Annotated in this window: 89 protein-coding genes and 3 pseudogenes (1 of these 92 running past the window's edge); 46 read left to right on the top strand and 46 right to left on the bottom strand. The window is 41.4% G+C overall.

Going from position 1 to position 115,343, the window contains the following annotated elements; genetic code table 11:
- Window positions 1–661, bottom strand: the 5' portion of a protein-coding gene (locus V7K76_RS08475) for a DUF1565 domain-containing protein (RefSeq protein ID WP_334775919.1). It extends 854 nt beyond the left edge of the window; only the first 661 of its 1,515 coding nucleotides appear in the window; the start codon lies at window positions 659–661; its stop codon lies off the left edge, out of view.
- A 391-nt stretch (window positions 662–1,052) separates the two neighbouring features.
- On the opposite strand from V7K76_RS08475, the gene V7K76_RS08470 reads away from it, so the two are divergent.
- Window positions 1,053–1,448: a hypothetical protein gene (locus V7K76_RS08470; protein WP_334775914.1), complete on the top strand. Its 396-nt coding sequence runs from the start codon at window positions 1,053–1,055 to the stop codon at window positions 1,446–1,448.
- Window positions 1,449–1,453: 5 nt separating this feature from the next.
- Here V7K76_RS08470 and V7K76_RS08465 read toward each other — a convergent pair whose 3' ends face one another.
- The 4 genes from V7K76_RS08465 to V7K76_RS08450 form a co-directional block, all read right to left on the bottom strand.
- Entirely contained in the window at window positions 1,454–1,984 is a 531-nt protein-coding gene (locus V7K76_RS08465; RefSeq protein WP_334775915.1) for a pentapeptide repeat-containing protein, read from the bottom strand.
- A 210-nt stretch (window positions 1,985–2,194) separates the two neighbouring features.
- Entirely contained in the window at window positions 2,195–3,436 is a 1,242-nt protein-coding gene (gene coaBC, locus V7K76_RS08460; RefSeq protein WP_334775920.1) for a bifunctional phosphopantothenoylcysteine decarboxylase/phosphopantothenate--cysteine ligase CoaBC, read from the bottom strand.
- Between the two features lie 100 nt (window positions 3,437–3,536).
- Window positions 3,537–3,749: a protein IsiD gene (isiD, locus tag V7K76_RS08455; protein ID WP_094351471.1), complete on the bottom strand. Its 213-nt coding sequence runs from the start codon at window positions 3,747–3,749 to the stop codon at window positions 3,537–3,539.
- 154 nt (window positions 3,750–3,903) lie between these two features.
- Window positions 3,904–4,509 (bottom strand): alpha/beta hydrolase, encoded by a 606-nt coding sequence (locus tag V7K76_RS08450; RefSeq protein WP_334775921.1) that lies wholly within the window; start codon window positions 4,507–4,509, stop codon window positions 3,904–3,906.
- Between the two features lie 877 nt (window positions 4,510–5,386).
- Here V7K76_RS08450 and V7K76_RS08445 point away from each other — a divergent pair.
- The 3 genes from V7K76_RS08445 to V7K76_RS08435 all read left to right on the top strand — a co-directional run bounded on the left by V7K76_RS08445 (window position 5,387) and on the right by V7K76_RS08435 (window position 14,360).
- Complete coding sequence (locus V7K76_RS08445) at window positions 5,387–6,067, top strand: methyltransferase (protein WP_334775916.1); 681 nt, start codon at window positions 5,387–5,389, stop codon at window positions 6,065–6,067.
- 1,158 nt (window positions 6,068–7,225) lie between these two features.
- Window positions 7,226–8,572 carry an aminotransferase class I/II-fold pyridoxal phosphate-dependent enzyme gene (locus tag V7K76_RS08440; RefSeq protein WP_334775917.1) on the top strand — a complete coding sequence of 449 codons (1,347 nt, stop codon included), beginning with the start codon at window positions 7,226–7,228 and terminating at the stop codon, window positions 8,570–8,572.
- Between the two features lie 343 nt (window positions 8,573–8,915).
- Window positions 8,916–14,360 (top strand): ATP-binding sensor histidine kinase, encoded by a 5,445-nt coding sequence (locus V7K76_RS08435; protein WP_334775918.1) that lies wholly within the window; start codon window positions 8,916–8,918, stop codon window positions 14,358–14,360.
- Window positions 14,361–14,822: 462 nt separating this feature from the next.
- On the opposite strand, the gene V7K76_RS08430 is transcribed toward V7K76_RS08435, so the two are convergent.
- Window positions 14,823–18,854, bottom strand: coding sequence for a two-partner secretion domain-containing protein (locus tag V7K76_RS08430; RefSeq protein WP_334953618.1), 4,032 nt, complete (start codon window positions 18,852–18,854; stop codon window positions 14,823–14,825).
- Between the two features lie 454 nt (window positions 18,855–19,308).
- Here V7K76_RS08430 and V7K76_RS08425 point away from each other — a divergent pair, with 454 nt between their 5' ends.
- On the top strand, window positions 19,309–19,734 hold the full coding sequence (locus tag V7K76_RS08425) for a hypothetical protein (protein ID WP_334776742.1): 426 nt from the start codon (window positions 19,309–19,311) through the stop codon (window positions 19,732–19,734).
- Here V7K76_RS08425 and V7K76_RS08420 read toward each other — a convergent pair.
- The 3 genes from V7K76_RS08420 to surE form a co-directional block, all read right to left on the bottom strand.
- A complete protein-coding gene (locus V7K76_RS08420; RefSeq protein ID WP_334776743.1) occupies window positions 19,722–20,390 on the bottom strand; it encodes a PAP/fibrillin family protein in 669 nt (222 codons plus the stop codon). The two genes, V7K76_RS08425 and V7K76_RS08420, sit on opposite strands and share 13 nt — an antisense overlap.
- 508 nt (window positions 20,391–20,898) lie before the next feature.
- Window positions 20,899–21,522 (bottom strand): hypothetical protein, encoded by a 624-nt coding sequence (locus V7K76_RS08415; RefSeq protein WP_334776745.1) that lies wholly within the window; start codon window positions 21,520–21,522, stop codon window positions 20,899–20,901.
- Window positions 21,523–21,656: 134 nt separating this feature from the next.
- Window positions 21,657–22,337 carry a 5'/3'-nucleotidase SurE gene (gene surE, locus V7K76_RS08410; RefSeq protein ID WP_334776746.1) on the bottom strand — a complete coding sequence of 227 codons (681 nt, stop codon included), beginning with the start codon at window positions 22,335–22,337 and terminating at the stop codon, window positions 21,657–21,659.
- 1,080 nt (window positions 22,338–23,417) lie between these two features.
- Between surE and psb32 the strand changes: the two genes are divergently transcribed.
- Window positions 23,418–24,158, top strand: coding sequence for a photosystem II repair protein Psb32 (gene psb32 / locus V7K76_RS08405; protein WP_334776747.1), 741 nt, complete (start codon window positions 23,418–23,420; stop codon window positions 24,156–24,158).
- A gap of 168 nt (window positions 24,159–24,326) precedes the next feature.
- Here the strand turns inward: psb32 and V7K76_RS08400 are convergent, their stop codons facing one another.
- The 3 genes from V7K76_RS08400 to V7K76_RS08390 form a co-directional block, all read right to left on the bottom strand.
- Entirely contained in the window at window positions 24,327–24,710 is a 384-nt protein-coding gene (locus tag V7K76_RS08400; protein WP_334776748.1) for a DUF4346 domain-containing protein, read from the bottom strand.
- A gap of 89 nt (window positions 24,711–24,799) precedes the next feature.
- Complete coding sequence (locus tag V7K76_RS08395) at window positions 24,800–25,978, bottom strand: GNAT family N-acetyltransferase (RefSeq protein ID WP_334776750.1); 1,179 nt, start codon at window positions 25,976–25,978, stop codon at window positions 24,800–24,802.
- A 160-nt stretch (window positions 25,979–26,138) separates the two neighbouring features.
- Window positions 26,139–26,879 (bottom strand): RibD family protein, encoded by a 741-nt coding sequence (locus V7K76_RS08390; RefSeq protein ID WP_334776751.1) that lies wholly within the window; start codon window positions 26,877–26,879, stop codon window positions 26,139–26,141.
- A 293-nt stretch (window positions 26,880–27,172) separates the two neighbouring features.
- On the opposite strand from V7K76_RS08390, the gene V7K76_RS08385 reads away from it, so the two are divergent.
- Window positions 27,173–29,299, top strand: a complete 2,127-nt coding sequence (locus V7K76_RS08385; RefSeq protein ID WP_334776752.1) for an ATP-binding protein — start codon at window positions 27,173–27,175, stop codon at window positions 29,297–29,299.
- A gap of 49 nt (window positions 29,300–29,348) precedes the next feature.
- Here the strand turns inward: V7K76_RS08385 and aroA are convergent, their stop codons facing one another.
- On the bottom strand, window positions 29,349–30,629 hold the full coding sequence (aroA, locus tag V7K76_RS08380; protein WP_334776753.1) for a 3-phosphoshikimate 1-carboxyvinyltransferase: 1,281 nt from the start codon (window positions 30,627–30,629) through the stop codon (window positions 29,349–29,351).
- A 643-nt stretch (window positions 30,630–31,272) separates the two neighbouring features.
- Between aroA and V7K76_RS08375 the strand changes: the two genes are divergently transcribed.
- Both V7K76_RS08375 and V7K76_RS08370 read left to right on the top strand, forming a co-directional pair.
- Entirely contained in the window at window positions 31,273–31,557 is a 285-nt protein-coding gene (locus V7K76_RS08375; protein ID WP_334776755.1) for a hypothetical protein, read from the top strand.
- Window positions 31,558–31,836: 279 nt separating this feature from the next.
- Window positions 31,837–32,142 (top strand): hypothetical protein, encoded by a 306-nt coding sequence (locus V7K76_RS08370; protein WP_334776756.1) that lies wholly within the window; start codon window positions 31,837–31,839, stop codon window positions 32,140–32,142.
- Between the two features lie 261 nt (window positions 32,143–32,403).
- On the opposite strand, the pseudogene V7K76_RS08365 reads toward V7K76_RS08370, so the two are convergent.
- Window positions 32,404–33,653 (bottom strand): annotated as a pseudogene (locus V7K76_RS08365) (IS4 family transposase).
- 85 nt (window positions 33,654–33,738) lie between these two features.
- On the opposite strand from V7K76_RS08365, the gene V7K76_RS08360 reads away from it, so the two are divergent.
- The 3 genes and pseudogenes from V7K76_RS08360 to dnaX all read left to right on the top strand — a co-directional run bounded on the left by V7K76_RS08360 (window position 33,739) and on the right by dnaX (window position 37,633).
- Entirely contained in the window at window positions 33,739–33,876 is a 138-nt protein-coding gene (locus V7K76_RS08360; protein ID WP_334776757.1) for a hypothetical protein, read from the top strand.
- A 24-nt stretch (window positions 33,877–33,900) separates the two neighbouring features.
- A pseudogene (locus tag V7K76_RS34570) lies at window positions 33,901–34,011 on the top strand (hypothetical protein); the annotation flags it as partial.
- Between the two features lie 205 nt (window positions 34,012–34,216).
- Window positions 34,217–37,633: a DNA polymerase III subunit gamma/tau gene (dnaX, locus tag V7K76_RS08355; protein WP_334776758.1), complete on the top strand. Its 3,417-nt coding sequence runs from the start codon at window positions 34,217–34,219 to the stop codon at window positions 37,631–37,633.
- 72 nt (window positions 37,634–37,705) lie between these two features.
- Here dnaX and V7K76_RS08350 read toward each other — a convergent pair whose 3' ends face one another.
- A complete protein-coding gene (locus V7K76_RS08350; RefSeq protein WP_334776759.1) occupies window positions 37,706–39,112 on the bottom strand; it encodes a glycosyltransferase in 1,407 nt (468 codons plus the stop codon).
- 646 nt (window positions 39,113–39,758) lie between these two features.
- Here V7K76_RS08350 and ebsA point away from each other — a divergent pair.
- Window positions 39,759–40,133 (top strand): type IV pilus biogenesis protein EbsA, encoded by a 375-nt coding sequence (gene ebsA / locus V7K76_RS08345; RefSeq protein ID WP_094347510.1) that lies wholly within the window; start codon window positions 39,759–39,761, stop codon window positions 40,131–40,133.
- A gap of 263 nt (window positions 40,134–40,396) precedes the next feature.
- Here ebsA and tnpA read toward each other — a convergent pair.
- Window positions 40,397–40,657, bottom strand: a pseudogene (tnpA, locus tag V7K76_RS08340) (IS200/IS605 family transposase); the annotation flags it as partial.
- Window positions 40,658–40,741: 84 nt separating this feature from the next.
- Between tnpA and V7K76_RS08335 the strand changes: the two are divergent.
- Window positions 40,742–42,031, top strand: a complete 1,290-nt coding sequence (locus V7K76_RS08335) for an RNA-guided endonuclease InsQ/TnpB family protein (protein WP_334953611.1) — start codon at window positions 40,742–40,744, stop codon at window positions 42,029–42,031.
- Between the two features lie 64 nt (window positions 42,032–42,095).
- Here the strand turns inward: V7K76_RS08335 and V7K76_RS08330 are convergent, their stop codons facing one another.
- Window positions 42,096–42,899 (bottom strand): PEP-CTERM sorting domain-containing protein, encoded by an 804-nt coding sequence (locus V7K76_RS08330; RefSeq protein ID WP_334776761.1) that lies wholly within the window; start codon window positions 42,897–42,899, stop codon window positions 42,096–42,098.
- A gap of 25 nt (window positions 42,900–42,924) precedes the next feature.
- On the opposite strand from V7K76_RS08330, the gene V7K76_RS08325 reads away from it, so the two are divergent.
- The 3 genes from V7K76_RS08325 (at window position 42,925) to menH (ending at window position 45,042) form a co-directional block, all read left to right on the top strand.
- On the top strand, window positions 42,925–43,080 hold the full coding sequence (locus tag V7K76_RS08325) for a hypothetical protein (protein ID WP_334776762.1): 156 nt from the start codon (window positions 42,925–42,927) through the stop codon (window positions 43,078–43,080).
- 335 nt (window positions 43,081–43,415) lie between these two features.
- Window positions 43,416–43,817: a metal-sensitive transcriptional regulator gene (locus V7K76_RS08320; RefSeq protein ID WP_334776763.1), complete on the top strand. Its 402-nt coding sequence runs from the start codon at window positions 43,416–43,418 to the stop codon at window positions 43,815–43,817.
- A 406-nt stretch (window positions 43,818–44,223) separates the two neighbouring features.
- The gene (gene menH, locus V7K76_RS08315; protein WP_334776765.1) at window positions 44,224–45,042 is read left to right on the top strand and encodes a 2-succinyl-6-hydroxy-2,4-cyclohexadiene-1-carboxylate synthase; all 819 of its coding nucleotides are present in this window, start codon (window positions 44,224–44,226) and stop codon (window positions 45,040–45,042) included.
- A gap of 401 nt (window positions 45,043–45,443) precedes the next feature.
- Here menH and V7K76_RS08310 read toward each other — a convergent pair whose 3' ends face one another.
- Entirely contained in the window at window positions 45,444–46,094 is a 651-nt protein-coding gene (locus V7K76_RS08310) for a glycoside hydrolase family 24 protein (protein WP_334776766.1), read from the bottom strand.
- Between the two features lie 342 nt (window positions 46,095–46,436).
- On the opposite strand from V7K76_RS08310, the gene V7K76_RS08305 reads away from it, so the two are divergent.
- Window positions 46,437–46,571: a hypothetical protein gene (locus tag V7K76_RS08305; RefSeq protein ID WP_335029743.1), complete on the top strand. Its 135-nt coding sequence runs from the start codon at window positions 46,437–46,439 to the stop codon at window positions 46,569–46,571.
- Between the two features lie 74 nt (window positions 46,572–46,645).
- Here V7K76_RS08305 and V7K76_RS08300 read toward each other — a convergent pair whose 3' ends face one another.
- Window positions 46,646–47,302, bottom strand: a complete 657-nt coding sequence (locus V7K76_RS08300; RefSeq protein ID WP_334776767.1) for an NAD(P)H-binding protein — start codon at window positions 47,300–47,302, stop codon at window positions 46,646–46,648.
- A 178-nt stretch (window positions 47,303–47,480) separates the two neighbouring features.
- On the opposite strand from V7K76_RS08300, the gene V7K76_RS08295 reads away from it, so the two are divergent.
- The 3 genes from V7K76_RS08295 to V7K76_RS08285 all read left to right on the top strand — a co-directional run bounded on the left by V7K76_RS08295 (window position 47,481) and on the right by V7K76_RS08285 (window position 52,438).
- Window positions 47,481–48,155 carry a DUF1997 domain-containing protein gene (locus tag V7K76_RS08295; RefSeq protein ID WP_334776768.1) on the top strand — a complete coding sequence of 225 codons (675 nt, stop codon included), beginning with the start codon at window positions 47,481–47,483 and terminating at the stop codon, window positions 48,153–48,155.
- A 275-nt stretch (window positions 48,156–48,430) separates the two neighbouring features.
- Complete coding sequence (locus V7K76_RS08290; protein WP_334776769.1) at window positions 48,431–51,781, top strand: efflux RND transporter permease subunit; 3,351 nt, start codon at window positions 48,431–48,433, stop codon at window positions 51,779–51,781.
- A gap of 219 nt (window positions 51,782–52,000) precedes the next feature.
- A complete protein-coding gene (locus V7K76_RS08285) occupies window positions 52,001–52,438 on the top strand; it encodes a DUF6918 family protein (protein ID WP_334776770.1) in 438 nt (145 codons plus the stop codon).
- A 386-nt stretch (window positions 52,439–52,824) separates the two neighbouring features.
- Here V7K76_RS08285 and V7K76_RS08280 read toward each other — a convergent pair whose 3' ends face one another.
- The 8 genes from V7K76_RS08280 to ssuD form a co-directional block, all read right to left on the bottom strand.
- Window positions 52,825–53,493: an HAD family hydrolase gene (locus V7K76_RS08280; RefSeq protein ID WP_334776772.1), complete on the bottom strand. Its 669-nt coding sequence runs from the start codon at window positions 53,491–53,493 to the stop codon at window positions 52,825–52,827.
- Window positions 53,494–53,874: 381 nt separating this feature from the next.
- Window positions 53,875–58,776: an nSTAND1 domain-containing NTPase gene (locus V7K76_RS08275; protein WP_334776773.1), complete on the bottom strand. Its 4,902-nt coding sequence runs from the start codon at window positions 58,774–58,776 to the stop codon at window positions 53,875–53,877.
- The gene (locus V7K76_RS08270) at window positions 58,773–60,068 is read right to left on the bottom strand and encodes a P-loop NTPase fold protein (protein ID WP_334776774.1); all 1,296 of its coding nucleotides are present in this window, start codon (window positions 60,066–60,068) and stop codon (window positions 58,773–58,775) included. The genes V7K76_RS08275 and V7K76_RS08270 overlap by 4 nt, the downstream gene beginning before the upstream one ends.
- A gap of 324 nt (window positions 60,069–60,392) precedes the next feature.
- Window positions 60,393–61,748 carry a (Fe-S)-binding protein gene (locus V7K76_RS08265; protein ID WP_334776775.1) on the bottom strand — a complete coding sequence of 452 codons (1,356 nt, stop codon included), beginning with the start codon at window positions 61,746–61,748 and terminating at the stop codon, window positions 60,393–60,395.
- Window positions 61,749–61,804: 56 nt separating this feature from the next.
- Window positions 61,805–63,118 (bottom strand): FAD-binding oxidoreductase, encoded by a 1,314-nt coding sequence (locus tag V7K76_RS08260; RefSeq protein ID WP_334776776.1) that lies wholly within the window; start codon window positions 63,116–63,118, stop codon window positions 61,805–61,807.
- Window positions 63,119–63,879: 761 nt separating this feature from the next.
- Window positions 63,880–64,446, bottom strand: a complete 567-nt coding sequence (ssuE, locus tag V7K76_RS08255; RefSeq protein ID WP_179066446.1) for an NADPH-dependent FMN reductase — start codon at window positions 64,444–64,446, stop codon at window positions 63,880–63,882.
- A complete protein-coding gene (locus V7K76_RS08250) occupies window positions 64,443–65,081 on the bottom strand; it encodes a beta-class carbonic anhydrase (protein ID WP_334776777.1) in 639 nt (212 codons plus the stop codon). The genes ssuE and V7K76_RS08250 overlap by 4 nt, the downstream gene beginning before the upstream one ends.
- A gap of 27 nt (window positions 65,082–65,108) precedes the next feature.
- Window positions 65,109–66,269 carry an FMNH2-dependent alkanesulfonate monooxygenase gene (gene ssuD / locus V7K76_RS08245; protein WP_334776779.1) on the bottom strand — a complete coding sequence of 387 codons (1,161 nt, stop codon included), beginning with the start codon at window positions 66,267–66,269 and terminating at the stop codon, window positions 65,109–65,111.
- Between the two features lie 659 nt (window positions 66,270–66,928).
- Between ssuD and msrB the strand changes: the two genes are divergently transcribed.
- Window positions 66,929–67,423 (top strand): peptide-methionine (R)-S-oxide reductase MsrB, encoded by a 495-nt coding sequence (msrB, locus tag V7K76_RS08240; protein WP_334776780.1) that lies wholly within the window; start codon window positions 66,929–66,931, stop codon window positions 67,421–67,423.
- A 373-nt stretch (window positions 67,424–67,796) separates the two neighbouring features.
- Here msrB and V7K76_RS08235 read toward each other — a convergent pair whose 3' ends face one another.
- Window positions 67,797–68,396, bottom strand: a complete 600-nt coding sequence (locus tag V7K76_RS08235) for an MBL fold metallo-hydrolase (RefSeq protein ID WP_334776781.1) — start codon at window positions 68,394–68,396, stop codon at window positions 67,797–67,799.
- Between the two features lie 530 nt (window positions 68,397–68,926).
- Between V7K76_RS08235 and V7K76_RS08230 the strand changes: the two genes are divergently transcribed.
- Together V7K76_RS08230 and V7K76_RS08225 are read left to right on the top strand one after the other, a co-directional pair.
- Window positions 68,927–70,117, top strand: coding sequence for a pyridoxal phosphate-dependent aminotransferase (locus tag V7K76_RS08230; RefSeq protein ID WP_334776782.1), 1,191 nt, complete (start codon window positions 68,927–68,929; stop codon window positions 70,115–70,117).
- Window positions 70,118–70,568: 451 nt separating this feature from the next.
- Entirely contained in the window at window positions 70,569–70,940 is a 372-nt protein-coding gene (locus tag V7K76_RS08225; RefSeq protein ID WP_094351003.1) for a four-helix bundle copper-binding protein, read from the top strand.
- A gap of 984 nt (window positions 70,941–71,924) precedes the next feature.
- Here V7K76_RS08225 and modB read toward each other — a convergent pair.
- Window positions 71,925–73,748 (bottom strand): molybdate ABC transporter permease subunit, encoded by a 1,824-nt coding sequence (modB, locus tag V7K76_RS08220; RefSeq protein ID WP_334776784.1) that lies wholly within the window; start codon window positions 73,746–73,748, stop codon window positions 71,925–71,927.
- A gap of 384 nt (window positions 73,749–74,132) precedes the next feature.
- Between modB and V7K76_RS08215 the strand changes: the two genes are divergently transcribed.
- The gene (locus V7K76_RS08215; protein WP_334776786.1) at window positions 74,133–76,178 is read left to right on the top strand and encodes a potassium channel family protein; all 2,046 of its coding nucleotides are present in this window, start codon (window positions 74,133–74,135) and stop codon (window positions 76,176–76,178) included.
- Between the two features lie 54 nt (window positions 76,179–76,232).
- A complete protein-coding gene (locus V7K76_RS08210) occupies window positions 76,233–76,394 on the top strand; it encodes a hypothetical protein (protein ID WP_334776787.1) in 162 nt (53 codons plus the stop codon).
- A 140-nt stretch (window positions 76,395–76,534) separates the two neighbouring features.
- Here the strand turns inward: V7K76_RS08210 and V7K76_RS08205 are convergent, their stop codons facing one another.
- Window positions 76,535–77,437, bottom strand: coding sequence for a class I SAM-dependent methyltransferase (locus V7K76_RS08205; protein ID WP_334776789.1), 903 nt, complete (start codon window positions 77,435–77,437; stop codon window positions 76,535–76,537).
- A gap of 254 nt (window positions 77,438–77,691) precedes the next feature.
- On the opposite strand from V7K76_RS08205, the gene V7K76_RS08200 reads away from it, so the two are divergent.
- Together V7K76_RS08200 and V7K76_RS08195 are read left to right on the top strand one after the other, a co-directional pair.
- Entirely contained in the window at window positions 77,692–79,200 is a 1,509-nt protein-coding gene (locus V7K76_RS08200) for a hydroxysqualene dehydroxylase (RefSeq protein ID WP_334776791.1), read from the top strand.
- A 127-nt stretch (window positions 79,201–79,327) separates the two neighbouring features.
- A complete protein-coding gene (locus V7K76_RS08195) occupies window positions 79,328–79,690 on the top strand; it encodes a DUF6464 family protein (RefSeq protein WP_179067068.1) in 363 nt (120 codons plus the stop codon).
- A gap of 173 nt (window positions 79,691–79,863) precedes the next feature.
- Here V7K76_RS08195 and fmt read toward each other — a convergent pair whose 3' ends face one another.
- Window positions 79,864–80,895: a methionyl-tRNA formyltransferase gene (fmt, locus tag V7K76_RS08190; protein WP_334776792.1), complete on the bottom strand. Its 1,032-nt coding sequence runs from the start codon at window positions 80,893–80,895 to the stop codon at window positions 79,864–79,866.
- Window positions 80,896–81,862: 967 nt separating this feature from the next.
- Between fmt and V7K76_RS08185 the strand changes: the two genes are divergently transcribed.
- The gene (locus tag V7K76_RS08185; RefSeq protein WP_334776793.1) at window positions 81,863–83,173 is read left to right on the top strand and encodes a hypothetical protein; all 1,311 of its coding nucleotides are present in this window, start codon (window positions 81,863–81,865) and stop codon (window positions 83,171–83,173) included.
- Between the two features lie 55 nt (window positions 83,174–83,228).
- Here V7K76_RS08185 and V7K76_RS08180 read toward each other — a convergent pair whose 3' ends face one another.
- A complete protein-coding gene (locus V7K76_RS08180; RefSeq protein ID WP_334776794.1) occupies window positions 83,229–83,786 on the bottom strand; it encodes an SRPBCC family protein in 558 nt (185 codons plus the stop codon).
- A gap of 422 nt (window positions 83,787–84,208) precedes the next feature.
- Here V7K76_RS08180 and V7K76_RS08175 point away from each other — a divergent pair, with 422 nt between their 5' ends.
- From V7K76_RS08175 to lpxD, 5 genes are all read left to right on the top strand, one after another.
- Window positions 84,209–84,403: a hypothetical protein gene (locus V7K76_RS08175; RefSeq protein WP_334711818.1), complete on the top strand. Its 195-nt coding sequence runs from the start codon at window positions 84,209–84,211 to the stop codon at window positions 84,401–84,403.
- Window positions 84,404–84,691: 288 nt separating this feature from the next.
- On the top strand, window positions 84,692–84,853 hold the full coding sequence (gene rd / locus V7K76_RS08170; protein ID WP_334776795.1) for a rubredoxin: 162 nt from the start codon (window positions 84,692–84,694) through the stop codon (window positions 84,851–84,853).
- 54 nt (window positions 84,854–84,907) lie between these two features.
- Entirely contained in the window at window positions 84,908–86,158 is a 1,251-nt protein-coding gene (locus V7K76_RS08165; RefSeq protein WP_334776828.1) for an NAD(P)/FAD-dependent oxidoreductase, read from the top strand.
- A 469-nt stretch (window positions 86,159–86,627) separates the two neighbouring features.
- On the top strand, window positions 86,628–87,719 hold the full coding sequence (locus V7K76_RS08160; RefSeq protein ID WP_334776796.1) for a hypothetical protein: 1,092 nt from the start codon (window positions 86,628–86,630) through the stop codon (window positions 87,717–87,719).
- A gap of 251 nt (window positions 87,720–87,970) precedes the next feature.
- Entirely contained in the window at window positions 87,971–89,023 is a 1,053-nt protein-coding gene (gene lpxD, locus V7K76_RS08155; RefSeq protein WP_334776797.1) for a UDP-3-O-(3-hydroxymyristoyl)glucosamine N-acyltransferase, read from the top strand.
- 258 nt (window positions 89,024–89,281) lie between these two features.
- Here lpxD and V7K76_RS08150 read toward each other — a convergent pair whose 3' ends face one another.
- A complete protein-coding gene (locus V7K76_RS08150) occupies window positions 89,282–90,187 on the bottom strand; it encodes a CoB--CoM heterodisulfide reductase iron-sulfur subunit B family protein (protein ID WP_334776798.1) in 906 nt (301 codons plus the stop codon).
- A 211-nt stretch (window positions 90,188–90,398) separates the two neighbouring features.
- A complete protein-coding gene (locus V7K76_RS08145) occupies window positions 90,399–90,557 on the bottom strand; it encodes a hypothetical protein (protein WP_334776800.1) in 159 nt (52 codons plus the stop codon).
- A gap of 49 nt (window positions 90,558–90,606) precedes the next feature.
- Here V7K76_RS08145 and acpP point away from each other — a divergent pair, with 49 nt between their 5' ends.
- The 6 genes from acpP (at window position 90,607) to V7K76_RS08115 (ending at window position 96,093) form a co-directional block, all read left to right on the top strand.
- Window positions 90,607–90,861: an acyl carrier protein gene (acpP, locus tag V7K76_RS08140; RefSeq protein ID WP_179065427.1), complete on the top strand. Its 255-nt coding sequence runs from the start codon at window positions 90,607–90,609 to the stop codon at window positions 90,859–90,861.
- Between the two features lie 223 nt (window positions 90,862–91,084).
- Window positions 91,085–92,335: a beta-ketoacyl-ACP synthase II gene (gene fabF, locus V7K76_RS08135; RefSeq protein ID WP_334776802.1), complete on the top strand. Its 1,251-nt coding sequence runs from the start codon at window positions 91,085–91,087 to the stop codon at window positions 92,333–92,335.
- 367 nt (window positions 92,336–92,702) lie between these two features.
- Window positions 92,703–94,730 (top strand): transketolase, encoded by a 2,028-nt coding sequence (gene tkt, locus V7K76_RS08130; protein ID WP_334776804.1) that lies wholly within the window; start codon window positions 92,703–92,705, stop codon window positions 94,728–94,730.
- A 225-nt stretch (window positions 94,731–94,955) separates the two neighbouring features.
- Window positions 94,956–95,138: a hypothetical protein gene (locus tag V7K76_RS08125; RefSeq protein ID WP_334776805.1), complete on the top strand. Its 183-nt coding sequence runs from the start codon at window positions 94,956–94,958 to the stop codon at window positions 95,136–95,138.
- 287 nt (window positions 95,139–95,425) lie between these two features.
- Window positions 95,426–95,728: a hypothetical protein gene (locus V7K76_RS08120; RefSeq protein ID WP_334776806.1), complete on the top strand. Its 303-nt coding sequence runs from the start codon at window positions 95,426–95,428 to the stop codon at window positions 95,726–95,728.
- Between the two features lie 5 nt (window positions 95,729–95,733).
- Entirely contained in the window at window positions 95,734–96,093 is a 360-nt protein-coding gene (locus V7K76_RS08115) for a PIN domain-containing protein (protein WP_334776807.1), read from the top strand.
- Window positions 96,094–96,290: 197 nt separating this feature from the next.
- On the opposite strand, the gene V7K76_RS08110 is transcribed toward V7K76_RS08115, so the two are convergent.
- The 5 genes from V7K76_RS08110 to V7K76_RS08090 form a co-directional block, all read right to left on the bottom strand.
- Complete coding sequence (locus V7K76_RS08110; RefSeq protein WP_334776808.1) at window positions 96,291–96,482, bottom strand: hypothetical protein; 192 nt, start codon at window positions 96,480–96,482, stop codon at window positions 96,291–96,293.
- Between the two features lie 335 nt (window positions 96,483–96,817).
- Window positions 96,818–97,258 carry a hypothetical protein gene (locus tag V7K76_RS08105; RefSeq protein ID WP_334776809.1) on the bottom strand — a complete coding sequence of 147 codons (441 nt, stop codon included), beginning with the start codon at window positions 97,256–97,258 and terminating at the stop codon, window positions 96,818–96,820.
- 102 nt (window positions 97,259–97,360) lie between these two features.
- Window positions 97,361–97,891, bottom strand: a complete 531-nt coding sequence (locus V7K76_RS08100; protein WP_334776810.1) for a hypothetical protein — start codon at window positions 97,889–97,891, stop codon at window positions 97,361–97,363.
- A complete protein-coding gene (locus V7K76_RS08095) occupies window positions 97,860–98,363 on the bottom strand; it encodes a hypothetical protein (protein WP_334953594.1) in 504 nt (167 codons plus the stop codon). The genes V7K76_RS08100 and V7K76_RS08095 overlap by 32 nt, the downstream gene beginning before the upstream one ends.
- Before the next feature lie 418 nt (window positions 98,364–98,781).
- The gene (locus tag V7K76_RS08090) at window positions 98,782–99,387 is read right to left on the bottom strand and encodes a DUF3318 domain-containing protein (protein ID WP_334694393.1); all 606 of its coding nucleotides are present in this window, start codon (window positions 99,385–99,387) and stop codon (window positions 98,782–98,784) included.
- A gap of 383 nt (window positions 99,388–99,770) precedes the next feature.
- Here V7K76_RS08090 and V7K76_RS08085 point away from each other — a divergent pair, with 383 nt between their 5' ends.
- Complete coding sequence (locus V7K76_RS08085) at window positions 99,771–100,031, top strand: hypothetical protein (protein WP_334706633.1); 261 nt, start codon at window positions 99,771–99,773, stop codon at window positions 100,029–100,031.
- Window positions 100,032–100,123: 92 nt separating this feature from the next.
- Here the strand turns inward: V7K76_RS08085 and V7K76_RS08080 are convergent, their stop codons facing one another.
- The 5 genes from V7K76_RS08080 to V7K76_RS08060 all read right to left on the bottom strand — a co-directional run bounded on the left by V7K76_RS08080 (window position 100,124) and on the right by V7K76_RS08060 (window position 105,742).
- Window positions 100,124–101,782, bottom strand: coding sequence for an iron uptake porin (locus V7K76_RS08080; protein ID WP_334953591.1), 1,659 nt, complete (start codon window positions 101,780–101,782; stop codon window positions 100,124–100,126).
- 127 nt (window positions 101,783–101,909) lie between these two features.
- Window positions 101,910–102,536 carry a Crp/Fnr family transcriptional regulator gene (locus tag V7K76_RS08075; protein WP_334953589.1) on the bottom strand — a complete coding sequence of 209 codons (627 nt, stop codon included), beginning with the start codon at window positions 102,534–102,536 and terminating at the stop codon, window positions 101,910–101,912.
- Window positions 102,537–102,913: 377 nt separating this feature from the next.
- Window positions 102,914–103,582: a phosphate signaling complex protein PhoU gene (gene phoU / locus V7K76_RS08070; RefSeq protein ID WP_334776815.1), complete on the bottom strand. Its 669-nt coding sequence runs from the start codon at window positions 103,580–103,582 to the stop codon at window positions 102,914–102,916.
- Between the two features lie 28 nt (window positions 103,583–103,610).
- Window positions 103,611–104,936 (bottom strand): sensor histidine kinase, encoded by a 1,326-nt coding sequence (locus tag V7K76_RS08065; RefSeq protein ID WP_334776816.1) that lies wholly within the window; start codon window positions 104,934–104,936, stop codon window positions 103,611–103,613.
- 53 nt (window positions 104,937–104,989) lie between these two features.
- Complete coding sequence (locus tag V7K76_RS08060; protein WP_179065367.1) at window positions 104,990–105,742, bottom strand: winged helix-turn-helix domain-containing protein; 753 nt, start codon at window positions 105,740–105,742, stop codon at window positions 104,990–104,992.
- A 446-nt stretch (window positions 105,743–106,188) separates the two neighbouring features.
- On the opposite strand from V7K76_RS08060, the gene V7K76_RS08055 reads away from it, so the two are divergent.
- Window positions 106,189–107,172 (top strand): hypothetical protein, encoded by a 984-nt coding sequence (locus V7K76_RS08055; protein WP_334776818.1) that lies wholly within the window; start codon window positions 106,189–106,191, stop codon window positions 107,170–107,172.
- A gap of 53 nt (window positions 107,173–107,225) precedes the next feature.
- Entirely contained in the window at window positions 107,226–108,305 is a 1,080-nt protein-coding gene (locus V7K76_RS08050; RefSeq protein WP_334953585.1) for a hypothetical protein, read from the top strand.
- A 113-nt stretch (window positions 108,306–108,418) separates the two neighbouring features.
- Here the strand turns inward: V7K76_RS08050 and V7K76_RS08045 are convergent, their stop codons facing one another.
- Entirely contained in the window at window positions 108,419–110,017 is a 1,599-nt protein-coding gene (locus V7K76_RS08045) for a peptide ligase PGM1-related protein (protein WP_334953583.1), read from the bottom strand.
- Between the two features lie 468 nt (window positions 110,018–110,485).
- Window positions 110,486–111,964, bottom strand: a complete 1,479-nt coding sequence (gene tnpC, locus V7K76_RS08040; RefSeq protein ID WP_335029742.1) for an IS66 family transposase — start codon at window positions 111,962–111,964, stop codon at window positions 110,486–110,488.
- 187 nt (window positions 111,965–112,151) lie between these two features.
- On the opposite strand from tnpC, the gene V7K76_RS08035 reads away from it, so the two are divergent.
- From V7K76_RS08035 to V7K76_RS08025, 3 genes are all read left to right on the top strand, one after another.
- Window positions 112,152–113,024: an SDR family oxidoreductase gene (locus V7K76_RS08035; RefSeq protein ID WP_334776823.1), complete on the top strand. Its 873-nt coding sequence runs from the start codon at window positions 112,152–112,154 to the stop codon at window positions 113,022–113,024.
- A 252-nt stretch (window positions 113,025–113,276) separates the two neighbouring features.
- Window positions 113,277–113,534: a hypothetical protein gene (locus V7K76_RS08030; RefSeq protein WP_334776824.1), complete on the top strand. Its 258-nt coding sequence runs from the start codon at window positions 113,277–113,279 to the stop codon at window positions 113,532–113,534.
- Window positions 113,535–114,962: 1,428 nt separating this feature from the next.
- A partial coding sequence (locus tag V7K76_RS08025) for a PA14 domain-containing protein (protein WP_334953152.1) occupies window positions 114,963–115,343 on the top strand: 381 nt, incomplete at its 3' end.

Below are 115,343 nucleotides of genomic sequence, written 5' to 3'. Positions count from 1 at the left end.
GTTGGGCATTGCGAGAAAGTGCGATCGCCGTGCGATTTCCTGATAATTTATTATTGGCGATCGTCGGAGCAGCAAAATCACTAATTGCTATGCCTAAAGGGTTTCTTTCAAATACATTCCGCAGTACTTCTCCCTGGCTATGACCTGCCATCACTAAACCGCTAGCAGTATTTTGCACAAATATATTATCTGAAATTGTAGGCTTGGCAGTACCAGTGATAAACACACCTTCTCGCCCACAGTCACTCAAAGTATTGTTAGCTAAAGTAGGTACAGCCGATTCAATCCAGATACCAGTACCCCTGACTGAAGGATTGGTAATAGTTACACCTAAAAGACAGGCATTATCTACTAAGAGCAGTGTAATATTTTGCATACCAAAGCTGAGACTTTGATACTCACCACTCCCGTAAATTAAAATCCCTGAACCTTTTTTTGCTTCATTACCCACCACTGTCGTCCCTCCAGGGATGACCAGTGGGAACACCTCACCACTAGCAGCGCTGTAATTTCCCGATTCCAGATGAATTATCGTCGGGATTTTGGTTAATTTTAAGGCACGGGTGAGGCTTTTAAACGGACTCAACCGTGAACCAGTATTGGTATCATTCCCTGTCAGAGGGTTGACATAGAGTGTGACAACGAGGGTAGAGTTCACCATTGATAGTTGAGAGTCAATTGTTTTAATTATGACAATCATAAGTAACACTACTTCTACCAAACTTTTTCAAAGTAGTATCTTTGCGTGTAGAAAATATATCCCAATACAGTTCAGAATGAGCAACAAAACACTTGTAGAGACGGCGATTTATCGCGTCTCGAAAACCCAAAATTGTTGCCAGTCGCCCTTAAGGGACTTCCAAATGAATCAATTCAAAATTCAAAATTCAAAATTCAAAATAAAAAAATACTCAACTACTTTTTGTGGGGTGGGCGACACGAGAGCCTAGTCCATAGGGCGGGCAAGATGCCCACCCCACAAGATTGGGTAATTTATATAATCATTGCTCATGTTAGCCTAGTGTCAATACAAGCGAATGTACTTGAGTTTTATGACCGTTGCTCAGTCAGCAAAACCCTCTAGCAGCAATAATATTACAGTGACATTAAAGCGGCTCGTTGCTCTTTTGGAAGAGGATGAGACAGATGAGTATGGAATTTTACAACCGAGCCAATCCGCCTTTAAATTAGCGATGCGATTGGTTGTAGATGCCTATGATACAATGGGCGATCGCTTCCCCAAAGCATCGGTTTCAACGGATGAACAAGGCGGCATTCGACTAACATGGAGCAAACAGCCACCTGAATGTGAAGTTAGATTGGTTTGCCCAGCCTCAGCTGAACAACAAGCTTATCTGTATCATGAATTGGGAGATAATTACGCCGTCGAACGGGATGTGACAGCATCGATATTGGTGCAGTGGTTGGAGTGGCTAAACCAAGCATGAGTGTGTCAAACATTCTCATCAAGGATTGTTCCTTCTATATTGGCTCCATCCAAATTTGCTCCGCTCAAATTAGTCTGGTTCAAATCTGCTTGAGTAAGATTTGCCTGAGATAAGTCAGCTACAGTTAAATCTGCACCACTTAAATCGGCTCCATCTAGATTCGCCGCTATCAAGCTTGCTTCGTGCAAATCCGCCTCACTCAAGTTAGTGTCAATCAGTTTCGCAACCGTCAAATCAGCATGATTCAAATTAGCCCCTTCCATTGCAGCTCCATCCAAGATAGCCCCATCCAAAATAGCTCCGCTTAAGTTGCTACCACTGAGATCAGCATTACTCAAATCTGCTCCATTTAAATCTGTCTCAATAAAACTGGCGTGGCTTAGATTAGCGTGACTCAGATTAGCTCCATCTAAAATTGCTTTATCTAAAATTACACCACTGAGATTGGCTTCCCTTAAGTTGGCTTCGCTCAAGTTAACACCAGTAAAATCTCTGACACCTGCGGCATAGTTTTTCAGAAGTTGATCTGCTTTCATATTTATCGCTATGCTAAAGAACATTTAATTGAGGCTATCCAGACAGGCAGTAAATCTCCAGCACGCGCCACTGAAGATTTGTGTGGTGAATCAAACCAGAGTGAATATTGAATCAACTCTATCTAGATTAGCCATCCTTAACTACTAGCGCCACTACCTAGAGTTGTGAGTTACTTTCACACTTAAGAGGGATGTTGAGAGATTTAAAATCTAAAATTCGGTAATGACAAAATCAAATAATTGATGGGCCATTTCTAATTTAGAACAAGGTGCAATTTCTAGCTGATTTCCTTGACTATCTAAAAATATCGCTTGATTATTATCGCTACCAAAACCACTATCAGGTTGATCGATGGGATTAGCAACGATCGCATCGAGTTTTTTATTTTGTAATTTTTCTAACGCAGGCTTGACAATATCCCCACTTTGTGCTGCAAAACCAATTAATATTTGATGCGGCTGTTTATGTTGTGCTAACTGGGCGACTATATCCGGTACTGGTTCCAAAGGTAAAGCTTGGGGGAGCGATCGCTTGGGCAATTTTTCTGTACTATAATCTCGTGGCTTCACGTCTGCCACCGCCGCCGACATGACAATGACATCAGCATTGGGTAAACATTCCACCATCACGTGCTGCATTTGCTCGGCACTAACAACGGGAATTGCTTGTACTCCCAATGGTACATCCCAATTAGCTGGGCCATGTACCAAGGTGACACTTGCCCCTCGATGATGTGCCGCTTGCGCTAAAGCTAATCCCATTTTACCTGTGGAAGGATTACCAATAAACCTCACTGGGTCAAGATACTCTCGCGTTCCCCCAGCGCTAATTAACACTCCTTTACCTGCTAAATCTCGTTTGCCTTGAGTGTGTAATAACGATTGGACGTGAGCAAAAATTTCTGGAGGTTCTGCTAATCTACCAGCACCGACGCGATCGCACGCTAATAACCCTGATGCTGTACCCATTCCATGATATCGCCTATCTATCAATAGCTGTTGCCAATTACGCTGCACCGATTGCTGTTCCCACATATCCGTATTCATTGCGGGTGCTAACAGCACGGGACAAGTAGAAGCCAGCACGGTATTTGTGAGTAAATTATCCGCCATCCCGAAGGCTAACTTTGCTAATGTATTAGCTGTTAAAGGGGCAATTACCATGACATCAGCCCATTCACCCAACTCAATATGTAGCGGACGAGAGTGAGTTGCTTGCCAAAAATTATCATCTGTGTAGGCGGGATGACGAGATAGGGTGGCTATTGTCAGAGGTGTGATAAATTTTTGTGCCGAACGGGTGAGGATGACTCGGACTTCTACCCCAGTTTTAAACAGTCTCGAAACCAGCTCACAAATTTTGTAGGCGGCGATACCGCCACCTACACCAATTAGAACCCTGTTCAATTTTGGATTTTGGATTGTCGATTTTGGATTAGGTGGTAAAGGCATTAGAAGTTTCGGAGCAATCAAGTAATACATTAACCCTGATCATCTCTGATTCTAGCCAGTTGACACAAATCTAAAATCTAAAATCTAAAATCCCAAATTGTTACGCTTCATCGTAGGGTTCCAAGTCTAAGAGGTAGATATAGGGTTCAACTAACTCTGGACGCTGAAATGCGATCGCTCGCAATAGATGCCAATCATTTAAACCCTCAAAAGCATTACTATAATTATCCAGTTCCAGACGTGTAGCTAGTTCTTCTACTTCTACTGCACTCATGGCAGCAATTTCTTTTTGGGAAATGCTTAGAGTTGTCATAATGCTTGCCCCTCCCTTATGCAGCACTCGCCTTCAGCCTGGGTTAAGTTGCGCCAAACGCAGCCACCCAATATATATTACTCATTAGAGGCCATTATTTACGTGAAAATTGTCAGAATTTGTACGAGAATTTATCAAAAATTCGTAATGCTGACTAGCCAATGGTATTGACAACGAAATTTCGTAGCACTTCTAACGTTGGTAAATGTATTTCATGCCCCATATCAAATTCGTGGTATTCTACCGCCACTCCTAGAGACTTGAGAGTTTCCTGTGCCTTCAAAGCAGCTTGCAGGGGAACAACTTCATCATATCTACCGTGAGTGATTAAAGTCGGCGGAATTTTACTTTTAGCTGCTGTTAGTGCATCAGGATGTAAATATCCGCTCATCACAACTAAACCTGCTAGGGGTAATTTTGAGCCGACATCCAAAGTCATTGCTCCGCCTTGAGAAAATCCACTTAAAATGGTGCGTGATAAAGGTATGCCAGTGGTACTTTCTAAAGATTCCAAGAAATCTATTAACAGTTGCCGACTTTCTGGCAACCCTTCATACATATTTTCCACCCGTAAGTCATACCATGCCCTCCCTATTGGGGAATAGGCATAAGGAAAAGGTGCATTGGGCAATACAAACTGGTAATCAGGTAAGTTGAGCGAGGGTAACAAAGATGCTACATCCTCAGCATTAGCACCCCAACCATGCAAAGTGACAATTAAGCCTGCGGGGGGTTGAGAAGTTGCTGTGGGAACGGTAATAGCTTGTAAAGACAGAGGTTTACTCCTAAATTCTACTTTTGTACATAGATCCTATCTCTTCAAACAGCTTAGTATTTAGCGGTATTTGCTGCTAGAGCAAAGAATGCGATGTCATCAAGGTAATTTAGGGGAAATTACTTACAAACTTTCTCTAGTTAAGAATTTCATGTGCGATCGCTATAATTGCATTGATCAATCGGATTGCGAGGTGTCTAAAATAGCAACTCGCAATCCGACCATTTCCTATTTTCTCTACTTAGAGTGATATAGCGCTAATCACGGTTAAACTACCACAAAATTATTTTTGGTTAGTGACGATATATACAGAAATCCTTATAGCGAACTCTCATTATTCGATTGTGTCCTTTTAAGCACATCAACCATATCAATTGCCCCCCAGAAGGGGATATTTTTATGGTGGTAGTGGCTCAAGCGAGGTAACAATCAAATGAGCGTGGCTCACTACCTACCATCTGAGGTAGTATTAGGCGTAAGGTGTAGACATCAATGAATCTAGAAGATAGAAGACTTTGAGGCATCGATTACACGTTATACTAAAAACGTGTAATATCCGTCAGCATCAATCAAAAATTAAGAAACGCTTGTGATCTCAAAACCGTAGATGGCTGACCACAAGCATTTTTGGTAGGTAATGCCGTGCAACACTTTTGCGCGATATTGGCTCGAAAATTTCCTTAACGTACAAAAAAACCTTTCTCTTTGTACGCCATCGTGTTGCACAGAGGGAAAGAAAGAGATGATTTAGCCCCAAAACTATTGAAAATTCGTTGATTAATTCAGTAGAAATACTATGATGTTTATATTTTTTGACTACGTATAATAGTGTCACTGATTTATAATTGTGAAAAAATAAAGTATGAATAAGTTAGAATTGGTAGCGATCGCGAAAGACTATATCAATAATAGTCCTTATGGGACTATGGATTTTTTGAACCAACCATTAATTGTATTACCGACAGTTTTTCCTCCAGATTTGAACACTCCTCTGCTGGCTGAAGTTGTAGAAACATTAGTCAATAAAGTTTTAGAAAAAAATGAGCAATGCCATGTTTTAGAAATGGGAACAGGTAGTGGCGCAGCAATATTAAAGGTTGCACAAATTTCAGGAGTAATAGCTACAGCATCAGATATTGCTCCAATGGCTGTTTTGAATGCCAAAGCTAATGCTTTGTGGTGGGGTGTAGAATGCGATATCTACCAAGGTAATTTATTTGAAAATGTACCACTCAAGAAATTTGATATTATTTTTTGGAATGTTCCTTTCTCATCTCACGATCCAGGTAATATTGAAGACGTAAAATTAAGAATTGCTTTTGACCCTGACTATGGATGTTTAAAGCAATTTTTAATTGACGTTAATAAAAGATTAGCCGAAGGGGGACAAATTTTATTAGCAGTAGATTACGATATGTGTGATTTTGATACTATCTGTAATTTAGTTGAGCAAGCTGGTTTCCATTCAAAAGTTTTTAAAGAATCTCAAATTATGTGGAATGGAATAGAATGGAATTTAGCGTTTTTATTGGTAAACCGCTAATCATAAAGTTTGCTAGGGTTCATCCCAGCTTTTATTTTGCCATGACAAAATGAAGAAGAATTCAGAAGTCAGAATTCAGGAGTCAGAATCAAGACGCTCGTTCGCGTAGCGTGTCGCAGACAAGACTCGCTAACGCTTCGCTATCAGTCGCGGGTCTGAATCCCCGACTGATTGAAGACCACTAAATTTTCAATAACTCAACAAAAATAATGTGATGTATTTTACATTAAAGCCAGTTAAAATTCAGTCCTCTTATAGAGGACTTAAGCTATGAGACACGGACTTTAAGTCCGTGGCTGGTGAATTTTCAATTTAGGGACTGACAAAAAAATAAACCAACCATTTAAAATAGCCAGAAAACTTACAAAATAAGCATTCTTTCTTTTTACTTTTGCCTTTTTACTTTTGCCTTCTTGTACTAGTGTTTGTATGTCTCCTAATATTATAGTCTGAAAGTCATTCATAGCAATACTTTCAGGCTATCTTGACCCTAGTGACAGCTTCGCTATATCTACGCCAACTCGCATCTACAACTACGTTTATGAGTACGAGTTGAAAGAGATTTTTTTAGATTACATAAAAAAACACTGGGAAATTTAAATAATAAAAAATGAATTTAGGTAATTACTGGTAGACTTAAACTCTCTTGAAAACAAGAAGATCGACATATTTTTGATAAAAAATCAACCAATTCATAAAAGCTTATTATATTCTTACTGAAAGCTTCGATGAATTCATCGAAGCTTATTACAATTGTTCATTAATTATACTATTTACATATCAACTCATTAATTGATTAGATAGATAGATAGATAGATATAGGAATCAATTTTTGAAATACACATAGACTAGGTATTGCCCTTGGGTTACATTATGGTTCGCATTTAAAACACGCGGACATAATTTGATTCATTTTGTCATGTTGAAGATTTGCTTAAAATCTTGAAATTACGTTAACTTCTGGTCACAGTATGGTTCACAATTTGCTCATGTAATGGGTAAAAGCACAATTTTTTAAAAAAATCAAATCGTACTCCTAATATTTGTCACTGGAACGATAACTTGGCAGAAAAGCACACTATCTACTTTCAACACTAGATTGAGAAACGCCATAACACACTATTCTTCAAGACATCATTGATAATGAATACTGAGATCATGAATACTGATATTTCGACACCTCTCATCACCTATCTGAAGCAATTAGAAACCCAAGGTATTACTGACATAGAAGTAATCTGTGATAAGTTATACGAGCAACTAAGGTGTCAAATTGAACTGGGCTTATATTCTAATGATAGATATATCCAATTTGGCAGTGATACTCAAGGGACTGTTGTTTCAGATTCTAGTAATTCCAAGGTTGAATGTATATTATGGTGTATCAACCACTATTTGGGATTAAATAGGAACCAAAATGTGATCAATAAAGTTTGTGAAGCAGTCAGAAAATTTGGTACTGGTAGTGGAACTTCTGCTGTTTCAGGTGGAATGTCAAGCCTGCACAAAGAAGTTGAGTTAAAAATCAAAAATTTAGTTGGCAAAGAAAGCGTCATACTTTTTCCAACAGGCTATACTGCTAATTTAGGTATCCTATCCACTTTACCTGGGAAAAATGATTTAATTCTGTTTGATAGAGAAAGCCATGCATCCCTGATAGATGGGATTAAATTATCAGGAAAAAAATGGATACCTTTTAAGCATAATAACGTAGAAGATTTAAGTTCAAAATTGGAAAAATATTCACCAAAATTTGAAAATATATTTGTTGTGGTTGAATCGGCATACTCCATGAGTGGGGATATCTCCCCTCTCAAAGAAATCATTGATTTAAAACAAAAATATAAGTTTTTGTTGTACGTTGATGAAGCACATACATTTGGTATCTATGGCAAGAATGGTGCTGGATATTGTAGTGAGCTAGGTATTGTTGAGCAAGTTGACTTTATAGTTGCAACCTTATCTAAAGCAACAGCTTCTATAGGTGGATTTCTCGCGACAAAATCAAAATATATGCCTCTACTAAAATGGCGTGCAAATTCATATGTGTTTCAGGCTTGTTTAACACCATCTGATGCAGCAGCTATTTTAGCTTCTTTAGAAGAAATAGAGAATAACCCACAAATCATTGAAGAATTGCATCGTAACAACCAATACATGAGGCAAAGATTAACTAGCATCGGCTTTAATTTAGGCACAAGCCAAAGCCCTATTATCCCTATATTTATGCCAGATGAAGCTAAATTAATGTCATTGAATAAAGAACTTTTCGCGCGTGGGATATTCTCAGTATCTCTTTTTTATCCCATAGTCAAACCAAAGGAAGGACGAATCAGATTTATTCTCAGTGCGTCGCATACAAAAGAACAAATAGATAAAACAGTGAATGCATTACAAGAACTTAGCATCAAGTACAATATTATACCTCCGTCTCCATTGGCAGAGTGGCAAGATGATGTATATTATTGGACACCGATTCCAGAAAGTAATTTAGTAGAGTCATAACAATTGATGATGAACTGTAAACTAGCCGTAGCGGTGTTTGCATTGCCGTTTGCAGTATATTAGACATCTCCGAAAATTAATTCTGCGTTACCCGAAATACTTGGTAAGGGCGAACAGATGTTCGCCCTTGCATGATTTGTGGAGATGTCTATTTTATACTTGCTAAATCTGCATTGGCGGCAGAGGTTGCTTAACAAACTGACGCGCACAGAGATGTTTTCGTGGCTCACCCGATTTCTTAACGTACAATTTTCCTAAAATGGCACGATGATCCCTCTTTTTACTATCTCCAGTGGGAATTATAAAAATTGAGTATGGCTGAGTACGACAAACGAGGGAAATTATGCCAGTAACTTTGACGATTCCAGATTATGACCTAACCGAAGTAATTTATGAAGGGCTTAATACAATTATTTACCGGGCTTGGTCGCAAAAACTACAGCAACCAGTTATCCTTAAAGTCTTAAAGGCAGAGTATCCCAGCTTGGAGCAGATGATCCGCCTCAAGCATGAGTACAGTATTACAGAAAATCTCAGATTGGAAGGTGTGGTCAAAGTCTATGGGTTAGAAACACATCAAAATCGCTTGATCTTAGTAACGGAAGATTTTGCCGCAGTATCCCTGCAACAATTTCTTGATTCTCAAAAATTATCGCTTGAAAATTTTCTTAACATAGCTGTACAACTAGCAAAATCTTTGGGTTCGTTGCACACTCATAAAATTATACATAAAGATATTAAACCCAGCAACATTATCATCAATCCGCAGACTGGGATTTGTAAACTAACTGACTTTAGCATTGCTTCTCGTCTTTCTCAAGAAACACCCTTACAGTGCAACCCCAATCAATTAGAAGGAACGTTGACATATATTTCCCCGGAACAAACCGGCAGAATGAATCGCTCCTTGGACTATCGCAGTGATTTTTATTCACTAGGTGTCAGTTTTTATCAAATGCTCACGGGTCAGTTACCTTTTATCACCAACGACCCGTTGGAATTAGTTTACTGTCATATTGCTAAACAAGCAATTCCCATTCAGGAATTAAACCCAGAAGTTTCTTATGCTGTTACCCAAATCGTCATGAAACTAATGGCGAAGAATGCTGAAGAACGCTATCAGAGTTCGGTGGGATTGTTAGCTGATTTAGAGACTTGTCTTCACCAATTTAAAAACACTGGTAAAATTACGAACTTTATACTAGGGCACTTTGATATCCTCAGTCAGTTGGTAATTCCCCAAAAGCTTTATGGTAGAGAAAAACAAGTCAATTTATTGCTAGAGATATTTGCTCGTGTAGCATATACACAGGAAAATTCTGGTTCTCCAGTCACTAACGAACTCATACTTGTTTCTGGTTATTCAGGCATTGGGAAATCGGCAATTGTCAATGAAGTAAATAAACCCATTACAAGCCTGCGGGGTTACTTTATATCTGGTAAATTTGAGCAATTCAAGCGAAATATTCCTTATGCTCCATTAACTCAGGCTTTTGGTTCTCTAATGGCGCAGCTATTAACTGAAAGTGCTGAAAAACTGGAAGTGTGGCAGAAAAAAATACTAACAGCTGTGGGGTTAAATGGACAAGTCATTATTGACGTGATTTCGGAAGTCGAATTAATTATCGGTAAACAGCCAAAAGTGCCAGATTTGGGACTTGTAGAATCCCAAAATCGGTTTAATCAAGTCTTCAAAGAATTTATTCGCGTCTTCACTCAAAAAGAGCATCCATTAGTCATATTTTTGGATGATTTGCAATGGGCAGATTCTGCGACATTGAAGTTAATGCAATTGCTAATGACTGATCCAGATACAAAATATCTGCTACTAATTGGTGCTTATCGAGATAATGAAGTTAGTCCAACACATCCCCTCACACAAACTATAGAGGACATTAGTAACGCAGAGACAGTAGTTAACAATATTGTAGTCGAAGCCTTAGAACTGACTCACGTTACCCAAATACTCTGTGATACTCTAAATGAAAGAACAAATAACCCCCAGATACAAGAACTAGCATCTCTATTGTTTAATAAAACAGTTGGCAATCCCTTTTTCCTCACGCAGATGTTGAAGGCTTTGTATCGAGAACAGCTACTAACATTTGACTTTGCCCTAAAAAGTTGGCATTGGAGTATAGAACAAATTCAGGCAATAGGGATTGCAGATTTAAGTGTTGTAGAACTTATAGCTAGTAATATTTGCCAGTTACCGCCAGCAACTCAAGAAGTTCTCAAGCTGGCTGCTTGTATTGGCTCTTACTTCAAGTTAGAAGTACTAGCCACTACTTGCAAAAAATCCTCCTCGCAGGTAGCTAGTGATTTATGGTCAGCCTTGCAGCAAGGACTGATTTTGCCTTGGGGTAATGATTATAAAATTCCTTTATTGTTTGGTACTGAGGAACTCAAAAGTTTCTACTTTGATGACTCTCGTCTAGAGTATCGCTTCTTACATGACCGCGTGCAACAAGCAGCATACTCTCTGATTCCCGAAAGCCAAAAGCAAGCAAAGCATTTAGAGATTGGCAGATTATTACTCCAAAATATATCAAAAGCAGAATTATTAGATAATATCTTTGACATTGTCAACCAACTTAATAAAAGTATTGATTTAATTCAGGAGCAGGACGAAAAGATTCATCTGGCTGATTTAAACTTAATTGCAGCCAACAGAGCCTTGCTAGCAGCTGCTTTTGAGCCTGCCTACAACTATTTCAGTCAAGGCATATCTTTACTACCTGTAGACTGTTGGCAGGAGCAATATAAATTAACTCTAGGGCTTTATACGGGCGCGGCCCAAGCAGCTTGCTTCTGTACCAAATTTGCACAGATGAAGACTTTAGCCGATGTTGCCTTGACTAAAATTGAAGATATCAGCGACAAAGTTAAGATATATGAATTGATGATTCTTTATCACCACACCCAATCTCAGTTCAAAGAAGCAGTCTCAGTAGCAGTGCAAACATTAGCACTACTAGGAGAGAAGTTTCCAGAGAATCCGGATACACAAAGCTTTATAGATGCCTTTACCCATACGCAACAACTGATTGCAGAAGTTGGCTTTGAGAATCTCGACAAGCTGCCATTGATACAGGATTCCAGCAAATTGGATGCTATGAGGATTTTGTATCGTGCTTTCAGTCCAGCTTTCTTCGCGGTGTCTGGTATGTTGGGATTGATAGTTTGTCGCTTGGTGGATCTGACTATTCAGTATGGCAAATCGCCTTTAACTTCCTATGCCTTTACAGTGTTCAGCATCGTCCTCAATAGTGGTGTTGGAGATATTGCCACAGGGTCGAAGTTTGGAGATTTAGCAATGTTTATCGACCAAAAGCAAAAAAGTTCTGAATATAAAAGCGCTGTTTATGCCCTATACTATGGTCTTTCCCGAAATTTCTACAAACCTGTCAAAACCTCTATTAAACCGCTGATTAATGGTTATCTCAGTTTTGCAGATACTGGTGATGCAGAATATAGCGCCTACTGTATTGTCAATGCTTATTTCTGTTCTATCCTAGCAGGTCAACCTTTAGAGAAAGTACAAACAAAGTTTGAGAAATTTAGCCAGCAGATTGTAGAGTTTAAGCAAGAGCAAGTAATTAACCAGCTGCACATCTGGACTCAAGTCATCCATAACTTGACGGGAAAATCTACTCACAAAGGCTTACTAAAAGGGGAGTCCTTTAATATTGAGGCGATGTTGCCACAGCTGATTGCTAGCAATAACTTTAATACTGTTAACTATGCTAACATTGCTCAGTCAATGCTCTTCTATCTTTTTGGTGAGTATGAACTGGCGCACATCCATGCTGCCCAAACCGAACCCTATCTTGGCGCTAGTGGTGGTAAGTTTCTCATTTTTGCTCATAATTTTTATTATTCTCTGAGTTTGACAGCGCTTTATGATTCTGTCTCTAAGTCAGAGCAAAGTCAGTTTCTGGAAAAACTAGTCTCTCTACAAGTACAGATGAAAAATTGGGCTGATCATTGCCCAGAAAACTTCCTCCATAAGTACCTGCTAGTGGAAGCTGAAATTGCCCGCATTACTGGTAATGATCTAGAGGCGATGGATTATTATGACCGCGCGATCGCTTCGGCCCAAGAAAATGGGTTTATCCAAAATCAAGCTTTGGGAAATGAATTAGCTGCCAAGTTCTGGTTAAGCAAGGGCAAAGAAGATTTTGCCAAAATATACATGACCAAAGCTTTCTATGGCTACATGCGGTGGGAAGCTATAGCAAAAGCACAAGACTTAGATGAACGTTATGCCAATTTAATCATTCAGAGTGAAGATGTTCAGATTCTCACAACAGATATCAGCATATCAAAAACAAGAACATTTAATCCAAAAACTATAATTGACAGCAATGGTCTTTTGGATTTGGCTACAATAATCAAAGCTTCACAAACAATCAGTAGCGAAATAGTTTTAGATCAGTTATTAAACAAACTTTTAAGTATAATTATTGAAAATGCTTCTGCTCAAAAAGCTTGTTTAATTTTACTTAAGAATGATGAATTATTTATAGAGGCAATTAGTTCTCAAGAAAATACTTCTGTTGTTCTACAATCAACCCCAGTCACAGCAAGCCGAGATATTCCTATCTCTTTAATTAATTACGTTGCTAGAACCCAAGAAACTTTGGTACTAGATGATGCTATTTCTGTGAGGATGTATCAATCAGATCCTTACATCCAGAGCCATCAAACCAAATCATTGCTGTGTACTCCTATTTTGCGCCAAGGCAAATTCATTGGTATCTTGTATTTAGAAAATAATCTTGCTAAAGGTACATTCACCAGCGATCGCGTAAAAATCTTAAACTTCATCATATCTCAAGCTGCAATTTCTCTAGAGAATTCTAGACTTTATCAGCAAGCACATGATTATGCCACACAATTAGAAAATTACTTAACAGACCTCCAGCAAGCACAACTACAACTAGTACAAAGCGAAAAAATGTCTGCTTTAGGTAATTTAGTTGCAGGTATCGCCCACGAAATTAATAATCCTATTGGTTTTATTTTAGGCAATCTACAACCTGCCGATGAACATGTGCATGATTTATTGTCACTAATTGATCTCTACCAACATTACTATTCCCAACCTGCTGAAGAAATTATTCGCAAAATAAATGCTATTGATTTAAAGTATGTGCGCGAAGATTTGCCAAAATTAATTAGTTCAATGCAAAAAGGTATAGATACAATCTATGACCTCAGTGTTAGTTTACGTTCGTTTTCTCGTTCAGATACAGAAAAACAAATTCCTTACGACATCCACGAAGGTTTAAATAGTACATTATTAATTCTTAAACACCGATTGAAAGCTTCAGCAACCCGCCCTGCAATTCAGGTAATTAATGATTATGGAAAACTACCCTTTGTATCTTGTTTCCCTGGACAACTTAATCAAGTATTTATGAATATACTTGCTAATGCCATTGACGCATTGGAAGAATCAAATACTGGTAAGATTTACGATACAATTGCGAAAAACCCGAACTGTATTACAGTAACTACTAAAATACAGGATAACCAAGAATTCGTAACCATTGCTATTAAGGATAATGGTTCGGGGATGACCGAAGCAGTTAAGCAAAAGATTTTCGACCATTTATTCACAACTAAACCTATAGGTAAAGGAACAGGCTTAGGATTAGCAATTGCTCGCCAAATTATCATCGAAAAACATCATGGTCAAATTGATGTCAATTCTATACTCGGAAAAGGAACCGAATTTATCATCTACTTACCCCTGTCCGGCGCGGCGACGGGGGTCTTCTAGACCTGCAAAAGCTTTGATAATTTCGATTTCAGACATGGTAATAGATGCTTGAAGTATTCATGTTAATCGGGAGCATCCCAAATGTGCAAAAACCTTGATAGCCCTCATCCCCTAACCCCTTCTCCCATCTTTGGGAGAAGGGGAACTAGAGTTAATGTCTCCCCTCTCCCATCTTTGGGAGAGGGGCTGGGGGTGAGGGAAAAGATTTAAGCAAAATTGGGATGCTCCCTCGCTAAAAACTGTTGATTTATAATGAGACTTTAGGGATTTAGTCCAGCTTGTTGAAAACTCATTCTCAGTAGAACTTCTTGTTTCATGGGGTGATGGCTTTTACCCCAAAAAACTTGTAGAGACGGCGATTTATCGCGTCTCGAAAACCCAAAATTTTTGCCAGTAGCCCTTAACCCAAGCATATTGGCTTTTACCCCTCATTCATTGCCAATAACATTTAAATCTATAAAATTAATTAGAACATTCTCGACTCAATAGCAACTGCCCATTATCAAGCCGATATAATCCTTGCGGTTCAATAATCGGATCGCCTTTCTTCCAAGGACGGGATGTAATTTCTACACCTCTTACCTCACCAGTTGTGTAATTAGAAACCAAAGCATTATCAGGCCGATTATTGGTTAAAGCACCGGAACCTGTAATGGTAAAAGAATTTTCTTGTCGCTTGCTAGCGCGGGAAATGCAGCTATTGGCAATGAGTGCATTGGTATCAATGACTGGAGGTAATTCGGTAAAGCTGTTTTGAATGGAACTGGTATCAGGTGCGTTAATGCTAATCACTCCTGAAACGCCTTGTTCTGAACTGGCGGTAATATCACTTTTTTCAGTTGGCTTTGTCCGCGATTCGATACCAAAGATACCTTGAGACTTGATTTCGACGTTCCCACCTGTTCCTGTGAAAGCGTTGGCTGTGATGTCGCTGTTTTCTTCGGGGATGGCGACGATAAATCTTGAATAGATATTGATATTACCACCATCGCCACCTGATTGGGCTGTACCTGCGGTAGTCGAAATTCCGCTACCGCGACGCAATATTAAGCGATCGCTAGCAGTTAAATTAATATTTCCACCATCACCAGAGTTGGTGGTTGCTGTAATAAATCCTTTGTTATCAAGTGTTGTGGAACCAGAATTAATATTAATATCTCCGGCTTTCCCTTGCCCCACACTGCTGGTACTTACTCGCCCAGCATTACTTAAATACAAAGAATCTGTTGTCAGGTAAATATTACCTCCATTGCCCACAGCTGTTGGACTGACTGTACTAAAAATACCGCTAGAAAAACCTGTGGTGCCAATACCATCGATTAGAATGCGATCGCGTGCATCAATGGTAATATCACCCCCATTACCTCTCGAAAAAGTACTAGCATTGACTATTCCACCATTGGTTAAAGACAAAGAACCTGCTGTCAGGTTAATATTGCCTCCCCTACCTTCAGCTTGACCTTCTAAGGTAGTAAAAACACCGCTTGAACTTCCATTACTACCGACACCATCAATGCCAATAGCATCGCCAGCATTAACTATAATGTCACCTGCATTACCTTTACCGAAACTGCTAGCAAAAAGTTGTCCGCCGTTGCTTAATGTTAAGGAATTGGTTGTAATTTGGATATCCCCACCTTTGCCAACTCCAGCGAACAAAGAACTAAAAACGCCAGTCGGTTTATTGCCAGTAGTACCATCGATAATTACAGCATCGCGGGTATCGATAAAGATATTACCACCATCACCTTGACCACTACTAAAAGCGGCAAGTTCACCACCATTTTTTATAAATAATTCTCTAGCGTTGATGCGAATATTCCCAGCATTACCTGTGCTACTGCTTACCGTAGGACTGCCTATGGAAGTAATTAAACTATTTTTCCCACCATCCAAAGTTACTGTATCACGGGCATTGATGGTGATATTGCCTCCATTTCCCTGTCCACCTGAGTTTCCAGCAATGGTTGCACCGTTGGTGACGGAAAGTGACCCTGTTGTAATTTCGATGTCACCTCCTTTACCTTCACCACTCGCCAATAAACTAAATAAACCACTCTTTGCATCAATAATTTTACCAGTACTCAAAGTTACACCCTTGACGACACCATCAAAAGTTACTGTATCACGAGCATTGATGGTGATATTTCCAGCATTACCTTTCCCTCCGTCATGTGAAGAGGATATCATACCGCCATTTGTGAAAAACAGCGATCCTGTTTCAATTTGAATATTTCCGGCGTTACCATTGTATGCTTCCATAGTGGCACGACTAGATAAACCATTACCGCCAATTCCATCAAAAGTAATAGTATTGCCAACATCAAGAAAGATATTACCTCCATTTCCTTGTCCGCCGTTGCTAGCATTTAGTTGACCGCCATCTTTCAGTAGTAAATTACTTGCAGTAATGCGAATATCACCAGCATTACCTATCGCGTTCTCAATGCCGAAACTTGATACTATACTGCCATCTTTTTTTCTGCCTCCAAAACCCGAAAATGTCACATTATCACGGGCATTAATAGTGATATTTCCTGCATTTCCGACTCCACCAGTAAAGCTAGATATTTCGGCACCATTAGTAACAGAAAGTGATCCTGTAGTAACTTGAATGTTTCCTGCTTTTCCGACACCTCCAATGTTTAAGTTGCCTTTCAAACCACTATACGAATCATAATCCTTATTATTAAGGTCAAACTTACCCGCGTCGATAAAAACACCATCTAGCTTGACATTATCAGAGGCTTCGACAGTAATATTTCCGGCATTACCTTGTCCTGATACATTTGTCGATACTTGACTGCCATTAGTTAACGAGAGTGAACCTGTTTTCAGGTAAATATTTCCTCCGTTACCTACCCCATCATTAAACACATAACTACTAACATTGCTCTTAGTATCGAAGGTTATATTATCAAGGGCATTAATGCTGATATTACCTGCATTTCCTTTGGCACTGGTACTGCTACTAATAAAGGCTCCATTGGTAGCTTTTAGCGTACCTGTTGTGATTTGAATATTACCTGCATTACCTTCAGCAGTGGGTTGCACATCATTAATAATCCGGCTAAAAACATTACCGTCATTACCATCTAATGAAATATTATTACGAGCATTAATGATGATATTACCAGAATTTCCTTTTCCTAAAGTGCTACCTTGAATTTCTGAACCATCGCTTATTTCCAAGGAACTGGTATTAATAGTAACGTTGCCACCATTACCTATTGCACCCTCAATTACCTTGGAAAAAATTCCGTTAGCTTCATTTGGTATTGAAGTCCGAAAACTGATATCACCTTGAGCATTGATATTGACATTTCCTGCCTTACCTTGTCCGTAGAGATCAGCATTGATTTGTCCAGTATTGCTTAACGTCAATGTCCCAGTCGCAATATTGATATCGCCAGCTTGACCAAATGCACTTTCTTGCACTACGTTAGCGATCGCACTTTCATCTATTAATGTTGTATCTCCTGTAGCATTAATAGTAATATCTCCACCCTTACTATTTGGAGTACCTAAGCCTGTATCTATTCCCGCTCTTAATATACTTCCGCCTGCCAAATTTACATTTCGAGCTTGAATGTTGATATTACCGCCACCCGCACCCCGAACATTAACTTCTGCACCATTAGTCAACGAAACATCGGCGCGTTCCACATTCTCAGGTAAAACTAAACCAAAATTATCACCCGCAATATTCAACCCCACCTTTCCCGGTGCAGCCAAACCTGCTAACTCAATATTTCCCCCATAAGCGCGAACACTCCCGCCATCTATATTGATATTTCCACCAACCAGCAGCAAACTTTTACCATCAGCAACTCGCAAACCTGTAACATCATCACCGATGGGATTAATACCTGCGGGTGCTTGGGATTGATTGATAATTCCCCCATAAGCTTGGATTTGATTAAACAGCAATACTGAAGGATTAATAGTCAACAATGGCACAGCTTGGGGATTTGTCGCACTAAAAACCCCTTGATTGCCAAACTGCACACCGTTCGCAGTCGTCCCCACAAAGGAACCCTGAATATTTAAACTGGCATTTTTCCCAAACACAATGCCATTGGGATTTATCAAAAATAAGTTGGCATTAGAACCGACTATACTACCGTTAATAATCTGGAAAGTACCCAGCTGACCCAAAATTTCTGAAGGATTACTACCTGTCACCCGTGCCAAAATATTCTGAATATCTGCGCTAGGACTGAAGAAATAAGCCCCACGTCCCTCGCTGATATTAAATTCTTGAAAGCTGTGAAAAAGATTGATTTGGCGAGTTGCACCACCTGTAATTACTTCTATGGGCTGTCCCTGAAAGTTGCCTATAACTTTAGATGACTCAGTGCCAAGTGTGTTATCAGGCACGATATTACTTTGCTGTGCCTGGGTTTTGCTAGTGAGGAGACTTACACTTAAGCAGCCCAGCAACCCTGCAAATCCAAACTGCAAACACTTGTGTAATCGGTATTTGATCGTCATTGGGTGCGCTTTTATATGGATTATTTGAGTATCTAATAAAACTGCACCCTTGGATAATCAATAAGCGAATATTCGTTAATTATGCAGTTTTCTGCAATCAGGCGATCGCATTTGTGCATTCTCCAGGTATGAAACTGCACGCAAACAAGCAGAAAAGGTGGATGCGTGGCATGAATATGTCGGATATTGTGAAATTCATCGGCAACAGTAAAACTACTGAATACTAATTAGTTCCATCACCAAGAAGTAGGTGGGTGAGAAAATTTATAACTATGTCATTGCGTTGGCGTAAGCCTTCCCGCAGGGTATGCAACGAAGTGGAGTGTACCCCTACGGGGATCTTGCTACGCGTAGCGTCTCTAAGAGTTGCAATCGCAAAGTTTTCACCGATTTAACTTTTAGTTACATAGGTAGGTTTATTAAATGGAGAACAACCCCAATTAGGAGAAAAATTATGTTCAAAAGAATGATTACATCCTTAGTAACATCCGTAGGTTTATTCAGCCTAAATGCTCACCCTGTATTAGCAGAAAGAGCCGTTGATTTTATCTACTCTAAAACCCTTTATCCATCAACTTGCAATATTGTTATTGCAGGTGAAACATATCGTTGTACTTCTACTGTAATGGGTGCTTTCGATAATGCTAGTGCCAATATTAAGTTATGCTCGTCACGCTATTGTTTAATCCTCATTCTGAGTTATCCCCAACTTGTTAATGCCTCTGATGGGGAAAATTTCTATGTTCGCCAATTGGCATGGCAAAAAGGTAGATATATTACTGATCAATGGGATGTATCTCTAACCTGTGGGCTACGTTCAGGAATGGGATGTATAGGAAAATCAGAAGATGGTAGTCCAATTGCTATCTACGTAGAGTAGGTTTTTGCTAAGGAGGTGAAGTCAGGGAAATCATTGCATTTACTCAGAATGAATAAACTTCCATCTCCTCCACGTCCAATTCTTAAGGTTTCATCTAAGTAAGTAATATCTAGTGTGGCAGTTCTATTATTAGGATTATTAGCAGGGACAACCTTAAAGGGGTTGAGTTGAGGGGTATTAATGCCGACAATCTTCTCAATCGATAGGTAGCGTTTGTCAAAATAAACGTTGATGCGTTTGTTCGATGGAGGCTCTAAGTCTTCTTTGGCTGGCTCAAAGCTAGCTGTCACTTTGACATATCCCGATACTAGCCCCAGAGGATGTTTAACCTTAGCTAGATTGAAAAACAATTTATTTGCAACATCAATCACTTGATAAACTTTACCCAGCTTTAATCCCAATGGGAGGGAAACTAAAGAACGGATTTCTCTTGCAGTGGAGTATTGGAGTTGCCAAGCTCCTTCGAGTAAAGAAGTAGCGTAGAGAAGAGGATTGAGATTGGGATTGACGCTCTCCAGTTCTGTCGTCAATTGTTCAATTTCTTCGGCTAAGGTTTTATCTATCTGCAAGTCGGTAATGGGAGAACCATTGCTCTTAGTTGGAATATTCTCAAGGCTGGCTTGTAATTTTTCCTTAATTAAAAGTTGATTGTTCAATGGTTGAATATTTTAATTTACGTATTTTATTACTTTACAGCTATTTTCAGGTAAATAGACCAAGCGGTAGGGGCACAGCAATACTCATTGGTGTCAACTGTTGTCAAAAATAGCTTAACTGTTGGCTTCGTCGCCCGCCAGGGAATAAATTCCCTGGCTAATAGTTTTAAGTCTACTGAAGTAGACTGGAGATTTTTGGCGATATTTAGTCATCTTCAGATGACTTTAGCTATGAGACGGGAATTTCAATTCCCGGCGGACAAGCGGTTTCATGTTAAGAGACTTGCAATTAAATAATGTACCGATATACCAATCAGGTTTTACCGTTATTATGATGGATTCAGAGTTTTCAATCGGTACTTTATTTTGGCGCGAGTCACTAAGAAGTTGACACCAATGAGCAATGCTGTGCCCTGACGACAGATGTGGTTCAAATACATGAAAACTGCTGTAATTCAATTCAACTTTTATGCAGTAAGTGCATAAAAGTTGAATTATTTAGATGAGATTAGTCAATGAGTTGTGGGGTAGGAATTTGCGTATCGATGTCTGCTTGGGAATAAGTGGGAAGTAACCAGGTACTCTCACCCGCCTTGAATACTTTGGCAGGTTCAACATTCAATTCAATGGCACCGGTGGCTGGATTAGTTCTAGCAAGAGATTGTGTGCCATCAACGAACTGGATGGCGATTGGTTCAGTGAGTTCTTGTGGTTGAGCGTTTGGGCCTAGAACCACTTGAGAACCTGCGGGTAAGTAAATGCCATCGCAATCCCAATCATCATCGGTGATTGTTCCTGCACCCAGAAAGTAGAGTTGGGTTGGAGATTTTTTTGGTTTGTTGGCATAGACAGCCAAAGTCTTTCCAGTTTCATTACGGCACTGCGCCCGCTTTCTAGCTGTTTCTATGATATTTTTCTGAGATTGCAATTGTGTCAATCGCTGCTGGAACTGCTCAGGTGTATAGCCAGCTTGCTCAGGTGTATCTTTTACAGTTAGAAGTTGATTGAGCGCCTGAGTTACCTCGGTATAGTCAGCCCCCTTAGTAAAATCCTTGCTTGCCCAAGAAGGTTGAGCAATTACCAGGTTCAGCATCAACACAAGAGCGACAAGAATTATTTTGAGAAACTGCATATTTTCTCCTTTTTTTAATTAGTCTTAAGTACCACTGAAACTTTACCAGATTTAAAAACCTGAAAAATTTTGACTGCATCAGTAATTTTGCTTGCGATCGCGATCGCACCAACCAATAGCCGTAAGATTAATTGTCAAACCCTTAACTGTGTCACCGCGATATTGCCAGAAAAACAAACATCGACATCGCTACCAGGAGTGCGATCGCGTTTGCCATATTCCCCTACATAATAAAAATTATCGCCTTCAATTCGATAGTTCACGGGCAAAGGTTTAGTACAGGGTTGGCAAAACACTACATTAGGATCGGGTTCTCCTGGTTGCAGATGCGGCAAGTTCACATTCCAAAAGCTTCCTGGTTCTAGGGGACGCTTGAGTAAGTCCGCTAAAACTTCAGCTGTCAATTTGGCGGCCAGATCCCAATCAAAACTCTGCTTGGCTTTACGATACTGGGAAATTGCAACTCCAGGAATACCGTGCATTGCCGCTTCCCGCACGGCGGCCACTGTACCAGAAATGTAGGCATCGACTCCCAAGTTACCCCCAGCGTTGATGCCTGAAAGTACAAATTTGACATTTGCGGTAATTTGTGTTATTGCAATTCTTACACAATCAGCAGGAGTACCAGCGATCGCATATTCAGTCTCAGAACGTCGCTGGAGGTTGATAGCACCAGTAGTAGTAACTTGATGTCCACAGCCAGACTGATGCTCGGCAGGAGCCGCGATAATAGTATTTATGCCGTTTACAGCTTTGAGTAAAGCTTGGATACCGGGGGCATCAATGCCGTCGTCGTTAGTTAGTATGATAGTCATGTATGGCAATCCGATAGCGAAGCGGTAGCGAGTCATCGAGCGTCTTTGATTTCTGAATCATTTGTAGAGAAAGGGAACAGGGAAGAATGGCACTAAGAAAAGCCCAAAAGCTTGTGTAGCCTCGTTCCCAGCCTCCAGGCTGGGAATGTATTCCGAGAGGCTCCGCCTCTGGTCAAGAAAGAGGAGGCGGAGCCTCCCAGAATGGGTTCCCAGCCTGGAGGCTGGGAACCAGTCAGGGCAAGGGCTGTATCTTAACTTAGTGCCATTCGGAACAGGGAATAGGGAATAGGGAATAGGGAATAGAGATGTAGGGAGTTTTATTCAAAAATCGAATAGGAGTCCTATTTATATTATTGATATGGATTTAGCTAAAATATCAGAAAAATGCAGATATATCCCTTCTTAGGTATACTAAAGACGGGTTACAGCTTTAGTTTTAAAATCGCCAAGAGTATTGATATACAAAGATTTTTGCCTGGGCAAAAGTCTAGCAATCATCCGTTTTTAGTATAAGCTCAGAAGACATCTCCAGAAATTAACTATGCGTTATCCAAAATCCTTGTAGAGACGTAGCACTGCTACGTCTCTACATTCATTTTCACCAGATGTCTAGAATATATTGCATAGAAACCAGCGATCGCTACATCACCCATCAAGGGGTAAAGCAGGAAAAGCTAGTTGCAGATATGAAAAAATATACTGGATTCTGCCAAAAATATTGATCATAAGATATGATTTCTAGATGGTTTGCAAATTCCGCCCTAAGCATTTGGGTTAACTCCCAAAATGGGCGGTATTTCTTGTCACTAGCAAGAGTGTTAGCCTCAAGTTAACGCTTGCAGCCGCCCCCTGAACAAGTTTGTGCAATCAAAAAATCCTGTGTAATATACAGCAGGGAACAGGGTTGAAAGTCTCTTGATATATGGCTTTGTGCTTAAAATTTGTACCTCACTTACCTGCAATCTGCTGTATATTTGCTAGAAGTAGTAGAAATTTCATACTGGAGAAAATCGGGAAAGAGGTGATTTTTGCAGTGGTTCTGTAGTATTTTTGGTGCAAGTCTGTCTTAGGAATCACACAATGAAACAGCTTTTCAAACAATTATTTAGCAGTCAAAAACACCTCGTTCAGCTAATTTTACCTTTGGTGACGGTTATTATTTTAGCAGCTTCACTGTTTGCTACACCTGCTTTAGCCACAGGTGTGTATCAAATACCCAGCCTGACAGCAGGGAATAACACCTGGGTTTTGGATCAAGGTGAAGTTATCAGCCGTCTGAATGAAGGTAAAATTAGCAGCGCTTTCGAGGATTTGGCAAAGCAAACAAATAAGGAAGTCAGAATTGTTACTGTTCGCCGCCTCGACTACGGTGAAACACCAGAAAGCTTTACTAAAGAACTGTTTGAAAAATGGTTTCCTACAAAAGAAGCCCAAGCTAATCAAACTTTATTGGTGATTGACACAGTTACCAATGGTACTGCCATTCTGACTGGGGATGAAGTTAAACCTTTACTCACTGACGCTATTGCCGAGAGTGTAGCCACTGAAACCGTAAGTGTGCCATTACGCAATGGTAATAAATACAACCAGGCGTTTCTCGATGCAAGCGATCGCCTTGTCGCCGTACTCTCCGGCAAAGCCGATCCAGGTCCACCTAAAATAACTGACAATGTACCTGTTGGAGGCACATTCAAGAAAGCAGAAGAAACCGATCAAGGTAATGCTACAGCTTGGGTAGTAGGATTGTTAATTGCCGCCACCGTTATCCCAATGGCGACTTACTATATCTATCAGATAAATCAGCCATCATCTGATGGGTAATGGCAGAGCTGTTCAATTTTAGATTTTTAATTTTGGATTTTGGTGAAGCAGCACGGTCTTGGGGGTTTCCCCCATGAGTGACTGCTGAACCCGTTCGCGCAGCGTCTCCCCTTGGGAGAAGGGATTGAAGAAAAATCTAAAATCTAAAATCTAAAATCTAAAATTAGCTTAATCTTGAACATACTCTTGCCTTGTAATTAAAGCAACCTCAGCCCGGATAAATTCTCGACCCAAATAAGCGGCATGATTTAATTGAGTTACCGGAGAGGGCTGAGTTTCTTCAAAAATTTTCACGCAAAGTTCTTTCGCCGTCCTCGCGTTAAAGACTGTGGTATGAGTTCGTTCTACCTTTTCTCGTGCGGGAATTACCTTTCCCGTTTCGGGATCGATAGCTAAACCGCGATCGTCAATTACATTTGTAAAATGCTTGGCATAAATTAACCCTGCATCTCGATCCAAGTAAATAATAAAATATCCACCAGGATCGAGGTCAATATGACGCTGGGAAAGTTTATCATCAATTGCGGCTAAATCTTCAACTATTAAATCCATAAGCATTATAAAAAGAAATTTTCTTTCTTCAAGGTTTTATACTCTATATCAAGTGTAATTCTTCGTTTACCCTCTGCCTTGGCAAACTTTTAAGAATCTCGGTTACTAAATGGCAACTCTGCATTAATTGCCTCAATCTGCTGCTGTTCGAGTTGATTCACTTCCTTAATATAGGGAAGTAAAATTTTTCCTAAACGATTATTGTAAAATCGGTGCAAACTGTGGTTGGGCATGGCGGGGAAACCACGGCGTTTTTTATGTCGTCCACCTGCGCCAGGGTCAAAAATTTGGATACCGTTAGCGATCGCCCACTCAATTGGCGCATAATAACAAACATCAAAATGTAAGCAATCTATTTCTTGAAAACTTCCCCAATAGCGTCCATAAAGTTTGTCATCTTTAAACAAACAAAAAGACATTCCTAAAGGATGAGAGTTATCTGCCTCGCTATATGCAGCAACAAACAAGACTCGATGGCGATAATCTGAGTGTAGCTGCTCAAAAAAGCGCTGTGTGAGATACTTACTACCCCACCAGCCAAATTTATCACAGGTGTCAGCATAGAAACGGTGCATCAAGGGAAACAAAGACTGAGGAATTTCATCACCAGTCAGTGGTTGTAATCGTAAACCTGCTTTTTCTACGGCTTTACGTTCCCGCTTGATATTGCGGCGCTGATTGGCGTTAAACACCTTTAAGTAGTCATCAAAAGTTTTAAAGCCAGAATTTTCCCAGATGTAGCTGTGATGTAGCCAAGTTGTAAAACCATGCCGTTCCAGGATAGGACGCCATTGGGGATCGACATAGAGAAAATGACACCCAGAAATTCCATTTTTAGAGCAAAAAGTGTCAATTTCATGCACCATTATCGCTGTGATTTCATCCTCATCTTCTCCTGGGGCAATTAAAAACCGATAGCCTTCAGCCGGAGTAAATGGTGTCATTCCCAGCAATTTTGGGTAATACTGGACTCCGATGCGATCGGCTAACTCTGCCCATTGGTGATCGAAAACAAACTCACCAGAACTATGTCCTTTGAGATAAAGTGGCGCAGCAGCAATCAGCGTTCGATCTCGCCACAATGTCAAGTGATTCGGCAACCAACCAGTTTTAGCCGTAGCACTCTGGGAGGTTTCGATATTGTTCAGCCACTCCCATTCTAAAAATGGCGTTTTGAGTGGCATTGCCAAAGCATTCCAGGCATTTTGGGGTACTTCAGCGATTTTGTTCGTCCAAACGACAGAATAGCGAGGCTTAGGTTGTTCCACTTTTTAGAAGAGTAGGGAGTAGGGAGTAGGGAGTAGGGGAATAAGAATTTTAGATTTTAGATTTTGGATTTTAGATTGAAGAAATTTAATCCAAAATTGTCAATCCAAAATCTAAAATTGAATTGCCCCATGCCCAATCAATAACTTAACTTAGCGTAATCTAATCTGCGGGTCGTTGCAGGCGATAGTGCAAAAACACTTCTTGCTCAACTGTATTAACTTCTAGAAGTTGCAACTTGGGAGCTAAATTGGGTAAAAATCCTTTCCCATCTACAGGTGTGGGTGCAGTATTACCACCTAAAATCAGTGGACAAACAGTCAACCATAATTCATCAATTAAGTCTAATTCCAGTAAGGAAGCGACTAATTTACCTCCACCTAAGACTACCAAGCGTGTTATATGTAGAGTGGCTAGATGCTTCAAAGCTGCGGACATATCAATTTCTCGCGTTGGTGTTTCAAAAACCAGAATTTGCTCAAATTCTGAAGGGTACTCCTCTACTCCGTTTCCCAGAGTTGAGGAAAGCGTCTGTAAACGTCCTTTCCATGAAACCGCTCCTGCTGTTGTGGTGAGTAGCCAACGTCTAACTGGTTGCTGAAAAAAGTGAATTTCCGGATTAAGGTTTGCAGAACGTGTAGTCACTATATGAACTGGCTGCGGAGGCTTCCCTGCTTGGTCCCGAAGTTGCACTAGAGTTGGATCTGATACTGTAAGTGTTGTTCCATAAGCGCCCAGAGTACCAGCACCGAATAGAACGGCATCAGAGGCAGCGATTTGTTTTTCTAAGTGTGCTTTATCAACCCTTGAGCCAAATCGAGCAGGCGATCGCTTAAAATCTGCTATCTTACCATCTACACTCATTGCTAAAACAACTGTAGTATGAGGACGAGGTTGCAACATTAACTTGATTTGATAGTTTTAATATTTTCTTTAGTCGTGTATAAATTCTCAAAAAAACCATGCCTGCAAGCTACTATTTTACAATTTCACCACTGTATTTATATGCAGCACAAATCACTTTTCCATCTAGCATATACAAGTTTTGGTATCTCACGTTTCTTTTTGGATTATAGCAATTTGTTATTTTTAAACATTGAAAATAAAATTCTGATAATTTAATAAAATGTCTCATCTAGCTGGTCTAATTACATATCTTTGCTGTTGTGGTTTGCAGATGCAAAGTGAGACACTCGATGACTAATTCCCGCCAATCTTCCTTTCGCCGAATTTTAGTAACGAGAATATTGCTGCTGTTCGTTCCAGTTTTACTTGTAGGCGAAATTGTTGCCTTAAATAAGGCACGTTCTAGCATATTGGGAACTGCGCGTCAAAATTTAACCGAAAGCGCCATCAGTAAAGGTGAGAGAATTGAAGATGCGATCGCAATCTTAAAAGCTAATTTACTGAGTGTAAGTAAAACGACAGTTATTCCGTCGGGTTCGCGGATACAAGAACAAGAAATTCTCACGCAGTTGAGGCAACAACTTCCAGCCAGTATTGAATGCATCCAATTGACGAATCTGTTAAACCAAAAAATAATTGCTAGTAGCTGTGCAGATCAAGCTATTGGAGAATTGATATTACCTTTGCCAAGTGACGGAATTGATGTCAAATCAATCTTGCCACCAAAGGCAGGAACGACTGGGAAAAGAAACACACAAAATCAACTGCAAGTAGTTTTATCTGCACCAGTTTCCGATAGCCCAAGAAATTTACTTTACAGCTTAAGTATTCAGTCTGCTTTGTACCAACAAACCATAAATCCACCTGGATCGCTCACAGGCGCTATGGTAGTGATTGCTGAAGATGGCACAATTTTGGCACACCCATTCGCAGACTGGGTGGGAACTAATATCAATCAGCACCCTTATGCTTCCCAACTCAAAAGCATAATTAAAAATGCGATCGCTGGGCGAAATGATTCAATAAATTTGTCTTTTACAGATGGCAAAGAATTAGTAGCTGGTTATACAGCTATTGCCAATCCACTTAGTCAACAGCAGCAGCAAAAATGGGTAGTCTTAGCTGTTACGAGTGTTGAAAATGCGCTTTTTGGTTTAGAAGAAATCAAATTAATTCTCATCGTTTTGACAGTTGGTTTGATTGGTGCAAGCTTGTTAGCATCCCTATATTTAGCTCCTTACTTGGCACGTCCTGTAGAAGAATTGCGAGATTACGCTCTCAATATTCACTCTCACCACGCTGCACAACCAGTGCCGCACAATTTTCAAATCCGGGAATTCAATCAACTAGCCCAAGCCTTAGACCAAATGGTAGAACGGCTCAAAGCTGGTTCAGAAGAACTAGAAATGGCTTGGAAAGAAGCAAAAACCGCTAACCAAATTAAAAGCCAGTTTTTGGCTACGACTTCTCATGAATTGAGAAACCCATTAAATATTATTATTAACTGTATTCGCTTGGTTGAAGATGGCTTATGTGATGACCGAGAAGAAGAAATGGAGTTTCTCAAACGTGCAGATGAAACAACGATTCATTTGCTAGGTATTATTAATGATTTACTCGACATTTCTAAAATCGAAGCAGGTAAGCTTTCAGTTGTCTCCACACCCCTTGACCTCCGACAAATATTGTTAGAGGTGATTAATTTACAATCAGTAAATGTTCAACAAAAAGGCTTGCAATTAAAATGTGAGTTAGATTCCCAAGTTATACCAATAAAAGCAGATGCGCCAAAACTAAAGCAAGTGCTGATTAATGTTATCGGTAATGCTACTAAGTTCACCGACACAGGAAGTATCACCATTACTACAGAAATTCAACATAGTAGTGGTCAATCTCAGGTGGTAGTCGCCGTCAAAGATACAGGTATAGGTATCGATCCAACTCAACAGCATAAACTATTTCGTCCCTTTGTGATGGTGAATGGCACAACCACGCGTCAGTTTGAAGGCACTGGACTGGGATTAGCAATTTCACGAAACTTAATTGAACTTATGGGAGGCAGCATTACTCTTGAAAGTGCAGGACTTCATCAAGGTACAACACTAAAAATTACCTTACCTTTGATTGATATCTCACTGTTAGCGGCTCTTAACAAAGAAGGAAATGTAGAGGATTTGGGATTCTCCTCTGGGAATGACGGGGGAAAAGCAAGCCGCTACCCTAGCCTAGAGGATGGGGAAAGTTCTTCTTTGGGGAGCAATAAGCCTGTGAAAATAGAGCTAGACAAAGAGATGTTACCAAAGTCCCTGGTACTAATTGGTAATGAGACTTGCGAGATTCGTCTTTCACCATTGCAAACTATCCTGGTAAGTCTCCCAAAAAGAGGAGTTTGTGCGAATGTGACTTCCGAAAGTTGACTACCCCTTCGGGGCGGGAGTAGGGAGTAGGGAGTAGGGGAAGAAATCGTTATTGTTCTAACATTTGAAAGAATCGGGTAAAATAATCTGGAAAAGTCTTTGCTGTACAACCAGGATCTTTAATTACAATCCCTGGAACCTTCAAACCAGTGACAGCAAAAGCCATCGCCATTCGATGATCGTGATAGGTTTCAATCGCGGCTGGGGTAATGGGGCTAGGCTCAATTCTCAGTTTATCGGCGAATTCTTCCACCTTAACCCCTAACCGACGTAATTCTGTGACAACAGCTTGAATCCGATCGGTTTCCTTATATCGAATATGTTCTACGTTCCGAATAGTAATCGGTGAACTGGCAAAGGGCGCGATCGCAGCTAATGTTTGCACCAAATCCGATATATCATTCATATCAATATCGATGCCTTGCAATTGCTTCGGCCCCGTCACTTCAGTGTAATCATCGGAATCCTTAATTTGGCAACCCATCTGCTCTAAAACATTCAGCCAGAGAATATCACCCTGACAGGATTGTTTGGTCAAATGTTTGACGCGCACTCGTCCACCCGTGACGGCGGCGGCGGCAAAAAAGTAAGAAGCATTTGACGCATCGGGTTCTATTGTGTAATGTCGAGCTTGGTAACGTTGACCTGCTTTAATCTGAAATTGATTCTCGCCAATTTGAATCACCTCTACGCCAAAATCGGCCATGAGGCTACAGGTCATTTTGATATAAGACTGAGAAACCAGTGTACCCTCAACCTCAAAAATCGTATCCTGTTGAGCGTAAGGTGCAATCATCAGCAACGCCGAAAGTTGCTGACTTGTTTGGTTAGCTTTCAAGCGAAAATTTCCGCCAGCGAATCCCTGGCTATAGAGGGTGTAGGGCATAAACCCAGAGTTTCCCTCAAAGTTAACAGTGGCTCCACCTGTTTGCAGCACCGTCAGCATGTCACCCATCGGTCGTTCTCGCATCCGAGGAACGCCATCTAGCCGATATTCGCCATTACCCAGTGCCACCAGCGCCGAAATAAACCGTGCTGTAGTACCTGATAAACCCACAAATAAATCTGCCTGTTTAGCTGGAATATCACCTCCCCTTCCGACAATCTGAATCTGAGCCAGATGAGGATTCAGAGTTATGGGAATACTCAATTGCTCTAAACATTTAGCAAAATACTCGCTGTCTTCACTAAATAAGGCATTTTCTAAAATGGAGTCACCTTGCGCCAAAGCAGCGACAAGCAACGCCCGATTGGTAAGACTTTTAGAACCAGGAATTTCTACCGTGGCATCCACTGGCCGATTTAGAGCAGGAATTGCAATGGTATCCACTTTAGACCTCTACGTAGGCGGTTAGCTACAACCTTATATATTCCCATATCTTGAACGAAAGGAGCAGGGGGAAATCAATTTAAAATGACCGAACAAGGCAAAAATGAAGAGTGCTGAGTTCCAAGTGCCTCGGTAAAGAGCGTGAAAGACCGCGCCACTTGCGGGCGGGGTATCAACCTTCTCTCTATAAGAAGATTCCGCTTGACTTCGGGCGGGGTATGAACCAAAAATTCTTTTAATCCAAAATCTAAAATCTAAAATCGCTAGTCAAATCAAGGTTTTGAAACCCAGGATCGGTAGCTTTTGTTTGTGTAGACGCGGTTTCTAACCGCCCGTTTCACCTTAATTTGACACCAATGAGTATTGCTGTGCCCTGGCGACAGATGTGGTTCAAATACATGAAAACTGCTGTAAGTGAAAAATCTGGCTCTGCTTTTGGGAATACTTTATTTATTCACCCGACTAATCTGGCACCCAGAAATTTTTAATATGAAATGGATTAAACCATATATATATTTTGTAACCTTTTCCTTGCCTTTGTCTTTGCTCTTCTCTCAGTGCCCTCTGCGTCTCCGTGGTTCGTTAAAAAATTCTCAATCAAGAAGTACCTGTAGAATACACAATTTTACAGGGAAAATATGCCGTGGGAACAGTATTTTTACGGAACTTGATTAGCCTTTCAGAAAAAGGGGCGCAGCTGCGATCGCCACATTATTTATATCTTTTGAGCAATCTCAAACTCAAGTTATTGATTGAAGCAGAAATGTCCATAGAAGAAGAATATATCTATGCCAAGGTGATCCAACAATCTAATATTGACGGGCATCTTTATCTGCTTCGGTTTACAGCTGTTCGGCCAAAAGCGATGTCTGACGACAAGCCGCTAGGCGTCTACGCAATTTTAAATACACTGCATCAGCTTGGGTGAGATGAGAGTATCAATCATATTCAAACGCTAACAAAGAGAGGTATATATAAATGGGGTAAACCGAAAAAATAGGTAGTTGAGATTTTTTAAAATAGTAACAAATGTTGCTGATAAAACCAGGCGATCGCGATAAGATTCTGAACTTAAGCCTGACCAAACTCCAATAACTCCTTAATAATTCGTAATTCTTAATTTATGGTATGAAGCAACTAAGTTGAGTTGTGGAGTTCAAAATATGATTTCTTCTAAAACTGAGATTCAATTACATCCCAAGGACAAATGACTAACGTAAACAAATTTCAAAGACTAGTAGAACTTGCAAACGATCATGGAATTATTTGCCAGCCAACACCTGAAGAATGTTTGATTGCATCCTTGCCTGGAGACGATGATTTTTTATTAGCTTTTACTTGGTCTGGTACAGTTGAGGGAGAGCCGCCAGAGCATGAATTAATTGCAATTAGTGTACAGGATATTGTTAAAGAAGTTACTGTTGCAGCTTGGCAGATTCCTATTTATTTATTCGGAAACGTTTTAAGACAAGCTCAGATGCTTGTCACTGCCCACAAAGATTTTGTTAGCTAGCACATAAGCCTAGAGCGTGTTTTCAAACTCGCTGTGTTCTAAAATAGGCGATCGTAGTCAGGGTGTGTTGAGGAAAGTCCCAATACTTCTCAGTTAAGAATTAAGCAGTATTGAGAATAAAAAAAGTGAGTGGTTAAAGTTTAGTACCCGCTCCTCTGTGGATTGGAATTCTCGCTGGAAACTTAGAACGAGGTTTTTTGACTACTCTGGGATTTGTTCTGCCCTGTCTTGGAGGGATTTTTTGCTCCAAAATTTCCAGGATTAGTTTGGAGAAAAAAAGGGTAGTTGCCCACTGTTGGCATCTTGGAAATCAGCAATAGCACAGGCGTTTAACTTTGAGAGTACCAGTGAAACCTAAGCGCAAAGGAGATATTTCAGCAGCAGTTGCGGCTTGAAACATTAAAGTACGAACTGCATAATGGCTTAAAAGCCAGCCGTAGATTTCTTGAACAACTTCGCGAGGTTTGAGAGAACGAATCGGAGTTTTACGCCCATTTAGATGAGTTTTTAACTCATCAATAGTGTTTTCAATTTCCCAACGCTGATGATATTCTGTGGCCAACAACAAAGCCGGAAATAGCGCAATATCCATCAAACTGGTAATTAAACGATAAGTTTGTTGTCCATTCTCTGAGTCGATAGTGTATTCTATAACCCGTACCTAAATCCTTGACCCACCTTTGTGCTTGGATTTGCGGTCTGGAGCAATCCAGGACAGATATGAGCCATCGTCTAAAACCTTGTCTACTGGAAATTTAACGTTCTTTGGCACTCGCCCTAAATAGTCACATCCTTGATTTAAGGTGGTATGAACCATGCGGTAAGAATGTAGCCCTCTATCCCACATCGGCAGCATCCCTTGACTACAAGCTCGTAGTAGTTTTAAAGCTCGGATTCTTTCGGACATCCGGTAAGGACACATCAAGGCATCAACAATTAGATGCGTTCCCGCCTCAATTAGCAATACTAAACGTAATGCAAGGAAATGCCGCTCTAGTTCCTTTTCTACTGCCTGGATATCCAAACACCCTGGCATTAGCCGCACTATCTGGGACATCCAACACCGTACCGTCTACTGCCATTACTCGTAGTCCTCCTAAAAATGCCCCTGGAGTCTGCGCTGTCGCTAATGGTCTGACTATCTTGTGAAACAGCCGACTCATTGCCCAACATCCCAACCTCTGTCTTGCTTCACTGATGGAAGAACTACTTGGTACTTTCCAATACTGCCCTAATCGCGTCCACTGTCTACTTAGTCCATTTACCAGATTTTTCAGTACATCCCCCATTGCATCTGATGACCATAGATTCATCGCTATGACTAGACACACTACCAACCCAGATGGCAATTTCCGCGTTAGCGAAGCTCGCCGCAGGCATCGCTCTTCACCACTGTCTGTCTCTGATAAAGTTTCTCTAATCACTGATGGCGAAATGACTGTTTCTATCGCTTTGAATATTAACTCTGCTTCTAAGGTTGGCGTTATCAACGAAAAATCTTTTAGCAGCACCAATTTTTCCCATCGCACTTCTTGGAGAACAATTATCACTTTACCTTGCTTTTGTTCTTAACCGAGAAGTATTGGGTTGGGTGGAGTGAAACGCAACCCAACATTATCACCAAATTTTATGTTGGGTTACGCTATCGCTGCACCCAACCTACAAAACTACGGTTCTCAAGGTAGACGAGGTTTAATAGCTAATTACAACCAAAGTGCGATCGCTTTTCTCTAAAATCCTGCGTGATAGACACCAGAAGTTAGAGGCGGTAAATCGCGAATTGCAGGCAATCGAATGACGGTTAGTCATATTGCCATACTGTTGCATCCAATTTACAATAGAACAAATGTACTAAATGATATGCTATAATTCCCATATTATTGATGTTGAAATCATAGTAGAGGATCAGCTCTAGTTTCTTGCTTTCCTGAGTGCCAAAATATACGGCATGAGTTGAGTGCAAGAGTTATGGCAACATCGATAAATAAAGCAGGTACGAGATTAAAATAATTGAATCCTAAACTCGACTCGGTGCTACTAATTAACGTTGAAAGGCATTGAAGTCTATATTTCTATGTCTTATGAACCCCTGCACCACAAATATCGCCCCAAAAGTTTTGCTGAACTGGTGGGACAAGAGGCGATCGCCACCACCCTCACGAACGCGATCGGCACATCCAAAATCGCCCCCGCCTACTTATTCACTGGGCCAAGAGGTACGGGGAAAACTTCTAGTGCCCGGATTCTGGCTAAATCCCTCAATTGTCTCAAAGGTGATAAGCCCACGGCTGAACCTTGTGGTGTGTGTGAAGTTTGTCAGGGGATCACCAAGGGGTACGCCTTAGATGTAATTGAAATCGATGCCGCTAGTAATACTGGTGTCGATAATATTCGCGAGTTGATTGAAAAAGCCCAGTTTGCTCCTGTGCAGTGTCGCTACAAGGTTTATGTAATCGACGAATGCCTAACTGGAGATTCTCTGATATTGACTGATAAAGGACTTAACAGAATCGATGATCCCAAAATCAAAGGGAAGAGGGTTCTGAGTTACAACGACTCATCAGGTAAATGGGAATTCAAGAAAGTTGTCAGGTGGTTAGATCAAGGAGAACGTCAAACCTTCGTTATCAAGACAACTAACCGAGAAATTAGATGTACGGGTAATCATTTAATTAGGACAAACCAGGGATGGCTACCAGCAAAGGACGTAAGAGAAGGAGTGAAGATACTATCGCCTGTGAATGTGGATGTGGCATCCTCATTTACAAATTTGGTATCGATGGACGCACCCGGAGATTTGTTGGCGGACACCAGTTTAAAGGCAATACATCTGGGCAAAAATTATACGACCTGGAATCTATCCTTAAAGAAGCCGAATTACTCCGACCTTTCTGTGCTTGCGGGTGTGGTGAAAAGCTTGATATCCCAACCTTTTTACAAAAAAAAGGCCGAGGAATCATTAGCATCCAGTCTCGCTGGGAAAAACATCCATATAAAAAAGGACACGGAATTTGGGAACTTAGAACAGAAAAGTTCCTTGCAGATGCGGCAGTTATCCAGCCAAATGCACTTGGACTTATCTACGGAACCTTACTTGGAGATTGCTCTATCAGTTATCCCAATAAATACAGTAGATTCCCCAGATTGTGTTGGACACACTCAGAAAAGCAGCAAGAATGGTTGGAATACAAAGCCTATCGCCTTCAAGAATTGCGTCCAAAACTGCGAATTACAGCTAACAAAGGATACGGAAACATCTCAGTTACCTGTAACACTGCTTGTCATCCCCAACTCAAAGATGTCTTTGAAATCGTTAAACCAAATAGGGATAAAAAACTCGTCTCTATGGACTGGCTTAATCGAATTACCCCAGAAGGACTTGCTTGGTGGTACATGGATGATGGCTCACTCAGTCTCAGTCCAGAAGGAAGTCCACGAATTCAACTGCATACAGAAGGATTCTCTGGCGCAGAAAATCAACTCATTGCCAGTTGGCTTACAGCAATGGGATATTCAGTTGCAACAAAGTTTTACACCAGGAGTAGTACAGGTAAGACATACTACTACATCCAGATGGGTGCAAGCACCAGTAGAAAATGGCTGGCAGACCTTAAACAATATTCCATCCCCTCGATGGATTACAAGTTTGGAGACTGTCGAATCTGTTCACCTCGCTGGGACTGAGCGAGTCTATGATATTGAAGTAGCAGATAATCATAACTTTGTAGCAAATGGGCTTTTGGTACACAATTGCCACATGCTCAGTACTCAGGCATTCAATGCGCTACTTAAGACACTAGAGGAGCCACCGAGACATGTGGTTTTTGTATTGGCGACAACAGACCCGCAACGGGTGTTACCAACGATTATTTCACGCTGTCAAAGGTTTGATTTTAGACGCATTCAGTTAGAGGCGATGGTGAAGCATTTAAGTGCGATCGCATCTTTTGAAAACATTCATATTTCACATGATGCTGTCACCTTGGTAGCCCAACTTGCTCAGGGAGGGTTACGGGATGCTGAAAGTCTACTTGACCAATTGGGTTTGTTAGCGGGTGAAGTGACACCAGAGCGAGTTTGGGATTTAGTTGGAACAGTGAGCGAACAAGACTTGCTGAGTCTTTTAAATGCGATCGCTCAAGATAAACCGGAAGCTGTTCTAGACTGTACTCACTACATCCTAGATCGTGGTCGAGAACCCCTAACTATTTTGCAAAATCTCGCCGCCTTCTATCGCGATTTACTCATAGCTAAAACAGCACCCAACCGCCACGATTTGGTTGCTTGTACTCAGCAAACCTGGACAGCGCTGGTTGAGTTTGCTCAATACTTCGATATGAGCGGGATTTTGGCGGGACAGAAACACTTGCGAGAAGCTGAAGTGCAAATTAAAAATACCACCCAGCCGCGTTTGTGGTTAGAGGTAACATTATTAGGATTGTTACCCAGTGCGACGAATATTCAGCCACAAGCCCCAAGTGTCGCGCCACGAGTTAATATACCTGCTGTATCTCCAAATTATCTTCCAGCAGTTGCCCAAAATCAGCCTGTCTCTTCTGTACCTCTAACTGAACCGCAAACAAATCATAATTCTGCAAACCATCATCAAGCGGCTGCCCAAAATCAGCCCGTCACTTCATCTCATCCTATTGAACAGCAAACAAATCACAATTCTGCTGCTAACTCAGTTTCACCACCAACCCCAGAACCTATATCTGTTCCTGTATCACCTGCAAACGTTGAACCAGTAACTTCAGAAGTTGTTGGGGAAGAAGAAGTTGTTGGAGAAGCACAATATGACTTAACTCAGGTTTGGCAACAGGTGCGTGCTAATTTTCCCATGCCTTCTAGGCAAGCTTTACTAGGGCAAATGTGCCAGCTAATAGAGTTTAACGGCACTGTAGCGCGTATTGCTGTTAAAGGGTCTAAATGGTATGAAACACTTAAATCTGATCTCCCGATGATGAAAACAGCTTTCCAGCAGACTTTTCAACGTGAAGTTCAGGTAAATCTGGAACAAGTCAGTTCTACAACTCCTATCTCAGCCAAAAAAAATCCTCCGCCAAAAGACTCTACTCGCCCTCAGCAACCACCCACACCCAGTTATAACCAGCAAGTTCCGTCTCCAGCGCCAGTACCACAGCCAACCACTCCACCACCAGCACCGACAGCACCAAAAAATGGAAATAGCATAAATGGAAATGGGGCAAATGGAAATGGGGCAAATGGAAACGGCGTAAACGGAAACGGCGTAAACGGAAATAGCATAAATAGAAATGGGGTAAATGGAAATGGGGCGCAAACTTTGCCTCCACCCCCAAAACAAACGCCCGCACCTGATTGGGAAGTTGATGAAGTAGCGATCGCAGCTCAACGTGTAGCAGAATTTTTCAATGGACAAATTATCCGTTTTGCAGATGATTTCCCAGAATTCTCCGATTCCATAACTACACCAGAATGGGTAGAAGAAGCAGACGTGGATGATGAATAAAAAATGCAAAATTATTTTTGGTAATTTTGCATTTTGAATTTTGAATTTTGAATTTTGAATTCCCCAAAGGGGCTATTCACCATGCCCAGTATGCAAGGTTTTCACCCATTTCAGCCGCTTTGGTCTTACCGACATCCGGGCAGTAGTACTGCTCATGACGACTAACCAGTGCAACATATATAAACTGCCACGCAGGGTTTGCACAAGCATTATAAAATATGTAGAAAGTGGGAATTTTTGATCTTGACGTATTCGTTTCAGACCTGTAAACATCCCTACCATCGACATAGTAACGGATAAGCCTGTGATCGGACTTAACATTGGTGGACGATGACGAGCGATCGCCATCAATAAATCTGGTATTGCTGCTGTCGGCAAGATATACATAATCAGCATAAAAATCAGCAAATCCCAGCTTTTGCGTGTTCCCATGCGGTTTTTGAGAATTAAATCCCAATAATCCAGATAGCGCTGATAACCGCCTTCTGCCCAACGGTTGCGCTGATGCCAGAGTGAAACTGCACTTGTCACACCTTCTTCTTGCACTGCTGGATGGAAAACACACTCAATATCCCATTTATCCAAATGTAAGCGGATTGTCAAATCCAAATCATCGGTAATGGTTTCCTCATTCCAGCCACCGCAGCTTTCTAAGGCGGAACGGCGGACAAATTGACCATTACCCCGCAGTTCGCCAATGCCACCAAGGGCAGCCCGTTGTTGCTGAAACCAGGTATCAAGGGCCATTTCTGCCATTTGACCCTTAGTCCAAAAGTTGTCTTTAGCGTTGGCGATCGCTTTTCGCACCTGCACCGCCCCCACATTTTCTCTTTGAAATAAAGGTACTACCTGTTGCAGCAAATCTGGTGTCACTTGAGCATCAGCATCAAATACTGCTATAATGTCGCCCTTTGTCAGGGGCAATACCTGATTCAAAGCCCCCGATTTGCCACCAGTAGCTTCTACTGAACGCCTTAGTACTTTCAGCTGGTTGTGTTTCTGTTCGAGTTCTGCTAGTAAATGCGGTGTGCTATCACTGCTGTGATCGTCAATTATCCATACTTCGTATTGCCCACCTGGATATTCCAGATTACAAAGATTTTTGACTAATTTAGCAATTACCGCTTCCTCATTTTTTGCAGCCACCAGCACAGATACAGAAGGCAAATCTCCCTGTATTTCTTTTGGGTTACGGCGGGATTTAGTAAACACTACCACCAAAGCATGAAATCCTAGAATGGTGGTCAGCCCTAGAATAAAAATAGAAGCCCAAGAAACTAAATGTAGAGCGATCGTGCCACTCCAGACGATAGTCAAGACTAGAGCCGCTTTGCCTCTACGACCTTGAAACCGGGATGGTAGAGACACTGGATCTGTCTCTAACACCGACTCCTCATCTACTGATAGGTCAGATAACAAGGAGTTGAGCGGATCAAGCTCTTGATAAGAATCTTCTTCGGGCCAGGAATTCGCTGGCATAGGTTAGGTTGCTTGATTCAAAAACCACTATTTGTCTACAGTTAGTAATTTTACGGACAAATATCCCTAAGCTACTTTTCCCGATCTTAATCGGAATGGGCAAACTGCAATACCCGCTATCCCTAAGCCAAAAGCCACTGGGACTACCTTTGTTGTCACCGCCACTCTGCGTAATTACTTGACATTAACCACGTTTGCTACTCTTAGACAGAGGCTTGATTCCTTTGATAGCCACTTGGGCAGGAAGCTTGTAGAGTCGGATTTTCTCCAAAGAGAACTCCGGTTTAGGCAAAGTAATAGCAAGGTAGCAGCAGCTTTTTGTTGGGAGAAACTGCAATAACGTTATCCACCACTTTACAGTCGGGATTTTTAGTGTTACCGTTCCCAGCTTCGATAACAGTTAATGCAGCATCATTGTAACCGAAATTTTAATATTTCTTATCAGGAACTTCATTTATTGGGCATTGAAAAGAGGCAGAGGGGCGGGGTGCGGGGGGCGGAGGGGAAAACTCTTCTCCCTTACTCCCTGCTCTCTGCCCCCTTGCTTCTTCCCGGCTCTCTCATGTGCTTTAGATACATCTTTTGGGAATACTACTAACAGCCACTAATACCCCCAGTTGCAAACTAACTTGAGGAATATTTAATCATGTCTATTGAGCAACTTCAGCCTGCCACTCAACAACAAGCCAGTGTTTACTTACCTTACGTTCAGGGCGCTAGGCGCAATTTCTTACCCTATGCCATCAGTCTTTATCAAAAAGGGGTCTTAGAGGGACATCGGAAGATAGAAGCCAGTGAACATGTCCCCTTTGTCGCCTCCTGGAATGTTGCCACCCTACCCTCAGACTTAACTCGTTGCCGAATTCAGTTTGATGGCAACGCTGACCTAAGTTATGAACTGATGATGGCTAGTTTCGAGTTTATTAATTTTTTAATTGAACTTATGGACAATTATAAACGTTATCGCATAACCGATTTTTCACAACAGTTTTACCGCAAACTATTGCGTATAGATGATTGATTAAACTCAGCCGGACTTTTACCATACTCAGTGCTGAGTGCTGTTAGCGCTGAGTGCTGAGGTTTGAATTGAGTACTCAGTACTATGCTAAAAGCCCCGCCCCTCTGGTGCGTCCGCTGCGTGAACGTGGGCGGTTTTTTAACTCGCTTGCCGAGGCACGGGCTAAACCTTAGCTATCCGCTAACGGAACTCAGCACTCTTCATAGAAATATGCGGGATGCGGGAAACGAGCGCGTCTGTTAGGGTCGAGGTGTGCATTACCTCCGTCCTTTAAAAGCCTTAATTACTAAATGTGGTGTATCTGTAGGCTTGACGCTAACAAATAAGTGGATGTGGTCAGGTGCTACTTCTAAGGCTAGAATATCCCAATTTTTCTCTATAGCTAATTCAGCAAATATCTGCCTAGTTCTAGTTGCTATCTCTCCTGTTAAAACTTTCTTGCGGCGCTTAGGTATAAAAACAAAATGATAGTTAATTAAGTATTTAACATGGTTATGCGTATTGTAATCTTCTTGAGTTAGCATCCTAGATTAGTAGATATGTATTGAATTATCTACTATAGTCAATTACTATATACAAATCAACTAATATGCATTTGGTGTTGTAGGGTGGCAAAACCCAATAAAAGTATGGGTGTGCAACAAATTTTGTTGTCCCCAAGTAATGAGACAAAAGCACTACTAGAATATCTCTGTGAGCAATCAGGCAAACTTTACAATAGCGGAGTTTACTTTGCGCGTCAAATTTTCTTCAAAACAAATAAGCTATTAATCGGTAAATTTGACTTAGCTTTTGAACCATCAATTAGTAAATCAGCACTTGCTCAATCCCTGCCTTCTACGCCAATGCAGCAAACTCTAATGTCAGTTACTGAGGCGTTTAAATCTTTTAAACAATTAAGAGATTTGTATCTAAAAGGTGAATTACATTTCAGACCTAAAGCACCGGGATATCTTAAGGGTTCCAAGCTGTTCAAAGTTGCGTATCCTAATTCAGGAGGACAAAAACCAACATTAATTAATGGACAACTTAGGTTTTCTCTGGGGTTGACAGTTAGAAGGTGGTTTGGGGTATCTGAGTTTTTTCTACCAATGCCATCAAACATTGATTATTCTAAGGTCAAAGAGTTTACGATTCTACCCAAGAATGGTGCTTTTTACCTTGAGATGTCTTACGAGGTAGCGCATCATAAACATGATTTAGACATAAATCAAGCATTGTCTATTGACCTTGGAACTGCTGATAATTTAGCCGCTTGTGTTGATACATTAGGTAATTCTTTGTTGATTGACGCTCGTGCGATGAAGGCGATGAATCAACTCTGGAACAAAAAAGTATCGACACGAAAAGAAGGCAAGCCAGAAGCCTATTGGGACAACTGGTTAGACCGTGTAACCCGCAAGCGTAATCACCAAATGCGCGACGGGATTAACAAAGCAGCAAAATTAATTATTGACCGCTGCCTTAGATATGGTATTGGCACTCTAGTGATTGGGTGGAACGAAGGCTTTAAACACTCTGCCAACATGGGTAGAGTTAATAATCAAAAATTTGTTCAAATGCCTTTAGGCAAGTTGAAAGACAGATTAAAACAACTGTGTGATTTGCACAGCATTAGATTTATTGAAACCGAGGAAGCCTACACGAGTAAGTCGAGCTTTTTAGATGGAGACTCCCTACCCAAATATGGTGAAAAGCTAGTTGGTTGGAAAGCATCTGGAAAGCGGATCAAGAGAGGGCTGTATCAGTCAGCGAATGGTTCAATTGTGAACGCGGATTTGAACGGCAGTGCGAATATTTTACGAAAAGTAGCCAGCAATCTAAGCATTGACTTAGGCTTACTGGGTAGACGGTGTTTGACGACCGTAACGAGAGTTAGACTTTGGACACATATCTAAGTGTACTCTATCTGTAGAATCTCAGCGGCTTCAGCCCTGAGAGTGTCAAAACAGCCTCCGAGTTTCAAAACATCTTCTTAGGTTCGATGTCTTTTCTTCTTTTCAAAAGAATACCAAAACCAGCTACCATCAAGGTTCCAAGAAGGCTAGCGGGTTCTGGAATAGAAGTTTCATCTATAGGTACTTTAATTCTCAAATTTGCCAAGGTAGCGTTAGTTATGGTCAAGGATGTTATAGTTGGCAAACCTGGAATATCGGACTGGAAGTCAAAGACTGTGGGAGTTAAAATACCATTGGGATTACTATATCGCTCCCCATATCCACTCACTTCAAAAGTGCCTTGGTACTGCTTTCCGGTGTCTGGGTCGGTGACAGTGCCAGTGTAGAAAGCCTTTGTGAGATTAAATTCATCCTGAACTACTCCTTGAAATGTAGTTCCTGTCAATTGTCCCTGATATTTATAGGGTGTCAACTGACCACCAGAGAGAACTGGCGATGTGAGAACACCATCAAAGGAGACAATTGGAATACCTTTAAAATCAACAAAGTAATGCAGACTTCCATCAGAGCGTGTTTGTACCTTTAAATAGTCTGACTGGTATACAGGAACATAATTAGGATTATTATTAGTACCTAAGTTCCGGTAATAAGTTCCAGTGTCATCCGTATCAATACGAGTAACACTGTTATTGAAATTGGGATTATTTCTGGGAAGTTCGATTGTTCCTGATAAACTCCCGATACTTTCAATTGTGATGAATTGAGCAGCAATTGCACTTGCGCTACTGAAAGCGATCGCTACTGTTGCGAAACAACTGCTGCTAACAACTGCAAAACCTAGCTTAATCCCTGATGAACTCACTTTCATTAATAAATTGTTCCTTTAATTGCCGATGGTAAACACACCTAATCTGCTGAGATTCATTGCAAATGTTTCTCTAGCACGATTTATTATTCCCAAGCTGATGATGGAAGTTTCATCGGCAAAAAATCTGGTGAAAATTAAATATGCATTACCTGAAACCCTTTGTAGGGAAAATTCATTTTGAATTTTGTTAGCGCAGCGTAAAGCCTTCTCTACGAGACGCTACGCGAACGGCATGGCTTCGCTTAGAGCAAGTCCGCGTACTCTTACAGAGAAGCAAGCTACGCGCAGCGTCTCGTAGAGAGCGTCATTTTGAATTTTGAATTGATTCATTTATGGGGTTTCCCTTCAGCATAGCTGCCTTCTCACTCAATACAAAGCCTCAAACGCATCCTACCCAAGCCACAGATAGCAGAGATGAACAAAATTCCAACTCCTCCTCATCTCTCCACTCCCCATTCAAAAATTTTGGTCGAGTACTAGGCTAGGATTTTAGTATTACAAGTCCTTTGATAACCCATGAATGGATCAAACCGATTAGGTAAGGAATCCTTGCCAACATCCCAGCAAGTAGAACATTCCCACCATCACGATACAGACGAAGAGCATACAGATCATACTCATGGAACTGGAGAGTCGGCTCATCCTCACATCCATAGCGAAGAGTCTTTACGGCGAATTGTCAATCGATTATCGCGCATAGAAGGACATGTTCGTGGTATTAAAGCAATGGTGCAGCAAAGTACCCCCTGTCCTGATGTTTTACTGCAAATTGCCGCAGTGCGGGGCGCATTGGATCGGGTAGCGCGGATTGTTTTGGATGAACATTTAACAGAGTGTATTGGTAGAGCCGCACAAGAGGGCAATATTGATGTTGAAATTAAACAGCTAAAAGCTGCTTTAGATCGGTTTCTACCTTAAGAACTAGAAAATTAATGTGAAATACATTCCCAAAATTCATGATGCACTAACAGCGATACATCAAAAGGAGTCGGAATTCAGAATTGGTGAATTCTCTACCCATGTACCCTTACAGGCAAGCAAGCTACGCGCAGCGTCCCGTAGGGAAGGGATAGAGTTTTAAATGAGTGAAAAAATTTAATACTAGTTTCGCGCCACTTGCAGGCGTTAGCGCGTAGCGGGACGTTCGCGGTAGCGTCTCTAAGAGTTGTACGGTTTTAAACCAATATTCATTACCCAGTCGTACAGAATTCATACTGACTTCTGACTTCTGAGTTCTTCTTATCAAAATTCAATAAGTGCATCGTGGTTTTTACCAATTTCATAAGAAAATATACAATGCAAAAATGATGCTTTTTCGCTAGCTATGGTCAGAGAAAATTATCAATTTTACTATTCTTTAATTAGCAACCCAGACAAACCACTCATTATTTTCCTGCACGGCTTCATGGGTAACATAGATGAATTTGATGAAGCCATAAAATTACTATCTAATGAATTTTCTTATTTAACCATTGACCTCCCTGGACATGGTAAAACCCAAGTTTTTGGCGAGGAAGAATACTATACAATGCCAAATACTGCTCATGCTTTAATCAACCTATTGGATGAGTTAAAAATTGCCAAATGCTTTTTAGTTGGTTATTCAATGGGTGGAAGATTGGCTTTATACCTTGCCTTGCATTTTCCCGAACGTTTTCATAAAGTCGTCTTAGAGTCAGCTTCCCCAGGTTTGCCAACAGAAGCAGAAGAATTAGAACGCATTAAGCTTGATAAGCAAATAGCGAGAAAATTAACAATAAGCCTTGAAAAAAGCGATTTTGTAGCTTTTCTATCAAATTGGTACAATCAGCCGATTTTCGGTTACATAAAAAATCATCCAGAATACGATCGCATGGTAGAAAGTCGGTTGCAGAACAATCCACAGGAATTAGCTAAATCACTACGCTTTATGGGTACTGGATGCCAACCTTCTTTATGGGAAAATCTAAAAAATAATAAAATTCCCATGCTTTTACTAGCTGGTGAATATGATGAAAAATTTATATCTATTAATACAGAAATGGCTAAACTATGCAAATTAGCCCAGATACAAATAATTAGTAGTACTGGACATAATATTCACTTTGAAAATCCCCTAGCCTTTGTGGAAAATATCAAAAGTTTTTTGTCCACAGTAAGTTAAAAATTACGTTGAAGAAGAATTCAGAAGTCAGAATTCAGGAGCGGAGCCGGAGATGCTCCGCCTCCGGTCAGAATCAAGACACTCGTGACGCTCGAAGACTCGCTAACACTTCTCTACGAGGCGCCAAAGGCGAACGCTATCAGTCGGGGATTCAGACCCGCGACTGATAGCGTAGCGTTAGCGAGTCCGCGAGCGTCTTGAAGACCACTAAATTTTCAATTTAGTGGGGGTGCAAAAACGCCGATTATTCAGACGCGACGCTCGTTCGCCTTTGGCGTCTCCCCTTGGGAGAAGACTCGCTACCGCTCCGCTATCGAATACTCGCTAACGCTGCGCTATCTGCCAGTCGTACAGAATCATTCTGAATTCTGACTCCTGAGTTCTGAATTCTTCTTATAATTTCACTGCTTCTTTACTGCTTTGCTAGAAGGAGTTGGAGATGGTGTCAAATTTCGGGGAGTTGGTTGCTTTGCTGCCGTTAATTCCTCTTGCAACATTTTCTGATAAACCTTAGGCAAAGAGCTACTAACATAATTAGTTTCTAAGCCATATCCCAGACTTGTCCAAGTGGAAGAGAGTCGCCGCAAAACATCATTTAACTTTCCCTGGCGCAACAATTGAGAGATATCAACTCCCCAAACTTTAGAATCACTTAACCAACGGTAAATTACTACATCTTGATATTCCGCTTCAAAACTATAAGCAGTCCAAAACATCATCTGCATTGGTTTTGGGTGATAACGGGGGGCTAAACGATACCAAGTAACGTTGATAATTTGATATCTGCCAGCAGCAGTAGAACAATTACCTATGTTGGGGCCTGTGACAATTGTGACGCATATCTCAGGATGTCGGCTGAGGTCGTTGACTTGCTGTCCACCGTATAACAGCGAATAGGGACGGTTCCCACTAGCCTCACTCGCCGAGATGGTTCGCATTAAGGCGCGGATATAGGGGTCGCCCTGTTTCATGACCAAAGGCGGCTGTTTATTTTCAAAGATGGGATCGGAAGGCGATCGCAAGTCTCCAATATACCATTGCAACAAATACACAAAGCCAAGAAGCGCGGCAATTGGCCCAATAAGTTTTTCAACACCTTTGAATTCAAAGCCTTTCAGAGTGTGACTCCTTCAAATTCGCTCTCTTTGCTAACAAAAATCATCGACGAACTCATTCTGACAAAGTTCACACCTGATTGTTAGGGACTTCCAAGAAATAAATTATCCAAATAAACGAACCACAGAGACGCAGAGAACACAGAGAGAAGAGAAATAGAGAGGATTTTTGCGTCAGTTTTGGGATATTTTTTTATTTGGAAGTCTCTTAGTTATTATTCCCGATTTGCTCCTGCTTTTTAGGAATTAGGAGAAAAGAGCATAAATAACTATGTGGAGATGAAGGGAATAAGGGTGCGATCGCCTTTATATTGTGATGAGTGTAGGGGTTTAGCAACGCTAAACCCTTTTGAGTGTGGGATGGAGCGATCGCTTATCGCTTTAGGGAGTAGAATCAAGGGATGGTCAATTTAGATAAGCTAATTGACAATTGCTTTTCTAGAGAAGATGTGAGCCGCTCATTTTGGGGAATAGAATCTTCTAAGATATCAACATTGTTGAAATAGCTCCTTAAAGCTTTTTGAGGCTGCTTCCGGTTTGGCAACAATTTCGACAATTTTATTACGTGCATCTGCTGCAAACAGTGCCTCAATAGCAACTTGGGCGACTTTCTGTCTGGGGATGCTACCGTCAAACAGTGTATCTGCACTCTGCATCACGATGGGGTTGGAGTTATCTTCATTCTTCAACCCCCCAGGGCGAACAATTGTATAAGTAAGACCACTTTTTTGGATATACTCTTCGGCTTGTTTTTTCCATAACAAAATCAGCCAAAACAAGTTCAGTGGATGGAAAAGCTGGGAAGTACACAAAGAAGAAACTAAGACAAAATGCTCAATTCCCTTTGCTTTTGCAGCATCTACTAAATTTTTAGTCCCTTCAAAATCTACTTTATAGGGGCCAGTGGGGTCAAAGCTCGGTTTTGCTCCAGTAGCAACTAACAAAACTGTGCTATCTCCCAACGCAGCAGTTAAACTTTCTGGTTGTAACACGTCACCTACTACCAATTCGGCTTCAGGAGACAGAATACCCCTAGCTTTTTCTATATCGCGCACTAGAGCGATGACGGGAATGTTCCGGGCGATCAATTCTTGCACAATCCGGCGACCTGTTTCACCTGTTGCCCCTGCTACAAATGCTTTCATGAGAAATGCTATCCTGGGAAACTATTGTGTGCTTGTTCAGTTCTTTATTTTAGTAATTCTATGGAGTTGATGGTAGATTAATGAGGTTTCGGTCAAAATTGGATCTGAATGCGGAATGACGCAGGAGTGTGGGGAATCATTAATATAGACCAACGCCAAAATATACAGTAATGCATTTATGCTTTCAAGACAAGGTGAATATAAATCCTGGGAAATAACAGAAGCAGTTTTACCTGTAGTGTCCACCCCAGAAGAAACTGAGGACACTTTAACAGAAACAAATGTAGCGACGCTCACAAAATTTTACGGTCGTTATCAAGATTGTATGGAAATGGCTGCCCCAGTCGAGAAGGTTGCTGAGTATCTCAACACCCACTCTTCATGGTTTTCGCGCTGCGCTGAACCCATGAAAGTACAATCACTTGGGGAGAATGGCTATGCTTTAGTGATTGGTCGTTTTGGTTCTTTTGGTTATGAAGTAGAACCAAAAATTGGTTTGGAATTGCTGCCTCCAGAGGAGGGTATTTACCGCATCCGTACAATCCCTATTCCTGACTACCAACCACCTGGTTATGACGTAGACTATCGGGCATCTCTACAGTTAGTAAAAACCGATGTTTCTACTAGTATTGGTGAGGTTACAAGAGTTGAATGGGAATTAGATTTGATAGTTTATCTTCACTTTCCCCGGTTTATTCAGCGATTACCCAAGTCTCTTGTTCAATCTACAGGCGATCGCTTACTTAATCAAATCGTCCGTCAAGTCTCCCGTCGTTTAACTCGCAAAGTTCAGCAAGATTTTCATAAATCTTTAGAAATACCCTTTGCTGCCAATTCCAAGCAAAAGCGGTGAACGGCAGGGGGCAGGGGGCAGGAGTTATATCTTCATCTCCATAACTCACTACTCCCTACTCCCGCCCCGAAGGGGTAGTAAATTATCTTTCATTCCTAAAGAACCCCAAAGAGTTAAAGAATAGCTATTAACTCCTTGGGGTTCGATGTATTATACCAATACTACAATTACCAATTTTGTGCGATCGCCAACACTAAACCTTAATAAATCCTTATATTAATAAAAAGCTACTACCTTACTAACCAGTCTTGAACTTTTCCTTTATTCCTTGATTTATGTTTGTCAATACCTTCATCAGACGTCCAGTACTGACGACGGTCTGCACGTTCATCATTTTGCTGCTGGGAAGCATCTGTATTCCGATCTTGCCCATTTCTCAGCTACCAGACCTCGCTCCGGTGCAAATCACCGTTAGCTCCACTAACACTGGTGCGGATGCTCAAACAACAGAAAGTACTGTCACCAATATTATTGAGCGACAAATTAATGGTGTTAAAGATGTATCCTATATATCTTCTAATACGGGTAATGATGGTTCCAGCAATATAACTGTCTCCTTCCCAACAGATGTCAATAGCGATATTGCTCAAGTAAACGTTCAAAATAAAGAAACACTTGCTTCACCTCAATTGCCAGATACTATTCAACGAACAGGTGTCACCGTTGAAACGGCATCAAGCAGTCTGCTTCTGGTCTATGGGTTTTACTCAGATAATAATGAGTATGACAACATTTTTATCAGTAATTATGTTGATCTGTTTATTCTCGATCAGGTCAAACGGCTTCCTGGTGTAGGAAAAGCTACGATTTTTGGGGAGCGCAAATATGCCATGCGTCTTTGGCTTGATCCCAACAAGCTTGCTCAACATAAACTAACTCCTCAAGATGTGACAACTGCACTGCAAGAACAAAATATTCAGGTAGGTGCAGGGGCAATTGGTCAGGAACCAGCACCAGATAATCAAAGCTTTGAATTTGCTTTACGGGCAACCAGTCGATTTAAAGATGCGTCTGAATTTGAGGATATGGTGCTGAAGGTAAGTCAAGGTAGCACTAATGGCACTACTAATAGCACCAGCACTGCTAATAGCACCAGCACCACTAATAGCAGCAGTAATAGCACCCTAGTTAAGGTTAGAGATGTCGGTCGAGTTGAACTGGGAGCCGAGAGCTATCTGGCTGATGCCAAATTCACCATTCCAGGGAATGCTCCCAAGCCAGCCGTGGGTTTGGGGATATATCAACTTCCAGGTAGTAATGCCCTGGACGTTGCCCATGCTGTTGAAAACCAAATCAAAATACTAGAGAAGAATTTTCCACCTGGACTAAAAGGACAGGTGGCATTTGATACCACTCCATTTGTAGAAATTTCTTTAGAAGAAGTTCTACAGACTCTGGTTGAAGCGATTATCCTGGTGGTCTTGGTAATTTTTGTCTTTTTACAAGACTGGCGTACCACGATCATTCCCACTGTGGCGATCCCCGTTTCCCTGGTTGGGACGTGTGCGGCTCTGTTGGTTTTAGGATTTCAGATTAATACACTGACTTTATTTGGTTTCGTTCTGGCCATCGGTCTGGTTGTCGATGATGCCATTATTGTGGTCGAGGCAGTTGCAGTCAAACTGGAGCAGGGCTTGAGACCCTTGGAGGCTGCGATGGAAGCCATGAAAGAGTTAACTGGGGCAGTCATTGCCACTTCACTTGTACTCATGGCGGTATTCATTCCAGTTACATTCATTCCGGGCACTACTGGGATTGTCTACAAACAATTTGGGTTAACCGTTGCTTGCTCTATTGCCATTTCCACCTTCAATGCTTTAACTTTCTCTCCGAGTATGGCTGCCATCCTCATGCGCCCGGCTCAGACTCCACGGGGCCCTTTGGGATGGTTTTTTACCCAGTTTAATCGGGGATTTAGCTGGTTTACGCGCCGATATGTTGGCTTTGTTAGCTACCTTACCCATGTCAAGCCGATTGTAATTGGGGTTTTTATTACTGGTTTAGTAGCAACGGTTTTGATGTACAAAGCAGTGCCGACTGGATTTATTCCAGAGGAAGATCAGGGTTACTTCTTTGTAGTTGTCCAAGGGCCTGATGGCGTTTCTTTGAAATACACCGAATCTGTGATGGAGCGGGTTGCCAAAGAAGTAACATCGCTTCCCGAAGTTCAAGCTAGTTTTATGATCAGTGGCTTTGGTTTCGATGGCAATGCTTCCAATTTAGGCATTGCCTTTGCTAACCTAAAACCGTGGAAAGAGAGAGCTGAAGAATCTCAGTCTGTCTATGGAATACTTCAGAGAATGAACAAAAAGCTCTCTGCAATTACAGATGCTAGAGCGATCGCAGTCAATGCTCCGCCAGTGAGAGGATTAAGTAGTACAGGTGGTTTTGAGTTTATCATTCAAGATAAAACCGGAAGTGCGCCGATTCAAACCCTGCTTGATACTGCTCAAAAGTTCATTGGAGCAGCCAATAAAAACCCTGCTTTACAACGAGTCTTCACTCAGTTCACCGCAGACACTCCCCAATTTGACATCCAAGTGAACCGCAACCAAGCCAAAGCTCTCGGCGTTGAACTCAACGACATCTTTGGGGCGTTGCAAAGTTACTTGGGGTCGCAATATGTGAATGACTTTGTGCAGGGACAGCGACAGTATCGAGTATATGTCCAAGCAGATGGGGTTTTCCGCTCTAATCCAGATGACATTGGCAAGCTCTATGTTCGCTCTGCAACTGGGGCGATGATTCCGTTGAGCAATCTGGTGAAAGTAACTCCCTTTGTCGGGCCGAAAACCATTGCCCATTATAACTTGTACAGGTCAATCAAAGTCCAGGGATCTCCGGCTCCCGGTGCTAGTTCTGGACAGGCGATTCAAGCGATGGAGAAACTAGCAGCAGAGGTCTTACCTCAAGGGTTTGGTTACGAGTGGACAGGGACTTATCTCCAGGAAAAGACATCTGGGGGATCTACTGGCTTGATTTTTGCCTTCGCCTTCGTTATCGTCTTTCTGGTACTAGCGGCTCAGTATGAAAGCTACGTTGACCCGATCATTATTTTGCTGACAGTTCCCCTGGCAGTTTTGGGAGCGATGACGGCGATTTGGCTACGTTCCAATATTTTCATGGCAGGTAGCCTCTTCCCAAAAGTGGTGGATGATATCTATTGCCAAGTAGGTTTGGTGACTTTGATTGGTCTAGCTGCAAAGAACGCGATTTTAGTTGTGGAATTTGCCAATCAGCAGCATGAACAGGGCATGAGCTACACGCGAGCGGCGGTGAAAGCGGGGCAAGAACGTCTGCGACCCATCTTAATGACTTCCTTTGCCGCGCTGTTAGGATTTTTGCCCTTGGTGATCTCTCAAGGGGCTGGAGCCAGCAGCCGTTGGTCTTTAGGAACAGCGCTTTTTGGGGGGCTGATGCTTTCGACGTTCTTGAGTTTGTTCTTAGTGCCAATTCTGTATATTTTGGTTAAGAGCTTGGCTCAGGCTATATTTTCTCGGAAGCGGGGAGGCTCAAACCCTCCAAATTCTCCAAATGGAACTTCGGGATCGAGACATGAAGCTCTACCCGCAAGCTCAAGTCAAACAGAGGCACAACTTAGGTCTCAGCAAGATGGGATAACCTAACTTTTAGTAGGGAGTAGGGAGTAATGAGTAATGAGTAATGGAGATGAAGGAGAAATAACTCTTGCTTCCTGCTCCCTGCCTCCTGCCCCCTGCCTCCTGCCTCCTGCCTCCTGGCTTGTATCCATAAGACCCTCTAACTCTGATACCATTTTCTGTAATTTCCTGCTTGCTAAAAGAATTAGTCGAATAGAATTAAGTACTTAGATAAGGAAGAGTGAAATGGGACTTAGCGACGGACTTTTGAATCCGACCAAAAAGGCTATAGTCATAGAGGACTGTTGCAACATGATTGAAGGACAGCTTGCATCCAAGTCAGGCATGAGCGGCATCGCTTTGAAAACTGCCTTTGCTGCTTTGAAGGGGATTAAACCAGGGTACATCCCCTATGTAGTTGAGCAGATATTGCCGCAATGCTTCATAGCACTTGATCCTATGTGGAGTAGAGGCATAGAGAAAGGCGATCCAATTGAATATCTGAGTGCGAATCGCTCTGATACGGCAGACGCGCTACTGAGTGTCACCGATGCGAGAGTCAAGAGCGCAAAGCGCCCAATCGTGCGAGGAACCTATGAAAAACTTCGCGGTTCTGCCAAAAGACACGTAGAAGAAGCAGTGCCAGATTTAGCTAAGGTAATCAATAATTACACTAAGGTCTGATCAAGAGAAGTAGAGACGCGATTAATCGCGTCTTTTAGAAACGTGGCAAGCGTAGAAGCTTTTTCCGCTTGTCTTCAAACATCGCCTTAAAACTCTATCCCTTTATGGTTAGAGTATTCTGAATTCTGTATTCTGACTCCTGTTTTATGAGTAGTGTATGATATTGCACAACTTCATTAATCAATCGACTGCGATCGCATACCATCTTCTCTAGATAATCACCTTTGTCTATTACTCAATCAATTAGTTCAATTGTCTGATCTGCACAAGGTAATGTTAATCTGGCGATGCCTAATTTTCCGCATTTTCTGGCATGGCGATTGTATTGTAAATATCTCAAGTTTGTATAGTTGTGGTAGAAGTGCGATCGCTTACCCTTTTAGTATTTAAGCATTTACACCCAGAATAGAAGAGTCATAGTGCTGTAGCAAATCTTCTGGATCGTTGTAAATTGCGATCGCTCCCGACAGTTGTTCATCGCTAAAACCACCGCAGCGCAAACCAATCACAGCTACCCCTGCTTTGCCGGCAGACTCAATATCGTAGGGTGAATCTCCGATCATCACTACTTTTTCAGGTGTCATTTGCCCTTTGTTCAAGGCTGCTTCTACAATGTCAGGAGCAGGTTTAGATGCTTCGGCATCATCGGATGTAGTTACTTCCGTTAGCAAATCATCTACTTGGGCAATTTTGAGCATGATATCGAGTTCTTCAGAACTTGCTGAACTAGCGACAACCAGATGCAATCCCGATTCTTGCATCTTTAATATTAATTTTCTGCTCCCATTGGCAGCAGTAATTTGTGGTATATATTTATCAAGTAATAGTTCTTTGCGTAATTGAGCGATCGCTTTGCCAGTTCCTTCTTCACCATTTAATTCTGGCACTACTTTGGGAATCAGTTGATCTCCACCCATGCCCATAAGTGGTCGAACTGTTTCAAATGGCACTTCTAAGTCATAAGCTGCAAATGCCTCTACCCAGGAATTTGCATGAACATCATTGCTTAAAACCAGTGTTCCATCAATATCTAAAATCACCCCTTCTAATGCCATGAAAAACCTCGGCTGATGTTTTGTTTCATAGCTGATGATGGCATGGCAAATAATTTACTTCATCATCCCATGAGAGGAGAAGGGGGTTATAGAAGAAGAGATGGCGATCGCCTGAGATAATTTCAGAAAGTGCGATCGCCCGCGTCAGTTCTACCCCACCCTAACCCTCCCCTTTACAAGGGGAGGGAACTAGATTTTCTGGCGTTGCATAATTGCGGATTGATGATTGTAGAGACGGCGATTTATCGCGTCTCTTGCCTTAACCGAACCGTATTGGGAGAGGGGTTGGGGGTGAGGTTTTGAGACGTACCTTTGCAAAGGTTCATTGATCAATCAACTGCGATCACGGATAACTTGAAATATCTAATCACTGCCAACCATCTACTTGATATCGTCGCAGAGATGGCGATCGCTCTGACTCACTTTCGGGTTATTCTTCAGATAATCATGTAACCAATCACAACCACGCCCCAGTAAGCTATCTAGATTATTGAGATGATTTAGATCATCCAAATTCCAGAGAATTATAGCCCCATCAGCACTGCCCAAGGCCAGAGTCTTGCCATCGGCTGAGAAAGTCGCGCTTAATAAGTAATCGTTATGCCCAGTTAAAGTAGTGATTAAATTACCATCGCGTGTCCAGAGTTTTACAGTCTTGTCATCACTAGCTGTGGCAATCATCTTACCGTCGGGTGAAAAAGTCACGCTATTAACCTCATCAGTATGCCCTTCCAGCTTTTTGTACCAGCGAAACTCCCCCTTATCGTCCTGCTTCCAAAGTATCACCGTCTTATCATTACTGCTCGTGGCAATCATGTCACCACTAGGTGAGAAGCTAACGCTCAAAACCCAACTTTTATGCCCGTTTTCCCCTGCGAGAGTTTCATATCTATAAAACTCTCCTTTATTGCCCTGCTTCCAAAGTATCACCGTGTTGTCATCACTAGCTGAAGCAAGCATCTGACTATCTGGCGACCAAGCTACAGCCCTTACCCAGTCGTTATGCTTGTTGAGAATCTGACGCTTGATACTATCTGGCCGCAATATTATTACTTTGTTATCCATGCTACCCAAAGCAATAAACTTACTGTTGGGCGAGAAATTCAAGTCGTATATCTTATCGCTGTTCTGAAAAAGGGTTCTGAGGAATTTACCATCGCGCCTCCAGAGTTTCACTGTATTATTATCACTAGCGGTAGCAATTGTCTTACGATCAGGTGAGAAACTAACGTTATCGCTATGCCCGTCAAGAGTTTTGTCCAAAGTGCCATCGCGCTTCCAGAATTTCACTGTCTTGTCACGGCTAGCTGAGGCAATTATTTTGTCATCAGGTGAGAAATGTACCTGATTAACTCTATCACGATGAGCGTTTAGGATACTTACCACACCACTACCAAACTGAATCTTCATCGTGCTGTCAGCACTAGCAGAAGCAGGAATTTTAGCGTTGCGTGAGCAGCTGATACTACCAACTTGCCAAAGTTTCATTGTACTGTCAGCACTGGCAGAAACTAGAGTTTTACAGTCAGGTGAGAATCTGACAGCATAAATCCCATTGGTATGTCCTGATAAAGTTGTGAGTAAAGTACCATCAGGCTTCCAAAGCTTTACAGTCTTATCGTCACTAGCTGTGGCAATCATCTTACCGTCGGGTGAGAAAGCAACCCTATTGATTCCATCTTTATGTGCTTTAAAATCTGTTAATAAAGTGCCGTCTCGGTTCCAGATTTTTACTCTGTTGTTGTCACCAGTGGCAGCAGCACCACCACCAGCAGCTGTAATTGTCTGGCTATCGTTTGACCAAGCTAGATCCCAAACAAAGTCCTGATTGCGTTCGGTAGTGTGAAGAAGCTTACCATTGGATGTCCAGAGTTTCACAGTTTTGTCCCGACCACCAGTAGCAATCATCTTACCGTCTGGTGAGAAAGCGACACTATTAACTCCATCTTTATGCGCGTTAAAAATTGTTTTTAACAAAGTGCCATCTCGCTTCCAAAGTTTGAGTGTGCCGTCCCGACTTCCTGTGGCAATTGTCTGGCCATCATGCGAGAAATCGATACCATAAACTCCCTTACTGTGTGCTTTATTACCGTGTTCTTCAAGGTCTTTTAGTGGTGTACCGTCCTGCTTCCAACGTTTGACAACACCCTGGAAATCGCCTGAGACAATTGTTTGATCGTCAGGTGAGAAACTCACACTGAGGACTTTATCTTTATGTCCGTAGAGTGTCTTTTGCACACTACCATCTAGATTCCAGAGTTTTATAGTTTTGTCATAACTAGCTGAGGCCATCAACTTTCCATCATGTGAGAAAGTCACACTCCAGATCAAAGCCTGGTGTTTTTCTAAGCGATCGCGCTCTACTATCCAGTTAACTGACTGTTGTAGTGCCGTTACAACTTGGGTGCGAAGTTGACTATCGCTTTGTGCAAAAGGTAATTTCTTCAGTAATATTCCAGCATGGATGCTTTCTTTGAGGGCATCAAATGTCTGGTGTGAGGTAAAAAGTGCTTCTGAAGTTTTACTAATGGCTATTATTCGGTTTTTTTCTGATTGTTTTCTTTGATACTCTGCTTGGAACCCAAATATCACTGATACGGTTGCCAAGAGGGTCATCATAGCACTTCCAGCGATCGCCAAGTTTCGTTGTCGTTTTAAAAAAATATTTAGTTTTTCTTCAGCCTGTTGTCGTTTTTGTTTCTCCTTTTTCCGTTCTTCTAATTCTCTTGCTTGTTGTGATTGCCGGATAAAAGCTACTAGATAGTCATGAACCAGTTGATATAAGTTAGCAGGATCATCAGGAATTTTTAACACCAGTCCTGAACCGACTAAAATCTCTAAGACTAGATTTAGTGTTTCTTTTTCTGAGATAATACCTGATGTTTTTAAATCTTCCGCTAAATTGTCAGAAGTTTTGAAGGGACGAGTGCCTTTGTCGTCTGTTAGTAAATATAAAACGACTCTGGCACAGAGTTCGTTTTCATCACCACAGTCTTTAATAACTTCTTCTAAAAATCGCTCGACCAGTTTTTCTTTTGTTCCCGACTGAAGATATTGAGCTAAAGTTGTAATCTTATCTGTTTGGAGTTGCGCTCCGACTATTTGTAACTCAATCGGGCGTACCTCGCCAAGTTCGTCTGCTAAATCTTCTACCAATTGATCAATCAACGCAGGCTCTAAGTAAAAATTGGTTTTCTCGGTCAGACTTTGCACAACAGCTTTAGCATCTACTGAAGAGAAATTCCCCAAGTAATAGCGAATATTCTTATCTAAAATATTATTATTAATTGCTGTAAAATTAAACAGGCGATCGCACTCCAATAAATAATGCAAATAATCTTCTCGCAAACAGAGAATAACCTTCACAAAAGGAATATCTAGACAAAGCCGCAAGAACTTATAAAATGGCTGCCTTTTACTTTGATCTGTGTAAATAAAGAAAAATTCTTCAAACTGGTCAAAAATTAAAACCGTCAACCGATTACGCTCGGCATTTTCCCGCAAATTTTCAGAAATTAATTCTATCGAAGGACTAGACGTACCATTCTCTGCCAAACACTTTGCTAATATCCCCATCCAATCTGTATAAACTCGTATTACAATGGGTAATACATCACGAGCATCAATTGATTGCAGTTGCAGAGCAGGTACTAATCCTCCATTCAAAATTGAACTTTTACCTGCTCCTGACTGACCATGAAATACAGTCAGTTTATGGTCATTACGGCTCATTCTTTTCATCAAGCGATTGACATCTTGTTGGCGCTCCGAAACTGCAATTTCTTGAGCAACTTTTACAAGCTTTTCTACTTGTACCAATGCGGGGTTAATTACCTCCTGCTGAGGAATTAAATAAGCTGCCCCAATGAAAGCACGAAAACCATATTGATGTTCAATTTTAATTTGCTCTTGTTTAATCTGAAAAGCCGCCAGGTATTTACATTGTTGGTAATAAATGTTTTGCAATTTCTCTAAAATCCGAATGTAAAGCTCTGGATCGTATTGAGGTTTAGTTTCTCTTCTCGCAGCTTCTAGGATAGCTAAAGCATCTTGCACCTTATTAAGCTGCTGTTGCGCTCTGGCTAGTGCAAATAAATACCAACCTTGATGATAATAACGCACCAATTCTAAATTAGCGTTGGGTTGGGACGATTGGTTCTTAGCTACAATAGAAAGCGCTTTTTCTGCGGCTTGTTTGGCTTTATTCCAAGCAGAATGAGCAAGTGCTACTTCAGCGAGGAATCCATAAGCTCTGGCTTCTCTGAACCAATCAGGGTAAGTTTGATATAGAGTTAAAGCTTTTTGAGCAACTTTTTCTAATTCATCCCACTGCTGAAGCTTTTGCAGTACTTCCCCCAAAGTGTTGATAAACTTTGCTACTAAGTCGGGATGATGTGCCCGTTCAAAGACTTCCAGACATTTATGATAATAATCTTTAGCGCGTAAGCAAGCGGCTTCTTGTTCTGCTAAATGCTGGATGGCGTAGGTACGCCACCATAACCCTAAATTGTGCAGGACGCATCCTTGCTGCTCTAAGTTAAAACTCTGCTGCGAAAGTGCGAGACTGCGTTCATAATGCTGTCGTGACAGTTCCATCGAAACTGCATCTCGACCCAGGACAAATTCTAAACTGGCTTCTAATTCTGCGTCTAACTTCACACCCCGTTTTTGGAGTTCAGCTTGTGCTAACTCAAGTTCTACACGGTGCGGCGAACCGATTCCCAGATTGAGTGCAGAATTATCGAGAAATTTCCCTGCACCAGCATCTAAAACTTTGGCGAAAACTTCCTCAGATGTTTGCTTGACGAATTGAACTAAATTAGTGGTAGCGATCGCAAAATGAATTATTGTTGCCCAATTCTCGAAATCTGTCGCTAATCTAATCAGCTTTTGCAAAACTTGGTCATTAACCAATAACAGCACAGGGAAGGGGAAATTTTTTCTAAATTCCTCCCGTACTTGGTTAGTTGAAGTTAGAACTGTATCAATATCTTTAACAGATTCCAAACCAAAAACCATTAATGCTCGTGGCTGTTCATCTCCCAGTTTTTCACCTATAGACGTGTAAAGAGTTTTTACTGACACAGGTAAAGTGATTTCACGGATTTTAACAGGAGATAGTTGATGTAGGCGTTGTACTATATCCTGACGGAAAACTGCATAGTTACATCGAACCAAAATCAGCGAAAATTCTCCCTGAGAAAGGCTAATTGCTCGCACCAGAGTTTGCAATGAACGTTCATTTTCAGTAGCTAAATTTTCTGTCTCGTGCTGATTACTCATAACCCGAATTCCCTAGCTTCTGCCAAAATCGGATTGATATCAAACCAAGAACCATTTTCATCGCGGTATTCAAATACAAACATACTGCGAAGCAAAAGTTCGTATCTTTCATGACCTCTCAAGCTTTTCTGCTGCGCCACTTCACGCAGTACTTCCCATTCATCAGCAGTAATTGCTAAAGTTAGCTCATTGCAGCGTTGTTTAATCACCCTGTTTACACACTCTTGCGACAGGGGTGGGTCTTCTTGCTGAAGACAGCGAAATAATAACATCAGCAAATTTCGCAAATGACCACCGCTAACTAAGCACAGCCTTTCTAAAGTATCAGGACTATCAAAAACTTGGGTAATTAAATGCTGGCTTTGTTCCCAACTGACACCAGGAAAAGCCCTGGCCATAATCATTTGTTGTAGTAGTGTAATTCCCTGTGAAAATTCCGAACCATTTAGCCGTACAGGAACCATCGGTAAAACTTTAGGGTCTACTCCAAAGCGATTTGTTAACCTGCCTAAAGCATTGGAAAAAATCAACACTAGGGGAATGGTATAAACAACGTGACAATTTAGCTGGTTTAACTGTTCACCTCGTTCCACAAAGAGATATTCTGGTTGGTAATAACCAGAAGGCTTAAAAGAATTATCAACTCGGTCGAGATTATCGACAATTACCACCAGTCCTTTTTTACCTTGCTGCTCCAGTTTTTCCCTAGCAGGCTTGAGCAATTCTTTGTTAATTGATTCTAAAATGCCATTGGTGCGCGGTTCTAAATATTGTCGCAGTTGGCCACGAAGTTTGGGACTATCTTTAGTTTTGGCAGTAATTTTGGCAATACCTACAGATAACTCTCCCCCAAGTTCTATCGGCGTTTGCAAAAATTCAGCAAGTTCAGTAAACAGAGTTTGAAAGTATCCAGGCTTGAGATTAATTTTTATTGCTTCTAGACTTTGACTCACCTCACGAGCTACTGCTAATAAAATATCTGTAACATCAATATCAGCCATATCCAAGCTTTGGCTGGACTCAAAATAAACCACATGAAATCCCTGCTGTTCTAACTCTGCTTTTAGCCGTAGTAACTCAGTGGATTTGCCACAACCGATATGTCCTGTAAATAATTGACAAGTAGCTTGTTCCGGTGCAAGGCGGGTGATAGTTCGTCCTAATTCCTCAATAATCTTGGCACCACGCACTTTGGAGAAATCAATATAATACTGTTTATCCTCCGGTTTGCTCACAACCAGAGTCTTGGCGGGGTTGCATGCTTTAAAAAACCTGTCTAAATCTAGTTTCATCACAAATCACCCGAAATCAGCCTGACGTTCTTGCCCATTTCAGTGATTATACAGACGATAAAGCCGCTATTTCGGAAAAAACTTCTTCAGATTGACTGATTAAAATATCTAACTTTTCTTGTGGGGTGGGTGTCTCATCCGCCTACAACCAAGGACGGACAAGATGTCCACCCCACAAGAAATATTTTCCTCGTTCCCAGTCTCCGACTGGGAATGCATTCATTGAGATGCCAGACTGGAGGCAGAGCCTCAACTAGGGGCATTCCCATGCTCTGCATGGGAACGAGATAAGGGCGGACAAGATGTCCATCCCACAAGAAATATCTACAATTTCAGCTTTTCACCGCGAATCGAATAATCTAACAATTCCATCGGGTGAATAACTGAAATCTTCTTACCTTGCAACTGCAAATGTTTAGTAATCTGCAAAGTACACCCCGGATTAGCAGAAGCAATTAACTCAGCACCAGTATTCAATAAATTCTCTACTTTTTGCCGACCCAATTCTTCAGAAACTTCTGGTTGCAGCATATTATAGACTCCAGCACTACCACAACACAAAGCTGCATCTATTGGTTCTCTCAACTTTACCCCTGGAATTTGCCGCAATATCTGACGTGGTTGGACGCTAATCTTTTGTCCATGCAATAAATGACAAGCATCTTGATAAACTAAATTCAAAGGCTTATCGGTTAACGGCGATAGTTTTGTTGTTAAGCCAACAGTTGCCAAAAATTCTTGAGCATCTCTAACTTTAGCGGCAAAATCTTTTGCTTTTTCTCGATATTCTGGGTCATCTTCTAAAATATGCCCGTATTCTTTCAAAGTATGACCGCAACCAGCAGCATTGATAATTACAAAATCTACATCGGTCTTGGCAAAACTATCAATCATCTGCCTTGCTAAAGCTTTTGCTTGTTCTGTTTGTCCTTGGTGTTCGGGAAGCGCCGCACAACAACCTTGAGATTTCGGAATCACAACTTCACAACCGTTAGCGGTTAAAACCCGCACTGTTGCTTCATTTACGGAAGAGAAAAACAGTCGTTGGACGCAACCCAAAATTACGCCAACGCGGTAGCGCTTTTCACCTTTAGCAGGAATGATAGTAGGAAAATTATCTTCAAAAGATTTGAGAGTAATTTCTGGCAGAATTGATTCCATTGCTGCCAAACGGGGCGATATTTTGTTGAGTAAGCCCGTAGTCCGAAATAATTTAGCAAACCCCAATTTTTGATAAACTAACAACGGAATTAGTAAAAACCGTAAAAGATTTGCATAGGGAAACAGAGAAAAGATCAATTTCCGAAAAAATTGGTCTGATAAACTGCGGGGATAATTCCGTTCAACTTGATGACGAGTTGCAGAAATTAACTTGTCGTATTGCACACCAGAAGGACAAGTACTGACACAAGCAAGACACCCCAAACAAGAATCAAAATGTTCTACTGTTGCAGTATTGAGAGCAATTTCACCCTCATTAATTGCATCCATTAAATAGATACGTCCTCTAGGAGAATCCATCTCCTTGCCAAGCACACGATAACTGGGACAAGTCGAAAGACAAAATCCACAATGGACACAACTATCAATCAACTTCGGGTCAGGTGGATGACTCCCATCAAACCCCTTCAAATTCTTTAAACTACCCGTATTATTAACAGAATTTTCTGAAACTTGCATATTTCTATCTTTCCCCTCTTCCTTTGCGTCCTTTGCGTCTTGGCGGTTTGTTAAAATTAAATCCCACCCACAAACCGACCAGGACTTAAAATCTTCTTACTATCAAACTGTTCCTTAATACGGCGCATCAACGGCAAAGCGTTGCCAGTATAACCCCAAACATCTATTTGTTCTTTAATCGTTACTGGTGCTGACAAAATTGTTAAAAAACCACTACTTGCTTGAGTGCGATCGCGGATTTTCAAAACTTGATTTTTACTCTCTAATTGTAACAAACCTAACCCACTACTAATATGAATCAAACCTAACTCCACCTGAGTCAAAATCTCGACAGCAGCAGTAGGTAACACTCCTATTTTGCAGGTAATTACCGATTCTGTAGCAGAAGTATGTATTCGTTCTTGCAATCTCTGCCATAGATTAGCTTCCTCAGCATCGGCAAAAATTGCCCCATCTAAACCCAACTTTTGCCCAACTTCCAAAACTCGGTTTGACTGTTCTTTAACACTTTCACTAATACTTTGAAAGCGGGCAATTAATCCTAGTCCTTCACCCAACCCTAAACTAGATACCAATTTACTTGATAGCAAATCAGCCTGCACTGGCGTTAACGCCGAACCCCGAAGGATATCAGCCGCTTGAGATATAGCCTCAGCTTTCCCAGTTAGTACCACCGTCCCCGATGCTTCTGCTAGCGGGTACAGACGAAAAGTTAGTTGACTAATAAAGCCTAATGTGCCATAAGACCCCGTAAGCAACTTCATCAAGTCATAGCCGGCGACATTTTTAACTACTCTTCCCCCAGCTTTAGCAATTTCTCCATCAGCACGCACAAAGGTAATACCTAGTAACTGGTCGCGCACACTACCATAGCGTTGTCGCAGAGAACCTGTATCACCTGTGGCAACAATACCGCCAATGGTTGCCGATTCTGGTGCTGTGGGATCAAGGGCGAGAAATTGCCGCGACTTTGCTAAAAGTGCTTGCAAATCGGAGAACTTCATCCCAGCTTCTACCGTAACAGTCAAATCGCCAACAGCGTGTTCTATCAGTTGGTTGATGCGTTCTGTACTGACTACAACATCAATGCTTTTTGCTAAACTACCCCAGTTGAGTTTACTACCACTACCACAGGGGAGGACGGGCCAGTTATTTGTGTGAGCTTTGGCAATGACTGCGGCTAGCTGTTTTTGAGTGCGAGGATAGACAATACAACTGGGTGATTTTCCAGAAGCTATAGCCTGTTGGATACGTTTTTGCTGACTAAGTTCGATATTTTCCCAAAGGCAAACAGTATTTTCTTCGCCGACGATAGATGCAAAATCAGAAGCGCAGACGGCTTGCGGTCTGTCATTAGACATTGCTTTCATTGAGTTTATTTTTTTACGCCCTACTTCTAATTTACTGGCTAACCTGACCAAAAAAGCACATTGCCATTAATATACGGTGGCTTCAATATAAAAAGCGATGCCTACAGCGCAAGCCGGCTTGTAATCAGCGCCAAATGAAGAGGTAAGGTTTCAAGCGATCGCTGTCCAAAAGGCGATGAATATAGCAATCCTAAATCATTCGTGAACAATAAGATCCCCGACTTCTTAGAGAAGTCGGGGATCTTAGTCTCTCGATTTTCACAAAATAGTATTGCTATATTTTAATACATTATCTTCAGCAAAGTCTTTTGATCGCTTAGATCAAAAGCTAACAATTACCGACTCTTGTGGTAAAAAGTTGAGCTTTGTTAAAGCTGAATAAAGTTATCATGCTCTTGTATTAAGAGCGATCGCGCTTCGTTGGGTAAGGTATTAGCCTTATCCAACCTATAATATTTGAAAGCTTTCAAATTTTAGGAAAAAAGTAGTAGATAAGTAAAATTTACTCATCTACTACAGGTAGAGTTAGGAGACATCTGGGATATTTACAATATCTTATATGGGAAAAATTAATAAATTTCAGCGATGAATATTGCTATTTAAGTGTAGTTATTCAAAATAAATTTATGTTGTTTTATTTTGAATTTTGAATTTTGAATTTTGAATTGATTCATGTTTCTCTGATTCACTTTTAAAAAAAGTAACAGATGGGTAAAAATTAGCCATCTGCTACAAGCAAACGGAGGTATAAACTTGATTATTTAATTGGCATGAACCAATTCTTGAGGCGCGGCGGCATCATAAGCTGCGGCTTTCACAAATTCCTTGAGAACGTCTTTGAGTCTTTGCTCAATTTCCTCATCTAACAAGACACTATTATCAGCTTGTCGTTGAATTTGTTTATCTACCGCATAAACTGTAGCTAGGATATGCCGCGCTCCTAATTCAGATAATACAGGTTTTAGGGCGTATTCAATTGCCAATAAATGAGCGATGGTTCCACCCAAAGCTATTGGTAACACGGGTTTACCTGTCAATGATTTTTGTGGCAGCAAATCTAGAAATGTTTTTAGCACTCCCGTATAAGCAGCTTTGTAAATTGGGGTGGCAATAATCACACCATCTGCCTTTGCTAATAAAGCTTTTGGCTGTTCTAAAGCTGGGCTGTCGTAACGTCCAAAAACTAAATCTTCAGCAGGCAAATCTCGAACTGAAATAATGTCTACATGCAGGCCTTCTTGTTGTAAAAGCTTGGCAGTGTATTCGACCAAACCATAGGTTCTAGATGGATGAGTAGGACTACCAGCGATCGCTAAAATATTTGTCATTCAATTAAACTCCCAATTTCTAAAACGGGTTGAGTATGTTTTGTGTTTTTGGTCTGCATAGCTGATGCTGTGTTGACCTTCTCACTCAGACGTTTGTAGGGACGGCGCAAACTCATACTCTCAACTTCCCAAATGTAGCCATGAATAACTACATCCTGGGGAATGAAAGGAGAATTACGCAGTAATTCCACCTGCTGTGTGCAGATTTCATCTACATCGGTAAACGTTTTGATCCATTTGGAAAAAACACCTTTTGGTAGCTTCAATTCTGGTAAAGCAGGATCGATAGTAACTTGATCCACGTCAATACCTTGATTTCGCAATACCTCACTGAGAAAGTCTCCTGATGCTGTCATCATGCCACATTCGGTATGATTAATGACGATGATTTCTTTTGTGCCAAAAAACTGCGTAGTTAGCATCGCTGACCGAATCGCATCATCTGTAACTAAGCCTCCAGCATTACGGAAAATATGAGCATCTCCTTCACCAATTCCTAATGCTTTCTCTACAGGTAAACGTTCATCCATGCACGCTAGCACCCACAAGCGTTTGTTGTTAGGTATTCCCAACTGACGACGCAATGCCCAAGCTTCTTTTTCTGAGATTTTTTGGTCAATTTGTTGGTGCAGCATGGTTGGTAATCTCCTAGTTCTTATTTACTAGGATATGGACGTTGCTCTTTCTTGAGGCTTTTGCTTAGGGAAATCTTCATTCGCCACAATCTCGCCAAATGGACTTAAGACATGTTGTTTCTCCACTGTCGGCAGATTCTCTAATGGCAGGTGGGGAAATAGCAGTTCTGCAACTCGATAAGCTTCCTCTAGATGGGGATAGCCAGAGAAAATAAAGGACTCAACACCCAAAGCAGCATATTCCAATATTCTGGCTGCTACAGTTTGGGGATCGCCGACTAAGGCTGTTCCCGCACCACCCCGTACTAAACCGACTCCCGCCCATAGATTCGGACTGATTTCTAATGCCTCACGATTACCGTGGTGGAGTTGAGTCATCCGGCTTTGTCCAACTGAATCCATCCGCGCATAAGCTTTTTGGGCTTTAGCGATCGCTTCGTCATCTACATATTTAATCAATTGATTCGCCGCATCCCAAGCTTCACTCGTGGTTTCGCGCACAATCACATGTAGGCGAATCCCAAACCGCAAAGTCCGGCCTTCTGCTTCTGCAAGTCTGCGAACTGATGCAATCTTCTCGGCTACTTGCGCTGGTGGTTCGCCCCAAGTTAGATAAACATCTACATGTTTAGCAGCAATTTTTTGAGCAACAGGAGAGGAACCGCCAAACCACAAGGGCGGATGCGGCTTCTGAACAGCTGGAAACAATAGTTTCCCATCCTGAATATTGAAATATTCGCCTTGGAAATTAGCTTGTTCACCACTAGCGATCGCTCGCCATACTGTCAAAAATTCATCTGTTAATTCATAGCGCTGATCGTGATCCAAATGCAAGCCATCTCCCGCTAATTCCACGGGATCGCCCCCTGTCACGACATTTATCAGCAAGCGTCCTTCAGAAACGCGATCGAAAGTCGCCGCCATTCGCGCTGCCACTCCAGGCGATACCAAGCCAGGACGAATCGCCACCAAAAAACGCATCCGTCGCGTCAGTGATACCAGCGTTGATGCAATAATCCAAGCATCTTCACAAGAACGACCAGTGGGTAGCAATGCCCCTGTATAACCAAGGTCATCCACCGCTTGGGCTATCTGCCGCAGATAGGGAAAGCTTACTGCCCGTCCACCTGTAGCCGTTCCAAGGTAACGTCCGTCGCCGTGGGTTGGGATGAACCATAGTAGCTGCATGAATCCTGTCCTTATAAACTACGGTAAACCTATAGAAATACCGTGCTTTATTTCTAGCTTTAGAGTATCACATAATTCTACAAAAGCCCGCAAGAAGTTTTAAAAAACTCCGGTATTCCTATCAGACCAATGTATATTAGGCGGTGTTCAATAAGCTAGCGATCGAAAAATTGGGGATTGGGGAAGAGGAGGCAGAAGGCAGGAGTCAGGAGGCAGGAGGCAGTTTTGAATTTTGAATTTTGAATTGTTAATGTGGTTAGGTTTTCAGCGATGAACGTGGGTAGCCATCCAGCCCACAGGCAATAGGCGTAAAATTCCGTTCTGTCTCTAGGAGAAATAAGGCAATGGGGCCGATGTTGATTGCTGCCAATGATTGGCCACATATAGCGTTTAGATGGATAACTCTACTTGTATTAGGGATTTCCAAATAAAAAAATATTCAATTAACTCTTGTGGGGTGGGCATCTTGCCCGCCCTATTATGGACTGGGCGCTCATGTTGCCCACCCCACAATATTGGATAATTTGTTGTTTCTTAGCTAATTTTAATCAGTTTATCAGGATTAATTTAGAACGATCGCTGATTATAGTTATTCATGTAGGGAATTCCGTACTGGAGTTGATTGTCCAGTGAACCGGAAAATAGAAAATAATAGATATATGGACAAACGGTATTTTTTGCAGGCTGGTGCAGCCATAGTCGGCACAGCATTTTTATCAAGGTATATCAATTGGGGGTCACAAGCGATGACAACTTCTCAGAGTGGATTTGAAGTTACTAAACCAGAATCAGAATGGCGCACCATTTTAACGCCAGAACAGTTTAATGTATTGCGTAAACATGGAACTGAACGCCCTTACACCAGCCCACTGGATAAGGAATACGATAAAGGCACTTATTATTGTGCCGCCTGTGAATTACCACTGTTTACATCTGATACCAAATTTAACAGTGGTACTGGCTGGCCTAGCTTTTTCAATCCGATTGAAGGTGCGATCGCTGTAACTGTAGATAGGTCGTTGTTTATGACCAGAACTGAAGTACATTGTAGTCGCTGTGGTGGTCATCTAGGTCATGTTTTTGATGATGGCCCTGCACCGACTGGCAAGCGCTACTGCATGAACGGAGTTTCGCTAAAGTTTGTTCCTGCTTGATAAGTTGCTTAGGCGTAGACTGTCCTAAATATCGGACTTACTAACCTAAATCATCCTATTTGCTTGGTTCTTGTTTCTGCTTTTTGTCTTTGGGATCTTTTTTAGGTTTTTTAACTTCTTTGTTACTTTTTCTTTCTTTCGACATCAGTGTTCTCCAACTAGGTTAATTAGTGAAAGCTTCAACATTCTGCCATCAGGGAATCAGGAGGTGGCTTATCTGATATTCTCTTAAAACAAAAAAGAAAGTATCAGATGTAAATGCTACTGACTACCATGATACTGTGTTGTTTGATTTTCTTTTGACAACCTTTTTGATCTATTTGAAGCACAATCGCCTTTAGGGTAGCACAGTTAACTGTGCTACCCTAATTATTTACAACGTCGCTACAAGATCCTGCAAGCGATCGCGTCCATCCCGAAAGACTGGCCAACCATCGCCTACTAGTACTGCTTCTACCCGACTTAGTTGAGCCAACCTGCGAATAGAAGCAACAGCTTCTTCTCGATTCAGCAGCTTGTCATCTGGTAAAATCGTTAAGCTACCGGCTTTACGTGCCCGGACTAAATCCCCTGTAATTAAAGTTGTTTCTTCTAGTAATAGAGCCAATTCACCAGGAGTTTTAGAACCATTGAGTTCAATCACTTCTAGTCCTGGGACAAATTCTTCACCATCAGATAGCCAGCGATCGCAAGGTATGGGAAAAGTATCTTTTTCTGCTATGGGGCCAGCTATCTTAGCATAAGTTTGATCGGCAATTTCTTTACTTGCCCTGATATGCTCGGAATTCGTCAGCACAATCCAAACCACACCGCCGAGGGATTTCAGATGATTCCAATCATGGTTTGATAGGGCTACTGGGTCAATCAAGATGTTACCATCTGGCCGAATCCAGGCAATCCCATTGAAATCAATATTTCTTGCCGGATTGAAACTAGACCAGCTATACAGATCGGGACGGTGCAAAGATTTCATGATGATTCTGGATCAGTACTTCGATAATTGACTATTAATATCAATAATTTAGTATATAGATAATAAGGGCATTGGGGACTAGGTACTGGGGACTGGGGACTGGGGACTAGGTACTGGGGACTGGGGACTGGGGTTTTTACTCAGCACAGTTCTTTAATTTGGAATTTTGAATTGATTTCTCCCCTGGATCTGGATTTTGAGTATACTACGATAAATCTATCGATATTATGATTTTTATGAAAAGAAGTGAGGTTTAAAACCGTACAACTCTTAGAGACGCTACCGCGAACGTCCCGCTACGCGCTAACGCCTGCAAGTGGCGCGTTCGCGGTAGCGTTCGCACGAGAAAGAATCATTGTTTCCCAAGGGTTGTTGAAACCCCACCCGCAAGTGGCGTGGCTGTCTTTAATTTTGAATTTTGTTAGCGCAGCGTTAGCGAGTCCGCGAGCGTCATTTTGAATTTTGAATTGATTCATCTGGTTTATAGAAATTCCCGCATAATCGCAACAGAGATCAACGGAGGTATAGGGGTGAGTGAAATTAAGCGCCAAAAAATATCAGTGAAGGCAGAACAGTTTACAGAGTCGGTGATTCGAGAAATGACCAGGGTTGCACTGCAACACGATGCAGTAAATCTGGCGCAGGGGTTCCCTGATTTTTCTTGTCCCTTGGAGTTGAAACAGGCAGCATATCAGGCAATAGAGGCGGATGTGAACCAGTATGCCATTACTTGGGGCGATCGCCCATTTCGTCATGCGATCGCTAACAAAGTCCGTTGGTATCTCGGCTTAGATATCAATCCTGAAACCCAAATCACCGTTACCTGTGGTTCCACAGAAGCAATGGCATCTGTGATGCTAGCAACAGTTGATCCCGGCGATGAAGTAATTGTATTTGAGCCATATTACGAAAACTACGGTCCTGATGCGATTTTAGCTGGTGCTATACCCCGTTACGTGACACTCCATCCTCCTCATTGGACATTTGATGAAGCAGAGTTGCGTCAAGCTTTCAATGCCAATACTAAAGCGATTATTATCAACACACCCCACAATCCCACAGGTAAAGTCTTCACTCGTGAAGAACTTACCCTAATTGCTGAACTTTGTCAAAAGTGGGATGTGTTAGCCTTCACTGATGAAATCTATGAACATATTCTCTATGACGGCACTCAACATATTGCCCTCGCGACCCTTCCCGGTATGGAAGAACGCACCGTTACTATTAACGGTCTATCTAAAACTTATAGCGTTACCGGATGGCGAGTCGGCTACATTTTGGCAAACCCCGAATTGACAGGGGCGATTCGCAAAGTCCATGATTTTCTCACCGTTGGCGCACCAGCACCATTGCAACGAGCCGGTGTTGCTGCTATGCAACTGCCACCATCCTATTATGAAGAACTGGCCAAACTTTATCACCAGAAGCGAGACAGTATTTTACAAATTCTAGACCAGGTTGGAATTCCCTATTTCGTTCCCAAAGGAGCGTATTACGTTCTTGCAGATATTTCCAAATTTGGCTATAAAACAGATGTTGAATTCACTTACCATCTGATTAAAAATATTGGTGTTGCTGTAGTTCCTGGTTCCAGCTTTTTCAGTCAACCAGAAAAAGGACATTCGTTAATCAGATTTTGCTTCAGCAAAAGACCTGAGACATTACAAACAGCGAGCGATCGCTTACTAAAATTGCAATCAAATCTACAGCCAATATTATAATATATTTCTTCTCCTCTTTTATATGAGTTGTGAAAATCGAGAGACTCAGATCCCCGACTTCTCAAAGAAGTCGGGGATCTTATCGTTCACGAATGATTTAGGACTGCTATATCTCCAAGTTAATATAAGTTTTCATTTGTTAAAAAAAATAACATTATTTTCGAGTTAGATTTAACTCTAACTTTCGATACCCAATGTAAAGTTAACTTGCCAAATTAAACCCCACTTCGCAACGGGGGTTTATAAGCCTTAATGTATAGTAGTCTTCAGAAAAACAACACCAAGCTAGTGTAGAATTAGTTGAAATTTCCGGTAATTATATCGGGATAGTAGGCTTAAAAATTCTGGATTAAAAGCCCCATTGACTCTTTAAAAGGATAGGACTAACGTTATGAGTAGTCCTTGAAAGGACACTATCTATACATCAAAAAATCAGGAGGTATTTCCGATGATGATGATGATGATGACTGAAACCATGACTCCAGAAATGCAAACTTGCATGGATGTTTGTATGGACTGTCATAAAATGTGCATGGAAACCATGACTCATTGCATGAGCAAAGGTGGTCAGCACATGGACAAGAACATGATGAGCATGATGAGCATGATGCGCGATTGCTCTGAAATGTGCATGATGTGCATGAACATGATGATGAGCGGTTCTGAGTTCATGGAACGCACTTGTATGCTTTGTGCCGAAATGTGCGATCGCACTGCAATGGCGTGTGAGATGATGAGCGATGACGCGAAAATGATGGAATGTGCTGCCGCTTGCCGTAAGTGTGCAGAGTCTTGCAGAAGTATGCACATGATGCCCGCATAATTCCACGACAATCTAGCAGAAGTTTCTCTGCAACCTAATATTCAAGCGCTCAGACTCTTTGGGGTCTGGGCGCTTGAAGTAATTTAATCATTGTGGTTGGCTGAACTCTTGTGTCAACCTTGTATACACTTTCCTTAGCATCCACTCTTTAACTACTTCACCAAAATCTTTAAAATCTATGATTTTGGTAAAAATATCTTGATTTAAATCCATTCGCTCAATCAGCTTTGTCAGAAATACATCCTCAAAGCCATATTTAAAGTTCTGAATTGAGTTACTTTTGGCTTGTTGTGATAATGTCTGATCCTGAACTAGTGCTTCTTCAATTTGGCTGAAAAAATATTTGTCTGCTTCACTAAAATCAGTTCTAAATCTTTTGTTGAGAATATCGATAATCTCTGAAAGTTTAGCCTGTTCTTCTTTATCTCTTGGTATGCCAGCTTCGGTTATAGGTTGTAGAGATAACTTTCAAATTTGTCGGGTAGTTCTTTTTCACCAAAGCCGTTGATATCAGGATAAGAGCATCTCAATCAGGCTTGACATAAAGGTTGTGAGGAATCTAATGTAGAGTCAATGAAACAAGAACTAAGAACTCGAATCATATAATTGTTATCAGGGTAGACTCATCAACTGTAATGTATTGGAAGCCTGCTAACTCACATTTTGCACCAGGTAACTGGAAGTCGCAGCTACACAGACAAAACCCGCCTCTGCGGGTTTGCTGACTTTTCACGGTATCTGGAAAACCTCTCTCTAAATCTCTTTCCTAAAAGGAGAGAGACTTTGAATATTCCCCCTTCCCTCGTAGGGAAGGGGGTTAGGGGGTTAGGTTTTTCGTGGCTTTTCCACATAACGTGAAAAGTCAGGCGGGTTTGAAGCTATTGCTTGCCATAATCATCCTATGTATGGTCAAATAACTAATCTTATCACTGCCGCCAAGTTTTCCATTATTACAGCTTCGTTGTGTCCCGTACATCTCTGCGTTCATTCCATCAAAATCAACCGCAGAGGATCTAAACGCACATACCAAGGAAAAGGTTGGTCTTTCATCGTCGCCCATTTTTCTTTGAAGACTTCAGCTTGCAAATGATAATCTTGAGAATTCTTGCCAGCCGAATGTAATTTGAGAAACAACGTCATTCGATGGGGCGTTTCACTTGTTCGTACTACCCAGCAGGGAAAGGTATTTTCCTGTGATGAGTCGTTGGTAAAAATGAACTGATGGGCACGAATACCGACGTGAGATAATTCGCTGTTGATTGGTTCAATTACTTTCAGGGTACAATCCCAATCAGTCGCTTCCACCTGTTGTGATGACTGGAGAACAGCACGAGAGAAGTTTTTGCATCCAGTGAGTTGAGCAACACTCACAGTAGCAGGATGCTCGAAAATATCATATTTACTGCCATAATGAACGGCTCTACCATGCTCCAATACCAACAGATTTGGGCAAATCCGATAAGCTTCTTCCATATTATGGGTGACAAATAAAGTCACACCTTGGTAGTCAGCTAGAGTTTCTGTCATTTGCTCCTCTAATTGACTACGTAGATGGGTGTCAAGTGCCGAAAACGGCTCGTCTAAAAGTAATGCTTCCGGTTGACTTGCTAATGCTCTTGCTAAGGCTACCCGTTGTTGTTGACCCCCAGAAAGTTGGTGCGGATAGCGATCGCCTAACCCCTGCAACTGCATAGCTATTAGTTGCTCCTCTACCTGCACTCTAATGCTCCCAGCAGATAGTTTTTTGGGCAAACCAAAAGCAATATTTTGCGCCACACTCATGTGCGGAAATAGCGCGTAATTCTGCACTAAAAAACCGATGCGGCGATCGCGGCTAGGTAAATTAATTCCTTGTTCGGAGTCAAATAGAACTCTGTCATTTAAAACTATCCGCCCCGTTGTAGGCGTTTCTATCCCCGCTAGGCAGCGCAAAATCATGCTCTTACCTGCTCCAGAACCTCCTAACAATCCCAAGGGTTGCTCATCAGTATTGAAAGCAACTTTTAAATCAAAGCTAGGAAGTATTTTTTCAATGTTGACAAACAATCCACCAGATTCAAAGCTAGATTGCGGAGTATAAAGAATTTCTCCCCCTGCTCCCCGCTCCCTTCTCCCCGCTCCCTGCTCCCCGCTCCCCGCTCCCCTTCTCTTTTCCCTCAATTCTTGCCAAAAGTTAACTGCAATAATTCCAGAGAGAGAAATCACCATAATTGCGATCGCCCAAAACCAAGCTTCATTCATTGCTCCCGCTTCCACCGCAAAATAAATCGCCATTGGGATTGTCTGCGTTTGTCCAGGAATGTTACCAGCCAGCATCAACGTTGCGCCAAATTCTCCCAAAGCACGGGCAAAAGCTAGCATTGTGGCGGCGACAATACCCGGTAGTGCTAGGGGTAAACTGATGCGCCAAAAGATTGTAGTTTCAGTTGCACCAAGGGTTCTAGCGACTCGCAGCAGATTACCATCTATTTGTTCAAAAGCTCCCAATGCAGTTTTATACATTAAAGGGAAAGAAACTACTGTGGCTGCGATCGCTGCACCATACCAAGTAAAAACGATGGTGAAGTCAAAAGTCCCCATGAATTTCCCTACAGGGCCATTTTTGCCAAAAAATAGCAGCAACAAGAACCCGACAACCGTAGGCGGTAAAATCAGGGGCGCAATAAAGATACCCTCAATCAACGATTTCCCTTTGCCACGATATCCCAGCATCCAGTAGGCAGCAGCGATACCCAAAAAGAAGGTGATAAATGTGGCAAGTAATGAAGTTTTGAGTGATATCCAAAGAGGCGATAAATCCAATGGCATAGTTGTCTGGGGAAGAATTAGCTCAACTAATCCCTAATTTACCAACTTTAGCTTTAATATATTAGAAAAAGTTGGTAAATTACATCACAATCAAGAGACATCTCCGAAAAAGAATTGTTTTGACGTAGCAGTGCTACGTCTCTACAAGGGTTCTGGGTAACGCATCTTTAATTTCTGGAGATGTCTAAGGAAATCCCAAAAACTATCCAAACTTTAAACAAAATTCGCGTTCAGTTGGGTATCAAATATCAGAATTAGATACAGTTTATTATCATTTGATACTCATCTTCAAACCAACTGGTAAAATTATTGGGAATTACCAAAGTGTAAAAATCCTCGCAAACACATCCTGTTAGCAGTATTGAATGCTACCGTCAACAGCAAGTGCATCCTCCTACTAGCAATCAAAAAAAACCCCAAGACCTTTTCTTAGTGTGCGGACTCAAAAGTTTAGGGCAACATTGCGTTGCAATCCTCAAGGAATACGATGTTAAAGTTAGCGCCATTGAGGATGTGCAGCCCGAACATTGGGAAGTCCCAGAAGTACCTAACTTACTAAAAAAGTTAATCATAGGAGACTGTCGCCAGCCAAGTGTTTTAGAGCAGGCAGGTATCAGGCAGTGTCGTTCAATACTTTTAGTAACCAGAAATGAGCGGATAAATATAGAAGCTGCCTTTGCAGCACGCCGTCTTAATCCCCACGTCCGCTTGATTGTACGTTCAGATAAACAAAATTTCAATAAACTATTGTGGGAAAATCTCGGCAATTTTGTTGCCTTTGAACCCACTCATCTTTCGGCTCATGCCTTCGCTCTAACAGCCCTTGGCTCTGAAGCTATTGGATATTTCACCTTAGAAGGGCAACTGTTGCAAGTCATAAAGCATCAGGTACAAGCAAAGGATGGCTGGTGTAATGGCAAGCCAGTACATAGACTCAATCTTACAACTCGCCGCATCTTGAGCCATAAACCTGTTTCGTCTAACCCACTCAAAGAATTGTTTGGCTGGAACCCAGAGGCAGAAGTAGAGGTAGGAGACACGCTAGTTTATATTGATGTGGCATACGATTTAGCTTTCTCTGAGCAACATCGGCAATCTCATCGCCAAAAGTGGCAGTGGCAACAGTTTCTTCAAAGCATCACAACAAAAAATCTCAAGGATAAAATAGCCCAATTTTGGCAATCTTACTACCAAAGCCAAAATCAAATCCGGCGAATTGCGACAATCTATGCGATTACTGTACTCATCCTATGGCTTGTTGGAATAGTTCTTTATCGCTTATATTATCCTGACATTACCATTCAAGAAGCTTTCTATGCGACAGCAGTTTTGCTCTTGGGAGGATACGGAGATTTATTTGGTAGTGTTGAGTTTGCATCGCAACCAAAACCCTCAGACGATATGCCTTGGTGGTTGCGGTTTTTTAGCCTGGGAATGACGTTGACAGGTCAAGCTTTCGTGGGAGTATTATATGCGCTGCTGACTGATGCTCTGGTCACTTCAAGATTCCATTTTTTTAATTCCCGTCCTCCCATACCACAACGCAACCATCTAGTAATTATTGGCTTAAATCGCTTAGGGCAGAAAGTAGCTGCTCTTTTGCAAGAACTCAACCAACCGTTAGTAGGAATTCATCCTACCACTCTCGACCAAGAAACTTTACCCGATATGCCCCTTATCGTTGGTAATGCTACCGAAGCACTCACTAAAGCGAATCTCTCCCATGCTAAAAGTATCATTTTAGTTGGGGACGATAATATGGAAAATCTCGAAATTGGTTTGATGGCTCATGCAATGAACCCCGCCACTACCTTGATTATCCGCTCTCAAGACCGCCAATTTAGTGATAATATCGCCCCTCTGTTTCCCTATGCTCAAGTTATATGTGGTGCGGCTTTGTCGGCAGAAGTCTTTGCTTGTGCGGCTTTTGGAGAAAATGTTCTGAGCTTGTTTCACTTGAATGAGCAAATAGTCATGGTGACGGAATACAAGATTGAAAATGGCGATACTCTAAATGGGTTGCTTTTATCTGAAATAGCTTCTGGCTACAGCGTTGTACCAATTCTCTACCAGAAATATCAGCGAGACAATTACTCTTTAATGCCCTGGTATGATGTTAAGCTTGATGTTGGCGATCGCTTGATTGTTTTAGCTACAAGCAGTAGTTTGCAGCGAATTGAATGGGGTGAAATGCTGCCTCGCCTTTGGCAGGTGCAAATAGAAAAAGCTCTGACTGCAAATGCTATTATCTATGGTGCTGAAGAGATAGTTTTGATTACTGGATGTAGTTCCACTAACGCTAGGCAATGGATGAATAATTTGCCTGGAGTGTTGCCGATACCACTTTATAAACATCAAGCTCAACGTCTCGTGCGCGAGTTAACAAAAGTACAAGTTTTGGCAAATTTAATATTCATTGGGCAACCTTAATCCTCCCATAACTAGAAGTCATATCAATACTGTTGGGTTAAGGCAAGAGACGTGATGAATCGCCGTCAAGACAAAAGACTGATTATTGTAGAGACGGCGATTTATCGCGTCTTTGTGATGATTTATCGCATCTTTAGCGATCTAGAATTTTCATCAAAAAACCTTAGCGAACCGTATTGTAAATCATATTATCTGTGGATAATTATTGGAGTTTAGACTAAATAATCAAACTCAAAGCAAAAAATCAAAAACAAAGTTCATAGGCATTTATTCTAAAAATAAAAGCACAACAACATTGTTGTGCTTTTGTAGATTATTTGTATTCAGTTCATTATGATAATCGGAGAATTTATTAATTAATCCAGTTGAGTACTGTAGGCACTAAAACCATAAGCCAGAGTTTCTTTTAAATTACCTGATGGCTTAAGACTTCTGTTGATAGCATTAGCAAAAGGTACTGGAATCCCTTTAATGGTTTCCGGCAAAATTGCATATTCTGCTGTTGGTTCGACAATGTATTGTGGACATTTCGCTTTCATCCCCGCAGTAGCTAACATTTCTTCTATTTCTGCGGCTGAATATTGCTTGAGATAAACTGGATTTCTCACAAATGGATTCAGCCTTCTGATAAAATTATGGATAATGTGAGAAGGACAAGACTTGTTGTGAAAGGAATGATTAAAAACAAAAATTCCACCAGGTTTTAGCACACGAGAGATATCAGCTAATAATTTTCTTAATTGGGCATCTGGGATATGCATAAAAACGCAGTTAGAAATTACCAAATCTATAGAATTATCTTCTAAAGGCAATATTTCTGCAGAAGTGCAAATCAAGTTAAATTCCGCTTCTGGGAAAAAATTGTATTCTTGTTTAACCTTGATTAACCGCCGCAATAAAGGTTCAGAAATATCAATGCCGTAATATTTCTCGCATCTGAGATTTTTCGCTTTTGAGAGATGTAAAGGTGCGCGACCATAACCAGAACCAATTTCCAGAATAGAACCGACAGATTTATTCAACGGAAATTTGTTCCAAGTACCTCCAGGCGTACCAGTTAGCAGAGTGTAATCTTGTTTAATTGGCGAGGCATCTGTAATTTTTTCAATTTTTTGGGAACCATAATATGTTTTACCAATTGCGTCCCATGTTTTTTTATGTTGAGTATTATTTAATTGTTCATAGTCGCTAGGAAAATAAATGCCATCTCGTAATTCAAAGTCATTCAGACTAAATTTTACATCTGCTAATTGACTCATTATGATTATTCCTCATGAATAGTTAAGTCTGTTTTCTGTTATACTCTCAACTCAGCATTAACCGCAAGTGATTTTTACTGAGTTCGATTCCCTAAGCCTATTTTTAAAGTCTATAACTATTTTAAATTCGATGGAATGTACTACTAAAGCGCCTATTGCATCCAAGTGAAAACCGCTATAATAACAACCCGTCGCCTGATTAGAATACAAGCTCGTATACATTAGTTGATGGACTGCAACAATCGGAGGGTGGGATGGTAGAAGGGTTACAACCAAAACGGGTGGTAGTTGTAGGTGCTGGTTGGGCTGGTTTAGGAGCAACCTACCATTTGGCAAAACAAGGTTATGATGTGACACTTCTCGAAGCAGGCCCCTATCCTGGTGGATTGGTGGCAGGTTGGCAAACAGCAGCCGGAAAATCTGTTGAAGCTGGCATTCATGGCTTCTGGTATCCTTACAGAAATATTTTTTCTTTAATTAATGAATTAGAAATTAATCCTTTTACTACTTGGACTCGTTCTTCGCAATATTCGCCAGCAGGTTTAGAAGTTGAATCACCAATTTTTCAAGACTTACCGCGACTTCCCTCGCCACTGGGAACTTTTCTCTACACTCAGTTTAAGCGGCTGCCACTAATTGACCGTCTGAGTGCCCTACCTTTACTTTATGCTGTCGTTGATTTTGATAATTCTGATGCAGCTTGGCGGCGCTATGACTTTGTAACTGCCCGTGAATTGTTCAAAGATTTTAACGTTTCTTTCCGACTTTACCGCGAGGCTTTTGAACCGATGTTATTAGTGGGCTTGTTTGCCCCTGGTGAACAGTGTTCAGCCGCCGCAACTTTAGGGATGCTTTACTTTTTTATTCTGGCTCATCAAGCCGATTTTGATGTGGTTTGGTGTCGGGGAACTGTCGGAGAAAAGATATTTCGTCCTTGGGTGGAACGTATCGAAAAAGCTGGTGCGCGAGTGTTACCCAAGCGTCGAGTTACAGATTTAATTGTTGATAGTAATCAAGTTAAGGCTGTGGTTTGCGGTGATGAAGTAATTGAAGCAGATGCAGTGATTTTCGCAGTTGGAGTTACGGGGATGAAGAAAATTGTCTCAACTAGCCCTAGTTTACAAAGCCGTGAAGAATTCCGTAATTTGAACAATTTAGGGGCAATTGATGTTTTAGCAACGCGACTATGGTTTGACCGCAAAATTGATATTCCTCGTCCTTCTAATGCTTGTTTTGGATTCGACGCAAGTACAGGCTGGACATTTTTTGATTTGAATGCTCTACATGATGAATATCGGGATGAACCGGGAACGGTGATTGAAGCTGATTTCTATCACGCGAATCAGTTTCTAGGTTTGAGTGATGAGGAGATTTTAGCAATAATTCAGGGTTATTTAGCAACTTGTGTACCCGCGTTTCGAGAGGCAAAGATAATTGATAGCAGTGTAATTCGGCTACCTCAAGCGGTGACTCACTTTGCACCTGGTAGCTATCGTTATATGTTGCCCGCGAAGACAAGTTTTGAGAATGTGTTTATGAGTGGGGATTGGATTGTGAACCGTCATGGTTCCTGGTCGCAGGAAAAGGCTTATGTTACTGGTTTGGAGGCGGCTAATTTGGTGGTGTCTTATTTGGGAGAAGGTCAGCCATCTGAGATTTTAGCTGTAGAAGATGATGAAGTGCATATCCAAGTGGCGCGATCGCTCAACCAAACTTTGCGTGACTTGAGCAAATTTATCCTACCTGACTTTTGGCTACCGTAATTTGCATCCCTAATTTATGTATATTTCTCGCAAATCTAGTTAATCATCAATTGTAATCTAAATTCGGTAAGCTAAAGAAAGCGATCGCCATACTATCCTTATAATGTAAATCAAATCACATCAGCTTATGGAGCCAGACTCTTTACCAACCGAGGTGATTCTAACTCACCCGCGTGAGTCCCTCGGTAGGGTGCAACTTGATTGGACACCCCAACCCGGAAACTATCTCGATTTTCAAGGTAAAACCTACGCAGTTTTAGAACGCCGCCATCGATACCAGCTCCAAGCTGGGCGCTACCGCCTGCATAATATTGCCATTTATGTTCAATCTGCTAAACGACCATCTGAGAAAAGTTTGGTAGCAGGACGTTGGGTAATCGGTGATGCCACCTGCTGTTACAATGCTCATTCAGAACTTATTCGCTGTGCAGTCAACCCAGATGGCCCTTGCGAATCTTGCCGCTTTTATGAAAAGTTAGAAGCGATTTAATTTTGGATTTTAGATTTTAGATTTTGGATTTCGGTGTGAGTGCTACTTCGACCCTTCCTAAGAGACGCTGCGCGAACGGCAAGAAGAAGGGCAAGCAAGCTCTGTACAAGTCAGTCAAATGCTTTTTCCCTCAATCCAAAATCCAAAATTCAAAATCTAAAATTGCCAACTCCTCAACTACCCGCACCAAAAACTTCTCCCACAGTTAAGCGGGTACCATTAACAAAATCCCATCCCGACTGGGGACGTTTACCGGCTAGCTGAACTTCTCGCAACAGCAAAAATCCTTCCCCAGTTTGGACGATCGCACCAATTCCTTTGATAATGCTAACTACAGCTCCCGGTTTGTCTGATACATTTGACAAATCAGGCAATTTATGCAGTAATTCTTGTAGTTCTGGTGGTAGATTGCGTAGACGCGGAGCGGCTTGTCGCCAGACATCGCCTATTGAACCAAGGGGAGCAGAAGCGGTTATTTTCAACAAATTGTTACGAAAGGTAGCTGTGCAGTTAGGGTAAAAGCCTCTAATTTGATTGTGTAATTGCATCGCACTTTTTGACCAATCCAAACCATAGTCTGGTTTTTGAATCAGAGGCGCATAAGTAGCAGCTAAATTATCTTGGGGAATTGGTTGAATTTCTTGACGTTCCAACTTCAACAGAGTTTCCACCAATAAATCTCCACCAATCGCCGCTAGTCTTTCGGCTAAATCTTGGGCATTATCTAATAATCCAATGGGTGTAGTGGCAATTTGTAGGATTGCGCCAGTATCCATCCCCACATCCATTAACATAGTCGTGATCCCCGTTTCGCTTTCACCGTTATACAAACACCACTGAATCGGCGCTGCACCGCGATATTTGGGTAAAATTGAGCCATGCACATTAATGCAGGCCAATTTTGGCATCTTCAAGATTTTTGCCGATAAAATCTGTCCATAGGCGACAACAACAAACACATCTGCATCTAATTCTTTGAGTTTAGTTAAAGTTTCAGTGTCTTTTTTGACTCGTTCGGGTTGCCATACTGGTAAATTATGAGCAGTTGCGATCGCTTTTACTGGTGTTGGCGTCAGTTTATTTCCGCGTTCCCGACGTTTATCTGGTTGGGTAACAACTGCCAGCACCTCAAATTCTGAATGATTCAATAACTTTTCCAATGTGGGTACAGCAAACTGAGGTGTACCAAAAAATACAATTTTCATTAATATATTAGTTGTTAGTCATTAGTTAATCGTAAGTGCGCCCCTCACAACTGACAACATTTAAGTTGTATTTTGAAACAGAAATCACTCAGCTAGCATCTAACAGGCTAATGTATTCTAGACGGCAGTTGCAAAACACAGTTCATTCTCTGTAAATAATATTGGCTGTTTGGTGGTACAATATTTTCGTATTCATGAAAGCAAAGCCTGCTTGATTAACTTAATAAGTTAAGTTTGCAAGTGCAAGAGCTAGTATCAACTGCATCTGCCTCTAGTGAACCTAATCACTTAGTGGTTTTTCGTTACGAGTCGCTAGAGCATCTACCGTGTAACTTTTGTTGTGTTCCCCGTCGTCTTCGCGAAATTGGCTTGAAATACAGTTGCGTTTCCAAAAAACTATTGCGTCTTCTAGCTATTTTTGTAGTTTAGATAGCAATTTATAACTTTGGGTTGCTGACAGCAATATCTTCTGAGTATGATGTGTTATGCGTCTTCTTTCCCAGGTTTTTAATTAACGCCTCACGTTTACCATCTTGAGGGTTACGCTGTTATATTTAGTGTGTAACTTGCTTATTTGCTGTGTACTAGCGATCGCTAGTACGATCCCCAGATGCTAAGTTATCTCACTCCTAGTTGCAAGCGTCATTCTCCAAACTCTACCCGAAATATCCTTTAACCAATACCTATTTTTGGTGTGGTTGGGTATAGCAACCTTATATATCGTGTAGTAATTACTGAGTTCTCAGCATATTTACTATACTCGCATATTTTTGCAAAAAAACATTCAGTGCCTTAGGAAGAAAAGGTGTAGACAATGATACTTAATTTTTGTAAAACTCTACAAACTTTGAAGCAATTATCTAGTCAAAGTTTTTAGTTTCTTGTTATACATATAACTACCGCCTGCCCCATTGCTGAATAGGTATTGCTTCTCACATAGCAACCACCCCCTCTAGAGAGTCTACAAATGCTTAAACCCCTTTTGCTGTCAGGATGGTTCCGCGCCCAACCATTTCTCAATTACGTCGTTGTTGTAATATTGATTGCACCTTTGCTAGGGGCATCGACTCACTCGAACCCAGTAAGCTCCGAAGTAGCTAAACTAACTTCGATAACTGGCGAGTCTGACTCTGTATTAAAGGAAAGAGCTGTAGTTGGGGAACCTGAGATAGCTGAAACATTATTAAAAACAGATCAAATCGACTCATTAATAGAAGAATTTGACTCTGCACCAACAGAAAGTACTGCGGTTCAGCAATCGCAAGTATTACTAGCAGATAAAATTGAGTCTTTGGATCAATTAGATAGTGCTGTGTCAAGCAGCGATGTAACTATTCCCGATTCTTTAGCAGCCGTTGAACTCGCACCATCAACAGATGTTTCTGTTAGTCAACTTAATTTAATACGAAAACTCAAAGCTGCTAATGTCAAGTCTTTGAGAGGACAAGAAAATTCTCCCTCTAAAACAAAGTCTTTGACAGCAACTCAAGTAGCACCAACTATTAGAGAATCACAATCAACCACAACGACAGAAACACCTGTTGAACCAGTTGATGAGTCCCAAGCAGAACAAATAGATCCCATCGGTAGTCCTCATCCGATTCCTTGGAAATGGATTACAGCAACTCAAGAGGCTATTGCTTCCAAGGGTGGTTCTGGAGTGCGTCATTATCGCAGCGTACCCGTGATTTCTCCAGATGGTAGATATGCTGTTTATAGCCGAGTGCAACTGGAGGTAAAACCCCAAATGTACAACAGCCGTGTCACCAGTGTTTTGTTTGTTCAAGATATGCAAACTAAGAAATTGTGGGTGATGGCTTCAACGACTCCAGTTAGCGATCCTTTATTAAGGGCAAAGGCTGTAAAGGCAGAATCTTCAGAAGAAACTGATCCGAGCGGTAAAATTGGGGTATTAGTTCCAGTTAGCTGGTCAGAAAAAGGCGATCGCTTCTTAGCACGCAAGTTTGAAGGTATATTTAACACAGGTGATTCTACAGATAGTGCAGTGATTTGGGATCGGCAAAAAAACCACACTAATATAGTTGCTCCTGTCAATGAAGAAGAACAGCATGATAAAGTTGCCGTCTTGTTAGGCTGGAGTAAAAGTCAACCGGATCAGGTGTTGTTCCGTGCAGGCGAGTTGGGTGAGGAAAACTGGCCATTAGTACAAGTTACTAATGATGGCAAGACTGTCAGGACAACAGACAACGATCAGCCGATTACTTTTGGTAAAAAAGTTACAGAAATTTGGGCAGGCCCACAAGTCGCCTACCGATAGGTTATAAAAAATCCTATAGACTCCCGTTGTTGCTAGTGGCGACAACGGGATTTTTTTATTGATTTTTACACATAACTTGTCGCATTTTACGCATATTTGCAGGCAACTCTAAGTTCATTGCTTGTTGAATGAAAATAGATGGAATTGGAATCAGAGGTGTGGCTTGCACAGTATAAGCAAGTATTGTGCCGTTACCGCAATCTTTGAGTTCTAAATTGGCGTCAAAATCCTCAAAAGTTCCTTTTACCATACGAAATTGAATTTGCTGTCCCAGCACTTCTACAACGTTGAGGTAAATTTCCACTTGAGCCGTGAAAAAGAAAAAGGCTTTTTGTGCTGCTTGATACAGACGTTTGACCTCACCTTTTTGTACTACCTCGCTCTTGGTGATATCGGGGAAATATTGCACCCAGCGGGGGTAATCAGTTAATTGCTGCCAAACATGCGATCGCACCATCGGTACATACATCCACGCTGTCACCGCACCACCACACAACTTGTGCGATCGCGTTTCTACCAAAATTTCACCCTGTACCAGTAACTTTTGCTTGTCTTGACTCCAAGCCATATCTGAACCTGCAATAATTGAGTCTGATATATAAGACGCACACATAATAATTTAAGTTACTCCTCAACTCATCCACCTAAATTGAGTTGAAACTACAAGCCATAAAGCTTGATTTAGATCCAACCCATTTAATTTAGTTCCAGTCTAATGCTTATCTTTTCCGGAAACGATGATTTTCTGCTAATTATTTCATTCACTTTACTCTAAAAAATGTGTTTCCTATCACAATCAACACAATTGATACTTAAGTGAAATTTATCGGAAGAATAATTGTAGATGAAAAACTGCGTTATTAACAGCTAGAATGGCACAAACACGAGCTAATATCAAGCACCTTACTCCAAAATTTGGATACCATCTCTCTATTTTTACGTGTTATTTCTGATGAAACTGCAACTTCATCGTAACTTCATATCTTAATTGTCAATATCAAGTGTAATGTTCTGTTGAGTTGAGAGGAAAATTAGGTGAGTCAATCTTCTTTAAATCGTAGATTAATTCAGATTTTTGGTATCCTTCTCGGCATTAGTGTCGCCGTCTGGGTACTGAGAGGATTTGGTATTCTTACTTTTATTCCAGGTGGAATAATTTTGCTACTACTACTAGGGGCGATCGCGATCGGGATTATCAGTTACGCCCAAAGAACTTGGTGGCGTTTTTAGTCATTTGTCATTGGTCATTTGTCATTTGTCTTAGATACAAGAGTTTTTGGTATATATCGCCGCGCTTCTGGGCGAAAAAACTAATGATATCGAAACTAATTCAAACCACATCTCAAGGGATACCTGAGCTTTGCCCTTAGATGGGCGTGGTTTCTCTTGGACTAATGACTATAGCGGTTCCCATTCAGATGAGGTACAACATTATACCGCAAGGTGTAGGGGCACGGCACTGCCGTGCCCTTACGGGTGTACTTAAACAATGCCAACAATTTACTAGAGGAAACGAACATGGCAAAGTATATATGTACTGTTTGTGCCTATGAATATGATCCAGCAGAAGGCGATGAAGATAGCGGTATAGCACCGGGAACAGCTTTTGAAGATATACCAGACGATTGGGTGTGTCCGACTTGCGGTGCTTCAAAACAAGACTTTAAATTAGTTGAATAGTAAAGATAACAGCTAGCCTAGAAGGTAAGTGCTGTAAAAGAGATATTTTTGAAATTGCTACCGTTACAAATTGTAGTTATTGGGGGTGGGGCAGCGGGATTTTTTGGCGCGATCGCTTGTGCTAAAGCCAATCCTGAAGCCGAAGTTACATTACTCGAAGCCAGTCGCCAACCCCTAGCGAAAGTGCTAATTTCTGGCGGCGGACGCTGCAACGTGACTCACGCTTGCTTTGAATCTGAGGAATTGGTGCAAAATTACCCCAGAGGTGCAAAAGCTTTGCGGGGGGCTTTGACTCGGTTTGGGCCTCAAGATACAGTAGCTTGGTTTGCTACTCACGGAGTCTATCTCAAAACTGAAGCTGATGGGCGGATGTTTCCTGTCACCAATACTTCAGAAACCATTGTGGAATGTCTGATTAAAGCGGTGGCCACATCTGGGGTAAAACTGCGTATAGGGACATACGTAACTGCGGTGAAACGAACCTCAGCAGATGCGGGGTTTGATATTCTTTTGAAGTCGGGAGAGACGATTAAATGCGATCGCCTACTTTTAGCGACCGGTAGCAGCCTTGCGGGTTATAAAATTGTCCGAGAGTTAGGTCATCAAATTGAACCGCCAGTACCCTCGTTATTTACCTTCAACATTGTCGATCAAAAATTGCGGGAATTGGCTGGAGTTAGCGTTAACCCTGCCCAGTTGCGCTTATCTACGGATGGAAAATCCCAATTACAACAAACTGGGCCATTGCTAATTACCCACTGGGGTTTAAGTGGCCCGGCTGTTTTGAAGCTTTCGGCTTGGGGTGCGAGAGTTCTGCACGAAAGCCGCTATCAAGCCACATTATTGATCAATTGGCTACCTGGTTTGCACCAAGAACAAGTGCGAGAAAAAGTTTTAGCAGTTAAGGATGAGTGGGGAAAGAAAGCGATCGCATTGCATCGCGGCGTTGATCTCCCGCATCGTCTCTGGCAATATATCATTGCCCGTGCAGGTATTACCACAGAAGACCGTTGGGCAGAAATATCTAGTAAAACTTTAAATCAACTAGTGCAAGAACTTACTCAGGGAAAATACTTAATCAATGGCAAAGGAGCCTTCAAAGAAGAATTTGTTACCTGTGGCGGTGTCAACCTCAAAGAAGTAAACTTCAAGACGATGGAAAGTCGGTTAGTTTCTGGTCTTTATTTTGCCGGAGAAATCTTAGATATTGATGGCGTTACCGGTGGGTTTAACTTCCAAAGTGCTTGGACAACCGGTTATTTAGCAGGCATAGCAATGGCGACTAGTACACCACGGCGTAAATAGACATACCATTCAAAATCTCTGAAAACCTTATGCTCTATCCATTTTGAATTTTGAATTTTGTTAGCGCAGCGTTAGCGAGTCTACGAGCGTCATTTTGAATTCCGCCTTGCGGTACTAGTGGTCTGTCCCATTAGTTTTGAGGGTCTGCGAGATCCCCGACTTCTTTAAGAAGTCGGGGATCTGACCATCATCACCTATCAGAATTAATGACATGAACTACTAGACACGAATATTCTGTCAATCCCAAACTAATGGGTTTGGAATGACACAAAACGCGGAGATTTTTCTCTGTGTTAACCTCAGCTATTTACCAGTTACTTAAGAACAAGCGATCGCTACTTAACTATATTTACTTATCAAAATTCATACTAATCTTCTAGCATTTCCCACCTTGTCACTATACATTCACACCAGCCACCCTAGAGAAGTCAAAATTTTCAGGGTGTATTCGTTTTTTCATAAAAAATATATGAACACTGATAAAAATACGGCGTCTGAAATTACGTTGCAGGGCAGCCAGTACATGCTGCATGGTTTTCCAGTGCTTGGTGTTCCAGATGAGGAGCGTGCCGTAAAATACTTTAGTCTCAATCCATTTCTACCAAATGCCCAGAATCGTTGTCCAATTGAATGTGCCTATTGTGTCTGTCATCAAGATCGTGACTGGCATCACTATCCACAAAATTTTCAGGATGTCTCAGCACCAGTTGACCTGCTTGATTCTTTGCTAAACTGCATTTTTGCTACCCAGGAGGGACAAAAGGGCTTTCCGATTTCACTATGCGACTACTCTGATCCCTTTATTCCAGCCCATCGAGAACGTGTACTATCAATTCTGGATGCACTGATTGACCGCAAAGCTGCCAACATAGTTTACATCACCACTAAAGTTCATCCTGGTCAATCTTTTCTAGAGCGACTCAAAAAAACTCTACAGCGGCCTCATTCACTTCGAGTTACTGTCTTTGTTAGTTTACCACCCTTGAAACCAGGCTATGAGCAAGCCTCAATTCAGAGTCGGGTACAGTTGTTGCAAGATTTAGTAAACCTTGGCATTCCATGTTGTTGGTATTTGCGCCCACTGGTTGAAGAGTGGTTTGATGAAAGTTTAATGTGGCAATTAGCACGTACACTATTACCCCATATTTCTCATCACGTTATTCTGTCTGGGCTTGTCATGTCTGAAGAGATTGAAACGAGTCTGTTAAAACAGGAATTAATCGTTCCAGAATGGGATCGTACACAACCAGGACGTAAGCAATACTTGTCATTGGAATTTGAGTCAAAATTGCGCTCAATTCTCAGCACTGTTGCTAGTGAGCAAAATACTTCTCTCGGCCCAGTGATGGGACATCGGCTATGCGGTACTAACGGTAATCATGCCTACGGCTGCTTGATGTGCGCCAAACAAAACCGTTATTGTCAGCTTTTTCAACTTCATCACTATGGTGAAACGATCGCCGCTGAAGATAATCAACGCCTCAAGACGCTACTGAGACAAGATTCCCAAAAAGTAGGTTCATCTTTACAACGAGAGCCATCGACAGAAGAATGTCGGTGAGGTATTTCAACCTGAAGCGAAGCTAGGAAAGGTCTGATTGTCAGATTGGGGAACTCCAAGAAATAAATTATCCAATATTGTGGGGTGGGCATCTTGCCCGCCCAGTTTATTATGATGCCCACCCCACAAGAGTTAATTGAATACTTTTTTATTTGTCAGTCCCTTGTTACCCGTCTACAAAATTATTGTACTGGAGCATAAAGAGGGAGAATTATCTTGCTATCGTAGATCAATTTTGAATACACCCAACAATGAAGTTCAGCGAAATCCTCCGCCAATTTGGTGACACGGCTACTCATCATAGCCTGACTAACGACCCAGACCGTGACCCAGAGATTACAGGGGTAGCAGCCATTGATGAAGCTACTAACGGTACTATCAGTTACGTTGAAGGGGCAAAATTTGGGTCTTTTATCAGCAAAACCAATGCTACTGCCTTAATTTTGCCCCAGGATGAAAATTTGCAGGTGCTTGCAAACGAGAGCGGTATTCTCTGGATAGCAACCTCAGATCCGCGACTGTTATTTGCCAAAGCGATCGCTCTTTTTTACCAACCATATCGCCCCATCCCAGAAATTCATCCCACTGCTGTGATTCACTCAACCGCCAAAGTTGGTAGTGATGTTTATATTGGCCCCCATGCTGTGATTCAACAAGGGGTAGAAATTGGTAATGGTGCAATAATTCATCCCAACGTGGTGATTTATCCAGATGCTAAAATTGGCGATCGCACTATCTTACACGCCAACTGTACCATCCACGAACGCACCCGCATCGGTGCCGATTGCGTCATTCATAGTGGGGCTGTCATCGGTGCAGAAGGCTTTGGTTTTGTTCCCACCCAGACTGGTTGGTTCAAAATGCAACAATCTGGCTACACAGTCCTAGAAGATAGCGTCGAAGTTGGCTGCAATACCGCCATTGACCGCCCAGCCGTCGGAGAAACACGCATTGGTAGCAGTACAGTCATTGATAACTTAGTCCAAATAGGTCATGGTTGCCAAATCGGTTCTGGCTGTGCGATCGCCGGTCAGGCTGGTATGGCTGGCGCTGTCAAACTTGGGAATCGGGTAATCTTAGCTGGGCAAGTAGGAATTGCCAATCAAGCCAAAATGGGTGATGGTGCGATCGCATCGGCTCAAACTGGCATTCTACACGATGTTCCACCAGGAGAAATCGTCTCTGGAACTCCAGCCATTGCTCACAAAAAATATCTTAAGGCATCTGTTGTTTATATTCGCCTACCAGATATCTATCAATCGCTAAAACAATTGCAACGTAAATTCAAAGATAGCAATGATTAAGCTGCTGCTGTAATAGATTTAGATCCCCGACTTCTTGAAGAAGTCGGGGATCTGGACAGCAACTTTATGCCTCCTTGTTAGAAATAGAAATGCGATCGCCTTACCCTAGTACCGCAAGACGGAATTCAAAATGACGCTCGTAGACTCGCTAACGCTGCGCTAACAAAATTCAAAATTCAAAATGAATACAGCGTAAGCGTTTCATCGGTTTTGAATGGGTGGTTTATTTACGCCGTGTTGTACTAGTACTTTGTCAAGCTAAAATCCTAATTTTTCCAACACTGGCTTTGTGGAAACAACATGACGTTCTAAACCCAGTTCTTTTGGACTAACCCCAAGTGCTAAAGCAATCAACTGGGGTAAATGCAACACTGGTAAACCTAGTTTCTGTCCAATCACTTTTTCTACCTCTGGCTGACGGGAATCTAAATTTAAGTGGCACAGAGGACAAGGCGTAACTATACAGTCAGCACCAGATGTTAAAGCATCCTGAATATGCATCCCCGCCATTTTGAAAGATTGGGTAGTGGCATAACTAGAAAGCGGCCAACCACAACATTGTGTCCGACCTCGGTAATAAATTGGTGTTGCACCCACCGCCCGAAATACATTTTCCATTGCTTCCGGTTGGAAGGGGTCATCATAAGGCATAGATTTTTGGGCGCGGAGGAGATAACAGCCATAAAAAGCCGCACATTTTAATCCACTTAACTTCTGAGTGACTCGTTTGGTAATTTCTTCTAAACCGTAATCTGTTACTAAGGCGTAAAGAAGATGTTTAACGTCAGTACTACCGCGATAAGGCGAACAGCCTTCTTTATGCAGCAAGCCATTAACCTGTTCAATGTAGGCAGGATTAGTTGTTTGGCATTCTTTGAGGTGTTCATTCACATGACCAATGACACCTTGACAAGTGCTGCAATGGGTAAGTAAGGGCAGATTTAATTCTTCTGCTAAAGCGATATTTCTGGCGTTGACTGTATCTTCTAGTAGTTGAGAATCTTCTTTAAATGTGCCAGAACCGCAGCAAGCAGCTTTTTTAAGTTCAACCAATTCAATACCCAGTGCTTGGGTAAGCGCTTGAGTTGACTGGTAAAGTTCCCGACAGGCCCCTTGAGCAACACAACCGGGGAAGTAAGCGTATTTGAGTGTCTGAGATACCATAGAAGTATGCTTGGATTAGAGCGATCGCTCTAAACAATAACTGTTTTATCATCCCTTGTTAGCACTAAAATTCTGATGTTTGATGTTTAGCAACCCTTTAACCGTCTAGGTTAAAAGCTGTAGCATCGCCATATTCTGATTGCTAGCAAGGCTGTAAATACCGACCGAGACATTGTAAAAAATTTTAGCAATAATTGAAAAAACAAAGTATTTACACAGTATCGACGATGGCGTAGCCTGCTCCACTGCCAAATTTTTCCAGAAAGCTTACCCCGTTTATTTTTGGAATGGCAGAGGTTTTCTGACAGAAAAACTCTTGACAGTATGCGGGCGATCGCGCTTGACGATAAGATGTATATGCTAAAAACAATATCTGCTCTAAAGAGTAGATCGTAGCAAGTGGTTAAGGACTTTTATTTATGAGCCAAGTGGAACTTTTTGATAAGGTCAAGAAAATCGTCGTTGAACAATTGAGTGTTGAACCCCCTGATAAAGTCACACCACAAGCCAAGTTCATGGAAGACCTGGGAGCAGATTCCCTGGATATTGTTGAGTTGGTGATGGCCTTAGAAGAAGAATTTGAAATCGAAATTCCCGACGAAGCTGCCGAGCAGATTACATCGGTTCAAGACGCAGTAGATTACATCAATAACAAAGTTACCGCATCAGCTTAATTGAGGATTGGGGATTGGGGATTGGGGATTGGGAAGATTTTTCCCCCTAGTTAGTCACCTCTGGGTAACGCTCTTAACGTAGCTAATGCCAGTCGCTCTAAGTCTGGAAATCCGACGCCAGTCGTTCATAAAGGAAACCTTTAGGACCGTGCTGGCTCACCAGTACCTAGTCGCTAGCCTCGAATTTTTTGCCTGCTGCTTTTTCGCCATTTTTAACTGAATCATGACAGATCATACACGTAAACGCGTTGTTGTAACTGGTGTTGGCGCGATTACACCTATAGGTAACACAGCAACAGAATATTGGGACGGATTATTAAGTGGACGCAATGGCATTGACTACATCACATTATTTGATGCGTCTCGCCATGATTGCCGAATTGCTGGTGAGGTGAAAAACTTCGATCCGCATGATTACTTGGAGCGTAAAGAAGCCAAGCGCATGGATCGGTTTTCCCAATTTGGGGTTGCGGCAGCAAAACAGGCTCTATCTAACGCGGAGTTAGTGATCAATGACCTGAATGCAGAACAGGTCGGTGTCATGATCGGTTCTGGCGTTGGTGGCATTAAGGTATTAGAAGACCAGCAAACTATCTACCTCAACCGTGGCCCCGATCGCTGTAGTCCATTCATGATCCCGATGATGATCGCCAATATGGCCGCAGGATTAACGGCAATTCACACGGGTGCGAAAGGGCCAAACTCCTGCCCCGTAACTGCTTGCGCTGCTGGCTCCAACGCCATTGGAGATGCTTTTCGCTTAATTCAAGGGGGATATGCCCAGGCGATGATTTGCGGGGGAACAGAGGCAGCTGTCACACCATTGTCGATAGCTGGGTTCGCCGCCTGCAAGGCACTCTCTTTTAGCAATGACGATCCAGCCCATGCTTGCCGTCCCTTTGACCGCGATCGCAACGGATTTGTCTTAGGTGAAGGTTCCGGAATTTTAATTCTAGAAGAACTGCAACATGCCATCAGTCGCGGCGCTCACATTTATGCTGAAATGATCGGCTATGGTATGACCTGTGACGCCTACCATATCACCTCCCCTGTACCCGGTGGACTCGGAGCTGCGAGAGCCATCGAACTAGCCCTCAAGGATGCCGGCATAACTCCCGAACAGATTAGCTATATTAACGCCCACGGCACTAGCACCCCAGCTAATGATTCAACTGAAACCTCAGCAATCAAAAAAGCCTTGGGAGAATATGCTTATAAGGTGGCAATTAGCTCTACCAAATCGATGACAGGTCATTTATTAGGCGGTTCTGGCGGGATTGAAGCAGTAGCAACAGTACTAGCGATCGCTAATGACCAAATTCCCCCCACAATCAATCTAGAAAATCCCGATCCAGAGTGTGACTTAGATTACGTGCCTCACTCTAGCCGCGCTCAAAAAGTTGAGGTAGCAATATCCAATTCTTTCGGGTTTGGCGGTCATAATGTCACATTGGCTTTTAAGAAATACGTTTAAAAGAAGGCAGGAGGCAGGAGGCAGAGGGAGATGAGGGAGTAAGAATTTTAGATTTTAGATTTTAGATTTTAGATTTTAGATTGAAATTTAATCCAAAAGACGCTCGCGGACTCGCTAACGCTGCCCTATCGTCAATCCAAAATCCAAAATTGAATTGCCCCATACCCAAAGTATCAGAACATTCGGATATAAAGTAAGCGTTCAGCATGACCCAATTATCAGCTTGATTTATCACCATAAACTCAGGAGATCCCGCTTGTCCATCTACAAGCGGGAATGGGATGATGAAGATACTGTGGGGAATCTAAAATAACCCCAGCAAGAGAAGCTACAAAGAGTGCTAACCCGTCGTTAAAAACAAGAGATTATGACTGTTGCAACCCAATCCCCCAAAGAATTGTCCGTCGAAGAACTGGCTATTAACTCGATCCGCTTCTTGGCTGTTGATGCCGTAGAAAAGGCCAACTCGGGACACCCAGGACTACCAATGGGCGCGGCTCCCTTTGCTTTTGTACTCTGGGATCGCTTTTTACGCTTTAACCCCAAGAATCCCAAGTGGTTTAACCGCGATCGCTTTGTCTTGTCTGCCGGTCATGGCTCAATGTTGCAGTATGCCCTGCTCTACTTGACAGGCTACGACAGTGTAAGCATTGAAGATATTAAGCAATTCCGTCAATGGGGTTCTAGAACTCCCGGACACCCAGAAAACTTTGAAACAGAAGGCGTGGAAGTCACAACTGGCCCCTTGGGTCAGGGAATTGCCAATGCAGTCGGTTTAGCGATCGCCGAAGCTCACCTGGCTGCTAAGTTCAACAAACCCGATGCTAAAATTGTTGACCACTACACTTACGTAATTGTGGGTGATGGTTGTAACATGGAAGGTGTTTCTGGTGAAGCCGCTTCTTTTGCGGGACACTTGGGATTAGGTAAACTAATTGCTCTGTACGACGACAACCACATCTCGATTGATGGTTCTACAGATGTAGCATTCACCGAAGATGTTTCCAAGCGCTTTGAAGCTTATGGCTGGCACGTCCTCCATGTCAAAGATGGCAATACCGATTTAGCCGGAATTGAAAAAGCGATCGCCGAAGCGAAAGCTGTCACTGATAAGCCAACTTTCATTAAGGTAACAACTACCATCGGTTTCGGTTCCCCCAATAAAGCAAACACTGCCGGGGTTCACGGTGCAGCCCTTGGTAAAGACGAAGTTGCCTTAACTCGGAAAAATTTGGGTTGGGAATACGAGCCTTTTGAAGTTCCAGAAGCAGCCCTGAATCACTTCCGCAAAGCAATTGAGCGCGGTGCTACTTACGAAGCTGAGTGGAATAAAACATACGCCGACTACAAAGCCAAGTATGCCCAAGAAGCGGCTGAATTTGAAAATTACATTAGTGGCAAACTAGCCGACGGTTGGGATAAAGTACTACCAATCTACACCCCCGAAGACAAGGGAGTAGCCACCCGTAAACACTCAGAAATTTCTCTGAACAAACTAGCGGCTGTTGTCCCTGGGTTAATTGGTGGATCGGCTGACTTAACCCACTCCAACTTAACCGAACTCAAAAATATCGGTGACTTCCAAAAAGGACAATACCAAAACCGCAACATCCACTTTGGTGTTCGGGAACATGGTATGGGCGCGATCGCTAATGGCATAGCGCTACATGGTTCGGGATTGATTCCCTATGCAGCCACCTTTTTAATCTTCACCGACTATCAGCGTGCTGCCATCCGCTTATCTGCCCTCTCACGCGCTGGCGTGATTTGGGTAACAACCCACGACTCAATTGGACAAGGTGAAGACGGCCCCACACACCAACCAATTGAAACCATCGCCTCCCTACGTGCTATTCCTAACCTGACAGTAATTCGTCCCGCAGACGGAAACGAAACCACTGGGGCTTACAAAATAGCAATTGAAAGAGCAAGCCAAAATGCTCCTACCCTATTGGCGCTCACTCGTCAAAATGTCCCCAATTTGGCAGGTACATCAGTTGAGGGCGTCGCTAAGGGTGGATACACCGTGGTAGATAGCGAAGGTACGCCTGATATCATCCTGATTGGCACTGGTTCTGAATTGAGCCTCGCCGTCACCGCAGCCGAAAAACTCAAAGCTGAAGGCAAGAAAGTCCGTGTTGTCTCACTACCCGCATGGGATTTGTTTGATGCACAAGATGCAGCTTATAAAGAGTCCGTTCTGCCAAAAGCTGTCACCAAGCGTTTGTCTGTAGAAGCTGCTAGCAGTTTCGGTTGGCACAAGTACGTTGGTACTGAAGGTGATACTGTTAGTATCGATCGCTTTGGTGCTTCCGCTCCTGGTAATGTTCTGCTAGAGAAATTTGGTTTCACAGTTGATAATGTATTAGCTAAAGCAAAGGCATTGTTGGGTTAATAGCAACAGAATATTTTCAAAATTTTGTGGGGTGGGCTGAAAAGCCCGCCTTTTTTTACGAAGCTTTTTTATTTATGTAAGCTTTAATTTTTATATTTATTTTGGGAATAATGAAAATGTAGAGAATCAAACCTAACTATGTCTGTAGATTGTATTCTCAATCAAATTTTTCTCGTGTTGGATTTGAATAATTAAGCATCATATTTAAATCTATTAGGGTAGACAATGAAAAAGTACCGATGTGAATTTTGCCATGAATGGTTGGATGAAGAAGATTACCTAAGGCATCACCAAGAACATTTAAAGTTACGTCCAGATGGTCAACAAAATGAGTATGTCACCTTACCCCCGGACGAGTGCGAACAAGCTTCTCTAGAAGGTATTCCATGTATTTATTATCATGCTTAATGCGATAGTTACACTGGAATGCCAGAAGAGATTATTCGCAGCTATTTAAAGAACCCATATTTATATTCAGCAGATATGAGCTTTTGTACAGGTTGTAAAACTCATGTTCCGTGCCTTGAACTTGTTTGGACGGAAACGGGTGAAAATATGCAAGTTTATAACGATCGGTTACGTGCAGAATTCTCATACTCTCAAGAACAATCGTTTTTGAAGCGTGTCTGGCAATGGTTCAATCAATCTATTTGAAATATAATATAATATATTTAATCCAAATTTGGGAGGTCTTTATGCAGGAAGTTGTGCAAGAATCTAGCCACAATCATGAGCTTATAAACCGCATCTCGCCAATAGTCGAAAATTTATTTAAAGGTAATAGTTTATATGAAGTAAAGTTAAATCAACTGGAAATGAGCCAAATGTTAGTTGAACTATTTGGGCAATTTTCACGAGAAAAAATGAGGGAAATTAAAGATGATGATTTGATAGATAGAATAGATAGCATTTTAATTTTAGAGGCAGTTTCAGGTACGTTAAACGATTTAACACCGGAGCAAATCAAAATGTACGATGAAGCAGTAAAGCGAAAATAGACAAAGTGACTTATTTATTAGATACAAATATTGTTAGTTATATTTTGAAGAGAAATGTAATTATAGATCAGAAGTTTCGGGAAGTCCTGCGTCTGAAACAAGATGTGTTTATTAGTTGCATAACTTACTATGAAGTCAAACGAGGTCTTTTAGCTATCAATGCAACTAGACAGTTAGTTGAGTTTAATAAATTTTGTCAAGTATATAAAATTTTATTAATAGATGATATAGAAATTATTGAGAGAGCATGTGAAATCCATGTGGATTTACAACGTAGGGGTTTGACGATACAAGAACAAGATATATTGATAGCGGCTACAGCGATCGCACGCGGTTTAATCCATCTATTAACCAATGGTAAATAATTCGTAAAGTCATCAGCTGAAATATTTTCCCACGGTTAACGAACTTATCCCTCCCTAGTTCCTCTCCCTCCTAAAAAGAGCAAGCCAACCTCTCTTCCTTACTAAGGAAGGGAGGTTGGCTGGTTAGATTTATATTGAGATATATGTCAACTGTCAAAATCCTATGATGTTAGACTTAATACACGTAATACTAAGACCTAGCCCTTCAACGCCTTTCTAAAGTTTCGACGATAGGATTGATTTGTAATAAACAAAGCTGGCCATAGCAAAGATAAACGAATCCGATTACTCAAGGCTGGATTAAAATTAGTCCGCTCAAACCCATTCCAAAACTTCAAAGCGCCGACTCCGTAAACGACTATCAAGGCAAAAATAATAAAGTTACCCATTCCCATCAACTCCGTTAGTAACTGACAGAATTTAACTTAAGTTTTACCACACGAGGTAAGCACTTCATAAGCAACACCGAGAAGGTATCAATAAACTCCTCAGTCTCTGACATCTAAGTTCAGTTAAATACACATTCTCTTATTCCAGTGTAGAGTAGCCTCACCCTTTGCAACTAGTTATCAGTGGTGGCAAGCTAGTCAAAGGACGTAAAAAACATCATTTCATCATAGATATACTGAAACTGTCATCGCGCTAGTTGGAGGCTCAATACTTTGCACCTGTTGTCCAAAGGCTTGAGGCGGGCTAGATAGTAATGAAATGACCCTGGTTATCCTTATGCTTCATCTACCCAATAAAGATAATATAGTTCATCACTCGTCCAGCTTCTCTCAAAATCTTTGATTGGAACAATTTTCAAATCATGGCGGTTGACATTCAGTTTTTGATTTAAAATCAGCAAAATTTTCTTTTGCTCATCTTGATTCTTGAGGATAAAATTAATTTGGCTTAATATCTCAGATTGTTCGACATCTTGACGACCTTTTTTAAATAGGGTAAAGCTTCCCATTTTTTGAAGCTCAGGATAGTAAAACTTTCGATTGAGATAACCCGATAAAGGAGCCATAGTTGCATCTCGGCTAGCAACAATAAACTCATTATTCAACCCAGCTTTTTGAATATATTGGGCTGTTTCCCGACTTGCAGAAAATGGTACAACTAAATCTCTTGAAAAACTATAAATACCTCCCCCAAACTGGACATAAAGAATTAGCATCAAAACGATATGATGCCATTGGTGAACAAATGTAATTGAATTTGGACGAATAGAAAACTTATTGAGTAAAACTTGAGACTCTTGATAATAACTTCCCAGCCATCAAGCCGCTATAAAAACTAAATAAAAATGTCCATAATGCCGAGAACCACCTATAAATTTCAAGTAGGTAAAGGCAAATATTATACAATTACCTATAATATAGAAAAAGAAAGAAACTGGCTTTTTAGATAATTTAATCAAGGTCAAAATTACAATAAATAGAGCAATTAGCGCGCAAACCATTAAATCTAGCAATTTCTTGTGTGCAGGAATAATTAATAAATAACTACCAAATATTCTACCCATGCTTATCAACAAATGACGGATATCTAATTGTATTACCCAACAATTATTTAACCCACCATAAAGATAACTATCTGTCGGAGGACTAATAATATAAATGGATAAAATAAGAGAAAATGTGATAATTACAATACTTAAAAATAAATCGTATTTTTGGCTTTGACTAAAATACTGCTGTCGATGTTTACTATCAAAACAAAATTCAGCTAGCAAAGTTAATGATAAAGAAAATGATATAAATAAACCATAAGCATTACTATTTGCTAGTAAACCTAATAAAATTGCCAAATAAGTATAAGTTCTTTTTCTGGATGAAAAAAAATGTACAGAATCCAAAAACAAACAACATACTAAAAGCATAGTTTCGAGAAGTTAAAAAATATTCGTAAAAAGGAAAGAAACCAAAGGAAAATAGAAACTTTTGTTGATAGGTAAAAGGGCTATATAGGCAAAAAATAGTAACAGAACCAACAGTAATTGCCAAATGAAAAATTTGCATAATAATAGGATTATCTACTATTCTTCTCAGAAGCGCCAGAGAAAAATACCATAGAAGAGGATGACCTTCATAATGAATATTTGTAATTAAATCCCCAAAAGATTCACTATCTCTAACAATAAGCCAGGGATTTAATTCATCTCGCCACATCGAATGGTTGAGAATACCTATTAAACCAAGACCAGAGAAAATAATGATAATAAACCAAGGAGAATGAAAAGATAATCTCGAAGTATATTTGATGATTTTTTTGTTTAACATTGTTAGTTTAAAAAGGGACTGGGGACTGGGGATTAGGGACTGGGAAAATTGTTCGGGGATTCAGACCACTACCCAAGTTTTGTTCGCGCAGCATTTGCACGAGAAGAAAACTCTTCCTAGCCCCCAGTCCCAGAGTGCTATTCCTAAGAGACTTGCTGCGTCGAAGTCTCGTAGGAATGCCACTAAACCTCGTCTAACTTGAGAACTGTAGTTTTTTACCATGCGGGAACGCTAAGAGCGAATGTCGCAATGACACAACAGAATAATTCAAAACTCCAGGTTTCAACATGGACGAGGTTTACATGTTAAAAATAAAATTTATTTTTATCAGAAATATTGCCACAGATGCTATTACAATCTGAGGTAAAACTTATTCATTTATCAAATAATCTTCTGATTCTTTAATTTTTCCCTATTTCTACTTATCGTAGCTTTCTGGTATACCCACCGGTGATAAACCTGCGATCGCTCGTAAATTTTGGCAACGAATCAACTCGGTAAAATTGAAACTGGCACGCCCTTCAATTTTGGCTACCGCTTCAATTGCAGATAATAGGTGTTGTGCTGCTTCAGCTTCCGAATAACCGCGTCGCTGTGCTATTTTAATTGCAGCAGCATCGGCATTTAACTCTGACTCTTGAGATTTATTAGTACGCCAGATCCGAAAAGCAGCGATCGCACTTAATCCCCCAGCTACAGCTACACCCACTACATCTGACTGTGCTGCTTCCAAGAATCCGCCTAATAACCCGGCTAACACCGCACCTTGATAAATATCGGGTTTAAACCACTTTACCCCCGTTAACCAGCTAACCATCTGCAATAGCAGCAAGTCTCGTTGCGGCTTTGTCAAGCGACGCCACAAATCGAAATTAATATATATCGGTCGCGCCTGATTCCAGGGTTGGGGAAAGGAGGCGTCAATCACTTTTGCCTGTTCTGGCTTACTAACAAGTTTTGTCGTCATCCGACCAGAAGCAGGCATCACATCTAACAAACGGCGAATTTCAACATTTGGCTCCATAAGTTTAATTATTAGCCATAATGTGCATAGTAACTAGCTATGTAAAAAATAAACTTTTCGTGTTAACCTTTGATTTGTGAGATGCGATCGCGGTCTTATCAGGAGTCAGAATTCAGAATACTCCACCCAGAAAGGGATAGAGTTTTAAGGCGAGAATATTTAATACTAGTTTCGCTTAACTCCGAGCGGGGTTTTAACCAATATTCATTACCCAGCCGTATAGAATTTAACCCTGAATTCTGGCTTCTGACTCCTGAATTCTGACTTGATAAAAATATTGATTAAGCAGTTTGATCGTGTGGCGGAATTCTATAGTATCCCTTTGCCGCCCAATTCAAAACCTCAAAGTTTTGGATCACCATTGAGACTACACTTGTAACTACATGGATGCTTTTGCTCCCCTCCCACCTGAATGGACAAATCAGGCAGTACATGCATACAATTTTTGCTGTCCTAACTGCCACTCAAGTAGCCTAGAAGCTGAAAAAGTTTGGCTAAATCGGCGATCGCCTGTACTTACAGAAGACCGTCGTCGCAAATGGCAAGAGTTCTACTACTGTCACTGTGGTTCTGTGTGGTGGGCTTGGAGTAGCGATCGCCCCCCAAAAGATATATCCAATCAGTCAGATTATAATCCCACATAAGCTAACACAGCTAATTTTCGTCCTAAACAAAACCCCACCTTGAGGTGGGGTTTTGTTTATCTAATTCTGAGCTTGAGATTTTATCACCAATTTTAGAAGGTGAAGGTAGTACGTAGAGTACCGACATATTCAGTATCGTTATTGTTGTTGTTCTCTGGATTGAAAATTACCAACAAACCAGGTGTGACTTGAATATTATCGGAAACCTTGTATTTATAAAGACCCTCTAAGTGATAAGAGGTACCAGAGTCAAAAGGACTATTTGTTGTTACGCTGCCACCAGTAACTTTGGGTGCTTGACCAAAGATAATACCTAAAACGTTGCCTTCTTTGCCAAAGTCTCTCAAAGCAAGTGTTGCACCATAGTACCAAATCTCTGCATTTTGACTAGGGCCACTAAGAGTAGATGCAGTTGTGTAACCTCCCCAACCACTAAGAACCAATTTAGGGCTAAATTGGAAGCTAGCCTCTACACCGTAATTGTTGGATTCAGCGCGAATACCAGCCACAGTCCCAAAGGGGCTGTTAGCAAAAGTGCTACCTGTACCTTGGAAGAAGCTGTTAGCAGCATTGCCAGCTAGGTAGGTGTGGGCATAGGTCAGACCAAGATTGAAGGCTTTGTTGGGTTGGAAAGATAACTGTCCGAAGATAGTGCTATCACCATTGAATAGCCCGTTATTAGCGGCGGGATTATTAGCACCAAAGGCATTAATGATAGTACCGTTGTTACTACTCTGTGCTAAATAAGCACCACTCAAGCTAATAGGACCTTTAGGATTTAAAGTCACAGTCAAACCAGCACCATTTTGACCTTGACGGTAGATGGGGCTGAAACGTCCATACCGAGAGATAGCACCTGTAGCACTGCTCCTAAAGTCAGGATTGAAAACGTTGACGTTTTCGTATAGCTCACTATCGCTAGCATCAACTTTGACGCGTACTGCATCCTTAAGGTTGAAAGCATAGTTGATTTTATCTATGCTAACGCTGTTGTCGGAAGGATTTGTGTCATAGCCCAAACGGGTCATGTTAGTACCGGTCACACCACTATTACTGATGGTATTCCCAGCAGTTAACCGAATTTGCAACTGGTCTGTACCAGCGAAACTGCTGTATAAGTTTAAACGCACTCGGTCAGAGAAAACAGTGTTAGAGTTCAAGGGAGTATTTGAAGGAGCTTGGTTGGATCTAGCAGCTGTGTTACCACCAAAAGCGTCAGACACGCTGAAAATTGCTTCCCCAACCAACTTGGTGGTAGTCGAGAATTGATGAGCTTCCAACTCAGAAGTGCGGGCTTCTAAACCATCTACACGACCGCGCAGGGTTGCTAGTTCAGCAGCATATTCTTCTTGTAAGCGCTGTAAAGTAGCTAAATCTTGTTTGCTAACCAAATCGGCTGTAGCTGTAGCAATCAATTCGTTAACCCGGTCTAAACAGGCATTCAAACCTGCGGCAAATTCGTAACGGGTTAAAGCACGGTTCCCACGATAAGTACTGTTGGGATAACCTGCAATACAGCCGTAGCGCTCAACCAAGGATTGTAAAGCTTGGAATGCCCAATCTGTGGGCTGTACGTCCGAAAATTGCGAAACTGATGTTACCTGCTCAATATTATTAGCATCTTGAGCTTCAGATAACTGGGAAACATTTGTTTCGTTGACTTCAGCAGCTAAAGCACTATTCGCAGCGAAAAATGCAGCAGCTAGAACAACCGGACTAACCTTGAAAAGATTCCAGAATCGTTTTGTCATGTTATTTACTCTCACTCACACCTACTAATCCAATCACGGTGAAATGCTTAAAGCACTTTACTTTCAGGAATTTTACACACAATCACAGCCACGATTATACCTTTATCCTGGGAGAAATACAAGTCATTTAATATAGTGCGGAACTATAATTTTTAATTAATTTATTTGGTAAGCGCAAAATAATGCGGCGTTTGTGACGTAAGACTGTTCCTTCTTCCTCCAACTGTTGTAGGAGTCGGGTAACTGTTACTCGCGTAGTATTTAACACTTCAGCAATATCTTGATGGGTAACATTTAGATCAATTAATTTGCCTTTATCTATATCACGTCCAAATTTTTCACTTAACCATACCAAAAACTGCCATAGACGTAGCGAAATTGGTTTGCGATGCACAATACTTAGTAGATCCTCTGCCTGTTGAATGTGAGACAACAAGGCATTAATCTCTTGATGCCACAGATGAGGTGGCACAATACTTACTTCCACGCCAGTGAGGCATTCAATGTGGTAGGGCTTGACCTTAGACAAAGGATAGCCAATCAGATCCCCTAGTCCCCAATAGCCGAGAGTGATGAATGTTCCATCTTCACTCCATGTTAAGGTACGAACTGCACCATGCTCAATACGCCAAAGTACATCATTTTGAGGTGGAATTACTTCCCTACGGGTAAATATCTGCTGGGGTAATTGTCCTCTGAATGCAGAACTATTTGACACGGCAGAAGAGTTTGCAGTAGAACTTGTGGAAGACATATATTAACCATAAATTCAAAATTATCAGGGAATCTTGCTACTTCTAATAATTAAGAAACTCTAATAATTTGCATCAAAATCTACCTGTATTATATATGAAAGTTTATTCTTCTCAATTAGAGCTAGAAACTAAATCCAAATCTTCTGATACCAACAACTTCTTATTTGGGGTATCTATCAGTGAGATAGAACCGGAATTTTTAGTTATTCATTTTTTACTTTAATTGTGCAAGTTTAAGAAAAGGTAAGCTTTTAGTAAAATATTTAGTTAAATAGCTGTAATATTTTGGTATTTTCTGAAGACTAAGTAAGTATGTAGGCACTGGATTCAGAACCCCGACTTCTTGAAGAAGTCGGGGTTCTGGGCAGCATGTCAATTAAGAACGTTGACCGGTGACAATATATGCTACCCTTTGACCGATATTAGTGGCATGATCTGCCATACGTTCCAGACAACGAATTGCTAGTGCTAATAGTACAATTGGCTCGACAACACCAGGCACATCTCGTTGTTGGGCTAAAGTCTGATAAACGCGATCATAGGCATCATCTACAGTATCATCTAAATGCTTTAAACGACGACCACCTGCTTCATCGAAATCTCCCAAAGCCTTTAAGCTGGTTGCTAGCATCGCCTGGGCGTGAAGGGACATAGCTTCAATGTCGGGCATTGACGTATGAGGCGCATAAGGAAAAATTTTAATCGCAATCTCAGCCAAATCTTCAGCATAATCGCCAATGCGCTCTAAGTCTCGCACCAACTGCATAAAAGCACTTAAACAGCGCAAATCTGGAACCGTAGGCGCTTGCAGCGTCATAATCGCCGTACAGTCTGACTCGATTTGTCTATAAAAGCGATCGATTTTTTTATCTAATCTGGGAAGTTCTTCAGCTGCTGTTAAGTTACGAGCAAATAACGCTTGGTGGCTGAGGCGAAACGATTGTTCTACCAAGGCACCCATGCGTAATACATCCCGTTCTAAGCGCCTAATGGCGCGTGCTAGTTGTGGTCTTTGAGGATTGGGAGTATAATCGATGGCTTTCACACTTGTTGTCTCAAAGGTGAAGATATTACTAACTATAGTCTTGGCTTAGGGAGTTTGCCATCACTTCAGGAAATTGGAGCTGCATCCACGCACCACCGGTTTCTGGATGGTTCATCGCTTTGATTGAACCACCGTGGGCGATGAGAATTTGCTCAACGATCGCTAATCCTAATCCATTACCAACGATCGCCCCAATAGAGTTACTATCTTGAGAGGAATGGGTTCGGGCTTTATCTCCTCGATAAAATCGCTCAAAAACATGGGGTAAATCTGCCTCGGAAAACCCGACTCCAGAATCAATCAGATTTATTTCCAGGATTTGGGAAACAGCATCGCTCTCATTATTATCTGTTGAGCGGATTTTTGCTTGGACGTGAATGCTTGTATCAGGAGGACTGTACTTAATGCTGTTGTCTAGCAAGTTGAGAAAAACCTGGTAAATCCTGGCTTTATCTGCCTTAATCCAAATATTTTCGGGGCCAGAATAAGAAAAAGACAGATTTTGACGCCCTGCCAAGGGTTCTAGTGTTTCCCAAACAGATGTAATTAGCGATCGCAATTCTACAGCTTTGGCTTGCAATTGGATATTTGGGTTTGCTTCCATTTGGGTAAGGTCTAACCAGCTTTGCACTAAGTTAATCAGCCGATCAACTTCCTGCATCAAACGGTTAACCCAACGATTTAAAGGTGGTTCTAAGCGGTTTTGTAAAGTTTCTACAACTAAGCGAATCGAAGTTAGCGGCGTTCTCAGTTCATGTGCTAAATCAGAAAAAGAGCGATCGCGTACTTGATTTATATCTAATAGGGGTTGACGATTTTCCAAAAATACTCCCACTTGTCCATTGGGTAAAGGCAAGCTAGAAGCCCGCAAAGCCAGAGATTTAATTGTTGCCATCTCTGCTGCATCATCACAAGATGGATGAAATATCCATTCTCCCATCTGTGGTTTTTGCAAATCACGAGTTTGCTCAATTAAATGGTCGAGTTCATAAGACCGTACCAACTCCAATAACAAGCGCACCTGTTCTGGTTGCCACCTTTGTAGATACAAAATTTCCTGCGCCTGTCGATTGCACCACAGCAGTTGATTTTCCTCATCCACCTGCAAATATCCCACTGGTGCAAAATCTAGCAGGTCTTGGTAAGTTTGCAACGACTGCTGTAAATCTTGCCGCTGCTGCTTCACCATCGCTATTTCTTGCCGCAAACCAGGAATCAACAGCAGTCCCATCTTGGAAGAATGGGAGGTTAACGGTCGGAGTAAGCGCCCCAGGTAGCGGTTAAGTTGAACCTGTTGCCAAACCCAAAACCCAATGCCTACCGCTAAACCCAGAAAAAATCCCAATAAAAGCATTTGAGTTGTTAGTTTCTTGCTGACTACTAAAAACTAACAACTATCGCAACTAATTATCCAAACCTATAGCCAAAACCTCGTACAGTCACAATATATTCGGGATGGCTGGGGTCTTGCTCTAATTTTTCGCGCAACCAGCGAATATGAACGTCTACAGTTTTACTATCGCCGACAAAATCCGGCCCCCAAACCTGATCGAGCAATTGTTCGCGTGACCATACCCGACGGGCGTAACTCATAAACAGTTCCAGCAAGCGAAACTCTTTGGGGGAAAGACTCACTTCTTGACCGCGAACCAGCACGCGACATTCTTGGGGATTCAAGGAGACATCCTTAAATTTTAATACTGGTATTTGGGGCAAATTACTGAGGCGTTGGCGGCGGAGTAAAGCGCGACAACGAGCCACTAATTCACGCATACTAAAGGGTTTAGTCAGATAGTCATCAGCGCCCACCTCTAACCCCAAAACTCGGTCAGTTTCACTACCCTTAGCACTAAGCATTAAAATAGGTACTGGGTTGCCTTGATGACGCAGCAAACGGCAAATATCTAACCCATTGATTTGAGGTAGCATCAAATCAAGAATGACCAGATCGAAGGGAAGTTCCCCTGAATTGGTTTCAAAACTTTTGAGATACTCGATAGCAGACCGCCCATCGGGGGCAGTTATCACCCCATAACCTTCTTCTTCCAGAGCTACAGCTAGCATTTCCTGGATTAATTCTTCATCTTCTACTACTAGAATACGGCTGGTTTGTCCAATGTCCGTTCTAGCAGAGTATTTGGTCGATTCAGTGGTGTACATTGATATCACAAAAGTCTAGGACTGTGCTTGTATCAATTAGGATTAATTGAATCTATTATCTCGCCTTACTGTAACCGCGCTTCTGCTAAGGTTAATTCTTTTAGATTTTCTTTACAAAAAGAAACATACACCACAGCAGTCTCCTAATGGTAAATCACTATGGCTACAAGCTTCTAATAATTTGTCTTGACAAGAGGAGATTCGCTTAGGTATATTTATCTTAGTACAAAAGTACTATTAAGCCTCAAAGGGAAAACTATACCTGAAAAACAGAAGGATACATCTGTGGAAAATTCGTACCCACTTAAGTGTCGTATGTGGATCATTTCAGTATTTCCACTGCGTTAAAAATGTTGATTCCAAGGCTACTCTGATGTCTGCATAGGGTAGTCATTGGTATGGCTTGCTACCCAATAAATCATTTGCCTATTGAAGGGAGTTGAAAGATGACTACAGCTGGAGTCAAGGACAGCAAACAACAACTAATGCAAGCATTTCAACAAATTATTATCCAAAGAAAAAAGCTGGAATCTAAAATAGCAACCAAACAAGAGGAAGCAGAAAAGGCAAAAAGTCAAGAGATTCTACAAGCGGCTTCTGCATATACAGTTGATAGTATTGTCAAAGGCTTGGCTGATTTGCAACTGGAGTTTGGCAGTATTCTTAATGCATTATCTGAAAAGTTAGCTCAAGAAAATTCTAAGTTAGATGAATTGAACCGAGCTATAGAAATTGAAACTCAACGCCTACAAGAACTGCAACAAATCAGAGTTGTTGCAGATACTCTAGATATTTTAAGTCAAGAACACCAAGAAAAATTAAAAATTCTTGAACAAGATACTATTAGTAAAAGGGAAACACTAGAGAAAGAAATTACAATTAGGCGAAAGGAATGCCAAAAAGAGCAAGCAGAGTATGAAGAAAAACTCCAAGCATATAATGAGTTATTAGCCAAAGATCGCCAGCAAGAACAAGAAGAATTTCAGTATAAGTTAGAAACTACTCGTAAACTCAATAGAGACAGCTACGAAGCAATAAAGCGCCAACAACAAAGGGAAATACAAGAAAATTCGCAAAAGAAAGAGAAAGATTGGGCAGAACGAGAAAAAATATTTGCTGAACGCCAACCACTCTTTGCAGATTATGCACAAAAAGTAACTACATTTCCTAACGAACTGGAAGAAGCCGTTAAGAAAGCTAGAGAAGAAGCAATTAAAGAAACAAGCCAAAAAGCTAAAATTGAGGCTGATTTATTTGAAAGAGAATGGGAATCTAACAAACAGAGCTATGAACAAAAAATTCAATCTCTGGAAGAAACAATTAAGAAGCAGTCTGAGCAAATCGAAAGTATTTCTGCTCAATTGCAAACTGCATTAAAACAAGCACAAGACTTAGCTATGAGGGCTTTTGGTAATTCTAATCCTAAATAGTTGTGAGTCTATAGCATCTTAATCATCTTTAATTCCTGAAGAGGAGGTTTGTTGTGGTAGGGAAAAAACCGACTGATAAGAATACTAAAGTAGAAATTCTTCAGGCGTATGAGGAGTTAGCAAAAGAAAAAGCGGCACTGAAATCGGAACTCAATCAAGTTGGCAAAGAAAACCAATCTGGAACTAAAGAACAGCCTAAATTAGAACAGAAAACAGCTATGAATCAGCTTTCTAGTGTCCAACAAAAGATGAATAATACAATTGAAAGCTTGGCGAAGATTCAATTAGGTTTTGGCAGTGCTGCTAATGAATTATCAGAACAGCTAACCACAAAATCCTCTAAGTTAGAAGAAATTAGGCGAACTTTAGAAGAAGAAATTCAACAATTAAGGCAGTTGCACAATTTAGAAATTTCTGATGATATCTTGGATACTCTCATCCAAGCCTATGAAGATAATACTAAAGCTTATCAGGAAGAATATACCCGACGTTCTGAAGTGTTATTTCAAGAAATACTAGAGCAAAGGAATGCTTGGGGAAAAGAACAGGAGGAACAGCAACGGGCGATAAAAGAACGGAATGAAAACTTGAATAAAACTCGACAACGCGATGCTTCAGAGTATAAGTATAATTTAGAACTCCAGCGTCAACTGCAAAATGACGAATACGAACAAGAGCAGAAAGGGCTATATAAGCAACTGGAAGAATTACTACAAGAAACAGAAAAGCAGTGGGCTGAACGGGAGAAAGCGATTTCTGAACGAGAGAAACAATTTGAAGAGTTAAAAGCTAAGGTAGAGGCTTTTCCGAAGGATAAAGAAGCAGCCATCAAAAAAGCTACGGAAGAGGGCAAAGGCATTGCTCACTACCAAGCTAAAATAAAATCAGATTTATATTCTAAGGAAGTGGAAGGGCAAAAGCGTTTCTATGAACAAAGACTGCAATCTCTAGAACAAACTATTACGAATCAAGAAACGCGAATTCAAAATCTTTCTAAGCAACTTGAATCCGCTCTCAAACAAGTTCAGGATTTGGCTGTTAAAGCTATTGAAGGTACTTCAAATGTTAATTCATATCAGGCAATCAAGGAAATAGCTTTAGAACAGGCAAAAACTCAAGCGAAAAATAAGTAAGCTGATTGATTTTTGATGGTAATTGTAGAGACTTAATTGCATTTAAGTCTCTATAGCAATCCTGAGTTATTGGTAATTTATTTCTTGGAAGTCCCCCAATCCCCAATCCTTAACTACAATTCATCCCAAACCACGGGAAAGGAATAATCTGAAAAAGCGGAAAAATCATGATTGTCGCTGCGGGTTTCTTCATCCAGAACTTTGATAACTTTGTTATAGATGTCTTGTGCTTGTTGCGGAGAATCACCGATGCTGGTTAATCCCAACTTGCCAAACTGCGAAAGGCAACCCATAAGATGAAACACTGTGCCCGTTTCTGTACCACTGTCAAAGTGCAGTCTGTGGTGAGCAATGATATCCATCAAATCATTAGGTAATAATCCCTGATAGCGTTCTTTTTGCAGGTTGTCAGTGGCGATGTAGTATTTGGGACGACCTTGCTGACTATAAAATAAACCTGTGGAAAGGTCATAGCGACCGTTCGTTAACAGTTTCAGGGTCATAAATGGATGAGTTGTACCGCCTTTACGTAGGTTTATTTCGATCGCCTGAATATCCCAATCTCCATTACCCTTGTCAACGGCGATAAAATCTACGCCAAATCGCTCTAAAGTGCCTTTCTCTGCTAACTTTCTGCCAACTTGTAGTCCCAATTGCTGTAATTGCAATCGATATCTTTCATCAGCAGGAAAGCGACAACCAAGATAAATCTGACCATCTGGGCCTCCGAGAATTTGGTCGTGGGTTGAAAGGATTTCTACTTCACCTGTGGGTGTAATCCGTCCTTGGACGCTGGGCGATCGCTTAATTTTCCCCTCCACAAATGCTTCAGAAATTGCCCCTAATTCCGGGATTCTACCCGAAAAATTATCCCAAGTCTCTTGTTTTGCTTGAAAGCGCATTGTTGAGAAGCGATCGCTAATTGCTGCTATCCTTTCAGCATGAGTAGCTTTTCCTGGTGCTAAATTCTCAATCGGTCTAAGATCCAGCAAGGCATTCCCCTCTCCAGAAATACCTTCGTTGAGTTTTACCACTACCCGTTGTAATGTCGGTTGTCGTTCCCACAAATCAACGGTAGCCTTTGTCAAACTCGTGTCGTTCCAAACTTTTTCGCTGCCATCTGGATGTGGTACTTCACTTTGGGCGAAGATTTGCCGACTACCACTTTTTGTCCCCCAAATCTGTAAATCTGGTGCAGCAGCATACAGTGGTACACCTAATTTTAAAGATAATTCGCCTTCCCAGTGCGAAGAGTTGTAGCAGATCATGAATGATTTGTCTAGTCTTAAAGATTGATGAATTCGCTCTAGCAAACGGGGACGTTCTAAAATCTTTTGACTAAGAGGCTTAAGGGAAGAATCGTAAGTCGAAAGTAACAGCAAGCGATTGCGAGCATGAGAAAAGGGAATTCCTGGCAACAGTTGCAGATAATAATCAATGATACTCGGATGCAACGGTACTGATGTTATATAAATCAGCCGAGTCCGGGGATTTTGCAATCGAATTAAAGAAAATAGTAATCTTTCTTCATAATGCTCGCAGCCTTCGATCTTTTGGAGTTCGCGCTGGTCGAGACTCAGAGAGGGAATAATTAAAATATCTGCTTCACTATTATCAAATAGCTCGCTAGTTTTCCAGCGATCGCGCAGGGTTAATTGTAAGTGGCGAAACTTTTCAATCTGTTCTAATTCGGAAATATTTAGTGTTGCCATAAATCATCCCTGCCCTCTAATGATCTCAATGTAGCGCACCATGCAAGCTTTTGGAAGATGTAGAGTTGCCGTGTCAAGATTCAGTTAGTTTTGCAAGAAATTTTAGGAATTCTGCAAGGATAAATCAAACTATAGGAACCCGCAGATCCACCACTTATTTAATTTATTTTCAGTCTTAAGGTTGAGCTAATTGCAGCTTACTTTACCTCTAGAGAGCGATAAATTACAGCAACATAATAGTTAACTTGAGAGCAGATGAAAAAAATAAGTTTTTCGTCACATCAGAGTTGGATACTTATTTTTAGTCATGTCAGCTACATACAGTTACTAGAAATAAGTAAGTTTGGTAAACATCCAGGATATAAATGCCTAAAATTACAAATGGCTAGTGAGAGTCAAAGCAAAAACTATACGTAATTAGTCACAGCAAGAAGTAGGGCTTATTGAGAAGAGACTAGCGGATAAGCCCTAGTACGATGGTGGAAAGTCTACTTTGGGTGGAGAACGCCCGAAGGCTAACAAATTGAAAAGTTCCTCAACAGCATTCTTTCCTTGCAATCGCATGGTTTCCAAGAAACTGAACATCATCGCTACCAATTGACCGCCCCAATGACTTCTGGCACCACCACTAACTTTGCGATGGACAACCACTGGTCGCAATGCCCGTTCCGCATCATTATTATCTGGTTTCACCTCTGGATGGGACAGAAAAGTAAACCAATCTGACCAATGCTTGCGGAAACGATTGGCTAAATTCTGGGCATCAGCAGCCCATCCTTTGGAGGGTGGATGATTCAGCACCTCTGCCAGTTGAGCTTCAACCCTGACGCGGTGCTGTGCCAATTGCTCCAAAGTGAGTTGACCGGTGTAAAAATCTTGGTAGGCCAGTCTGGCACTATGGAGAATGGGAAAAACCTGTTGGGCAAACTGTCGATTGGCAGCCAAGTGAGAGGTTTCTAAAGCTTTTAATTCTCTTTCAATGTGAGCCAGACATTTTTGTTTGGCTGCTGCGCCTTGTGGACCGTAAGCCGACCAACAATCACTGCTGAGAATCCCGTCAAAGTCCTCACCCAGCAAGGATTTTACTTCAGCCGAACTGCGGGTAGGCGCTAAAAACAGCACGCAGGCTTCCTTTGATGTGGCTACCCACAGCCAGTAGTTCACCCCATCGAGTCGGTAGCTAGTTTCATCGACGCAACGCACTCCTGGCTGTTGTATCAATTCCCACCACTGCTCATAGCTGGGGTATAGGCTTTGACTAAACCATTGGTGCATTTTCGCCAGGCTTCCCTGAGACATTGGGATGCCGAAAATCGTCTCTACCAAATACCTTTGTTTAGACCAACTCAGATGTCCCCCATAGCCTAGCCATCCCACCAGGCTACTGAGTAAGGCTCCGTAACTGAAATCTTCCCGGCAACCTAGAGGCAAGTCTGCATACCCTTGCCACCCGCAATTAGGACATTCATAAAGCGGCCGCTGATATTCGTTCACTTGTACTGGTTGGCTCACCAACTCGGCGATCTGCGATCGCCTGACTGGGGCTGACTCTACTCTGTCTAACGGGGTACTACAAACTGGACACTGCTCTAAGTTCAGTTCTATTTTATTGTCTACTTGCTCAAAGCCATTCCGAGTTGTCCCTTCATGACCGTATTTCGGCCCTCTCTTCTTCTTGACTTTTGTCTCAAATCCAAAATTTTTCTTCTTGTACCCATCTTGCGACGGCGGTTGGGAGCTATTCTCACTACTCCTGAGATTGAGCTTGTTTAACTTTTCTTTGAGCTGCTCCAACTCTTTCTCTACCTGTCCCAGTTTGGCTTCTAGCTCAACATTTTCTTGCTTCTGTTTCAGGTAGGCTTCATACCAAAAACTTGCCCCCATCTGCTCTGGTTCAAAGTCAGGGGCATTTATTAGGGTGGGCAGTAGTTGGTCGTTAATTGCCATGTTCCTGATAATACAGTCCCTGTCAGTTTTTTGTCCATTCTCATTTAATGTTTCTTATTGCACTGACTAATTACAACTATACCTTGGGTTGAATTTTCGATCCAAGGTTTAGTTTTGAAATGGTGAATGGGAGAGAATGACCCCTTAACAGTGCCCACTTCAATATTCAATTACCAAGACAAAAACTATGGCTAAATCAAAAGAGCAAAAAGAGAAAAAATTACAACCGCCACAGCAACAAGAAGCACCAGGTGTTGAATCAAAAATGACACCAAAACCTAAAGCCGATGATCCTCAGTATCGGGGTAGTGGTAAGTTACAAGATAAAGTAGCATTGATTACGGGTGGAGATAGTGGTATTGGTCGTGCTGTTGCGATCGCATTTGCTAAAGAAGGTGCAGATGTGGCGATCTTTTATCTCAACGAACACGACGATGCCAAAGAAACAAAACATTTGGTAGAACAGCAAGGGCGTCGCGCAGTCACCATTGCAGGTGATATTGGCGATGAAACTTTTTGTCAGCAAGCCATACAGCAAACAGTTGGTGAGTTTGGCAAACTTGATATTCTCGTCAACAACGCCGCCGAACAACATCCGAAAGAAAGTATCGAAGAAATCACCGAAGAACAACTAGAGCGAACTTTCCGCACTAATATATTCTCGATGTTTTTCATGACTAAAGCTGCACTCAAGCATTTACAAGCGGGCAGTTCTATTATCAATACCACATCGGTAACAGCTTATAAAGGTAGCCCACATCTCTTAGATTATTCCTCTACAAAAGGTGCGATCGTTGCCTTTACTCGTTCCCTATCACAAAATTTAGTGTCAAAAAGAATTCGTGTTAATGCTGTCGCGCCAGGGCCAATTTGGACACCTTTAATTCCCTCAACTTTTCCTGAAGAAAAAGTTGAGAATTTTGGAAAGCAAGTACCAATGCAACGAGCCGGACAACCAGAAGAAGTTGCTCCCAGCTACGTATTTTTAGCCTCTGACGATGCTTCTTATATCTCTGGACAAGTGCTACATGTTAATGGTGGAGATGTTATCAATGGGTGAGTAGAATAGTTAGGAGTTATGAGTGAGGAGTTAGGAATTAAGAGTTATAAACAATAGATTTTAAACTTACAACTTTTAACTTATAACTTATAACTCCTAACTCTTAACTTATAACTCCTAACTCTTAACTCTTAACTTATAACTCCTAACTCTTAACTCTACCCTCCTTTTCTTCCATTAGAGGGATGAGTCAATGTTGAAATCTTGATAATCTATCTAGCAGCGTACATTTAAGAAATAATAACTACGTATATGGCATCTCTTACACCACTGCATGGCACAGAATTAGTAGATTGTGCTAGAGCAAATGCCAAGCAAGGAATTGAAACTGCTGCTTATCAATGTGGCTATGGTCAAGACCTCAACAAATTTGCACAAGAACTCAGACAAGCTTGTGAAGAGATGAATTTGCAAGTGAAGGAACTCAGTGGATTGATTACTGAACAGGACTTGATACTAGAATTAGGTAGTGGCGAAATTATTGCTCCAAAGACGGAATCAGAATTGTAAAAGTTAGTCATTGGTCATTGGTCACTGGTCATTAGTGGAGAGGGTGCGATCGCTACTTATCATCATCCTTGCAGAAAATAAGCCCAGACAGTAGCGATCGCACTAAGTACAGCCCACCATGAATGAATCAATTCAAAATGACGCTCGCAGACTCGCTCTAAGCGAAGCCATGCCGAAGGCTTTACGCTGCGCTAACAAAATTCAAAATTAATTCTGAGAGTTTAAATCATTTGTCTCAGTCAAAGTCCCCTTTCTTCAGCCAGTTTGAACCAGGTTGCTGCCTCTAGTCTAGGGAAAATTTGGAATATGCAACATCGCATTTGTAATTTTTATTTGTTAATTGTTAAGACTTGAAATAAATTGAAACCTTTTGTAATGGAATGCGATAGTACAAGGTTTCGGACGCTGATAATTCCTTTCGTCAAGCGTTGCCGTAGCCCTTTCTTAGAAAAGAGAAGCTATCGCATAGCTATTTGCTGGATAGTTTACTTACAACAGAATTACTCAAAAAGTCAACTATATCTTTGCTGTTTGTTGTAACCAAGATATGAATTGACAGTCAAGATGAAGCATATATAAATAATACCTTTTTTAAATCTTTAAATATCACAAATTTTCTTTATGCAATTTTCATATAATTAATAACCATCTGGATAAAAAATATGGGATCATCCTGTAGTTGGTAATTTTCACTTAAAGATCATCAAAACTTTGATGTTCCTTTAAAAAAGGACATATCAGTGTGAATATTTAAACAAAATTCCACAAAGAAGATAGACATAACACCGAGTTCTAGTGTCAAATATGTAGTTAATTAATCCAATAACAATACTTAAACGTAAATATGTAATACTGTTACTTTAGACTACTTAAGTATTTATCTATCTCGATCAAGTTTTGCTTTATCTCAAATTTTATGCACCTGCACATCATGGAGATTAAAAGTTCTAGAAAATGGTGATTTATCATTTTTGATTAAATTCACCAAAACTCAGAAGGTTTATCAAAAGAAAACAAAGATTAGTAAGGACTAATAAGCCCTTCAGGTAATCTTGAGGATTTATTGTTATACGCGTTTTTCTACATTTTCTTATATTATCTCTGCTTTCAAAGAAGATATAGGGAAGTATGTTTTCGCGTCATGCTGTCATGCTATTTTATTTTAATGTTGATACAAGTAAGTAGCAAATGAGTAAATCAAATTAACACAGGAGAATATATATGATAAATAATTTGTATCAGCAATTGAGTGAAATAGTCTCAACACAAATGTTAATAGGCAGACAATGATTTGCTCATAAACATACTTAGGCTATGTTCATCACGCATTTCATCACGCATTTTTTGTTGAAAACATCAAACATAAAACTAATCCCGAATTATTGATTATGGCATTAGTTTTAGAACTATTCTGAGGCATATATCTCAATGAGTGTAAACGATCAACTATCAACAACTGTAATTTCAACACCTACTGCTGCAACACCTCTTCAAGATCCATTGGCTAGCAACAGTCTTGTCTCTCAGGCTAGCGCCAGCGCGCTATCTCAGGGAAATGGGCTGACAGGACAGTACTACGACAACATCGACTTCACCAACCTGAAGCAAACCCGCACAGATCCAACGGTAAACTTTAACTGGGGTGATGGTTCTCCAGATCCTTCCGTGGGTGCAGATACCTTCTCAGTGCGTTGGACAGGTCAGGTAGAAGCCAAGTACAGCGAAACTTACAATTTTTACACCACGGCTGATGATGGTGTGCGGTTGTGGGTGAATGGTCAACAAATCATCAATCAGTTTGTCGATCAA

It is taken from the genome of Nostoc sp., from assembly GCF_036917975.1.
Classification (GTDB): Bacteria; Cyanobacteriota; Cyanobacteriia; order Cyanobacteriales; family Nostocaceae; genus Nostoc.
The sequence above is the reverse complement of the archived record's forward strand: the minus strand, read 5'-3'. Positions and strand labels throughout refer to the sequence as shown.

Coding starts and splice junctions, on each gene's coding strand:
- V7K76_RS08225 (WP_094351003.1), top strand. CDS start 70,569: ATGATGATGATGATGACTGAAACCATGACTCCAGAAATGCAAACTTGC.
- V7K76_RS08415 (WP_334776745.1), bottom strand. CDS start 21,522: ATGCAGTTTCTCAAAATAATTCTTGTCGCTCTTGTGTTGATGCTGAAC.
- V7K76_RS08205 (WP_334776789.1), bottom strand. CDS start 77,437: ATGAGTCAATTAGCAGATGTAAAATTTAGTCTGAATGACTTTGAATTA.
- V7K76_RS08325 (WP_334776762.1), top strand. CDS start 42,925: ATGGTAAACACACCTAATCTGCTGAGATTCATTGCAAATGTTTCTCTA.
- modB (WP_334776784.1), bottom strand. CDS start 73,748: ATGCCATTGGATTTATCGCCTCTTTGGATATCACTCAAAACTTCATTA.
- V7K76_RS08385 (WP_334776752.1), top strand. CDS start 27,173: ATGACTAATTCCCGCCAATCTTCCTTTCGCCGAATTTTAGTAACGAGA.
- V7K76_RS08105 (WP_334776809.1), bottom strand. CDS start 97,258: ATGCTAATTCTTTATGTCCAGTTTGGGGGAGGTATTTATAGTTTTTCA.
- V7K76_RS08150 (WP_334776798.1), bottom strand. CDS start 90,187: ATGGTATCTCAGACACTCAAATACGCTTACTTCCCCGGTTGTGTTGCT.
- V7K76_RS08210 (WP_334776787.1), top strand. CDS start 76,233: ATGAATCGCCGTCAAGACAAAAGACTGATTATTGTAGAGACGGCGATT.
- V7K76_RS08160 (WP_334776796.1), top strand. CDS start 86,628: ATGAACACTGATAAAAATACGGCGTCTGAAATTACGTTGCAGGGCAGC.
- V7K76_RS08425 (WP_334776742.1), top strand. CDS start 19,309: ATGTTCAAAAGAATGATTACATCCTTAGTAACATCCGTAGGTTTATTC.
- V7K76_RS08295 (WP_334776768.1), top strand. CDS start 47,481: ATGCTTTCAAGACAAGGTGAATATAAATCCTGGGAAATAACAGAAGCA.
- V7K76_RS08185 (WP_334776793.1), top strand. CDS start 81,863: ATGCTTAAACCCCTTTTGCTGTCAGGATGGTTCCGCGCCCAACCATTT.
- acpP (WP_179065427.1), top strand. CDS start 90,607: ATGAGCCAAGTGGAACTTTTTGATAAGGTCAAGAAAATCGTCGTTGAA.
- V7K76_RS08465 (WP_334775915.1), bottom strand. CDS start 1,984: ATGAAAGCAGATCAACTTCTGAAAAACTATGCCGCAGGTGTCAGAGAT.
- msrB (WP_334776780.1), top strand. CDS start 66,929: ATGGACAAACGGTATTTTTTGCAGGCTGGTGCAGCCATAGTCGGCACA.
- tnpC (WP_335029742.1), bottom strand. CDS start 111,964: ATGGCAATTAACGACCAACTACTGCCCACCCTAATAAATGCCCCTGAC.
- dnaX (WP_334776758.1), top strand. CDS start 34,217: ATGTCTTATGAACCCCTGCACCACAAATATCGCCCCAAAAGTTTTGCT.
- V7K76_RS08390 (WP_334776751.1), bottom strand. CDS start 26,879: ATGTTGCAACCTCGTCCTCATACTACAGTTGTTTTAGCAATGAGTGTA.
- V7K76_RS08330 (WP_334776761.1), bottom strand. CDS start 42,899: ATGAAAGTGAGTTCATCAGGGATTAAGCTAGGTTTTGCAGTTGTTAGC.
- V7K76_RS08250 (WP_334776777.1), bottom strand. CDS start 65,081: ATGCTGCACCAACAAATTGACCAAAAAATCTCAGAAAAAGAAGCTTGG.
- V7K76_RS08085 (WP_334706633.1), top strand. CDS start 99,771: ATGGATGCTTTTGCTCCCCTCCCACCTGAATGGACAAATCAGGCAGTA.
- V7K76_RS08280 (WP_334776772.1), bottom strand. CDS start 53,493: ATGGCATTAGAAGGGGTGATTTTAGATATTGATGGAACACTGGTTTTA.
- psb32 (WP_334776747.1), top strand. CDS start 23,418: ATGAAACAGCTTTTCAAACAATTATTTAGCAGTCAAAAACACCTCGTT.
- ebsA (WP_094347510.1), top strand. CDS start 39,759: ATGTCTATTGAGCAACTTCAGCCTGCCACTCAACAACAAGCCAGTGTT.
- fmt (WP_334776792.1), bottom strand. CDS start 80,895: ATGAAAATTGTATTTTTTGGTACACCTCAGTTTGCTGTACCCACATTG.
- V7K76_RS08430 (WP_334953618.1), bottom strand. CDS start 18,854: ATGACGATCAAATACCGATTACACAAGTGTTTGCAGTTTGGATTTGCA.
- V7K76_RS08305 (WP_335029743.1), top strand. CDS start 46,437: ATGAAGGGAATAAGGGTGCGATCGCCTTTATATTGTGATGAGTGTAGG.
- V7K76_RS08320 (WP_334776763.1), top strand. CDS start 43,416: ATGAATGGATCAAACCGATTAGGTAAGGAATCCTTGCCAACATCCCAG.
- V7K76_RS08030 (WP_334776824.1), top strand. CDS start 113,277: ATGGCATCTCTTACACCACTGCATGGCACAGAATTAGTAGATTGTGCT.
- ssuE (WP_179066446.1), bottom strand. CDS start 64,446: ATGACAAATATTTTAGCGATCGCTGGTAGTCCTACTCATCCATCTAGA.
- V7K76_RS08110 (WP_334776808.1), bottom strand. CDS start 96,482: ATGGGTAACTTTATTATTTTTGCCTTGATAGTCGTTTACGGAGTCGGC.
- coaBC (WP_334775920.1), bottom strand. CDS start 3,436: ATGCCTTTACCACCTAATCCAAAATCGACAATCCAAAATCCAAAATTG.
- V7K76_RS08275 (WP_334776773.1), bottom strand. CDS start 58,776: ATGAGTAATCAGCACGAGACAGAAAATTTAGCTACTGAAAATGAACGT.
- V7K76_RS08080 (WP_334953591.1), bottom strand. CDS start 101,782: ATGACAAAACGATTCTGGAATCTTTTCAAGGTTAGTCCGGTTGTTCTA.
- V7K76_RS08435 (WP_334775918.1), top strand. CDS start 8,916: ATGCCAGTAACTTTGACGATTCCAGATTATGACCTAACCGAAGTAATT.
- V7K76_RS08060 (WP_179065367.1), bottom strand. CDS start 105,742: ATGTACACCACTGAATCGACCAAATACTCTGCTAGAACGGACATTGGA.
- V7K76_RS08445 (WP_334775916.1), top strand. CDS start 5,387: ATGAATAAGTTAGAATTGGTAGCGATCGCGAAAGACTATATCAATAAT.
- V7K76_RS08095 (WP_334953594.1), bottom strand. CDS start 98,363: ATGTTAAACAAAAAAATCATCAAATATACTTCGAGATTATCTTTTCAT.
- V7K76_RS08370 (WP_334776756.1), top strand. CDS start 31,837: ATGACTAACGTAAACAAATTTCAAAGACTAGTAGAACTTGCAAACGAT.
- V7K76_RS08090 (WP_334694393.1), bottom strand. CDS start 99,387: ATGGAGCCAAATGTTGAAATTCGCCGTTTGTTAGATGTGATGCCTGCT.
- V7K76_RS08400 (WP_334776748.1), bottom strand. CDS start 24,710: ATGGATTTAATAGTTGAAGATTTAGCCGCAATTGATGATAAACTTTCC.
- isiD (WP_094351471.1), bottom strand. CDS start 3,749: ATGACAACTCTAAGCATTTCCCAAAAAGAAATTGCTGCCATGAGTGCA.
- V7K76_RS08055 (WP_334776818.1), top strand. CDS start 106,189: ATGACTACAGCTGGAGTCAAGGACAGCAAACAACAACTAATGCAAGCA.
- V7K76_RS08195 (WP_179067068.1), top strand. CDS start 79,328: ATGGAGCCAGACTCTTTACCAACCGAGGTGATTCTAACTCACCCGCGT.
- V7K76_RS08065 (WP_334776816.1), bottom strand. CDS start 104,936: ATGCTTTTATTGGGATTTTTTCTGGGTTTAGCGGTAGGCATTGGGTTT.
- ssuD (WP_334776779.1), bottom strand. CDS start 66,269: ATGCAGCTACTATGGTTCATCCCAACCCACGGCGACGGACGTTACCTT.
- V7K76_RS08035 (WP_334776823.1), top strand. CDS start 112,152: ATGGCTAAATCAAAAGAGCAAAAAGAGAAAAAATTACAACCGCCACAG.
- menH (WP_334776765.1), top strand. CDS start 44,224: ATGGTCAGAGAAAATTATCAATTTTACTATTCTTTAATTAGCAACCCA.
- V7K76_RS08285 (WP_334776770.1), top strand. CDS start 52,001: ATGGGACTTAGCGACGGACTTTTGAATCCGACCAAAAAGGCTATAGTC.
- V7K76_RS08290 (WP_334776769.1), top strand. CDS start 48,431: ATGTTTGTCAATACCTTCATCAGACGTCCAGTACTGACGACGGTCTGC.
- V7K76_RS08200 (WP_334776791.1), top strand. CDS start 77,692: ATGGTAGAAGGGTTACAACCAAAACGGGTGGTAGTTGTAGGTGCTGGT.
- V7K76_RS08300 (WP_334776767.1), bottom strand. CDS start 47,302: ATGAAAGCATTTGTAGCAGGGGCAACAGGTGAAACAGGTCGCCGGATT.
- V7K76_RS08350 (WP_334776759.1), bottom strand. CDS start 39,112: ATGCCAGCGAATTCCTGGCCCGAAGAAGATTCTTATCAAGAGCTTGAT.
- V7K76_RS08470 (WP_334775914.1), top strand. CDS start 1,053: ATGACCGTTGCTCAGTCAGCAAAACCCTCTAGCAGCAATAATATTACA.
- rd (WP_334776795.1), top strand. CDS start 84,692: ATGGCAAAGTATATATGTACTGTTTGTGCCTATGAATATGATCCAGCA.
- surE (WP_334776746.1), bottom strand. CDS start 22,337: ATGACTATCATACTAACTAACGACGACGGCATTGATGCCCCCGGTATC.
- V7K76_RS08440 (WP_334775917.1), top strand. CDS start 7,226: ATGAATACTGATATTTCGACACCTCTCATCACCTATCTGAAGCAATTA.
- V7K76_RS08235 (WP_334776781.1), bottom strand. CDS start 68,396: ATGAAATCTTTGCACCGTCCCGATCTGTATAGCTGGTCTAGTTTCAAT.
- V7K76_RS08120 (WP_334776806.1), top strand. CDS start 95,426: ATGCAGGAAGTTGTGCAAGAATCTAGCCACAATCATGAGCTTATAAAC.
- tkt (WP_334776804.1), top strand. CDS start 92,703: ATGACTGTTGCAACCCAATCCCCCAAAGAATTGTCCGTCGAAGAACTG.
- V7K76_RS08125 (WP_334776805.1), top strand. CDS start 94,956: ATGAAAAAGTACCGATGTGAATTTTGCCATGAATGGTTGGATGAAGAA.
- V7K76_RS08075 (WP_334953589.1), bottom strand. CDS start 102,536: ATGTCTTCCACAAGTTCTACTGCAAACTCTTCTGCCGTGTCAAATAGT.
- V7K76_RS08265 (WP_334776775.1), bottom strand. CDS start 61,748: ATGCAAGTTTCAGAAAATTCTGTTAATAATACGGGTAGTTTAAAGAAT.
- V7K76_RS08045 (WP_334953583.1), bottom strand. CDS start 110,017: ATGGCAACACTAAATATTTCCGAATTAGAACAGATTGAAAAGTTTCGC.
- V7K76_RS08180 (WP_334776794.1), bottom strand. CDS start 83,786: ATGTGTGCGTCTTATATATCAGACTCAATTATTGCAGGTTCAGATATG.
- fabF (WP_334776802.1), top strand. CDS start 91,085: ATGACAGATCATACACGTAAACGCGTTGTTGTAACTGGTGTTGGCGCG.
- lpxD (WP_334776797.1), top strand. CDS start 87,971: ATGAAGTTCAGCGAAATCCTCCGCCAATTTGGTGACACGGCTACTCAT.
- V7K76_RS08270 (WP_334776774.1), bottom strand. CDS start 60,068: ATGAAACTAGATTTAGACAGGTTTTTTAAAGCATGCAACCCCGCCAAG.
- V7K76_RS08260 (WP_334776776.1), bottom strand. CDS start 63,118: ATGAAAGCAATGTCTAATGACAGACCGCAAGCCGTCTGCGCTTCTGAT.